At 36.1% G+C, this 115,343-nt stretch carries 116 protein-coding genes, 3 tRNA genes and 1 other RNA gene (1 of these 120 running past the window's edge); 33 read left to right on the top strand and 87 right to left on the bottom strand.

The window, feature by feature from the left end:
- Positions 1-212: the beginning of a replication restart helicase PriA gene (gene priA / locus D5J18_RS04385; protein WP_119057800.1), read on the bottom strand. Its footprint begins 2,242 nt before the window's first position; only the first 212 of its 2,454 coding nucleotides appear in the window; its start codon is at positions 210-212; its stop codon lies off the left edge, out of view.
- Between the two features lie 239 nt (positions 213-451).
- On the opposite strand from priA, the gene D5J18_RS04380 reads away from it, so the two are divergent.
- Complete coding sequence (locus D5J18_RS04380) at positions 452-898, top strand: hypothetical protein (protein WP_119057799.1); 447 nt, start codon at positions 452-454, stop codon at positions 896-898.
- A 180-nt stretch (positions 899-1,078) separates the two neighbouring features.
- Here the strand turns inward: D5J18_RS04380 and D5J18_RS04375 are convergent, their stop codons facing one another.
- From D5J18_RS04375 to rpsL, 34 genes are all read right to left on the bottom strand, one after another.
- Positions 1,079-2,362 carry a citrate synthase gene (locus D5J18_RS04375; RefSeq protein WP_119057798.1) on the bottom strand — a complete coding sequence of 428 codons (1,284 nt, stop codon included), beginning with the start codon at positions 2,360-2,362 and terminating at the stop codon, positions 1,079-1,081.
- Between the two features lie 59 nt (positions 2,363-2,421).
- Positions 2,422-3,714, bottom strand: a complete 1,293-nt coding sequence (gene eno, locus D5J18_RS04370; protein ID WP_119057797.1) for a phosphopyruvate hydratase — start codon at positions 3,712-3,714, stop codon at positions 2,422-2,424.
- A 118-nt stretch (positions 3,715-3,832) separates the two neighbouring features.
- Positions 3,833-4,279: a 50S ribosomal protein L17 gene (rplQ, locus tag D5J18_RS04365; RefSeq protein ID WP_119057796.1), complete on the bottom strand. Its 447-nt coding sequence runs from the start codon at positions 4,277-4,279 to the stop codon at positions 3,833-3,835.
- A 4-nt stretch (positions 4,280-4,283) separates the two neighbouring features.
- Entirely contained in the window at positions 4,284-5,282 is a 999-nt protein-coding gene (locus tag D5J18_RS04360; RefSeq protein ID WP_119057795.1) for a DNA-directed RNA polymerase subunit alpha, read from the bottom strand.
- A gap of 17 nt (positions 5,283-5,299) precedes the next feature.
- A complete protein-coding gene (gene rpsD, locus D5J18_RS04355) occupies positions 5,300-5,902 on the bottom strand; it encodes a 30S ribosomal protein S4 (RefSeq protein ID WP_119057794.1) in 603 nt (200 codons plus the stop codon).
- Positions 5,903-5,918: 16 nt separating this feature from the next.
- A complete protein-coding gene (gene rpsK, locus D5J18_RS04350; RefSeq protein WP_119057793.1) occupies positions 5,919-6,338 on the bottom strand; it encodes a 30S ribosomal protein S11 in 420 nt (139 codons plus the stop codon).
- A 9-nt stretch (positions 6,339-6,347) separates the two neighbouring features.
- A complete protein-coding gene (gene rpsM / locus D5J18_RS04345; protein WP_119057792.1) occupies positions 6,348-6,725 on the bottom strand; it encodes a 30S ribosomal protein S13 in 378 nt (125 codons plus the stop codon).
- Positions 6,726-6,727: 2 nt separating this feature from the next.
- The gene (gene ykgO, locus D5J18_RS04340) at positions 6,728-6,844 is read right to left on the bottom strand and encodes a type B 50S ribosomal protein L36 (protein ID WP_015361145.1); all 117 of its coding nucleotides are present in this window, start codon (positions 6,842-6,844) and stop codon (positions 6,728-6,730) included.
- Between the two features lie 44 nt (positions 6,845-6,888).
- The gene (gene infA, locus D5J18_RS04335; protein ID WP_119057791.1) at positions 6,889-7,104 is read right to left on the bottom strand and encodes a translation initiation factor IF-1; all 216 of its coding nucleotides are present in this window, start codon (positions 7,102-7,104) and stop codon (positions 6,889-6,891) included.
- A 22-nt stretch (positions 7,105-7,126) separates the two neighbouring features.
- Positions 7,127-8,500 (bottom strand): preprotein translocase subunit SecY, encoded by a 1,374-nt coding sequence (secY, locus tag D5J18_RS04330; protein ID WP_119057790.1) that lies wholly within the window; start codon positions 8,498-8,500, stop codon positions 7,127-7,129.
- A gap of 5 nt (positions 8,501-8,505) precedes the next feature.
- Positions 8,506-8,955 (bottom strand): 50S ribosomal protein L15, encoded by a 450-nt coding sequence (rplO, locus tag D5J18_RS04325; RefSeq protein WP_119057789.1) that lies wholly within the window; start codon positions 8,953-8,955, stop codon positions 8,506-8,508.
- A gap of 2 nt (positions 8,956-8,957) precedes the next feature.
- Positions 8,958-9,140: a 50S ribosomal protein L30 gene (rpmD, locus tag D5J18_RS04320; protein WP_119057788.1), complete on the bottom strand. Its 183-nt coding sequence runs from the start codon at positions 9,138-9,140 to the stop codon at positions 8,958-8,960.
- Between the two features lie 11 nt (positions 9,141-9,151).
- A complete protein-coding gene (rpsE, locus tag D5J18_RS04315; RefSeq protein ID WP_119057787.1) occupies positions 9,152-9,673 on the bottom strand; it encodes a 30S ribosomal protein S5 in 522 nt (173 codons plus the stop codon).
- Between the two features lies 1 nt (position 9,674).
- Entirely contained in the window at positions 9,675-10,031 is a 357-nt protein-coding gene (rplR, locus tag D5J18_RS04310; protein WP_119057786.1) for a 50S ribosomal protein L18, read from the bottom strand.
- Between the two features lie 15 nt (positions 10,032-10,046).
- Positions 10,047-10,592 carry a 50S ribosomal protein L6 gene (rplF, locus tag D5J18_RS04305; RefSeq protein ID WP_119057785.1) on the bottom strand — a complete coding sequence of 182 codons (546 nt, stop codon included), beginning with the start codon at positions 10,590-10,592 and terminating at the stop codon, positions 10,047-10,049.
- A 10-nt stretch (positions 10,593-10,602) separates the two neighbouring features.
- The gene (rpsH, locus tag D5J18_RS04300; RefSeq protein WP_119057784.1) at positions 10,603-10,998 is read right to left on the bottom strand and encodes a 30S ribosomal protein S8; all 396 of its coding nucleotides are present in this window, start codon (positions 10,996-10,998) and stop codon (positions 10,603-10,605) included.
- A 16-nt stretch (positions 10,999-11,014) separates the two neighbouring features.
- Complete coding sequence (gene rpsN / locus D5J18_RS04295; protein WP_119057783.1) at positions 11,015-11,284, bottom strand: 30S ribosomal protein S14; 270 nt, start codon at positions 11,282-11,284, stop codon at positions 11,015-11,017.
- A gap of 2 nt (positions 11,285-11,286) precedes the next feature.
- Positions 11,287-11,844: a 50S ribosomal protein L5 gene (gene rplE / locus D5J18_RS04290; protein WP_119057782.1), complete on the bottom strand. Its 558-nt coding sequence runs from the start codon at positions 11,842-11,844 to the stop codon at positions 11,287-11,289.
- A gap of 6 nt (positions 11,845-11,850) precedes the next feature.
- The gene (gene rplX / locus D5J18_RS04285) at positions 11,851-12,171 is read right to left on the bottom strand and encodes a 50S ribosomal protein L24 (protein WP_119057781.1); all 321 of its coding nucleotides are present in this window, start codon (positions 12,169-12,171) and stop codon (positions 11,851-11,853) included.
- 10 nt (positions 12,172-12,181) lie between these two features.
- Positions 12,182-12,550: a 50S ribosomal protein L14 gene (gene rplN / locus D5J18_RS04280; protein WP_119057780.1), complete on the bottom strand. Its 369-nt coding sequence runs from the start codon at positions 12,548-12,550 to the stop codon at positions 12,182-12,184.
- Positions 12,550-12,804, bottom strand: coding sequence for a 30S ribosomal protein S17 (gene rpsQ / locus D5J18_RS04275; protein WP_119057779.1), 255 nt, complete (start codon positions 12,802-12,804; stop codon positions 12,550-12,552). Before rpsQ ends, rplN begins: the two co-directional genes overlap by 1 nt.
- 20 nt (positions 12,805-12,824) lie before the next feature.
- Positions 12,825-13,010: a 50S ribosomal protein L29 gene (gene rpmC / locus D5J18_RS04270; RefSeq protein WP_119057778.1), complete on the bottom strand. Its 186-nt coding sequence runs from the start codon at positions 13,008-13,010 to the stop codon at positions 12,825-12,827.
- Positions 13,011-13,023: 13 nt separating this feature from the next.
- Positions 13,024-13,443: a 50S ribosomal protein L16 gene (gene rplP, locus D5J18_RS04265; protein WP_119057777.1), complete on the bottom strand. Its 420-nt coding sequence runs from the start codon at positions 13,441-13,443 to the stop codon at positions 13,024-13,026.
- A 15-nt stretch (positions 13,444-13,458) separates the two neighbouring features.
- Positions 13,459-14,175: a 30S ribosomal protein S3 gene (gene rpsC / locus D5J18_RS04260; protein ID WP_119057776.1), complete on the bottom strand. Its 717-nt coding sequence runs from the start codon at positions 14,173-14,175 to the stop codon at positions 13,459-13,461.
- A gap of 5 nt (positions 14,176-14,180) precedes the next feature.
- A complete protein-coding gene (gene rplV / locus D5J18_RS04255; protein ID WP_119057775.1) occupies positions 14,181-14,585 on the bottom strand; it encodes a 50S ribosomal protein L22 in 405 nt (134 codons plus the stop codon).
- An 8-nt stretch (positions 14,586-14,593) separates the two neighbouring features.
- Entirely contained in the window at positions 14,594-14,875 is a 282-nt protein-coding gene (gene rpsS / locus D5J18_RS04250; RefSeq protein WP_119057774.1) for a 30S ribosomal protein S19, read from the bottom strand.
- A gap of 3 nt (positions 14,876-14,878) precedes the next feature.
- Positions 14,879-15,700, bottom strand: coding sequence for a 50S ribosomal protein L2 (rplB, locus tag D5J18_RS04245; protein WP_119057773.1), 822 nt, complete (start codon positions 15,698-15,700; stop codon positions 14,879-14,881).
- Between the two features lie 9 nt (positions 15,701-15,709).
- Entirely contained in the window at positions 15,710-16,000 is a 291-nt protein-coding gene (gene rplW / locus D5J18_RS04240) for a 50S ribosomal protein L23 (protein ID WP_119057772.1), read from the bottom strand.
- Between the two features lie 6 nt (positions 16,001-16,006).
- Entirely contained in the window at positions 16,007-16,636 is a 630-nt protein-coding gene (rplD, locus tag D5J18_RS04235; protein WP_119057771.1) for a 50S ribosomal protein L4, read from the bottom strand.
- Positions 16,627-17,253, bottom strand: coding sequence for a 50S ribosomal protein L3 (rplC, locus tag D5J18_RS04230; protein ID WP_119057770.1), 627 nt, complete (start codon positions 17,251-17,253; stop codon positions 16,627-16,629). Before rplC ends, rplD begins: the two co-directional genes overlap by 10 nt.
- A 75-nt stretch (positions 17,254-17,328) precedes the next feature.
- On the bottom strand, positions 17,329-17,634 hold the full coding sequence (gene rpsJ / locus D5J18_RS04225) for a 30S ribosomal protein S10 (protein ID WP_119057769.1): 306 nt from the start codon (positions 17,632-17,634) through the stop codon (positions 17,329-17,331).
- Between the two features lie 5 nt (positions 17,635-17,639).
- Positions 17,640-19,769, bottom strand: a complete 2,130-nt coding sequence (gene fusA / locus D5J18_RS04220; protein ID WP_119057768.1) for an elongation factor G — start codon at positions 19,767-19,769, stop codon at positions 17,640-17,642.
- Positions 19,770-19,776: 7 nt separating this feature from the next.
- Positions 19,777-20,253, bottom strand: coding sequence for a 30S ribosomal protein S7 (gene rpsG, locus D5J18_RS04215; RefSeq protein ID WP_119057767.1), 477 nt, complete (start codon positions 20,251-20,253; stop codon positions 19,777-19,779).
- Between the two features lie 18 nt (positions 20,254-20,271).
- Entirely contained in the window at positions 20,272-20,646 is a 375-nt protein-coding gene (gene rpsL, locus D5J18_RS04210; protein WP_119057766.1) for a 30S ribosomal protein S12, read from the bottom strand.
- Between the two features lie 227 nt (positions 20,647-20,873).
- Between rpsL and miaB the strand changes: the two genes are divergently transcribed.
- From miaB to groL, 9 genes are all read left to right on the top strand, one after another.
- Positions 20,874-22,307: a tRNA (N6-isopentenyl adenosine(37)-C2)-methylthiotransferase MiaB gene (miaB, locus tag D5J18_RS04205; RefSeq protein WP_119057765.1), complete on the top strand. Its 1,434-nt coding sequence runs from the start codon at positions 20,874-20,876 to the stop codon at positions 22,305-22,307.
- Between the two features lie 5 nt (positions 22,308-22,312).
- Positions 22,313-22,567 carry a hypothetical protein gene (locus D5J18_RS04200; protein WP_119057764.1) on the top strand — a complete coding sequence of 85 codons (255 nt, stop codon included), beginning with the start codon at positions 22,313-22,315 and terminating at the stop codon, positions 22,565-22,567.
- Positions 22,568-22,572: 5 nt separating this feature from the next.
- Positions 22,573-23,820, top strand: coding sequence for a sigma-54-dependent transcriptional regulator (locus tag D5J18_RS04195; protein WP_119057763.1), 1,248 nt, complete (start codon positions 22,573-22,575; stop codon positions 23,818-23,820).
- Positions 23,810-24,316 (top strand): LptE family protein, encoded by a 507-nt coding sequence (locus D5J18_RS04190; protein WP_119057762.1) that lies wholly within the window; start codon positions 23,810-23,812, stop codon positions 24,314-24,316. Before D5J18_RS04195 ends, D5J18_RS04190 begins: the two co-directional genes overlap by 11 nt.
- Complete coding sequence (locus tag D5J18_RS04185; RefSeq protein WP_119057761.1) at positions 24,316-25,044, top strand: DUF8458 domain-containing protein; 729 nt, start codon at positions 24,316-24,318, stop codon at positions 25,042-25,044. Before D5J18_RS04190 ends, D5J18_RS04185 begins: the two co-directional genes overlap by 1 nt.
- Entirely contained in the window at positions 25,045-25,416 is a 372-nt protein-coding gene (gene secG, locus D5J18_RS04180; protein ID WP_119057760.1) for a preprotein translocase subunit SecG, read from the top strand. It abuts the gene before it with no gap.
- A gap of 77 nt (positions 25,417-25,493) precedes the next feature.
- Positions 25,494-28,022, top strand: a complete 2,529-nt coding sequence (locus tag D5J18_RS04175; RefSeq protein WP_119057759.1) for a reprolysin-like metallopeptidase — start codon at positions 25,494-25,496, stop codon at positions 28,020-28,022.
- A 201-nt stretch (positions 28,023-28,223) separates the two neighbouring features.
- A complete protein-coding gene (locus D5J18_RS04170; protein ID WP_119057758.1) occupies positions 28,224-28,502 on the top strand; it encodes a co-chaperone GroES in 279 nt (92 codons plus the stop codon).
- An 87-nt stretch (positions 28,503-28,589) separates the two neighbouring features.
- Positions 28,590-30,233 carry a chaperonin GroEL gene (gene groL / locus D5J18_RS04165; protein ID WP_119057757.1) on the top strand — a complete coding sequence of 548 codons (1,644 nt, stop codon included), beginning with the start codon at positions 28,590-28,592 and terminating at the stop codon, positions 30,231-30,233.
- A 97-nt stretch (positions 30,234-30,330) separates the two neighbouring features.
- Here the strand turns inward: groL and D5J18_RS04160 are convergent, their stop codons facing one another.
- Both D5J18_RS04160 and D5J18_RS04155 read right to left on the bottom strand, forming a co-directional pair.
- Positions 30,331-33,690 (bottom strand): helicase-related protein, encoded by a 3,360-nt coding sequence (locus tag D5J18_RS04160; RefSeq protein WP_119057756.1) that lies wholly within the window; start codon positions 33,688-33,690, stop codon positions 30,331-30,333.
- 228 nt (positions 33,691-33,918) lie between these two features.
- Positions 33,919-34,536 carry a master DNA invertase Mpi family serine-type recombinase gene (locus D5J18_RS04155; RefSeq protein WP_119057755.1) on the bottom strand — a complete coding sequence of 206 codons (618 nt, stop codon included), beginning with the start codon at positions 34,534-34,536 and terminating at the stop codon, positions 33,919-33,921.
- Between the two features lie 219 nt (positions 34,537-34,755).
- On the opposite strand from D5J18_RS04155, the gene D5J18_RS04150 reads away from it, so the two are divergent.
- Positions 34,756-35,073, top strand: a complete 318-nt coding sequence (locus D5J18_RS04150; RefSeq protein WP_185124686.1) for a hypothetical protein — start codon at positions 34,756-34,758, stop codon at positions 35,071-35,073.
- 500 nt (positions 35,074-35,573) lie between these two features.
- Here D5J18_RS04150 and D5J18_RS04145 read toward each other — a convergent pair whose 3' ends face one another.
- Positions 35,574-35,780, bottom strand: coding sequence for an Abi family protein (locus tag D5J18_RS04145; RefSeq protein WP_008777678.1), 207 nt, complete (start codon positions 35,778-35,780; stop codon positions 35,574-35,576).
- A 638-nt stretch (positions 35,781-36,418) separates the two neighbouring features.
- Between D5J18_RS04145 and D5J18_RS04135 the strand changes: the two genes are divergently transcribed.
- Positions 36,419-37,384 carry a CfxA family broad-spectrum class A beta-lactamase gene (locus D5J18_RS04135; protein ID WP_004339683.1) on the top strand — a complete coding sequence of 322 codons (966 nt, stop codon included), beginning with the start codon at positions 36,419-36,421 and terminating at the stop codon, positions 37,382-37,384.
- 92 nt (positions 37,385-37,476) lie between these two features.
- On the opposite strand, the gene D5J18_RS04130 is transcribed toward D5J18_RS04135, so the two are convergent.
- The 9 genes from D5J18_RS04130 to recR form a co-directional block, all read right to left on the bottom strand.
- On the bottom strand, positions 37,477-38,880 hold the full coding sequence (locus D5J18_RS04130) for a hypothetical protein (protein ID WP_004339684.1): 1,404 nt from the start codon (positions 38,878-38,880) through the stop codon (positions 37,477-37,479).
- 283 nt (positions 38,881-39,163) lie between these two features.
- Positions 39,164-40,279, bottom strand: coding sequence for a DUF6371 domain-containing protein (locus tag D5J18_RS04125; protein WP_004292742.1), 1,116 nt, complete (start codon positions 40,277-40,279; stop codon positions 39,164-39,166).
- Positions 40,280-40,282: 3 nt separating this feature from the next.
- On the bottom strand, positions 40,283-41,380 hold the full coding sequence (locus tag D5J18_RS04120) for an AAA family ATPase (protein WP_004338330.1): 1,098 nt from the start codon (positions 41,378-41,380) through the stop codon (positions 40,283-40,285).
- Between the two features lie 5 nt (positions 41,381-41,385).
- Positions 41,386-41,760: an excisionase family DNA-binding protein gene (locus D5J18_RS04115; RefSeq protein ID WP_004338328.1), complete on the bottom strand. Its 375-nt coding sequence runs from the start codon at positions 41,758-41,760 to the stop codon at positions 41,386-41,388.
- 199 nt (positions 41,761-41,959) lie between these two features.
- On the bottom strand, positions 41,960-42,817 hold the full coding sequence (tnpC, locus tag D5J18_RS04110) for a transposon Tn4555 protein TnpC (protein ID WP_004339687.1): 858 nt from the start codon (positions 42,815-42,817) through the stop codon (positions 41,960-41,962).
- A gap of 247 nt (positions 42,818-43,064) precedes the next feature.
- Entirely contained in the window at positions 43,065-44,183 is a 1,119-nt protein-coding gene (locus D5J18_RS04105; protein ID WP_004338318.1) for a tyrosine-type recombinase/integrase, read from the bottom strand.
- Between the two features lie 141 nt (positions 44,184-44,324).
- Complete coding sequence (tnpA, locus tag D5J18_RS04100) at positions 44,325-45,260, bottom strand: transposon Tn4555 protein TnpA (protein ID WP_004292844.1); 936 nt, start codon at positions 45,258-45,260, stop codon at positions 44,325-44,327.
- Between the two features lie 305 nt (positions 45,261-45,565).
- Positions 45,566-49,048 (bottom strand): Eco57I restriction-modification methylase domain-containing protein, encoded by a 3,483-nt coding sequence (locus D5J18_RS08875; RefSeq protein WP_260377468.1) that lies wholly within the window; start codon positions 49,046-49,048, stop codon positions 45,566-45,568.
- 137 nt (positions 49,049-49,185) lie between these two features.
- Entirely contained in the window at positions 49,186-49,794 is a 609-nt protein-coding gene (recR, locus tag D5J18_RS04085) for a recombination mediator RecR (protein ID WP_119057754.1), read from the bottom strand.
- A gap of 202 nt (positions 49,795-49,996) precedes the next feature.
- Between recR and D5J18_RS04080 the strand changes: the two genes are divergently transcribed.
- Positions 49,997-51,505: an NAD(P)H-hydrate dehydratase gene (locus D5J18_RS04080; RefSeq protein WP_119057753.1), complete on the top strand. Its 1,509-nt coding sequence runs from the start codon at positions 49,997-49,999 to the stop codon at positions 51,503-51,505.
- A 114-nt stretch (positions 51,506-51,619) separates the two neighbouring features.
- Here D5J18_RS04080 and ctlX read toward each other — a convergent pair whose 3' ends face one another.
- Positions 51,620-52,576 carry a citrulline utilization hydrolase CtlX gene (gene ctlX / locus D5J18_RS04075; protein WP_119057752.1) on the bottom strand — a complete coding sequence of 319 codons (957 nt, stop codon included), beginning with the start codon at positions 52,574-52,576 and terminating at the stop codon, positions 51,620-51,622.
- Positions 52,577-53,671 (bottom strand): DNA-processing protein DprA, encoded by a 1,095-nt coding sequence (gene dprA / locus D5J18_RS04070; RefSeq protein ID WP_119057751.1) that lies wholly within the window; start codon positions 53,669-53,671, stop codon positions 52,577-52,579.
- A gap of 82 nt (positions 53,672-53,753) precedes the next feature.
- Between dprA and D5J18_RS04065 the strand changes: the two genes are divergently transcribed.
- Complete coding sequence (locus D5J18_RS04065) at positions 53,754-54,692, top strand: HU domain-containing protein (protein ID WP_119057750.1); 939 nt, start codon at positions 53,754-53,756, stop codon at positions 54,690-54,692.
- A gap of 202 nt (positions 54,693-54,894) precedes the next feature.
- On the opposite strand, the gene D5J18_RS04060 is transcribed toward D5J18_RS04065, so the two are convergent.
- From D5J18_RS04060 to D5J18_RS04020, 9 genes are all read right to left on the bottom strand, one after another.
- Positions 54,895-56,844 (bottom strand): RagB/SusD family nutrient uptake outer membrane protein, encoded by a 1,950-nt coding sequence (locus tag D5J18_RS04060; protein ID WP_119057749.1) that lies wholly within the window; start codon positions 56,842-56,844, stop codon positions 54,895-54,897.
- A gap of 11 nt (positions 56,845-56,855) precedes the next feature.
- Positions 56,856-60,005, bottom strand: coding sequence for a SusC/RagA family TonB-linked outer membrane protein (locus tag D5J18_RS04055; protein ID WP_260377464.1), 3,150 nt, complete (start codon positions 60,003-60,005; stop codon positions 56,856-56,858).
- 324 nt (positions 60,006-60,329) lie between these two features.
- Positions 60,330-61,031 (bottom strand): BACON domain-containing protein, encoded by a 702-nt coding sequence (locus D5J18_RS04050; RefSeq protein ID WP_119057748.1) that lies wholly within the window; start codon positions 61,029-61,031, stop codon positions 60,330-60,332.
- A gap of 3 nt (positions 61,032-61,034) precedes the next feature.
- On the bottom strand, positions 61,035-61,904 hold the full coding sequence (locus D5J18_RS04045) for a discoidin domain-containing protein (RefSeq protein WP_119057747.1): 870 nt from the start codon (positions 61,902-61,904) through the stop codon (positions 61,035-61,037).
- A 12-nt stretch (positions 61,905-61,916) separates the two neighbouring features.
- Positions 61,917-63,803 carry a RagB/SusD family nutrient uptake outer membrane protein gene (locus D5J18_RS04040; protein WP_119057746.1) on the bottom strand — a complete coding sequence of 629 codons (1,887 nt, stop codon included), beginning with the start codon at positions 63,801-63,803 and terminating at the stop codon, positions 61,917-61,919.
- 6 nt (positions 63,804-63,809) lie between these two features.
- Positions 63,810-66,893, bottom strand: coding sequence for a SusC/RagA family TonB-linked outer membrane protein (locus D5J18_RS04035; protein ID WP_119057745.1), 3,084 nt, complete (start codon positions 66,891-66,893; stop codon positions 63,810-63,812).
- A gap of 337 nt (positions 66,894-67,230) precedes the next feature.
- On the bottom strand, positions 67,231-68,010 hold the full coding sequence (locus D5J18_RS04030; RefSeq protein ID WP_119057744.1) for a zinc ribbon domain-containing protein: 780 nt from the start codon (positions 68,008-68,010) through the stop codon (positions 67,231-67,233).
- A 4-nt stretch (positions 68,011-68,014) separates the two neighbouring features.
- A complete protein-coding gene (locus tag D5J18_RS04025) occupies positions 68,015-69,109 on the bottom strand; it encodes a Nif3-like dinuclear metal center hexameric protein (protein ID WP_165844957.1) in 1,095 nt (364 codons plus the stop codon).
- 21 nt (positions 69,110-69,130) lie between these two features.
- The gene (locus tag D5J18_RS04020) at positions 69,131-70,132 is read right to left on the bottom strand and encodes an SRPBCC domain-containing protein (RefSeq protein ID WP_119057742.1); all 1,002 of its coding nucleotides are present in this window, start codon (positions 70,130-70,132) and stop codon (positions 69,131-69,133) included.
- An 82-nt stretch (positions 70,133-70,214) separates the two neighbouring features.
- Between D5J18_RS04020 and D5J18_RS04015 the strand changes: the two genes are divergently transcribed.
- From D5J18_RS04015 to D5J18_RS04010, 3 genes are all read left to right on the top strand, one after another.
- Positions 70,215-70,796: a hypothetical protein gene (locus D5J18_RS04015; protein WP_119057741.1), complete on the top strand. Its 582-nt coding sequence runs from the start codon at positions 70,215-70,217 to the stop codon at positions 70,794-70,796.
- Between the two features lie 11 nt (positions 70,797-70,807).
- On the top strand, positions 70,808-70,972 hold the full coding sequence (locus D5J18_RS08785; RefSeq protein WP_165844956.1) for a hypothetical protein: 165 nt from the start codon (positions 70,808-70,810) through the stop codon (positions 70,970-70,972).
- A 152-nt stretch (positions 70,973-71,124) separates the two neighbouring features.
- The gene (locus D5J18_RS04010) at positions 71,125-71,658 is read left to right on the top strand and encodes an acyl-CoA thioesterase (RefSeq protein WP_119057740.1); all 534 of its coding nucleotides are present in this window, start codon (positions 71,125-71,127) and stop codon (positions 71,656-71,658) included.
- 68 nt (positions 71,659-71,726) lie between these two features.
- On the opposite strand, the gene D5J18_RS04005 is transcribed toward D5J18_RS04010, so the two are convergent.
- The 4 genes from D5J18_RS04005 to D5J18_RS03990 are packed head-to-tail and all read right to left on the bottom strand — an operon-like array spanning position 71,727 to position 76,485.
- Complete coding sequence (locus D5J18_RS04005) at positions 71,727-72,668, bottom strand: SPFH domain-containing protein (RefSeq protein WP_119057739.1); 942 nt, start codon at positions 72,666-72,668, stop codon at positions 71,727-71,729.
- 29 nt (positions 72,669-72,697) lie between these two features.
- Complete coding sequence (locus D5J18_RS04000; RefSeq protein WP_119057738.1) at positions 72,698-73,027, bottom strand: iron-sulfur cluster assembly protein; 330 nt, start codon at positions 73,025-73,027, stop codon at positions 72,698-72,700.
- A gap of 17 nt (positions 73,028-73,044) precedes the next feature.
- Positions 73,045-75,159: an insulinase family protein gene (locus D5J18_RS03995; protein ID WP_119057737.1), complete on the bottom strand. Its 2,115-nt coding sequence runs from the start codon at positions 75,157-75,159 to the stop codon at positions 73,045-73,047.
- A gap of 3 nt (positions 75,160-75,162) precedes the next feature.
- Positions 75,163-76,485, bottom strand: a complete 1,323-nt coding sequence (locus D5J18_RS03990) for a M16 family metallopeptidase (RefSeq protein ID WP_119057736.1) — start codon at positions 76,483-76,485, stop codon at positions 75,163-75,165.
- A gap of 321 nt (positions 76,486-76,806) precedes the next feature.
- On the opposite strand from D5J18_RS03990, the gene D5J18_RS03985 reads away from it, so the two are divergent.
- On the top strand, positions 76,807-77,616 hold the full coding sequence (locus tag D5J18_RS03985) for a M48 family metallopeptidase (protein ID WP_119057735.1): 810 nt from the start codon (positions 76,807-76,809) through the stop codon (positions 77,614-77,616).
- Between the two features lie 127 nt (positions 77,617-77,743).
- Positions 77,744-78,415: a tRNA (guanosine(46)-N7)-methyltransferase TrmB gene (gene trmB / locus D5J18_RS03980; protein ID WP_119057734.1), complete on the top strand. Its 672-nt coding sequence runs from the start codon at positions 77,744-77,746 to the stop codon at positions 78,413-78,415.
- 22 nt (positions 78,416-78,437) lie between these two features.
- Here the strand turns inward: trmB and tamL are convergent, their stop codons facing one another.
- Complete coding sequence (tamL, locus tag D5J18_RS03975; protein ID WP_133298098.1) at positions 78,438-80,990, bottom strand: translocation and assembly module lipoprotein TamL; 2,553 nt, start codon at positions 80,988-80,990, stop codon at positions 78,438-78,440.
- A 34-nt stretch (positions 80,991-81,024) separates the two neighbouring features.
- On the opposite strand from tamL, the gene D5J18_RS03970 reads away from it, so the two are divergent.
- Positions 81,025-81,753, top strand: a complete 729-nt coding sequence (locus tag D5J18_RS03970) for a TrmH family RNA methyltransferase (protein WP_119057732.1) — start codon at positions 81,025-81,027, stop codon at positions 81,751-81,753.
- Positions 81,754-81,849: 96 nt separating this feature from the next.
- Here the strand turns inward: D5J18_RS03970 and D5J18_RS03965 are convergent, their stop codons facing one another.
- Together D5J18_RS03965 and D5J18_RS03960 are read right to left on the bottom strand one after the other, a co-directional pair.
- Positions 81,850-82,353 carry a hypothetical protein gene (locus tag D5J18_RS03965; protein ID WP_119057731.1) on the bottom strand — a complete coding sequence of 168 codons (504 nt, stop codon included), beginning with the start codon at positions 82,351-82,353 and terminating at the stop codon, positions 81,850-81,852.
- 117 nt (positions 82,354-82,470) lie between these two features.
- On the bottom strand, positions 82,471-84,009 hold the full coding sequence (locus D5J18_RS03960) for a Do family serine endopeptidase (protein WP_119057730.1): 1,539 nt from the start codon (positions 84,007-84,009) through the stop codon (positions 82,471-82,473).
- A gap of 158 nt (positions 84,010-84,167) precedes the next feature.
- Between D5J18_RS03960 and dapF the strand changes: the two genes are divergently transcribed.
- Both dapF and mltG read left to right on the top strand, forming a co-directional pair.
- Complete coding sequence (gene dapF, locus D5J18_RS03955) at positions 84,168-84,938, top strand: diaminopimelate epimerase (RefSeq protein WP_119057729.1); 771 nt, start codon at positions 84,168-84,170, stop codon at positions 84,936-84,938.
- A gap of 3 nt (positions 84,939-84,941) precedes the next feature.
- Positions 84,942-85,952: an endolytic transglycosylase MltG gene (mltG, locus tag D5J18_RS03950; protein ID WP_119057728.1), complete on the top strand. Its 1,011-nt coding sequence runs from the start codon at positions 84,942-84,944 to the stop codon at positions 85,950-85,952.
- Positions 85,953-86,009: 57 nt separating this feature from the next.
- Here the strand turns inward: mltG and nadD are convergent, their stop codons facing one another.
- A complete protein-coding gene (nadD, locus tag D5J18_RS03945) occupies positions 86,010-86,588 on the bottom strand; it encodes a nicotinate (nicotinamide) nucleotide adenylyltransferase (RefSeq protein ID WP_119057727.1) in 579 nt (192 codons plus the stop codon).
- A 38-nt stretch (positions 86,589-86,626) separates the two neighbouring features.
- Here nadD and D5J18_RS03940 point away from each other — a divergent pair, with 38 nt between their 5' ends.
- A complete protein-coding gene (locus tag D5J18_RS03940) occupies positions 86,627-87,118 on the top strand; it encodes a regulatory protein RecX (protein WP_260377454.1) in 492 nt (163 codons plus the stop codon).
- On the opposite strand, the gene D5J18_RS03935 is transcribed toward D5J18_RS03940, so the two are convergent.
- The 10 genes from D5J18_RS03935 to D5J18_RS03890 form a co-directional block, all read right to left on the bottom strand.
- Positions 87,082-87,675, bottom strand: a complete 594-nt coding sequence (locus tag D5J18_RS03935; protein WP_119057726.1) for an aminotransferase class IV — start codon at positions 87,673-87,675, stop codon at positions 87,082-87,084. The genes D5J18_RS03940 and D5J18_RS03935 overlap by 37 nt on opposite strands.
- On the bottom strand, positions 87,672-88,628 hold the full coding sequence (locus D5J18_RS03930) for an aminodeoxychorismate synthase component I (protein WP_260377452.1): 957 nt from the start codon (positions 88,626-88,628) through the stop codon (positions 87,672-87,674). The genes D5J18_RS03935 and D5J18_RS03930 overlap by 4 nt, the downstream gene beginning before the upstream one ends.
- A 1-nt stretch (position 88,629) precedes the next feature.
- Positions 88,630-89,034: an OsmC family protein gene (locus D5J18_RS03925; protein WP_119057725.1), complete on the bottom strand. Its 405-nt coding sequence runs from the start codon at positions 89,032-89,034 to the stop codon at positions 88,630-88,632.
- A complete protein-coding gene (locus tag D5J18_RS03920) occupies positions 89,027-90,136 on the bottom strand; it encodes a THUMP domain-containing class I SAM-dependent RNA methyltransferase (protein ID WP_119057724.1) in 1,110 nt (369 codons plus the stop codon). The genes D5J18_RS03925 and D5J18_RS03920 overlap by 8 nt, the downstream gene beginning before the upstream one ends.
- A 198-nt stretch (positions 90,137-90,334) precedes the next feature.
- The gene (gene nqrF, locus D5J18_RS03915; RefSeq protein ID WP_119057723.1) at positions 90,335-91,672 is read right to left on the bottom strand and encodes an NADH:ubiquinone reductase (Na(+)-transporting) subunit F; all 1,338 of its coding nucleotides are present in this window, start codon (positions 91,670-91,672) and stop codon (positions 90,335-90,337) included.
- A 2-nt stretch (positions 91,673-91,674) separates the two neighbouring features.
- On the bottom strand, positions 91,675-92,415 hold the full coding sequence (nqrE, locus tag D5J18_RS03910) for an NADH:ubiquinone reductase (Na(+)-transporting) subunit E (protein ID WP_119057722.1): 741 nt from the start codon (positions 92,413-92,415) through the stop codon (positions 91,675-91,677).
- A gap of 11 nt (positions 92,416-92,426) precedes the next feature.
- Positions 92,427-93,080: an NADH:ubiquinone reductase (Na(+)-transporting) subunit D gene (locus D5J18_RS03905; protein WP_119057721.1), complete on the bottom strand. Its 654-nt coding sequence runs from the start codon at positions 93,078-93,080 to the stop codon at positions 92,427-92,429.
- Between the two features lie 3 nt (positions 93,081-93,083).
- On the bottom strand, positions 93,084-93,851 hold the full coding sequence (locus D5J18_RS03900; protein ID WP_119057720.1) for a Na(+)-translocating NADH-quinone reductase subunit C: 768 nt from the start codon (positions 93,849-93,851) through the stop codon (positions 93,084-93,086).
- Position 93,852: 1 nt separating this feature from the next.
- Positions 93,853-95,088: an NADH:ubiquinone reductase (Na(+)-transporting) subunit B gene (locus tag D5J18_RS03895; RefSeq protein ID WP_119057935.1), complete on the bottom strand. Its 1,236-nt coding sequence runs from the start codon at positions 95,086-95,088 to the stop codon at positions 93,853-93,855.
- Between the two features lie 13 nt (positions 95,089-95,101).
- Positions 95,102-96,454: a Na(+)-translocating NADH-quinone reductase subunit A gene (locus D5J18_RS03890; RefSeq protein ID WP_119057719.1), complete on the bottom strand. Its 1,353-nt coding sequence runs from the start codon at positions 96,452-96,454 to the stop codon at positions 95,102-95,104.
- 122 nt (positions 96,455-96,576) lie between these two features.
- On the opposite strand from D5J18_RS03890, the gene D5J18_RS03885 reads away from it, so the two are divergent.
- Positions 96,577-97,776, top strand: a complete 1,200-nt coding sequence (locus D5J18_RS03885) for a type IX secretion system plug protein (protein WP_119057718.1) — start codon at positions 96,577-96,579, stop codon at positions 97,774-97,776.
- Positions 97,777-97,868: 92 nt separating this feature from the next.
- Here D5J18_RS03885 and D5J18_RS03880 read toward each other — a convergent pair whose 3' ends face one another.
- The 6 genes from D5J18_RS03880 to D5J18_RS03845 form a co-directional block, all read right to left on the bottom strand.
- Positions 97,869-98,201, bottom strand: coding sequence for a phosphoribosylpyrophosphate synthetase (locus tag D5J18_RS03880; protein ID WP_119057717.1), 333 nt, complete (start codon positions 98,199-98,201; stop codon positions 97,869-97,871).
- A 281-nt stretch (positions 98,202-98,482) separates the two neighbouring features.
- Positions 98,483-99,421, bottom strand: coding sequence for an FISUMP domain-containing protein (locus D5J18_RS03875; protein WP_119057716.1), 939 nt, complete (start codon positions 99,419-99,421; stop codon positions 98,483-98,485).
- 554 nt (positions 99,422-99,975) lie between these two features.
- Positions 99,976-101,481 (bottom strand): sulfatase, encoded by a 1,506-nt coding sequence (locus D5J18_RS03865; RefSeq protein ID WP_221407269.1) that lies wholly within the window; start codon positions 101,479-101,481, stop codon positions 99,976-99,978.
- A 787-nt stretch (positions 101,482-102,268) separates the two neighbouring features.
- Positions 102,269-102,341, bottom strand: a tRNA-Lys gene (locus tag D5J18_RS03855).
- A gap of 54 nt (positions 102,342-102,395) precedes the next feature.
- Positions 102,396-102,470, bottom strand: a tRNA-Pro gene (locus D5J18_RS03850).
- An 18-nt stretch (positions 102,471-102,488) separates the two neighbouring features.
- Positions 102,489-102,572 (bottom strand) — tRNA-Ser (locus tag D5J18_RS03845).
- A 242-nt stretch (positions 102,573-102,814) separates the two neighbouring features.
- Here D5J18_RS03845 and D5J18_RS03840 point away from each other — a divergent pair.
- The 4 genes from D5J18_RS03840 to D5J18_RS03825 are packed head-to-tail and all read left to right on the top strand — an operon-like array spanning position 102,815 to position 105,804.
- A complete protein-coding gene (locus D5J18_RS03840) occupies positions 102,815-103,405 on the top strand; it encodes a hypothetical protein (RefSeq protein WP_119057712.1) in 591 nt (196 codons plus the stop codon).
- Complete coding sequence (locus D5J18_RS03835) at positions 103,398-104,219, top strand: phosphatidate cytidylyltransferase (RefSeq protein WP_119057711.1); 822 nt, start codon at positions 103,398-103,400, stop codon at positions 104,217-104,219. Before D5J18_RS03840 ends, D5J18_RS03835 begins: the two co-directional genes overlap by 8 nt.
- Positions 104,216-104,872 (top strand): phosphatidylserine decarboxylase family protein, encoded by a 657-nt coding sequence (locus D5J18_RS03830; protein WP_119057710.1) that lies wholly within the window; start codon positions 104,216-104,218, stop codon positions 104,870-104,872. The genes D5J18_RS03835 and D5J18_RS03830 overlap by 4 nt, the downstream gene beginning before the upstream one ends.
- Positions 104,873-104,874: 2 nt before the next feature.
- Positions 104,875-105,804, top strand: a complete 930-nt coding sequence (locus D5J18_RS03825; protein ID WP_119057934.1) for a ribonuclease Z — start codon at positions 104,875-104,877, stop codon at positions 105,802-105,804.
- A gap of 73 nt (positions 105,805-105,877) precedes the next feature.
- Here the strand turns inward: D5J18_RS03825 and D5J18_RS03820 are convergent, their stop codons facing one another.
- Positions 105,878-106,357: a hypothetical protein gene (locus tag D5J18_RS03820; RefSeq protein ID WP_119057709.1), complete on the bottom strand. Its 480-nt coding sequence runs from the start codon at positions 106,355-106,357 to the stop codon at positions 105,878-105,880.
- A 68-nt stretch (positions 106,358-106,425) separates the two neighbouring features.
- Between D5J18_RS03820 and D5J18_RS03815 the strand changes: the two genes are divergently transcribed.
- A complete protein-coding gene (locus D5J18_RS03815; protein WP_119057708.1) occupies positions 106,426-107,283 on the top strand; it encodes an acyl-CoA thioesterase in 858 nt (285 codons plus the stop codon).
- Positions 107,284-107,311: 28 nt separating this feature from the next.
- Positions 107,312-108,385, top strand: coding sequence for a TlpA family protein disulfide reductase (locus D5J18_RS03810; RefSeq protein WP_119057707.1), 1,074 nt, complete (start codon positions 107,312-107,314; stop codon positions 108,383-108,385).
- Positions 108,386-108,445: 60 nt separating this feature from the next.
- Here the strand turns inward: D5J18_RS03810 and rnpB are convergent.
- Positions 108,446-108,766, bottom strand: an RNA gene (rnpB, locus tag D5J18_RS03805) — RNase P RNA component class A.
- A gap of 68 nt (positions 108,767-108,834) precedes the next feature.
- Here rnpB and D5J18_RS03800 point away from each other — a divergent pair.
- Positions 108,835-109,257, top strand: coding sequence for a SufE family protein (locus tag D5J18_RS03800; protein ID WP_119057706.1), 423 nt, complete (start codon positions 108,835-108,837; stop codon positions 109,255-109,257).
- A 12-nt stretch (positions 109,258-109,269) separates the two neighbouring features.
- Positions 109,270-110,256 carry a glycosyltransferase family 9 protein gene (locus D5J18_RS03795; RefSeq protein ID WP_221407268.1) on the top strand — a complete coding sequence of 329 codons (987 nt, stop codon included), beginning with the start codon at positions 109,270-109,272 and terminating at the stop codon, positions 110,254-110,256.
- A gap of 76 nt (positions 110,257-110,332) precedes the next feature.
- Here D5J18_RS03795 and D5J18_RS03790 read toward each other — a convergent pair whose 3' ends face one another.
- Positions 110,333-111,199, bottom strand: coding sequence for a sigma-70 family RNA polymerase sigma factor (locus D5J18_RS03790; RefSeq protein WP_119057704.1), 867 nt, complete (start codon positions 111,197-111,199; stop codon positions 110,333-110,335).
- A 354-nt stretch (positions 111,200-111,553) separates the two neighbouring features.
- Here D5J18_RS03790 and D5J18_RS03785 point away from each other — a divergent pair, with 354 nt between their 5' ends.
- Positions 111,554-112,129 carry a superoxide dismutase family protein gene (locus tag D5J18_RS03785; protein ID WP_119057703.1) on the top strand — a complete coding sequence of 192 codons (576 nt, stop codon included), beginning with the start codon at positions 111,554-111,556 and terminating at the stop codon, positions 112,127-112,129.
- A gap of 124 nt (positions 112,130-112,253) precedes the next feature.
- Here the strand turns inward: D5J18_RS03785 and D5J18_RS03780 are convergent, their stop codons facing one another.
- Complete coding sequence (locus D5J18_RS03780; protein WP_119057702.1) at positions 112,254-113,669, bottom strand: alkaline phosphatase; 1,416 nt, start codon at positions 113,667-113,669, stop codon at positions 112,254-112,256.
- Positions 113,670-113,882: 213 nt separating this feature from the next.
- Entirely contained in the window at positions 113,883-114,914 is a 1,032-nt protein-coding gene (locus D5J18_RS03775; protein WP_119057701.1) for an FISUMP domain-containing protein, read from the bottom strand.
- Positions 114,915-115,343: the final 429 nt, after the last annotated feature.

Genomic DNA, 115,343 nt, shown 5'->3' with positions numbered 1-115,343 from the left:
AAAATGGCATCGATGGGTTTTGTTTTGTAAGTTTCTGGCTCGTTGGTGTGGAAGGAATGAATAATCCCTGTGTAAATTTTTCGCTGCCCAAAGGGTACGGAAACGCGTTGCCCAATCTGTAGGTAGTCTTGCCAATCGCTGGGGATTCTGTATGTGAAAGTCCCTGGCAAGGGTACGGGGAGAATGATTTCGGCAAAAAGTTTTGGTTGCATAGCGATGAATGGTTGAAATTTTTTAAGCCTTAGAAAATTTTGTTCAAAAAAAATCTGTTTTTAAAAGTTTTAAAACAAATTTACCAAATAATAACGACTATTAATTGAAATCTATAAAGGTTAAAATGAAACATCTTTCGAGCGTTAAGCTATCGTGTTTAGACGTGATTTATGTTCTATTTGAGTAATCCCTTTGGCATGTATTTTGATTTTTTTGGAAGTGAAAATCGATTAAACCTATGATATTGAATAAAATAACACCCATCGCTTTGATATTAATGATGACCAGCTGTACGGTTACACCTTTGGCAAATAATTCTAATGAGAATGATGATCAACGCATTGTGGTGTCTACAGATAAAAGTGAATGGAATGGGAGCTTTAAAAATGATTTAGAAAAAGCTTTGAAAAATAAACTGGGTTTATTGAATGAAAAAACGAATGTAAATAACTTTACACACATGACTACTGAACGCAAAAGTGTGGATGGTGAAGCATGGGTTTTCATGAATTTCTATACCCAAGATGATAAGATGTATCGTACTAGGATTGAAGCCAATAAAATAAAAAATGATGAAATTCTAAAGCTTCAGAACTTGAAGTCAGCAACTTTGATTGGAGTTATCCCGATAAAAAATCGTACGAATGAATATTTTTTTCAAGCTTTTGAAAATTTGAGATTTTAATAATGAGTACTCGTAATCATCAAACTCAGGTTACTGCATCACTTTATTACTTTCTTTTATACCGTCAATCTCAATTACCTTTTACCGATTATTAAAAACTTATCTCAAAATTTTTTAAGGCTAAAAAAAAATTTCACTTCAATTTCTTGAAGTGAAATTTTTGTTCTTATTATCAAAAATTTATCTTTCACTCATTGGGAGGTAATCACGTGTAGTGGCTCCAGTATAGATTTGCCTTGGGCGTCCAATTGGCTGATCGGTCTGACGCATTTCTTTCCATTGAGCAATCCAGCCTGGTAATCTGCCTAGAGCAAACATTACAGTGAACATTTCTTTTGGTATCCCCAAAGCTCTATAAATAATACCAGAATAGAAGTCAACATTAGGGTATAATTTTCTTTCAATAAAATACTCATCCTTCAATGCTACTTCTTCCAAGCCTAATGCTATATCTAAAACTTCATCATCTATTCCTAATTGTTCTAAAACGTCATCTGCTGCTTTTTTGATGATTTTAGCACGAGGATCCATATTTTTATAAACACGGTGACCAAAGCCCATTAATCTAAATTCATCATCTTTATCCTTCGCTTTATCAACCCATTTTTGGAGACGACCGCCCCCTGTTTTTATGGTTTCAAGCATTTCAATAACGGCCTGATTTGCACCACCGTGGCGAGCTCCCCATAAAGCACTAATTCCTGCAGAAATTGAAGTGAATAAGCCTGCATGAGACGAGCCTACTAACCTAACGGTAGATGCAGAGCAATTTTGCTCATGGTCTGCATGTAAGATTAAAAGTTTATCAATCGCATCTACAATCACTGGATTGACTTTAAAATCCTTTTTCTGATTGGAGAACATCAGTTGACAAAAATTCTCTACATAGCCTAAACTTGGGTCACTTTCTGATATTGGCAACTCTTTACTTAATCTATAGGTCCAAGCTGAGAGAATAGGGAATTTTGCTAATAATCTTGTTACTGCATGAAACATGTCTGCAGCATGCGCCACGTCAACTACCTTCGGATTGAATGCAGTGAGAGAGCCCGTTAAAGAAGCTAGAACCCCCATGGGGTGGGCAGTACTGGGGAATCCATTTAAAATTTTCCTAACTCTATCATTTACAAAGCTATAATCTTTTAAACTTGCTTTGAATTTTTCTAATTCTACCTCTGTTGGCAACTCGCCGTATAATAATAGATATTGTACTTCTACAAAACTTGACTTCTCAGCCAATTGTTCTATAGGGTAGCCTCTATACATAAGCTTTCCTTGCTCTCCATCTAGATAAGTGATTTTGCTTAAAGTACTTCCAGTATTTTTATAGCCTGGGTCTAAGGTTATTAAACCACTATCCAAACGCAAGGAAGAAATATCAATCCCTTTATCTCCCATCGTACCTTCGATAACAGGGTATTCATATTCCTTCCCTTGATAAATTATTTTAACTGTTTCTGACATAAATTTAAAATTGATTTTTTATAACCTCCTAAAGGTATAAAAATTAATCATTTTTTAAACTATGCTTTTACTTTAAAAGCTAAAATTCCTGGGAATTTTGCCATTCCGCCTAGCATTTCTTCAATTCTCAACAATTGATTGTATTTTGCCATACGATCTGAGCGAGAAGCTGAGCCAGTTTTTATTTGTCCTGTATTCAAAGCCACTGCTAGATCTGCAATGGTAGAATCCTCTGTTTCGCCAGACCTATGTGACATAACAGCGGTATAGCCAGCATTTTTAGCCATTTCCACAGCATCTATTGTTTCAGTTAAAGTTCCAATTTGATTTACTTTGATTAAGATTGAGTTCCCAACATTTTGTTCTATACCTTTTGATAGTCTCTCTACGTTAGTCACAAACAAATCATCACCAACCAATTGGACTTTATCACCAATTTTTTCAGTCAATAATTTCCATCCATTCCAATCATTTTCATCCATTCCATCTTCAATTGAAATAATAGGATATTTCTCACAAAGCTCAGCCAGATATTCCACCTGCTCTTCTGATGTACGGATAGCCGCATTCTCCCCTTCAAACAATTGATAATTGTACTTTCCATCTTTATAAAACTCTGAAGAAGCACAGTCTAAAGCTATTTTAATTTCTTCCCCAAAATTATATCCTGCATTTTCTACTGCTTTTTTAATAGTATCAAGAGCATCTTCAGTACCTTCAAAAGTTGGGGCAAATCCACCTTCATCACCTACTGCAGTAGACAATTTTCTCTCATGCAATACTTTTTTTAAATGATGGAAAATTTCCACCCCTTTTTTTAAGGCTTCAGAAAATGTAACCGCCTTTACTGGCATTATCATAAATTCTTGGAATGCAATAGGCGCATCTGAGTGAGAACCTCCATTGATTATATTCATCATCGGTACAGGTAATGTAGCAGCGTTAACTCCACCTACATAGCGATATAATGGAATTTCTAATTCTGCCGCTGCTGCCTTTGCTACTGCAAGAGAAACACCTAAAATGGCATTTGCTCCTAATTTACTCTTATTTGGAGTTCCATCAAGTTCTATCATTAGATGGTCTATCCAAGTTTGCTCAAATACAGATTCACCAATAAGCTCTGGTGCTATTTTTTCATTGACATTCTCAACCGCTTGAAGAACACCTTTCCCCATAAAATCTTTTTCGCCGTCTCTCAACTCAACAGCTTCGTGCTCACCTGTTGAAGCTCCTGAAGGAACTGCAGCGCGACCAATAATTCCATTTTCAGTAATTACATCTACTTCAATTGTAGGGTTTCCTCTCGAATCTAAAATTTGTCTTGCATGAATTGCAGAAATAAAACTCATAATGATTATTTTTAATTATCTCCCCCAAATTTACAAAATCAAACAATTTCTAAGCGAGTAAAAAATAAAAAAAAAGGTGAGAAACCTCACCTTTTCTATATTATTTTGCTATAAAAAATTATTCCTCAGATGAATCAGATTTTTTAGTACCTCTAGATCTTCTACTTCTTCTTGTCTTCTTGGTTGAATCTTCATTCAAATACAATTCATTGTAATCAACTAATTCAATCAACGCTGTCTCGGCACCATCGCCCAAACGAAATCCTGTTTTGATTATTCTCGTATACCCCCCTGGTCTATCAGCAATTTTTGGAGCAACGGAACGGAACAATTCGCTTAAAGCTTCTTTCTGTTGTAAATATTTGAAAACAATACGTCTTGAATGAGTTGTATCATTTTTTGCTTTAGTAAGCAAAGGTTCTACATAACGCTGAAGAGCTTTAGCTTTAGCTACCGTCGTATTAATTCTTTTATGCTCAATTAGACTACAAGCCATATTAGATAACATAGCATCTCTGTGTCCTTTTTTTCTACTTAAATGATTTATTTTTTTACCGTGTCTCATTTTTCTAATCTAAATCCAATTTATACTTGCTAACATCCATTCCGAAAGAAAGATCTTTTCTATCAACCAATTCTTCTAATTCTGTCAAAGATTTTTTTCCAAAATTTCTAAATTTCATCAAATCTGCTTTAGAATAACTTACTAGCTCTCCTAATGTATCTACTTCTGCTGCCTTTAAACAATTAAGCGCTCTCACAGACAAATCTAAATCCACCAGCTTAGTTTTCAATAACTGGCGCATATGAAGAGCTTCCTCATCATAAGCTTCTGTAGCTGAAACCTCTTCAGTCTCCAGTGTAATTCTCTCATCACTAAATAACATAAAATGATGAATTAATATTTTAGCGGCTTCTGTTAATGCATCTTTAGGGCTAATAGAACCATCAGTTTCTATATCTAAAATTAATTTTTCATAATCAGTTTTTTGTTCAACCCTATAATTTTCTATCAAATACTTAACATTTTTAATAGGGGTATAGATTGAATCAATTTTAATGGTTCCGATAGGTAAAACTTCTACATCAAGAAGGTTCTCTTCTGCTGAAATATATCCTCTCCCTTTATTAACTGTTAGAGTGAAATTTAATTCTACATTTTTGTCCATGTGGCAAATAACCAAATCAGGATTTAAAATTTGAAACCCAGAGATAAATTTAGATAAATCTCCTGCGGTCAATTTTGTTTTACCTGAAATGCTACAATTGATAGTTTCTTCATCGTTTTTCTCAATCTGATGTTTTAGACGAACTTTCTTTAAATTTAATATAATTTCTGTAACATCTTCAACAACACCAGCTATGGTAGAAAATTCATGATCAACACTTTCAATTTTGATAGAGGTAAAAGCATAACCTTCTAAAGAAGACAATAAAACCCGACGCAAAGCGTTTCCGACAGTTAATCCATAGCCAGGCTCCAAAGGTCGAAATTCAAATTGACCAAACTTATCATCTGCTTCAATAAGAACGACTTTATCGGGTTTAATAAAATTTAATATAGCCATATAATTATTATTATAAGTTATTTTGAATAAAGCTCAACAATAAGTTGCTCTTTAATATCTTCTGGAATTTGAATCCTTTCAGGAACAGTTTGAAAAGTTCCTTCTTTCACTTCATCATTCCACAATAACCACTCATATTCTTTTCTTTCTTTTATTGAATCTTCAATTACAGATAGTGTTTTAGATTTTTGACGAACACCTACTACATCTCCAGGCTTCAATCTATAAGAAGGAATATTTACAATTTCTCCGTTTACTGTAATATGTTTATGAGAAACTAGTTGTCTTGCTCCTGCACGAGTAGGGCTCACTCCTAATCTGTAAACTACATTATCTAAACGTGATTCACACAATTGAAGCAACACTTCACCTGTAATTCCTTTAGATTTAGCAGCTTCTTTAAACATATTAGAAAACTGCCTTTCTAATATACCATATGTAAATTTAGCCTTTTGCTTTTCTGCTAACTGTATAGCATATTCAGATTTTTTACCTCTTCTTCTATTGGGACCGTGTTGTCCTGGAGGATATTTTTTCTTTTCAAAAGATTTATCATCACCAAAAATAGGTTGTCCAAATTTTCTAGCGATTTTTGTTTTTGGTCCTGTATATCTAGCCATTGATTAAAATATTTTATTAAACTCTACGTCTTTTTGGTGGTCTACATCCGTTATGTGGAAGAGGTGTTACATCGATAATTTCAGAAACTTCAATCCCTGCATTGTGAATAGATCTTATCGCAGATTCTCTACCTGTGCCTGGTCCTTTCACAAACACCTTTACTCTTCTTAATCCTGCATCATAAGCAACTTGAGCACAATCTTCTGCCGCTACTTGGGCTGCATAAGGTGTATTTTTTTTAGAACCTCTGAATCCCATTTTTCCTGCAGAAGACCAAGAAATAACTTCCCCTTTACTATTAGTTAAAGAAATTATAACATTATTAAAAGAAGCTTGAACGTGAGCTTGACCATTAGCTTCAACCTTAACATTACGTTTTTTAGCTTTAGCTTTAGAGCCTTTTCCTTTTCCTTGATTTTGTTGTTTTTTAGCCATCTTTCAATATTACTTAGTTGCTTTTTTCTTATTTGCGACAGTTTTTCTCTTACCTTTTCTTGTTCTTGAATTATTTTTGGTACGTTGACCTCTTAAAGGTAATCCAAGCCTATGTCTAATCCCTCTCTGACTTCCAATATCCATCAAACGCTTAATGTTCATTTGGTTTTCAGATCGTAACTCTCCTTCTACTTTATAATTTTCACCTAAAGTCTGACGTATAGAGTTAATTTCATCATCATTCCATTCTGAAACTAATTTATTTTCGTCTACATTTACTTTAGACAAAATTTTCTGTGCAGTACTTTTACCAATACCATAAATATAAGTTAATCCGATAACTCCTCTTTTGTTTTTAGGTAAATCTATTCCAGCAATTCTAGCCATAATTATCCTTGTCTTTGTTTAAATTTTGGGTTCTTTTTATTAATTACATAAAGTCTTCCCTTTCTTCGCACGATTTTGCAATCTGCACTTCTTTTTTTAATAGATGCTCTAACTTTCATAAAAAAAATTTAATACTCCGGTCACTAAGACCTCCTTTTTACTTTTAATATCTATAGGTTATTCTTCCTTTTGTTAAATCGTATGGAGACATTTCTAATTTCACCTTATCTCCAGGCAATAATTTGATATAATGCATTCGCATTTTACCAGAAATATGTGCAGTAACAACGTGACTATTTTCTAATTCCACTCGAAACATTGCATTAGATAAAGCTTCAATTATTGTTCCGTCTTGTTCTATATGTTTTTGTTTTGCCATAGCTCTATAATTATTGCATTATTTATGCCATCCTCTTATTAATTCTATCTGTTTGCATCATCCCATCATAATGATGATTTAAAAGATATGTATTAATTTGCTGGATAGTATCTAATGTTACTCCTACTAAAATAATTAATGACGTCCCTCCAAAGAATAAAGCCATGGATGAAGATACTCCAAACAAATGAACTACAGCAGGTAAAATTGCCAATAAAGCCAAAAATATAGATCCAGGCAACGTGATTTTTGATAAAATATCATCTAAGAAATTAGCTGTTTCCATTCCAGGTTTTACTCTCGGTATAATTCCTTCATTTCTTCTTAAATCCTCAGCCATTTGATTAACTGGTATGGTAACCGCTGTATAAAAAAATGTAAATATGATAATTAAAATTCCAAAAACAACGCAATAAGTAAAACTAAACGGATTACTTAAATCTTGAAAAAATCCAGGGATATTACCTTCATTATAAATTGCATTAGCTAACACACCAGGTAAAAACATAATTGCTTGTGCAAAAATGATTGGCATAACCCCTGCTGCATTTACTTTTAATGGTATATATTGTCTAACAGTATTGGTAAAGGTTTTCATATAATTGCTTCTCCCTCCTTGTGCTCTACCTACATATTGAACAGGAACCTGTCTTACTGCTTGCACCAAAATGACACTTATTAATATGACAGCTAAAAAAGCTATAATTTCAAATAAAATAAAGATACCACTTTGTAATTGCACTTCAGAAACAAAAGATCTAGGCAAATCGGCCATAATTCCAACCATAATTAGCAAAGAAATACCATTACCTATTCCTCTGTCTGTGATTTTTTCACCTAACCACATTGCAAACATTGTCCCCGTAACTAAAATTATGGTTGATGGAAACCAAAACCAAAAGCTATTTGGAGAAATAATATAGGCTGCACTAATACTCGGATCTGAATAAGGTAAAAAGAAATTTGTTACAGACGTAAGATACGCTGGAGCTTGAACTAGGCAAATAGCGATTGTAAGCCAACGTGTTATTTGTGTTATTTTTTTTCTTCCACTCTCCCCCTCTTTTTGAAGTTTTTGCAAATAAGGTAATGCTAATCCCATTAATTGTACTACAATACTGGCAGAAATATAAGGCATAATTCCTAATGCTAAAATAGAAGCTCTACTAAAACCTCCACCTGTAAAAGCATTTAAAATATCTAAAAACCCATTCCCCCCAGAACTATTACCCTTAGCATTTAATATATCTGTGTTAATGGCACTTAAATCTATTCCAGGTAACGGAATATAAGAGCCAAAGCGATAAACTAACAATATACCAAGTGTAAAAAGAATTTTATTTCTCAATTCTTCTATACTCCAAATATTCTTAAGGGTTTGAATAAAACCTTTCATTAAAATTATTTTATATTAGCTGAACCTCCAGATTTTTCTATAACCTCTTTTGCTGACTTAGTAAAAGCATCAACAGTTATATTAACCGTAGATTTCAACTCGCCTCTTCCAAGGATTTTAATCAAATCATTTTTTGAAGCAAAACCAGCATTAACTATATCCTCTTTAGAAATATCCGTTGAAAAACGCTTTTCATCAATAAGTTTTTGAATAGTATCTAGATTTAAGGTTTTATAAACCTTTCTATTTCTACTATTAAAACCAAACTTTGGAACTCTTCTTTGTAAAGGCATCTGTCCCCCTTCAAATCCGATTTTCTTGCTATAGCCAGATCTTGATTTAGCTCCTTTATGCCCACGTCCAGAAGTTCCAGCGTTTCCACTACCTTCACCTCTACCTTTTCTATATTTATTCTTAGTTGACCCTAAAGCAGGTCTTAAATTACTTAATTCCATTGTTAGTTTTCTTCTGAAATTTCAATCAAATGTTTTACTTTATTAATCATTCCTCTAATAACAGGAGTATTCTCATGTTCAATTTCGTGATTAATTTTCTTAAGTCCCAAAGACTCTAAAACCAATTTTTGATTTTTAGGTCTTTTAATTGAACTTTTTATTTGTTTTATTCTAATTTTTGCCATAAGTTAGACTATTAACCATTAAATACTTTAGAAACAGGAATCCCTCTCAAACGAGAGATTTCACTTGCACTACGTAAACTTAATAAAGCTTTCATAGTAGCCTTCACAACATTATGAGGGTTCGACGAGCCTTTAGATTTGGATAATACATCATGAATACCAACACTTTCCAACACCGCACGAACAGCTCCTCCCGCTATCAAACCTGTACCATTTGATGCTGGACGAATAAAAATCTGAGCTCCTCCGTAACGGCTTTCTTGCTCATGAGGTATCGTATTTCCTTCTAATGGAATTCTAACTAAATTCTTTTTAGCATCTTCTATTGCCTTTTGGATTGAAGTAGCAACATCCTTAGATTTTCCAAGTCCATAGCCCACCACTCCATTCTCATCACCGACTACGACAATAGCAGAGAAACCAAATGCACGCCCCCCTTTTGTTACTTTTGTTACTCTTTGAATACCAACTAAACGATCTTTTAAATCAAGACCTCCAGGTTTAACTTTTTCTATATTTCTGAATCCTAACATATTAAAATTTTAATCCACCTTCTCTAGCTCCTTCAGCTAAAGATTTAATTCTACCATGATATAAAAAACCATTACGATCGAAAACAACTTTTTCTATCCCAGCTCCTTTAGCTTTATTTGCTACTAAATTGCCAACTAACTTACTTACCTCAATTTTTGGTTTATTGGTTGTATCGATTGATTTATCCCTTGAACTAGCTGAAACAAGAGTAACACCTTTTGTATCATCTATTATCTGAGCGTATATTTCTTTATTCGATCTAAACACAGATAGTCTTGGAATATCTGAAGTACCAAAAATATTTTTCCGTACTCTTCGTTTGATTTTAACTCTATTTTCTTTTCTATTAAATGCCATAATTAAGAATAATTTTTATGCAGATTTACCAGCTTTTCTTCTAATTTGTTCTCCAACAAACTTAACTCCTTTTCCTTTATACGGCTCAGGTTTTCTAAAGCTACGTATTTTAGCCGCAACCATACCTAAAAGTTGCTTATCATGAGAAGATAATTTTATAATTGGATTTTTCCCTTTTTCATTAACAGTTTCAACTTTAATCTCTTCTGGTAGTTCTATCACTATATTATGAGAAAAACCTAATGCTAAGTCGAGTTTTTGACCTTGATTCGAAGCTCTATAACCTACACCTACTAATTCCAATTCTTTGGTAAAACCAGTGTTAATTCCTGTAATCATGTTTTGTATAAGAGCTCTGTACAAACCATGTAAAGCTTTGCTTTCTTTGGTGTCATCAGGTCGAATAACATTTAATTCATTATCCTCTATTTTTAATTCAAAACCTTCTTTTAAAGTTTCAGATAACTCAAATTTATTCCCCTTAATTGTTACCTCATTATTACTAAAGCTAACATTTATTCCTTCTGGTACATTGATTGTTGCTAAACCTATTCTAGACATTCTAAAAATTTTAATATAAATAGCAGAGTACTTCTCCGCCTACATTTTGTTTTCTTGCTTCTTTATCAGTCATAACTCCGTGGGATGTAGAAATAATTGCTATTCCTAGTCCGTTTAATACTCTAGGCAGTTCTGCTGAAGAGCTATACTTCCTCAATCCTGGCTTCGATACTCTTTTAATTTTACGAATAGCTGGTGTATTGTCACGCTTATCATATTTCAAAGCAATCTTTATAGAGCCCTGATGACCTACATCTTCAAATTTATAGTTTAGAATATAACCTTGTTCATATAAAATTTTGGTTATATCTTTTCTAATATTAGATGCTGGGACTTCTACTAATTTATGTCCTGCCATCAAAGCATTGCGTAAGCGTGTTAAATAATCTGAAATTGGATCTGTCATTTTTTTAAATATTTTATTACCAACTGGCTTTTTTTACACCTGGAATTAAACCTTTGTTTGCCATCTCTCTAAAAGTAACACGAGATAAACCAAATTGTCTCATATAACCTCTTGGTCGACCTGTAATTTTACATCTGTTATGTAACCTTACTGGAGAAGCATTTTTAGGTAATTTTTGCAAAGCTTCGTAGTCACCAGCTTCTTTTAAAGCCTTTCTTTTATCAGCATATTTATCAACCAGCTTTTCTCTTTTGCGCTCACGCGCTTTCATACTTTCTTTTGCCATTATTAACTATTTTTTTTAAAAGGTAAACCAAATTTTTCTAATAAAGATTTGGCTTCTTTATCTGTATTAGCAGAAGTTACGAAAGTAATATCCATCCCTTGAATTTTTTTCACTTTATCGATATTAATTTCTGGAAATATAATTTGTTCTGTAATACCTAAGTTATAATTTCCCCTTCCATCAAATCCATTGGGACTTATACCATTAAAATCCCTAACTCGAGGCAATGCAGTTGTAATTAACCTATCTAAAAATTCATACATCTTAATCCCTCTTAAAGTAACCTTGACGCCTATAGGCATTCCTTTTCTCAACTTAAAAGTAGCAACGTCTTTTTTAGATAAAGTAACCACAGCTTTTTGTCCACTGATTTTTGTCAACTCATCAACAGAATACTCAATGATCTTTTTATCTGCAACCGCATCTCCCAAACCTTGGCTAATTACAATTTTTTGCAATTTTGGAACTCCCATGATTGAGGAGTAACCATATTCTTCTTTCAAAGAATATACGATCGTATCTTTGTATGATTGTAGTCTTCTTGGCGTATAATTCCTCATTATAATTTAGCTTAAAGTTTTATTTGTTGTTTTAGTAAACCTTACCTTTTTATCATTTTCTATCCGATAACCAATTTTTGAAGGCTTATTATTTTGATCTAATATAGCAATATTTGAAATATGAATAGAAGACTCAAATTCTTTAATTCCTCCCTGAGGATTTTGAGCTGAAGGTTTAGTGTGTTTTTTCACCATATTTACTCCTTCGACTACAGCTCTATTATTTTTTCTATCAACAGAAAGAACTTCCCCAGTCTTGCCTTTATCTTTACCCGCAAGAACAATTACGCTATCTCCACTTTTGATTTTAGTTTTTCCGCTATGCATTGTATAAATTTTAAAGTACTTCTGGAGCTAATGAAACTATTTTCATGTATTGTTTATCACGTAACTCACGTGCAACAGGTCCAAATACACGAGTGCCTTTCATTTCTCCATTGTTATCAATTAAAACACAAGCATTATCATCAAATCTAATATAACTACCATCCTTGCGTCTTACTTCTTTTTTAGTTCTAACGACTACGGCTTTAGAAACCTGTCCTTTTTTTACATTCCCATTTGGTGTAGCTTCTTTAATAGAAATTACAATTCTATCACCAAGAGAAGCATATCGTCTTCCTGTTCCACCTAAAACTCTAATGACTAAAGCTTCGCGAGCGCCCGTATTGTCTGCTACTTTTAATCTTGATTCTTGTTGTACCATTATTTTGCTCTTTCTAAAATTTCAACTAATCTCCAACGTTTATCTTTACTCAATGGTCGAGTTTCCATTATTCTAACAGTATCACCTTCATTACACTCATTATTTTCATCATGAGCTTTATAAGTTTTTGTTTTCAAAACAAATTTACCATACATAGGATGCTTTTGCCTTTTGGTTTCAGAAACAACAATGGTTTTGTCCATTTTATTACTTTTCACCAAGCCTATACGTTCTTTTCTAAGTTTTCTTTCCATTCTAATATTAGATAAATAATTTACTTACTTTGGCTTAATAAAGTATTCACACGAGCTATGTCTCTTCTCAATGTCCTTAATTGCAAAGGATTTTCAAGCTGAGATATTTTATGATTTAATTTCAATCGAAAATATTTATCTGTTAGTTCATTTTTCTTAGAAATCAATTCCTCTTTATTTAAATTCTGAATTTCTGTAAATTTCATAACTTTAAGTTTATTAATCTTGATAATCTCTTGCTACAACAAATTTACATTTTACAGGTAATTTTTGAGCGGCTAAACGCAATGCTTCCTCTGCTGTTTCTCTAGGAATACCTCCTATTTCAAATAAAATTCTACCCGATCTAACTGGAGCAACCCAATATTCAGGTGCACCTTTACCTTTTCCCATACGCACCTCTTGAGGCTTTTTAGTTATTGGTTTATCTGGAAAAATTTTAATCCAAATACTCCCCTCTCTCTTCATATGTCTAGTCGCTGCAATACGAGCAGCTTCAATTTGTCGAGCTGTAATCCATTTAGCTTCCAAGGCTTTAATGCCAAACGTACCAAAGGCTAATTGTGTCCCTCGATGGTCAACACCTTTTTTAACGTTTTTAAACTGTTTTCTATGCTTTGTTCTTTTAGGTTGTAACATAATAATGATTAAAATTTAAGGGTGTCTTCTACCTCCTTTTCTTTCACGTCGTTTACCTCCGCTTTTCTTATTTTTTTTCAAACCAACTAGGGGAGATAATTCTCTCTTTCCATAAACCTCACCTCTCATAATCCATACTTTAATCCCAAGTCTACCATAGGTTGTATGAGCTTCAGAAATGTGATAATCGATATCTGCCCTAAAAGTAGATAAAGGAATTCTCCCTTCTTTATAAGTTTCTGAACGAGCCATTTCTGCTCCATTTAATCTACCTGAAACTTGAACTTTTATACCTTCAGCATTCATACGCATTGCAGCAGCTATTGCCATTTTAACAGCTCTTCTATATGAAATTCTATTCTCTATCTGTCTTGCAATACTATCTGCTACTAAAGTCGCATCTAGTTCAGGTCTTTTAATTTCAAAAATATTAATCTGAATATCTTTGCCTGTTAATTTTTTAAGCTCTTCTTTTAACTTATCCACCTCTGTACCTCCTTTACCTATGATAATACCAGGGCGAGAAGTTGTAATTGTAATAGTGATAAGCTTTAAAGTTCTTTCTATATAAATGTTTGATATACTTGCTTTTTGCAAACGAGCACCTAAATATTTACGAATTTTAGCATCCTCAGCAATCTTATCCCCATAATCATTTCCTCCATACCAGTTAGAATCCCAACCACGGATAATTCCTAATCTATTTCCTATTGGATTTGTCTTCTGTCCCATAATAATTAATTCTCCTGTGTTTTTGAACCTAATATTAGTGTTACGTGGTTAGATCTTTTTCTAATCCTATGAGCCCTTCCTTGAGGAGCAGGTCTCAATCGCTTTAATTGTCTAGCACTATCTACATAAATTTCTTTCACAAATAAATCAGCTTCTTCTATATCAGTACCTTCATTCTTCATTTGCCAGTTAGCTAAAGCACTTAGTAATAATTTTTCCAAAGGCAAAGAAGCATGTTGTTTAGAAAATCTGAGCAAATACAACGCTTTATTCACACGCTCTCCTCTAATAATATCAGCAACTAGTCTCATCTTTCTAGGCGAGCTCGGGTAATTATTTAATTTAGCAAAAGCTATATTTTTTTTACTTTCTTTAAGCGTCTGTGCGCTTTCGTGTTTTCTGTTCCCCATTACTAAAATTATTTTTTACCTTTGTTTTTAGCATTTCCGCCATGACCTCTAAATGTACGAGTTGGTGAAAACTCGCCAAGTTTATGCCCTACCATATTTTCAGTAATATACACTGGAATAAACTGTCTTCCATTATGAACAGCTATCGTTTGCCCTACAAAATCGGGGGAAATCATAGATGCTCTAGACCAAGTTTTAATTACCGATTTCTTTCCACTTGCAATATTGTTTTGCACTTTTTTATCTAGCTTATAAAATATATAAGGACCTTTTTTTAACGAACGTGCCATATCTTATTTCTTTCTTCTTTGAATTATATATTTATTTGAAGCCTTTTTCTTCTTACGGGTTTTGTAACCTTTAGCTGGAATACCATTTTTATTCCTAGGAATCCCCCCTGTAGCTCTACCTTCACCACCACCCATGGGATGATCAACTGGATTCATAACCATAGATCTTGTTCTTGGCCTGCGACCTTTCCATCTAGAACGTCCAGCCTTTCCTGAAACTTCTAATTGATGATCTGAATTTGAAACAGCCCCAATCGTAGCCATACATTCTACAAGAATCAAGCGAATTTCTCCTGATGGCATTTTCAACGTGGCAAACTTCCCTTCCTTAGCAATGAGCTGGGCATATGAACCAGCACTTCTAGCTAAAATAGCGCCTTGCCCCGGTCTCAATTCTATGCAAGATATAATAGTACCTAATGGTATATTTTTAATCTTACTAGCATTACCAACATCCACAGACACATCGTCACCACTAGATATTTTCTGTCCAACACTCAATCCATTTTGAGCTATAACATACCTCCTTTCTCCATCCTCGTATTCAACCAAAGCTAAGAAAGCAGTTCGATTAGGATCATATTCTATTGAAATGACTTCCGCAACCCCTTCTTTGTTTCTCTTAAAATCGACAATTCTATATTTTTGCTTATGACCACCCCCTATAAATCGCATGGTCATACGCCCTGAGTTATTTCTACCTCCAGACTTACTCTTCCCTTTCGTTAACGATTTTTCTGGTGCTTTTTTTGAGAGACCATCAAAATTGTTGACAATTCTAAATCGCTGCGCTGGCGTAATAGCTTTTAATTTTCTAACAGACATACCTTATTATTAAATGTTACTATATAAATCTATCACATCTCCATCAGCAACTTGAACAACAGCCTTTTTCAACTTATTTGTTTTACCAACTTGCAAACCAGTTTTCGTATACTTAGACTTATATTTAGGAGCATAAATCATAGTTTTAACATCCAAGACATCAACACCATACAATTCTTCAACAGCTCGTTTAACTTCCAATTTATTAGCCGTAGGCTTCACATAAAAAGCATACCTATTATTAAATTCTGAATCATTGGTAGCCTTTTCAGTAATCACGGGTTTTAAAATAATACTCATACCTGCCTACTTTTTTAAATTATTCTCTATTTTCTCCACAGAATGCTCAAATAAATAAACTTCAGAAGCATTGATTATATCATAACTACTTAATTCTGAATAATTTACGACCTTAACATTCTGTAAATTTCGGGAGGACAAATATACAAAATTATTTGATTCTCCCAACACAAAAAGACATTTTTTATTTTCAGCTCCAAAATTTGATAGAAATTCAACAAATTTCTTAGTTTTAATTTCATCAAATTTCAATTCTTCAACTACTTTTAAAGCATTTGATTTCACCTTGGCGCTTAAAGCTGATTTTTTAGCAACTCTCTTCTGAGCTTTATTTAATTTAAAGCTATAATTTCTAGGTCTTGGTCCGAAAACTCGACCACCTCCTTTAAATAAAGGATTCTTAATATCTCCAGCTCTTGCAGTTCCTGTCCCTTTTTGTCTTTTTATTTTTCGCGTACTACCTGCTATTTCTGCACGTTCTTTCGCTTTATGTGTTCCTTGTCTTTTATTAGCTAGATGCTGTTTAATTTCAAGATAAACAGTATGCATGCTTGGATCTATTCCAAAGACACTATCGTCTAGAGTAATTTTCCTACTCGTCTCTTTACCTTTAATGTCAAAAATTGCTATTTCCATCTTCTTAAAACTACATATGAATTTTTAGGTCCTGGGACAGCACCTTTTACTATAATTAAATTCTTCTCTTTATCTATTTTCATTACCAAAAGGTTTTGAATAGTAGATTTTTTACCTCCTGTTCTACCAGCCATTCTCATTCCTTTGAATACTCTTGAAGGATCTGACCCTGCACCAATTGAACCTGGAGCTCTCAAACGATTATGCTGACCATGTGTAGATTGTCCAACTCCTCCAAAGCCATGTCTTTTCACAACACCTTGAAAGCCTTTTCCTTTAGAGATACCTGTCACATCTACATACTCACCTTCACTAAACAAATCTACTTTAATCTCTTGTCCCAATTCAAGATCACTGACAAAGTCACCATAAAATTCTACCAGTTTATGTTTTGGGGTAGTACCTGCTTTTTTGAAATGCCCTATAGCAGCATTTCCCGCATTTTTCTCTTTCTTGTCATCGAAACCTAATTGAACAGCTTGGTAGCCATCATTTTCAATGGTTCTGACTTGCGTAACTACACATGGCCCAGCTTGTATAATTGTGCAAGGGATATTTTTCCCTTCCTCATTATATAAACTTGTCATGGCAATTTTTTTTCCAATAATTCCTGACATTATATTTTTTATTAGATAAAATTGTAGAGTAAAACATTCTTTCTTTTACTCTACAATATATTATTTTAATATTTATTATACTTTAATTTCTACTTCTACCCCACTTGGTAATTCTAACTTCATAAGCGCATCTACAGTTTTAGAAGAAGAGCTATAAATGTCTAAAAGTCTTTTATGTGCATTTAATTCAAATTGCTCTCTTGCTTTTTTATTTACATGTGGAGATCTAAGAACTGTAAATATCTTTTTATTCGTAGGTAAAGGAATTGGTCCATTTACCACTGCTCCTGTTGTCTTTACAGTTTTTACAATCTTTTCAGCTGATTTATCAACTAAATTATGATCGTATGACTTTAATTTAATTCTTATCTTTTGACTCATTTTTTTTAATCTTCGTTTGAACCGTTGGCTTTCGCAATTACATCATCAGCTACGTTTTGAGGCGCTGCTTCATATTTTTCAAACTCCATTGTAGAAGTCGCTCTACCTGAAGATAATGTTCTTAATGAAGTAACATAACCAAACATTTCTGATAAAGGAACAGTCGCTTTAATTACTTTTGCATTATTTCTATCACTCATTCCAGATGGAACGCCTCTTCTTCTATTCAAATCACCAACAATATCCCCCATATTCTCCTCAGGAGTTAAAATTTCTAATTTCATAATAGGTTCCATAATTGCAGGTTTCGCTTTCTTAGCTGCCGCTTTAAACCCTAACTTTGCGGCTAGTTCAAATGAAAGCTGATCAGAATCTACTGGATGGAACGACCCATCTTTTAATGTAACTTTCATAGAATCTACTTCGTAACCAGCTAAAGGTCCATTCTTCATGGCTTCTTTAAAACCTTTTTCAACTGAAGGAATATATTCCTTTGGAATATTACCTCCTTTAATTTCATTGATAAACTGAAGCCCTTCTTTTCCTTCATCAGCAGGACCTATTTCAAAAACAATATCAGCAAATTTACCACGTCCACCTGTTTGTTTTTTATAAATCTCTCTGTGGTCCACTGTACCTAAAATCGCTTCTTTATACTCAACTTGTGGTTGACCTTGATTTACTTCAACTTTAAACTCTCTCTTCAATCGATCAACAATGATATCTAAGTGAAGTTCACCCATACCAGAAATCACTGTCTGACTTGATTTTTCATCTGTTCTCACTTGGAAAGTTGGATCTTCTTCAGCTAATTTAGCTAATGCCATACCTAGCTTGTCAATATCAGCTTTTGATTTAGGTTCCACAGCGATACCAATTACAGGATCTGGGAACTCCATACTTTCTAAAATGATTGGAGCATTTTCAGAAGACAATGTATCTCCAGTCTTAATATCTTTAAATCCAACAGCTGCACCAATATCACCTGCTTCTATGTAATCTAAAGGTTCTTGCTTATTAGAGTGCATTTGATAAATTCTAGAAATTCTTTCTTTATTACCAGATCTGTTATTTAACACATAAGATCCTGCATCTAAATGCCCTGAATAAGCTCTAAAGAACGCCAATCTTCCCACAAATGGGTCTGTAGCAATTTTAAAAGCTAAAGCTGAAAAAGGTTCCTCTGCAGAAGGCTTTCTTTTTACTATATCCCCTGTATCAGGATTAGTTCCCTCAACGGCTTCAATATCAAGTGGCGATGGTAAATATCTACAAACACAATCCAACATAAATTGAACTCCTTTATTTTTGAAAGAAGAACCGCAAACCATTGGAATGATAGCCATATCTAACGTAGCTTCACGTAAAGCTTTATGAATTTCATCTTCTGTGATAGAGGATTCATCTTCAAAGAATTTCTCTAAAAGACTTTCATCATACTCTGCTACTGCTTCAATCAGCTTACCTCTTAACTCACGAGCCTTTTCTTTTAAATCATCAGGAATATCAATTTCATCAAAAGTAGCCCCTTGAGTTTCATCATGCCAAACAATAGCTCGATTTTTAACTAAATCAACCACGCCTTTAAAATCCTCTTCATCTCCAATATTCAAAACAATTGGAACCGCATTTGAACCTAACATTTCACGAACTTGGGTGCAAACATTTAAAAAATCTGCTCCTTGGCGATCCATCTTATTCACAAATCCCAATCTCGGAACGCTATAATTGTCTGCTAACCTCCAGTTTGTTTCTGACTGAGGCTCCACGCCATCTACCGCACTAAACAGGAACACCAATCCATCTAATACTCTCAAAGAACGATTCACCTCTACAGTGAAATCAACGTGCCCTGGGGTATCAATTATATTGAAATGATAATCTTTTGCTTCTGCTGTCGGCTTTCCGTTTTCCTTAGGGAAAACCCATGTACAAGTAGTAGCTGCAGAAGTAATAGTAATACCCCTTTCTGCTTCTTGCTCCATCCAATCCATAGTAGAAGCCCCATCATGAACTTCTCCAATTTTATGAGTTCTACCTGTATAAAACAAAATTCTTTCGGTAGTAGTTGTTTTACCCGCATCTATATGCGCAGCTATCCCTATATTTCTTGTGAACTTTAAATCTCTAGCCATAATATTCTTAGAATCTAAAATGTGAAAATGCTTTATTCGCCTCAGCCATTCGGTGAGTTTCAGTCTTTTTCTTAACAGCTGCTCCTTCTTCTTTAGCTGCCGCTAAAATTTCCGCAGCTAACTTCTGAGCCATTGATTTCTCGTTTCTAGAACGAGAATACTTAATCAACCACTTCATTGCCATAGAAATTTTTCTATCAGGGCGAATCTGCATTGGAATTTGAAATGTAGCTCCACCGACTCTACGCGATCTTACCTCTACATGTGGCATAACATTCGTTAGCGCATCCTTCCAAACCTCCAAAGCTGATTTTTCATCATCTTCTTTTCTTTGCTCAACAATATCTATTGCATCATAAAAAACCTTAAATGCGGTACTTTTTTTACCATCCAACATCAAATTATTAACAAAACGTGTAACTAACGTATCGTTAAATTTAGGATCGGGCAATAAATGACGCTTTTTTGCTTTTGTCTTTCTCATTTCTTCAACAGAATTTTATTATTTTTTAGGTCGTTTAGCTCCATATTTACTTCTTCTCTGCAAACGCCCATTTACTCCAGCGGTATCTAAAGCTCCACGAACAATATGATAACGCACACCAGGTAAATCTTTTACCCTTCCTCCTCTCACCAATACTATCGAGTGCTCTTGAAGATTATGCCCTTCTCCCCCAATATATGCATTCACCTCTTTCCCATTCGTTAAGCGCACACGTGCAACTTTACGCATAGCAGAATTTGGTTTTTTGGGCGTAGTCGTATACACACGCGTGCACACGCCACGTTTTTGAGGACATCCCTCCAAAGCAGCCGATTTACTCTTCTTAGTGAGTTTATTTCTACCTTTTCTAACTAATTGTTGTATTGTTGGCATATAATAATATATTCAATTTTTTTCCAAAAAAACACTTTTTATGTTTTTAAGGAGTGCAAAGGTAAGTGTTTTATTATAATTTACAAATAGTTAGCCAATAAATTCTATATCTTTTTTTTAAAGCCTTTTATTTTCCTCTTCTATCCATTATTATTTAAGCCTTAAAAAATTAAAAAAATCTGACATTGTGTCAGTAATTCATTATATTTGCAACTTAAAGTTTTTGAATGTTAACGGAGAATAAAATTATTTTAGAAGAAAAACAAGGGGAGGTTTTGCAACGCAATAATGATGGAGACAAAAAGCTTTTCTTAGAAAGTTACGGTTGCCAAATGAATTTTTCTGACTCAGAAATTGTGGCTTCAATTTTAGAGAAAGAAGGATACTCTACCACAACTTCTTTTGAGGAAGCTGATTTAATACTTTTAAATACTTGCTCTATTCGTGAAAAAGCTGAACAAACTGTGCGAAATCGATTGAGCCAATTTAACCAGGTAAAGGCTAAAAATCCTGCTCTGATGATTGGTGTTTTAGGTTGCATGGCCGAACGCTTAAAAGATAAATTTTTGGAAGAAGAACACTTAATTGATTTAGTCGTAGGGCCTGACGCTTATAGAGATTTACCCCATTTATTGGAAAAAATAGAAGGCGGTAAATCGGCTGTAAACGTTATTCTAAGTAAAGATGAGACTTATGCAGATTTGAATCCAGTGAGATTAGGTGGGAATGGGGTTACTGCTTTTGTCTCTATCACTAGAGGTTGTGATAATATGTGTACGTTTTGCGTAGTTCCTTTCACTCGAGGGAGAGAAAGAAGTAGGGATCCTCATTCCATTATCAATGAATGTAAAGATTTACAACAAAAAGGTTACAAAGAAATTACACTGCTGGGGCAAAATGTAGATAGTTACTTATGGTATGGCGGAGGCTTGAAAAAAGATTTTAAAAGTGCCTCAGCAATGCAACAGGCTTCAGCTATTCATTTTTCACAACTGCTTGAAATGGTTGCACTTGCCGTCCCAGATATTAGAATTCGCTTTTCTACCAGCAATCCACAAGACATGACGACTGATGTATTACACACCATGGCTAAATATGATAACATCTGCAAGTATATTCATTTGCCTGTGCAGAGCGGTAGCACTAGTGTTTTGGCAAGAATGAATCGTAAGCATACTCGAGAAGAATACGTTGAATTGATCGACAATGTACGGAAAATTGTACCTGAATGTGCTATTTCACATGATATGATTACGGGCTTCTGCGACGAAACAGAGGAAGAGCATCAAGAAACTCTCTCTCTGATGGAATACGTAAAATATGACTTTGGGTATATGTTTGCTTATTCTGACCGCCCAGGAACTCCTGCACATAAAAAATTAGAAGACAATGTGCCTGAAGAAATCAAAAAAAGACGTCTGCAAGAAATCATTCAGCTACAGCAAAAACATTCTAAAGAACGAATGCAAGCTCAGCTAAATAAAATACATGAAGTTTTAATTGAAGGTGACTCCAAAAAAAGCAATTCTGATTGGTATGGAAGAAATAGCCAAAATGCTGTAGTTGTTTTCCCTAAAACAGGTGAAGAAAAAATAGGTGACCTTGTTTTGGTTTTCGCTTCAGATTGCACATCTGCTACATTACTAGGAAATAAAATTTAAAATTTATGAAAATTCACAGCTTTTTCCTGTCTCTCTTCATTTTATTGAGCTCTTGTACCGAAGGGGAATTAATCGGCTCAAAGTACAATGAAGTCAAAAAAATAGACTCCGTTAAATTTATTCCTTTCGTTCCTACGGATAGCATTCAATCGCCACAAAATTCCATTTCTTCTGATTCTACTCACAAGAAAAAAACAGATTCCTCCGTTAACACATCAACAGGCGTCAGACTATTAAATAAATTCATTTACACAAAATAATTTAAATGACAGATCAGTTTCAGTCCGTTAAGCAAAAATTCGGAATCATCGGGAACAACACGCAGCTCAACCGAGCGATTGAACGAGCAATCAATGTTGCACCAACAGAAATCTCTGTTTTAATCACTGGTGAAAGCGGTGTTGGGAAAGAATTTTTCCCGAAAATCATTCATTCTTTAAGCCTTCGAAAACACAATAATTATATCGCCGTGAATTGTGGTGCCATACCAGAGGGAACGATTGATTCTGAATTATTCGGGCATGAGAAAGGTGCTTTTACTGGCGCTACACAAACTCGAAAGGGTTATTTTGAAGTAGCTGACCAAGGGACGATTTTTTTAGACGAAGTAGGTGAATTACCATTACACACGCAGGTTCGTTTACTTCGGGTCTTAGAAACTGGAGAATTCATGAAAGTCGGGTCTTCTGAAACACAAAAAACAGATGTAAGAATCGTTGCAGCAACTAACGTAAATGTTTTGGAAGCTGTGAAAAAAGGAAAATTTCGGGAAGATTTATACTACCGTCTCAATACCGTAGAAATTCAAATTCCCACATTGCGGGAGAGAAAAGATGACATCCCAATATTATTTAGAAAATTTGCTTCTGATTTTGCTTATAAGTATCAAAGACCCGTGATTCATCTTAATAATGAAGCCTTAAATATCATCTCAAACTATGCTTGGCCAGGAAACGTAAGGCAGTTAAGGAATTTTGCAGAAGAAGTTTCTGTGGTAGAAACAAAAACAGAATTAGGTGCTAACGAAATTTCTAAATTTCTACCAACACACTCTCTGATTCCTATTCACAGTAACGCCACAACGCCAAAACAGGAGTTTGATTTTGCCAACGAACGAGATTTGATGTACCAAGTTCTTTTTGACATGAAAAAAGATTTGAATGATTTAAGAAAATTAACTTTAGAAATCATTCAAAACAATAAGGGAGACATTCTCAAAAACAACCCGAAATTGGTGCAGCGTATTTTTAGTAACGTGACACCGCCACCTAACCCTGATTCTCTCATTCATTACGAACCAAATCCCACAGAATCTCACCCACAATATAATGATATAGAAGATTTCGAATATGAAGACATTCAAGAAAATCGAAATTTATCTTTAGAAGATAACGAGATTAATTTAATCGAAAAAGCCTTGCAAAAACATGATGGCCGAAGAAAAGACACGGCCGAAGAATTAGGGATTTCTGAGAGAACTTTATACCGAAAAATAAAGCAGTATGATTTGTAAATATTTTTTTAAGGCTTTAAAAATTTTTCCACTTTTGTTGTTTTGGAGTTGCTACACCTTCACTGGCTCTTCACTTGATGAGCGATACCAAACTGTAAACATTATGATGTTTCCCAATTATGCTCCTTTGCAAAACCCTAAATTGAGCCAACAATTTACAGAAGATCTGAAACTGAGATTTGATCAGCGTACAAGAATGAGCTTGACTAATACTGATGAAGCGAACATTATCATTTCTGGTGAAATCACCAATTATAACGTCACGCCAGTCAACATCGTCTCTGGCGATCGGGCAGCCAAAAACCGATTGACCATTACGATTAAGGTAGATTATATAAATAATGTAGAAGAAGATAAAGGCTTTACCAAATCTTACTCTCAATACGAAGATTTTGAAGCCAATCAAAGCCTTGACATGGTGGAAGATGAAATGGTACAAGAAATTAACCAAAAATTGATTGATTTGATTTATAACGATATAGTAGCAGATTGGTAATGAAAATTTTAAGGCTTTTAAAAAATCCATTGGATTTAAAAGAAACTGACTTTGCTGTGATTGAAGAGCACATAGCGCTTCACCCCTACTTCCAAGCGCTTTATCTCTTGAAGTGTAGATTATTGAAAGAAAATAAAAATACTCACTTCCAAAAAACACTGCACAAAGCTGCTACCTATACAACTCAACGAGGAATTTTATATAATTACCTTCATCATCAAGTCCCAAAGAAAAAACTCCCTATTGAAAATCCTACGGAAATTCCTGCAGAAGAAATAGCAGAGCAAAAATCCAAAGAAAAGCATGAAAATTTAACGGCTGATAAAAAATTCACCGCCTCTCATTCCTTTAGCGATTGGCTAAAAGTGGCAGAGAATGCTCGTAAGGGAGAATCAGAAATAATAACATTCGGTGAGCCAAAAACATATTTTGCTGACGATTCTATAGAAAATCAACCATACAATCACAAGTCTAAAATCATTGAAGCTTTTTTACAAAAAAATCCAAAAATCAGTCCTGCTAAAGAATATAAGCCCAACCCTCTACAAATAGAGAAAGAACCTGATTATAAGGACTTAATGACGGAAACTTTAGCCAAAATCTACGTTGAACAAAGTAAATTTAATAAAGCTATACAAGCATATAAAATTTTAGGTTTGAAATATCCAGAAAAAAGTGGTTACTTTGCAGACCAAATTAAAAAAATTAAAGCCTTTAAAAATAATTAAATGGGAACATTCATATTTTTAATGATTGCAATCATTGCAGTTTGTGTACTTTTAGTCCTTGTTATTTTATCACAAAATCCCAAGGGAGGTGGTTTATCTTCAACCTTTGGTGGCGGTGGTAGCCAAATGTTTGGTGTACAAAGAACCAATGACTTTCTAGATAAAGCCACTTGGACTCTATCTTCCATTATTTGTGCTCTAGTAATCTTAGCAACAGTCATGGTGCCAAGAGAGGAGGCAAACGCCACACCAATACCAGCTACTCCCCCAACCCCAGAGCAGACTGAGACAACACCAGCTCCTGCTACAGATGCAACACCACAAGATGCCCCTGCAGCTGATTTTCAACCGAGTTTACCAAAATCTAATTAAATCTATATTTCTTTTTCAAAAGATTTTATAATTTTAGGGTCAGCCAAATGTGCTGACCTTTTTTTATTAAATAACTTATGCGTAAATCTCTCATTCTTTTCATTTTTTTATTTTTTTCAGCAATTCATGCACAAGAATATTGGCAAGCAATCGCAGTTCATTCTAATAAAAATCAACCTCTTTTACAATTAAATTTATCAGCATTTCATCAAGCCCTAGAAAAAGGAGAAGTTTACATCCCAGTAGAAAACGAATTCAGCCATTACAAAATCACAGAAACATCTAATTTTGAAGATAAATTAGCTGAAAAATACCCCAAGATTAAAGCTTATGAAGGCTATGATATTCAGCATCCCGAACATAAAATTTTCATCAGTTCTTCGCCACAAAAAATTTCAGCCAGTTTGGTGAAAAATGGGAAAATTTTAAGCCTAAAAAAAAATAAAAATGGACTTTATTCTGAAGAAATTTTAAGCCTTGAAAAAAAATTCACTTGCCTGACAGCGAATGCTCATTTTCCGCATCAACTTCAGGCTTCTGCCACAGCCAGTGACCAGAAATTGAGAACGTATCGTATCGCTATTTCTGCCAACGGCGAATACACACAATATTTTGGCGGCACTAAAGAAAAGGCTTTAGAGGCTATAAATCAAACACTTACCAACATCAATGCTCTCTACCAGACTGAGCTCTCCGTTCGTTTCATTTTGGTGAATAATAATGATAAAATCATTTTTACCAAACCTGAATCTGACCCCTACAGCGATGCGTCTACTGGGTCCAAGGGAAAATGGCTCGATGAAGTTCAGCAAATCATTTCACTATATATTGGCGAAGAAAACTATGATTTAGGGCATCTATTTGCTGGTGAAGGAGATGTAGGGCAAACGGGTTGCATCGGTTGCATTGGTGTAGATGGTGAAAAAGCTAAAGCCTTTACTGCTGCATCTAATAAAAAACCTGAAGGAGCTCGTTTTGATATTGATTTTGTTTCTCATGAAATCGGACATCAACTGGGGGCTACTCACACTTTTTCTCATTATGAAGGATTCGATACCAATTTTGAGCCTGGCAGCGGAACCACTATTATGGGCTATGCAGGTTTAGAGGGCTTCCCAATGGATGCTCAATCTCACAGCGACCCTTATTTCCATTTCATCAGCATACAGCAAATGAGCGAAAATCTAAAACGAAAAAATGTAGGCTCCCTCTTGCCAATTCAAAATCCTCCGCCAAGGGTTGATGCTGGGAAAGACTATACAATCCCAGCTGGAACGCCTTTCAAATTAACAGGTGAGGCACAGGGTTCTGATTCTAAAAATTTAACTTTCGCTTGGGAACAAGCCGATGGGGCTACACTACGAAAATTTCATTTTGCTCAGGCTTATGAAAAAACAGGACCACTCTTTAGAAGTTACCCCCCGAATACAAATAATTTCAGGTATTTCCCTTCTCTTCCACTGATTTTAGAGCAGCGTTTTGATGATAATTTTGAGAGTTTACCGCAAGTTACTCGAGAATTAAATTTTAATTTAATTGTAAGAGATAATGAACATTTTGGTCAAAATAATTCTGATGCGATTAAAATTTTTGTTCAAAAAGAGGATAAAGCGTTCAGCATCATTAGTTCAAATAATTTTCAACTACAGCCTGGCTCCAATTTTCAGCTTCGGTGGTATATAGCCAACACCAATCAGGCGCCCTACAATACTAAATTTGTAAATATTTTGTGGAGTATTGATGGTGGAAAGAGTTTTGAAATTTTTGCTCATAACCAACCCAACAATGGCCGTTTTGATTTTCGTCTCCCCGAAGGTGTTTTGAGTGAAAAAGTTTACTTTATGGTAGAAGCCATAGGCAACATCTTTTTTGCAGTAAGCCCTGCCTATAGTTTAGGCTACACGAGTGAAAAAGTTTGTAAAAAATATACATTTAACACTTTCCCCATGCCGATTCCTGATGGTGAAGGTGCTGCGAAATTTGGTCCGCCAGCTACGGCAAGTTTAAACATTAGTGATAAATTTAAAATCAAAGAAGCTCAAGTAGGTGTAGACGTTTCACATCCTTACATTGGAGATTTGAAAATTGTCTTGACAGCACCCAACGCTCAGCAAATTGTTTTATACAATCAGCAATGCACCAATCAACAAGTTTTATCGCTTGAATTCTCTGATTTTGCAGAAAATGCTAATTGCCAAAATTTAAAGGCTTCCATTAGACCTGCACAACGTCTTGATTTTTTAAGAAATTTAAAGGCTGAAGGAAATTGGAAAATAGAATTTTTTGATGCTAGCAAAAAAGACACGGGGTTGGTGAAAAATGCTTATTTAAATTTGTGTGATTTTAGTTATCAAAAAATGAATTTAGACGCTATAGAAGATAAAATTGTTCAGATTCATCCCAATCCAGCTAAAGATTTCATTATTTTTCAAGGCTTAGAAAATTCAAAGTACCATTATTTTATCTACAATCGTGTTGGGCAAGTTGTGAAGTCTGGCTCAAATCAAAACAAACAACTAGACATTCATTTTCTATCACCCGATTTATATTACATCGTGGTGCAACAAAAAAACCAAACATATTACTTCAAACTCATGAAAAAGTAGCAGTTCTTCATTTGAATTTTGACAAATGAAATGACAACTTGTCAGAAATTTTATAAAGGCTTAAAAAATTCCATTAAAATCCACAAAATAAATTCACAGTCAAACCATTGATTACAAGTGAATTAAGATTTATTCAAAGCTTAAATTTAATTTTGATGGCATACTTTATGAAGAATGAGTTGTACAAAACTTAATAAAATTATGAGCGAATTAAACATTAAACCGTTAGCAGACCGTGTAGTGGTAAAACCATTACCTGCAGAAACAAAAACCGCATCGGGTATCATCATCCCAGATTCAGCTAAAGAAAAACCACAAGAAGGTGAAGTGGTCGCTGTAGGATCAGGTAAAAAAGAAGAGCCTATGACTTTGAAAGTTGGTGATAAAGTTTTGTATGGTAAATATGCTGGTACGGAGCTTAAACTAAATGGTGAAGATTATTTAATCATGAGAGAGTCTGATGTTTTGGCAGTAGTGTAAACTCACTCTAATCCATCAAAAACCAAATACAAAAATAAATCAAAAATCAGAGCAAATAGTAATGCTCAAAAATTTAAATTAAATATTATGGCAAAAGATATTAAATTCAATATTGAATCAAGAGATAAATTAAAAAAAGGGGTTGATACTTTAGCTGATGCAGTGAAGGTAACTTTGGGCCCAAAAGGTAGAAACGTTGTATTAGCAAAATCATTTGGGGCTCCACATGTAACTAAAGATGGCGTTTCTGTAGCAAAAGAAATCGAATTAGAAGACCCTATTGAAAACATGGGCGCGCAGATGGTAAAAGAAGTGGCTTCCAAAACCAATGACTTAGCTGGTGACGGAACTACGACTGCTACAGTTTTGGCTCAAGCCATCGTGCGTGAAGGTTTGAAAAACGTAGCTGCTGGTGCTAACCCAATGGATTTGAAACGTGGCATAGATAAAGCGGTAGAAATCATCGTAGAAGATTTGAAAAAACAATCTACTGAAGTAGGTGATAGTTCTGATAAAATTAAGCAAGTAGCTTCTATTTCATCTAATAATGATGAGAAAATTGGTGAATTGATTTCTGAAGCTTTCAGTAAAGTAGGTAAAGAAGGAGTCATTACAGTAGAAGAAGCCAAAGGTACTGATACTTATGTAGATGTGGTAGAAGGTATGCAGTTTGATAGAGGTTATCAATCACCTTATTTTGTGACTAATTCAGAGAAAATGACAGCAGAATTAGAAAATCCTTATATTCTCTTGGTAGAGAAAAAGGTTTCTAGTATGAAGGATTTATTACCTGTCTTAGAGCCAGTTGCTCAGCAAGGTAAGCCACTTTTGATTATTTCTGAAGAAGTTGAGGGAGAAGCTTTAGCTACGTTGGTTGTCAACAAGTTGAGAGGTTCATTAAAAATTGCTGCGGTGAAAGCTCCAGGTTTTGGCGACAGAAGAAAAGCGATGCTAGAAGATATTGCTATCTTGACAGGCGGTACAGTAATTTCAGAGGAAAGAGGTTATACTCTAGAAGCTGCAACTTTAGATATGCTAGGAACTGCTGAAAAAGTTTCTATCGATAAAGATAATACAACCATCGTAAACGGTTCTGGCGATGAGGAACAAATCAAGGCTAGAGTTAACCAAATTAAATCTCAAATTGAAACAACAACTTCTGATTACGACAGAGAGAAACTCCAAGAAAGATTAGCTAAATTGGCTGGCGGTGTTGCTGTACTTTACGTAGGCGCAGCTTCTGAAGTTGAAATGAAAGAAAAGAAAGATCGTGTAGATGATGCTTTACATGCTACAAGAGCTGCTGTAGAAGAAGGAATCGTAGCTGGTGGTGGCGTTGCTTTGGTTCGCGCAGTCAATGCTTTAGAAGCTTTGAATGCTGATAATCAAGACGAGAAAACTGGTATCAAAATTGTAAAAAGAGCCATTGAAGAGCCGTTGAGACAAATCGTTGCCAATGCAGGAGGTGAAGGTTCTGTAGTTGTAGCTAAAATCAAAGAAAATAAAGATGATTATGGCTACAATGCTAAAACCGATGAGTATGTAAATATGCTAGAGGCTGGAATCATAGACCCTACAAAAGTAACTAGAGTTGCTTTAGAAAACGCAGCGTCAGTAGCTGGAATGTTGGTAACGACAGAAGCCGTAGTTTATGACATCCCAAACGAAAACGAAGGTGGAATGCCAGCAGGTATGCCAGGCATGGGTGGCGGAATGCCAGGAATGATGTAATTAATGATATAATTTAAATTACGATGTAAATTAAAAGAAAACCACTCATTTTTGGGTGGTTTTCTTATTTTCTTAAAAGGCCTAAAAAATTTTTAAGCTAGTGAAATAATTCTTTCAAATCATTATTCTCAATAGCTATTATTACTTCTTTACTTCGGCTCTTTGTCCTGGATTCAATTTCATCAAGATAGTTTTCACCAAGATGTTGTTTTAGATATGCTATTTCTTCCAAAAAAGTACGGATAGAATTCTTATCATCTGTCAATTCTTGACCGCCGATACGTCTTATACTTCTTATTGAAAGTGTATGATAATGACGTAAATCCTTAATCAACATTTGTATGAAGTTCAGATTTTCAAAATTCAAATCTTTTAAAATTCTAAGTGATTTCTTGAGGTTTGTCTCTGCCTTTTGTTCCAGAGATATCTCACTTCTACCTATTTTATATTTTGGTTTGAATTCTTTTACTTCCTCATACAAGCTCCAAAAAACAGATGAAAGCTTTAAAGTCGGTTCATCTATTTTACATTCTATTTTTTGTAAAAATTCTTCAAAGTCTATTTCTCTAATTGTTTTGTTTTCTTCTTTCCCTACAGTCTGAGCAAACAAGCTTAAGCCTTTACGTCTTAGTACATTTAATTCGTATTCGGGATGACTTTTAGCAGTTTTAACTCTTGGGGGTAACTGACTGATTTTTGCAATAATCTCAGGATGTTTCTTTTGTAGATCTGCATATAGATTTCTGATTTTGGTAATTGTATTTACTTCTCCTTCTTCTTCTGGATTACTGTTGATTTTTGCCCCCAAAGCAGCGGCTGTAGGCTCTTCATCTTCATCAAAAATCTTAGCATCTTCTCCCAAAGCATTATGAATCAGGAACATTTTTTGCTGTGCAATTTCCCTTGATTTTACAATATCTGCCCCCTTAAGTGACGGGAAGAAATTCAGAATAAATAATTCATCATACACTTTAGAACCAATACGATTAATACGACCTACACGCTGAATAACACGTGTGGGATTCCAAGGAATATCATAATTGATAATAGTGCCCGCCCTGTTCAAATTAAATCCTTCGGACAGCTTATCTGAGGTTAGCAATATTTTAAAATGATTGGTTTTTGAACCTTTATACTGTGCATTGAAATCGCTGTTTAGATTTTTGGCTAACTCTTTTGATACTTTACCATCACATATCAAAACATCGTTTCCAAATTCTTTTCTAAACCGTTTTTCGAGATGATAAATGGTATCTACATATTCCGAGAACAGAATAATCTTCCTGTCTGGTTCGTTTATTAAAAGATGTTTTATTTTTTTGATAATTTCTTCTTGTTTAGGATCTTTCTCAACTAACTTCAAGTCTTTTAATCGTTTTTGAATAGCTTCAAATAATTGAATTTCCGAATCTATATCGTCTAAAAATTCTTGCCTTCTTTGGAAAGTGCTAATGTCGTAAACTTCATTATTTTTAGGAGTTTTACGTTTGAGATCACCTGCTGCATATTTTTCCAAATTAGCTTCAATATCTTCAATTTCAAAATCTTTAATTCGATCAATAAACGAGCGATCTAAAATAAATTTTCCAGTTTTATTAATGAAATCTTTTACCAATCTATGCCCTTGTAAGAACCTATCAATGGATTTTTCAAAAGAACCAAACGAAGATTCAAATCTTTTTACTAAAATACGACGCATAAAGTCATATAAGTTTTTCTGCTGGTTGTATTGTCTATTTCCAAATTCATCAAGTTTATCATTTAATATTTTTTCATAGCTGAACGGCTGATAGATAGCTCCTGTAAACACTCCATTCTCTGCAAAATATTTACTAATGATATTCTCATAGAATTCATCCTGCTCTGTATCTAAATAATAAAAAACTTCTTCAGGATCTTTTACTACAGAGAGTTCTCCAATTTCATTAGCATAAACATAATCTTGTTTCAAATCCAATCGATTTCGTCGTATTACCACAGGACTGATTATTCGTTTGATGTCATTTGACAATCTTTGGGTTTGATCTTTTACTTTCTTTATATCTATTGGAAGATTTTCATCTATTATTGTTGTATAAATATTTTCTGCTTGCTTTCTTTTCTTATCATCAGCAGAATTCCAATTTTTAAAAATTACAGATAATTGTTTGTACTCGTAATTTAACCGGCTGAATTTCCCCGCGAGGTTATCCTCTAACGATATGGTGGATTTTCCGGGAACTATAAATAGTTTTAGTAAAGAAAAAATATCTGATGGAGAATTATTAAATGGCGTAGCCGACAAAAGAATTACTTTTTTGCCACGGCAAATCATCGATAATGCTTCGTAGTCAGCTGTATCCTGATTGCGAAAATAATGGGCTTCATCTACGATAATTACTTCAAAGTCTCTTCCTTCAATATTATCAGCAATTTGATCTATTTTTCCTCGACTGTAAACTTGCCAGTTATGTAATCCAAATTTTTCAAGATATTCCCACCAACCGCTGTCTTTTTTTTCGGCATCCCCCATTAATCCAGGAGGGCAAATAATAATACCCCGTTTATTCATCTGTCGGGCAATCATCGAGGCTATAACCGATTTTCCTAAACCTACTACATCGGCAATGATACAACCATTGTGCTCCTTTATCATTTGTATCGCTTGGTTTACTGCGTCTGACTGATAACTGAATTTTTTAAGATCAATTTTTTCTAACAAACTATCTAAATCCACTTTTTCATTTTCTTGATTTTGCAGATCGAGGTAGGTTTTTATAACCAGACAATAGGCTTCAAATGGTGTTATTGTAGCAACTTGAGTTTTATTCTTGATAAAGTCAATCAGTATTTTACGGTTTTCCAAATGTTCGGTAATCGGCGTTGCTCGTTCCCATAACTCATCAAAATACTGAACAGCTTCTGCATAACCGTAATCTTTAATCTCAACATTAAATTCTTCCTGATTATGTAAACCAAAACGAGTTAAGTTACTACTCCCTGTTATGAATTGTCCAGGCATACCTTGTTTCTCTGCCTGATCTTCGTTTAAATGGAAGAGATATAATTTTGAATGGTTTGGATTTTCCGTTTTCCGTATTTCCAGTCTGCCTTCTTCGATCATCTGTACAAAGAATCCTACCTGATTGTAGAATTCTTCGGTATCCATTGCTTCATTATTCAATGCAAAGCCTAATGAAACAAGATATTTTTGAAATTCTTCATCTCTTGAGCTGTATTCTTCACTTTGTTCAGCGTATTCGATGATATTACCCAAATAGTTACAAACTTGCAATCCCACTAGCAGTTTCAATTTTTGTTGTGGATTTTTTTGAAGGCTTAAATAAATATCTGACCAGCCTGAGAAATAGAAATAGCCTACTAAAAATTTCAATTCATCACTAATAGAAATTAAAGTGTTTAACCTTCCTTTTAGTGTCTTTTGTTGTTTATTATTCGTAATAAAATTGTTTGGCATCTCAATAATTTTTAAATATAAAACATCAATTAAGAAATAGGGTATTCTTTTCCCAAATCCCAACCCTGTTCGTTTATTCTATTTCTTATAAACATTAATTTTCAATGAATAACAGCGAACCCCTCTTGGCTTTTTCAATCTTTGCAATTGCCTTATTTTCAACGCTTTACCTCTTTTCAAAACCCTTTATTTTGTCACAAAAATAGCAAATATTTGTGACGGAAAACCTTATTGATTTTTAATCTGAATAATTATTTTTTCTCTTTTGATAAAACGAGCTAATGTTCCTCTTGCTACTCCTAACTCTTTACTAAGTTGCACTTGAGACATCCCATTTTCTAAGTATTCTTTTATCATTTCTTCTTTTCCCGTTAATTTAACTGTTTTGGATAAAACACCTTTTGGTCTTCCAATATGAATTCCTTCTGCCATTTTTCTTGCTAAAGCTTCCTTAGTTCTTTGTGAGATTAAATTTCTTTCGATTTCAGCAGATAAACCAAATGCAAAAGCTAAGACCTTTGAGCTAATATCACTACCCAATCGATAATTGTCCTTTATTGTCCAAACCTGAATATCATTTTTCATACATTCATTAAGAATGCTCATAACCATCAATAAATTTCGACCTAAACGAGAAAGCTCAGAGCAAATAAGAATATCTCCTTTTTTTAATTTTTCCAAAAGCTCTCCTAGTTTTCTTTTGTCAACATCCTTTGTCCCACTGATGGTTTCCTCAATCCAATAATCAACTTTTAAAGTTTCTTTTTTGCAAAATTTCTTTATTTCATATCGCTGATTTTCTACTGTCTGTCTATCAGTACTTACCCTAATGTAACCATATACCATAATAATAGTTTTTTTGAATTGCTAAATAACAATTTTAAAAGGCGCGTGTGCTAATTAAGGGTCGGGTTTCTTAAGGCAAATTCTGGTAAAAAAGGACAAGGAATGCCAGTTGTCCGTAATCCGCAGTACTACTTTAGGGAGGGGTTTTGTTATTCAGATATAAATACAACTTTTCTCAAATGTCGTGTAAAATTAAAGACGATAAATGACGTGAAAAGTATGAGTTTGTATTCTCTAACAAATAAGGTTCCTGCATATTTTATTATCTGTTTGATTAACTCAACATTCATCAGTTTTTATGTAGATGAGTTCGTAAACAATACTCAAACATTCCAGATAAATGATGCTCGGCAATTGCCAATTTTCATTCCTGATGAAAACACTTTAGAACAATTCAAAAAAATATTTAATTCAGCTATTGAAATAAAAAAATCACATTTAAATAACGAGCTTTCAGCTATAGATTCTGAAAGGAAACTTACTGAAATACAAGAAGAGTTAGATTTGATGGTAAACACCCTATATCATTTGATATAAGGTGTTTACTAAATTATTTAAGGTCAATTCTTTTGTTGCTATTTCATTTTTAATATTATCATTAAAATGACTTTTTAAAAATTCCTGCTTTTTCAAATCGATGATTTCAATCACTGTATTTACAACCGATTATTACTCAATATTTTATAGATAATAAGTCAGAAATATGGTTGTTATTTTTAATTGCACATTCTAAAAGGTGAAGATTTAACGCTTTTATTGATTATTAACTCAAAAAGGACATCAACTTGGGTCGTTTCTTCTCTTTTCCTTGCTATTCGTTTCCGATATTCCACTTTTGTTTTGGTCTATCTCATATGTACTGCAAAGGTATTGATTTTTGTTTGATATTGCTCCTTGCTTGCTCCTTGTCGTAGATTAATTTTCACACAGGAATTTTTGTTCTCTTTCTATAGGGGCTTGAAACAATCCATTTATTGGAAACAATTAAAGACGGAGCTGGTTTGCCCCAGTGCTTTTTAAGAAACAGGGCAATTATTTTATCTCCACAAAGGCTCTTGTTCCCAATTATGAGGAAAGCCTAATAAACGAGTTCTTACTGATGGGTATTTCGATAAAAGCTGCTTGAAATCTGCAACAAAAGTGTTGCCCATAGAAATGGAGTTAAGCCAATACACCACATAGCAGAGTTGCGGATAAAGTGTTTGTTCACGGAACGAGAAATCCGTAATCCATGTGTTTGGCATACGCATAGGCATCATTGGCTTGACAGGAAAGACCCGATTTGACAGTCTTGAATGATGGGCGCAGCAATTACGAAGTACGGGTCTGGGTACGGATTAAAAGGCTAAGTGATTATTTTCAGTCATTTAGCCTTTTTAATTATCTAATTTTTCCCCACATTTTCCCCACAGCTGTCTATTTATATACAGGGCAACCGCATCAAAATAACGTTAGCTTAGGAAACAAACGTAGTTTTCAACCTCCTCCTCTCCCTTATTGTCCATTTTCCTAAAAAAACCATTGGTCCAAATCGAAACTACTACCCCATAAAAATTGATTTTTTGCCCCATATAATTCAAATTTCCCTTGCGGGTAATATTTTTTAAGAAACATGATTTTTGACAACAGGCTATTATTCAGACAAATACAAAATTATGCATTTTTAAGGGGGGATATTGTAAATTGTTGAAACTTCTCATCCTTGTATCCACCCCACTTATCCCTATTAATACAAAATCGACAAGTATTGATTATCAGGTTATTGACATTTTGATGCGGTTGCCCTGATTTATATATTTTAGAAACATATTTTTCCGTAAAGTTATGTACCTTTGTCGGCAAATAAAGATATTCTCGTCAAACAAATATAAATAATATAAACATGGAAAAAAACAGAAAAAAACAAATCGTAGTTTTGAGTATAGCTTTAGTTTGCATTTTCATCTTGGTATTTTCATTGTTCCATAAATCAGCGACAAAAGATAGCGCAAATCCTCCTTTAACAAATGTTTTGACTGATAGCATTTCTCAAATTGTCTCAGCTTGTCCTGGCGAAATTGGTGTGGCGGTTATTGTTAATAACAGAGATACGGTTAAGGTCAATAATAAGAGTGTTTATCCTATGATGAGTGTGTTTAAGGTTCATCAGGCATTAGCTCTTTGTAATGACTTTGACAATAAAGGAATTTCACTTGATACCTTAGTAAATATAAATAGGGATAAACTTGACCCAAAGACTTGGAGTCCTATGCTGAAAGATTATTCAGGGCCAGTCATATCATTGACAGTGAGAGATTTGCTGCGTTATACTCTTACTCAGAGTGACAACAATGCAAGCAACCTTATGTTTAAGGATATGGTTAATGTCGCTCAAACAGATAGTTTTATAGCCACACTCATTCCTCGTTCAAGTTTTCAGATAGCTTATACGGAAGAGGAAATGTCGGCTGACCATAACAAGGCTTACTCTAACTATACATCTCCTCTTGGTGCTGCAATGTTGATGAATCGTTTGTTTACTGAAGGTCTTATCGATGATGAGAAACAAAGTTTCATTAAGAATACGTTAAAAGAATGCAAAACAGGTGTAGATAGGATAGCAGCTCCACTTCTTGATAAAGAAGGGGTTGTTATAGCGCATAAGACAGGTTCAGGTTATGTTAATGAAAATGGTGTTCTTGCAGCTCACAATGATGTTGCCTATATATGTCTGCCTAATAATATCAGTTATACCTTAGCGGTATTTGTTAAGGATTTCAAGGGAAATGAATCACAAGCGTCACAATATGTTGCGCATATATCAGCTGTAGTATATTCTTTATTAATGCAAACTTCAGTAAAATCTTAAACTGCACTTGCTTTGATAATTAATGATAAACAATCTAAAAGCACTCTAATCGTTATCGGAGTGCTTTTAGATTACTAATCAAATTGCTTCTATTATAATTTGAATCCTCTACTTTTTCTTTCTTCCTGTTGCGGCACTCTTGCTCCATATCTAAGCCTGTGCCATTGCTCCCTGAACCAGTCGGCAATCGGCTTCCTGTTTATTGTCAGGTTCAGCCTGCTTTCATCGTCAGGGTCATTTTCCACCCTTAAAATATCATCCTTTATATCAAAGTTCCGCCTGTGTTGCTCGGAATAGATTTTACCGCTACATTTCAGGGCTTCTTTTTTGACTATAAGACTTTCAGTCATTTCTTTAGAGAATCCCAGCATGGCACAAAACTTTTCCATGCGCAGCATTTCCCTGAACATCGGAAACCACCTGAAAGCCTTGTCTATGATTCTGGCGAGCCGTGACAGTTCTTTTTCTTTCATGTCAAGTTCCTGCCTGTGCATTTCTCTGAGATTGTGGATTTGCGTATCATGCTGTTTCTGCATCTGCTGTACTTGGCTCTGCAATTTTTCAATATTGGTGTTCCGTTTTGAAACCTCGTCTTGCAGTTTTTCGTTGGCACGTTCCAGTTCTTTCAGTTTTCCACTCCCGAAAAGAGAAGCAACTCCACTAGTTATGGCTGTCGCTGCCGTGGTGGCTGTCTTCTTTAACTTGTCAGTGCGTATTTCTGATTTCACCTGTTTCAGTTCCTGCTCGGCAAGATTTATCTGTTCTTCTTTGTGCCGTTTGGCTGCATCCATGCGTTGCAGTTCAGCTTTCTGCTTCTCAATGATAAAGTCGTTCCGTTCCAGATGCTCCTTACCAGTGACAGCCTTTGACTGCCCGCGTTCCATCAGCAGGATGTCGGATGCAAGGGTCTGCATCTGCATCATGTCATCGTCATTGAGCTTTCGGCTCTTTCCTGTTTCGTGGTTCATCCAGTCGAAAACGATATGGGCATGATAGTTCGGCTTGAACCATCTGTCCCCGACTTTGAAGCTTTCCCTGTCTTCCGCTTCCGGCTGACCGTTCAGCCAATGCCCTTCATCCTTGTGCAGGAAGATTTGCAGCGGTGTGATTCCCCAGCGTCTTTGACACTCCTCACCGAATTTACGCACGTCTGCCAGTGTGGTGTCCGACCTGACAAGCAGCACTCCTTCACGTATGGGGGAGCATCCCGCAATCTTGACTATTTTACCGTTCTTGCCTTTGCGTTCACGCTCCTTTTCCTGCATGGCACGTCCGGTCTTTTCCTTTACCATCTGTCTGATATTGTCATAATGCATCCGCAAATCCGGACTGCCGAAGTCGGGATTTATCCACTGCTCATTATCGGTGGAGAGTTCTGGAACCACATAGGTTCTGGACTCTCCGATGTGGCGCATGTATTCGGCAGTCCTCCTGTTGTGAGCCTCACTCGATGCGATATTGCAGGGCTTGATATGTATGCTTGATTTTGTTGCCATAGATACTTGTTTTTTGGGTTTGTACTTTATTGTTTGCTTTTCCGCTGTCCGTAAACGCATGGGGTTCTTAGGGGTGCAACCCATAAGCGGAGATTGCAAAGAGAGGGTCACTCTTTGCTCTGGGTTCTCAGGGGAGAAACGCCCTGAGTGGGTCATTAGGGTAAAACCCTAATCCCCTCGGGAGAGCCCACAACTACGTAAGCGGAGCGTGTAGTTATAGTGGGCTATATCAATGGCAAGCCATTGTCTGCAAACTCCAGCCTACGGCTTCCGCTCTCCTCCGTCAGGGAGGTTTTTCATCATCGTTGCCGATTGGAGATGCACCGACCAGCACAAGGTCTAAATCGTCTATCAGTTTTTGCAGGACGGGATTCTTCTCTATCATCCGCTGGAGGATTCTCTCAGCCTCGACCAAGTGGTTGGCTGTACTCATCACCTTGCCCTCCCGTATCTGAAAGATAATCCAATCGGCTATGTCGATATGGGCTTCTTTTTGTTTCGGGGTGGCATTCCTTTCGATGATGTCCGAAACCACCACCTTACAAAAGTACATGCTCTCGGCTCGCTGTTTCCACTCGGCATAAGCATCGGCATCGGGAAAGAGAAGCACGGTTCGCCCTGACAGTACACGGAGTTTCTCTTCTCTCATCTGACTCTTACCACCCGTAGCCAGCCATACATAATCGGGGAAGATAGCAGAACCGATAACGGCACTCTTCTCGGATTCCACCAAGACCACCACCTTGTCGGGATGCGTTTTCAACAAGTGTTCCCCGAAAAGGCATTGGGATAGTTGCCAATCCTCTGCCAACACACGCTGCTTTTTCAATATGCTGTGTATCCAGTTCACTGCCGATGTCTGTCCTCCCTTGATACGGTGTCCGTCTTCGGGATTGTACTGCATCACCTTTCCCGTGCGTACCTTGCCCGTCCTGTCTATCTGCCAAAAGATAACAGAGCCGTCACGGGTAGCCCCCAAACGGTATTCCTCCAACAACCGCTTCAACACCTCTTTCGCCTTGTCGCCATAGTAGGAAGTAAGGAGTGTGAAGAGGAAACGGAAGAAATTGCTACGCTCGCTTTGCGACTTCTCCACATAGTGAGGGGGAATATAGCCGATGGCTGTCGGCTTACTTTGCTGCTTCACTTTCTTCTGCTCTGCTCTTTGCCTGTCAAAAGAGAAATCATTGGTAGTTCTGTGTTCAGGATGCTCTTGAAAATACTCTTTCGGAGTGTAGTGATACCCACAACCGCTTTCGTGGTTACATCTGCCGACCGATGGATGCAACGGCACATTATTTTCGTCCACGTAATAGACGAAAGAATGCCTGTCTCCGCATTTGGGGCAGGTATGCCGTGTTGCCGTTCCTTTATACTTCTGTAATGAATAATTGCCCATAGCTTAGTCCGTTTTTGATGGTTGATTGTCGGCTGTCCCATCCTGTCCCATTGTCCCACACTCTAAGGGTTGGGACAGTGGGACACTTGGGACACCTGCGTTTTTACTCTCTTTGCTGCGCTGGATGATACGGTTTACGGTGGACTTGCCACAATTCACCTGTGAGGCTATCTCCCTGACGGACTTGCCCGATTGGGAGAGTTGCAGAATTTGGCAATCCCTTTGGCTTGATTCATTGTCGCCCAATTTTTTCAAGTGTTCCTTTTCCGTGGAATAGCCCCTGAACACGAACTGCAAGAAAGCATCCACCTTGTCAATCTCGTAAACGATTACATTATCCGCATCATGAGAGAACGTGCCATAGCGCACTTTAAGCTGCTTCACATAGCGAAGCCCTCCGTCTTGGGCACTTTTTCCAATGGTGAACACGCTGTCAAAGAAATTGTAGAGCCGTTTGCTTCCGGCAAGGTCGTTGGATGTGATGGGACAATCCAAAGAGCGTTTGGGCGTATGTGCCAGGACAAGGATAGAGAGCGCATATCTCTTTTTGAGATTGTTCAGCTGAATCATCAGCCGTCCTGCGGCATCGCCTTTCTCCATGGCGCAACACAGGTAGGTAAGATTGTCAATGATGAAAATCTTGCAGTCGGTCTGCACAGCCATCTGTTCAATGCCGCCTATGATAGCTTCCTCAAAGTTGGCATCCAAAAGCTGGTTGCAGTCAATAGACACCCGATAGATTTTGTCGGGAAAGGTGTAGAGCTCTCCATGCTCGTTGGTATAGCGGAGCTGGAACTGCTTTTCGGACAGTTCAAAGTCCAGATACAGCACATTGTCGGTTCGGGCGATGCGGTCGGCTATCTGCACGGCAAGGATGGACTTGCCCACGTTGGAATCGGCAAACAAGCAGGAGAGTTCCCCCTCGTACCAAAAGCTGTCCCACAGCGCACGGGGCGTAGGCAATAACGATGCTTCAAGAATGGTTTGGTTTGCCGTCTTGATATTCATCATGCCTACACTGTCGGGCATACCGTTATGCGCTTGGGATGCTTTTGTGAGGTCGCCACGTATCAGGTTGATATAGTTCTTATCCTCTTCCATATCATTCACCAGTTACGTGGGTTGGGCTTGCGACGGTGGGAAGAGGATAAGGACTTGTTCAGTTCCTCGTCTGACAACGGTATGGGATTCTTTCGGGCGGTTTCCAGCCACTTGTCCAGTTCGTCACGGTAAAGGCAATAGCGTTTGCCGGGCTTGGTGGCAGGGATTGTCCCTTCTGACAGTTTCATGTAGAGCGTACCCTTAGGGATACCTAAATACTCTGCTGCCTCGTCCACAGACATGGGCACGTGGGTGTCCACCGTTTTGGCATTGTTCACACTGCGCTGCTCGGCGAGCAGGCTTTTCAGGCTCATCACTTCGTCTCGAAGCTGAGCGACAACCTCGGGGAGGTCGTTGAAGGTAAGAATTGATTTTTCCATTCGCGTACTCGTCTCTTTTGTAAGACTTGGCGCAAAGGACTGAAATGATATATCCGTGAATATCTCCACGACACGTCATTGCAAAATAATTCCCGAATAATTAAGCCCAGCCATAAATGACGGGTAAAATTACTCGGGAAACGATGTAAAACAGGCGGTTATGAGTTACCGGATGGTTGTCGTTGGTGTCGTGATTATCCTAATTCCGCACATAATCCTCGGGATAGTGGAAATCAAGTTTGCCGTTTTCGGGTTCATCAATGGGAATTTCCGTCTTTAACGGCTCTACCTTGAAATTCTTGATGGTTGATAAGTCTGTATCAGCAAACGATTTCGGGAAAAGGGCTTTGATGAACTTGGCACGGTTATCCCCATTGTAGTATCTCTTGTACAGGAAACGCTCAGAGATATTCCATACGAAGTGACGGAGTGGAATGTTGTTGATGTCTTTGGTAAACGGTCTTTGTATGGGCTTCGGGGTATAAGTGTTAAGATTCATCCATTTGTCCACCTCAGTACAGATGTGGTTCACGGTTTCTTGGTCGGCAATGCGAGGCAGGTAATAATGGCAATACTCCATGACCATGCGGATGCGCTCTTCCTTTTCCCGTTGCTCTCTGCTTGCGTAATTGGCACGGTTCTTTTCGTGAAGATCCGGGGCGATAGTAAGCTCTATCGGTTGTGTTTGGATAAGTGTCTCTTCTTTTGTCGGGGATGATTCGGGTACAGGCTCAGGGACTGATGTAGGTCCAGGCACAGATGTGGCTTCTTCAAGTGTATTTTGTGACAGTTCTTCCTGCACCTCTATGGCTTCGGCAATCGTTTCTTTCTTGCCGAACTTGATTTTGTAGATTTCGTATGTATCAAAGATAAGTGTCTGAAAGGAGAGATAGAGCAACCATCCCAACAGGTTACAGCATACGAATACTATCCACCTGACAAAGTTGTCTTGGTTGAAGCTGTCCGCTATTACCAGCGTGGCAATGGAAGATATTAGGACGATGGCGAAGCCGACAAAGCCCAAGATGATGTATTTGTCCTTGATTGATGATTCCATATTTCGTTGAGAGATTGAATGTTCCTGTATTATTTTGTGCAAAGTTAATGCTATTTTTCCCAATTACTGCCCGTTATTTGCGGTTAGAACGGTCTTTTTCAATGTATTTCACGAAATGTCATCATATCATACTCTGTTTCATACTCTGAGGGGCTTATAAATGGTGGCATCAAGCCAAAAACATAGAGGGGCGATTATAGCCTTGTAGCCATAACCGCCCCTCTGAATACCTGTCAATGTGAGACATTTATGCCTCCTTGCGCTTCAAGGTTATCTTGTCCACCACCTGACACATCTGCTGCGCTGCTATCTTGGAATAGATTTGTGTGGTGGTAATGTTCTTATGTCCGAGATAGGCTTGGATGACAGCCATGTCCGTTCCCATTTCCACGTGCAGGCTTCCGAAGCTGTGGCGGGTACAGTGAAAGGTGATTTTCTTGGTTATCCCTGCTGCCGTGAGCCACCGTTGGAGTGGTCCTTGCAGCATCTTGTCCTTGAAATCCTCAAAGATAAGTCCCTCGCCCCGTTCTCCCAGCAGTCCATAGGCTTCATCACTGATGGGGTTATGCACTATTTCTTTGGTTTTCTGCATACGGGTGGTAACGAACATCCTGCCGTTGGTGTATGGTTGTATCTGCTGCCACGTGAGCTGTCTGATGTCGCTCTTTCTCAGTCCCGTAAGACAGGCGAAAAGAAAAGCTTTTTTCAAGACCTCCTCCTCACAGGGTGTTTCGGCAAGCCGTATCAGTTCCTCTTGGCTCAAATGCTCCCTGATGGTGGGAATGCACTCGATGCGGTCTAAGAAGCCGTTTGGGTTCTCCTTTATCTTCCTGTCACGGTAGGCGGTGTGCAGCACGGCACGGAAAGTTGACCAATAGCCTGCTGCGGAGTTGATGTGCAGCTTTTGGTTGGTGTGGATGGATTGGGGTGCATCAAGCAGGTATTCCATGAACTTGCGGCACAAATCCACATCCACCTCCTCAAAGGTGCATTTGCCGTTCACGAACCGCTGGAAATGCTTGTATACGTGCTGCCACTTGATATTCTTGCGGTCAGCCAGTCCTTTGAAATAGGCAAGGAAATCGCCCTTCATCTTGGTCTTGTCAAAAAAGCCGTTGTTTTCATTGAAAATGGCTTCGTAGCGCTGGTTGCGCAGGATGACCGCTTTCTTCATCATGCGTGCGTTGAAGTCCCGTTCCTGCTGGTTTGCAGGTTTGGCGAAGATGTAAATTCCTAAGGCTTCACGTGTAATCACTCTCATGGTGACATTGTCACGGTAGCCGGGATAGTAGTCAAGGCATAGTGAATACTGTGTCCCGTTCTTAATCTTGCGCTTACGCAAGGTAACTGTTTTGCATTTACTCATAATAATTATGTTTTAATTGGTTGTATACATTTTGGAGTTGTATCCATGTTTCCGATGGCAAAGGAACAACGTGAAATATCCGTGAATACCTCCACGATACATCATTTTGAAATAATTTTCGATAATCCCGATTTTTCACGGTTATTTGTTCCTTTCAGCCATGACACGCTCCACATCTGAGCGCAAAAGCAGGTTTTTCACACCCACCTTTATCTTTTCGATGTGCTTCACCTTGACGATATGGCAGATGTTGGCTGACGAAAGACCATAGATTTGCTGCACCTGCTCAACGGTATAGTAGCGTTCATCGTTCACAAGGTCAGTTCTGCGGAGTTCGTTCAAATGTGATTTGGAGTAATAGGTACGCCCGTACTCTCTTTTAGTGGGTATCTTATGGCGATAGGTGTAGGCACGGAGTGCGGTCGGCTTCATGCCGAACAGTTCCTCCACCTCCTCGGTCAGTAGCCAGTCGGTAATTTCGCTAATATCAACTGCCACACCGAAAAACTCGTCAATATGCTTCTTGCTGTAATAGTTCTTTCCTGCGATACGGCAGATGGGGATATGGTTACGCTTGGCGGAAGTGTAAAGCCATGACTGCTTTACCTTAAAAAGGGACATCACCTCCTCGCCCGAATAGAAGTCCAACACTTCTTCGCTTTCCTTTTCCCTTTTTTCTCTTTTGGCAGGTAAGGAAGATGAAGATGATTTCCTTGGTGTGGAGGTGTTGCCGGGCAGGATGCGGTGATAGGGATTGCCCTCCAACATCTGCTCGATGTCGGCTCTGCGGATGAATGCCATGCGGTTGCTGATGCGTGAGGCTTTCAGCTTGCCGATGGCTACAAGTTTGTAAATGTACTGTCGGGAACAGCCCATGAGGATGGCTGCTTTGGAAAAGGTGAGATACTCCTGATGCTGTATCTCCATCAAGGGTTGGGCGACTTTGAAGAGGTTGTTCTTCTGCATCACTCTGGCTCGTTTGGCTTCTGCCTGACAAGCCTCACTGCAATATCTTTGCATACCGCTTCGGGTTACAAAGGACTTGCCGCAAAAACTGCATTTTCTGGTTGCTTTCATACCGTTTTATCGTTTAATGGTTCATTTCTTCAATCCTATATCTCTGAAATGGTAAACGGATGTGAACGGAAGTCAACCATTGTCGCTTTTCTACACAGTGTGACTGTTTCCGCATATCGGGGCGGTTATTGTCGCTTGTCGTAAACGGTTGTAAACCCTTGTCAACTGTCTGCACGGTGTGACAAAAAACAAGCCCCGCAAATTCTCCACGTCAGAAATACGTCTCAAAAATATGTGGAAATTTGGGAAGCGACAAATGGCAACCGAAAAGTGTTAAATTTTAGAATATGCTGGTAATTAAAGATTTACACTCGGATATTTCTGATTAGTTTTGGTTGTTCTATGGTTATAAATACATCGAACAATATCTTACATTTGAGTAGTTCATTTTTATTAGGGATTATAATAGGTAATTGCCTAATATCATTAATTTGTATATTAACAGTAACATTAATAAACTCTCTATAATAGTCAAATAAAAGTTCGGAGTTTAAAAGAGTGACAATAAAATAATTCGGCACTTCATTTACTATGGAAGAAAGCGACATGGAACCTACATCATTCACTGATTTATATTTTAGTTTTGCTTTTAACAATCTAGCTTGAGGGTTTAAAATATTTGTCCAACAAAACCCCTCCCTAAAATAATACATATATCCCTGATATCTTGCTTTAGGATCTGCCTTAAGAAACCCGACGTTTTCTTTGCTCCATGCGATAGCAAATGGTGTTTCTAAATACCAGCGATTACCATCTTTATCTCCCTTATCATAAGGAACATAGAATTTTTTATTTTTATCAATTCCATTCAATTTCTCTTCTTCAGTAAGTTGTTCTACATCAGCAATCTCATCTTCTTCTACCAAACGATAAATATATCCTTGACCAAAAATATCTCTTCCATATTTTTCTTTCAGATTATCAAATAGCTCTGCTATAGCAGCTTCTGATAAAGAATTTAAGTAATCATTAATATTAGCATATTTTTCAAGGGCATCAATTTTAATTTTCTTTACCTTTATTGCTTTTGCTAATTTTCTTGGACGTGAGTCAATGATATTTTTAGCCCATTTAGTTGATTTTCTTACAGCAATATATTTTCCATTATTTGCTGTGGCTAACCCTTGTCCTCCTTCAGTTAGGCAACCTAATAATGCGACATCTCCCGGTTTTAAACTTTCTCTATATGCTTGTAGTTCTTTTTTATTCTTAGAAATATTTTTACTTGTAGATATCTTATCCCACCACTTTTCATATAAATCTTTAACCTTTTTCCCATATAGGTCATAGATTTTCAAATTATATTCAGTAGGTTTAAAAATAACAGAATTCTGAGTTTCAATATATATTTTTTGATGTATGAAATAAATATCAGGAGTTTTCAAATCTTTGCTGCCATCCAAGAATTTTAAAATATTCTCTTTTGAAGAAGACTTTGAAAAGGATGTGATACAAGTATCTACCATAGCAGCTTCAAATGGATTGGCTGTGTCAAAAATATATCTAACAGTTTGAGATAAAACAAGATCTCTTAAATTCCTTTTAGTTTGAGTAGTCCAAAATGTTTTGGGAGTAATATAACTCAATACTCCTCCTTTTTTTAATAGATTATTTCCTTTGAAAAAGAAATGATTGTACGTGTCGTCAGCAAAACCATATTGACTTTCCAATAATTTTTTAAATTCTACAGAAATTCCTTTCGTAGAGATGTACGGCGGATTTCCAATTACTACATCGAATCCCTCTTCCAATCCAAACATCCATTCGGGGTCAAAGAAAGGCGAACTTGCATTTTGGTCATAAGGATTCCACTGAGAAAACTGTATGGCATCTTCAGGTGCATACTCACCACTTTCTTTCAGTAGATTGGCCAGCTTATCCCTTAATTGGGCATCTTCATTCCGTAATTTCTTTTTAGCAGAAGCTGATTTCGCATAAAAGTGCTCTTTTCTTACTTTCAGTAATTCCTGTTTGGTATTTTCTATATCCTCTTTATCAAAAATCGTCAATTGAGCAGGTTTTGATTTCATCCCAATTAGTGTATTCGCCGCCACAAATTTAGTTTCCAAATTGGGCAGAGTTAATACTCCATAGTTTTCTTCAGGTTTAGATAAATCCATTGCTTCCTGCTCTACAATCAGTGAAATAAAGAAACGTAATTTACTGATTTGTGAAGCAATCGTTTGTATATCAACTCCGTAAATACATTCTTCAATCAAATGTAACTTCAAGTCGTGATGTGAAGCTTTATTCTTAGCATCCAACTTTTCTAAGATCTCTACCATTCTATTCAGTATTCCCATAGGAAATGCTCCGGAACCACAAGCTGGGTCAAGAATTTTTACGGCTCGAAGTTCTTTAGCTATTTTCTCACATAAAGCGTGATTATTTGCTAAAAATTCGGGTAATGTATCTTGTTCAAATAGTTGATGGATTAATGCCTCATCCAAATCAGGTAATGCATTATTCAAATAAGCTATTAAGGATTCATCAACCATATAGGCTACAATCTCTTTTGGTGTATAAAAACTACCAGATTGTTTACGAGCAGATTCCTGTGTCTCAGGATTGAAGGCTCCTAATAGGTTTTCAAAAACGTTTCCTAATAATTCAGGGTCTAAAGCTACCTGAACCTCATTCGGCACATTTTCTTCCACCGTAAAATTATAGCGTTCCAATAATGGGATTAAGCCTTTCTCTTCGTCAAAAAAGACTGCATTCGGGATAAATGCCCGATGCTTGAAATTTCCGTTTGAAAATTTTTTGTCACTTCTGCTAAAGCCATCTAAATGATATTTTATGCCATCTGTACTCTCTTCTTTATCTAGACATTCAAAAAGCCCTCCGTTCAAAAATGGGATAGGGCGAAATAAATTTAAAACTTCTTCTTCGGAGATATTAAACATTTCCGCATAACGGTATCGGGTTTTAATATCCCGCTTATCAACCAATTTTGCAAACTCTCTTTCAATTACCGCCTTGTTTAAAGTAGCAAAAAACAGATTTTGTAAAATAGCATTGTAATAACTTCCATTAGAAGTACTATGAGGATCAAAGTCTTTTAAGATTTCTGATAACTTGTCCGTTTTAAATAATTCTTCTGGCACCAAATGTTTTTGTTTGATAAACCAAACAAATAACAATCGGGTAATCAAACGAATCATTTGCTCTTCCAACTTTACATGGTCATCATCTGAAGTAGCAGTATCATTGGGAAATGTAATACCTACTTCGGTTGTAAGTGTCCATTGATACCATTTAAACAAATCATTGTAGAATTCCTTGGTCAGTTTTTCAACGGAAAATGCTTCCTGAATAGTATCAAGATCTTTAAACGTACAATTTCCAATTCTTTGTCTAAAAGTTTTATTATGTTCTTCTGGATTAACGAAATAAGTAAAGCGTTTCCAAGATGAATATTTTTTACTTGCTTTCCCGTCCCAGTTTCTTCTGATGAATGAAAACCTAAACTTTCCCGATTCGTCATAAAAAACGAAAATAGCTCCATCCTTAAAATCTTCTTTTAAAACTAATTTTGCGATCTCAAATTGTTTTTTCTTGGAAGAACGCTCTGACAATATTCCATTATACTTACATGCAAAAACAATCAATTCGTCAGAATTTTTAAACGATACATTTCCAATTCTTGTTAATCCCGAAAAATCAATATAATCCTTATCCGCTATGATATAGGTTAAATCTTCTTCTTCATTTTTAAATGATGAAATTGATCCCCTAAAAAAATCTGCTAATGTTTTTATTGAGAAAGTATGTATAAGTTCATCCATTTCCTTGATATATAAGCGTTTTAATCTTAATTAGGTAAAAATAAGAATTAACTCACAGTAAATCTGTATTTTGACTGCTTTTTTGTTGTCGCCTAAAATTTTTTTTCAGTTTTTTATTCATCTATCCCAGCGACACATCATAATGATTCCTCATACGGAATTCGGTGATTGATGGAACGCCCCAGTGTTACCTCATCGGCGTATTCTAATTCATCTCCAACTCCAATTCCTCGCGCAATGGTTGAAAGCTTGAGAGGCAATTCCTTGAGCATTTTATAAAGATAAAAAATAGTGGTATCTCCCTCTATCGTACTACTAAGGGCAAAAATAATTTCTCGAGCTTTGTGTGCTCTATCTATAAGAGGCTGAATGTGAAGTTGGTCTGGCCCAATGCCTTCCATAGGGGAAATTTTACCACCTAAAACATGATAAACGCCTTGGTATTGGCCTGTGTTTTCTATCGCCATTACATCACGAATATCTTCAACAATGCATATAATTTTAGAATTTCGGTAGGGATTTTTGCAGATTTCGCATTGCTCTTCATCACAAAGAGAATAGCAAGTTTGGCAACGCCGAATCTCTTTGACCAAACGTATGAGCGTCTGTGCAAAAAATTCGGTTTGGCTAGCGGGTCTTTTCAATAAATGCAGGGCTAGGCGAAGGGCGGTTCTTTTGCCAATACCAGGCAATTGAGCTATTTCTTCTACGGCTTTCTCTAGGAGTTGACTCGGGTAATGATGCATGGGGCAAATTTAATTTTTTTTAAATGATTTATTATTTTTTTTTAAGCCTTAAAAAATTTTCTCTCCTCTATTTTTTTCACATCTTAATCAATTTTTTGCAACTCTATCTTGATATCTTTTTTCAATTTCAGCTGGCTCTTAGTATATTTGATGAAATCAATCTAAAATCATAAAATCATAAATTTCTTAAAAAAATTAAGAGATGAAAATTATTTCTGCAAATCAAATCCGAGCATTAGATAAAGTTACTATGAAGAATAAAAACATCTCTTCAATCGAATTAATGGAACATGCGGGACAAAAATTATACACTGAAATTTATAAAAAACATGCAGCTGCCAAAACTTTTGCAATCTGCTGCGGCAACGGCAACAATGGCGGAGATGGACTGGTCTTGGCTCGCTTGCTACACCAGCAAGGCTGTAAGGTCATTATTTTTTGCTCATCTAGAAAAGAGAAAAAATCAGACGAAAATCTAAAAAATTTTTTAAGGCTTGAAAAATTAGGTGTTCCGATTTTAAGATTTGAAGAAATCAAACCCATTAAAGATGTGATTTGGGTTGATGCCCTCTTCGGGACTGGGCTAAACCAATCTTTGGCGGGTAAATGGAGAGAAATCGTTAATAAAATCAACAATTTAGAAGGAAAAAAAATAGCAATTGATGTTCCTTCTGGTTTGATGGCTGATAAAATTGGGGCAACAGAAGATGTTGTTTTTCAAGCAGATGAAACCTTGACAATTGGGCAACCAAAGTTGACTTTTTTCTTCCATGAAACAGGGAAATATGTTGGAGACTTTAAAATTATCGATATTGGGTTAGATGAAAATTACTTGAATTTTTTACCCTCTGATTTTTACTTTTCTAGCACAAAAGAAATCAAAAAAATCTATTCGCCCCGTGAGCGATTCAGCCACAAAGGAACTTATGGGCACGCACTCATCATTGCAGGTAGTTATGGGAAAATAGGTGCTGCTGTACTTTCCACACAAGCTGCGCTGAGAGCTGGTGCGGGGCTTGTTAGCAATTTCACTCCCCGTTGTGGCTATGATATTTTACAAATTTCTGCTCCTGAAGCAATGACTTTGACGGATGTAAATCAGAATTTTTTAACTCAATTCCCAGCCGTTGAAAACTTCAAAAGCATAGGTGTAGGCCCAGGTTTAGGACAAGAAAAAACTACGCAAAGAGCTTTCTTTAGCTGGCTAGAACAAACAAATTTTGAAAAAAAGAATTTAATTTTAGACGCTGATGCTCTAAATTTTTTAAGCCTTAAAAAAAATTACTTAAAATTCTTGCCTTCTAATTCAATTTTGACGCCTCACCCTAAAGAGTTTGAACGCCTCGCTGGAAAGATGACAAACAGCCTAGAACGAATCAATTTAGCTCGTGAATTTGCTCAAGAATTAAATATTATTTTGGTATTAAAAGATGCCTACACAGCTGTGATTTCGCCAAGTGGAGAAGTTTTTTTCAATTCCACGGGAAATTCCGCTTTATCTACTGGGGGCAGCGGAGATGTGTTGACAGGCATCATCACTGGGTTGTGTGCACAAGGTTATTCAACTTTAGCTGCCTCAAAAATAGGTGTTTGGCTTCATGGGAAAACGCCAACATTGGCTCGAAGCAAAGCATCTGAAGAGAGTTTTACTGCTTCCACGATTTTAGCTTATTTAGGCTTGGCTTTCAATCAATTAAATTCAAAGGATTAATTCTCTCTCAAGAGCTTATTTTAAAATTTAAAACAAGCTCTTAGAAATATTTTTCTCAGCAAATTTGATTTTTCACCTCTCCCTAAAAAAGAGACTAATCGGCTTAAAAAATTTTTAAGCCTTGGGAAGGAAGATTTCCGCCATCATACAGCGGGCACTTCCTCCGCCTAATTTTTCAATCGTAGGAATTGCAACAGGAATGATTTCATTGTATTTCTCTAAAGCCTCCAACTGGATGGTTTCCAAAGAATTGAATGCTGATTGCGACATGACTAATTTTTTCTCTCCATTTTGAGATTCTACTTGTAACATGTTCCCCGCAAAATGATTCATCTGCTGAGTTGTAATCGTAATGATTTCTTTCCCGCTATTTTTCAAGAATTTTGTTACATTTTTCCGTTCTTTTTCATCTAAAATAGACTCTAAGCAAATCACCACATATTGATGGGCTACACACATCATGACATTGGTATGGTAGATCGCTTTATTTTCACCATTAGAATTTTGTAAGGCTTTAAAAATCACTGGTGTAAACTCAAATTCTTCACAAAATTCAAGCAATAAATTTTCATCTGTGCGGGGTGAAATTGCGGCATAAGCCAAACGATTTTCTCGATCTAATATCATGCTACCTGTTCCTTCTAGGTAAATTTGATCTTCTTCTGCTTCTGTAAAATCAATTACATCATTGATTTTGAAACCATGATTTTCGATGATTTCAAAAATTTCAGGGCGACGCTCAGCTCTTCTATTCTCGGCATACATCGGGTAAATCGCAATATTTCCGTTAGCGTGGGTGCTAAACCAGTTATTGGGGAAAATAGAATCAGGTGTGTGCGGTTCTGCCGTGTCTTTGACGACTAAAACTTCTACTCCTGCGTCTTTCAACTTACTAACCATCGCTTGGAATTCTGCCAAGGCTTTTTCTTGATTTACAAAGAATTCACTTTCTGCTGGTTTTTCTTGAAAATAGTTGTTTTTAGCAGTCTCTGCATTGTAGCCAAAAGCGACAGGCTCTACCATTAGAATGCTTTTAGCGTTTTGATTTTCAGTCGGGTTTAGATTTTCCATTTATAATATTTCATATTTTTTCCCAGGTAGGGGTTTGATTAAATTTTTAAGCTCCAAATCTAATAAAATTGGCATGATTTGAAAAGTAGCTAAGCCTGTAGAAGTAGAAATTTCATCAATGTGTAAGCTAGCTTTTTCTTTCAGGCATTCGTAGATTTTGCTCTGATTTTCGGTTAATTCTACAAAAAGCTCTCGTTGTTTTTTTTGATTTTTCTCTTTTTTAAAACCTAAATATTTTAAAACATCTGCCGCTTCTGTGATTAAAAAAGCTTGATGGTTTTTGATTAAATGATGGCATCCCGCACTTTGCTCATCGGTAGTTCTTCCTGGCATAGCAAAGACTTCACGATTGTAGGCATTAGCGTGACGCGCTGTACTCATGGCTCCTCCAGCAATGCGTGACTCTACGACAATGGTGGCATGCGACAGACCTGCTATGATACGATTTCGGCGAAGAAAATTTTGTGGCTCAGCTTGATGAAAAGTACTAAATTCTGAGACCACTCCTCCTGTTTCTAGCATTTTTCCTGCTACCGCTGTGTGTGCTTTGGGGTTAATTTGGTTTAAGCCATGTGCCATTACGCCAATGGTAGGCAAATGATTTTCTAGGCTTGCTTGGTGTGCTGTTACGTCAACACCAAAGGCTAAGCCGCTGACAATTGTGATGGGGTAAGCAGCTAATTCTTTTATCAACTGTTCTATAAAATTTCTCCCGCGGCTTGTCATTTTACGCGTTCCTACGATTGCTAAAAATTTACCTTCATTTAAATTCACATTCCCTTTGGTGAAGATTACTGGCGGAGCATCAATGCATTCTTTCAGCAAAAAAGGATATGATTCACTCTGGATTTCTAAGGGTTTAATGTTTTTCAGTTTTCCTTTTTCTAGTTCGGCTTGCGCTAATTCTAAATACTGATTATCTCCAATGGCATTTGCAATTTTGGCTGAAATTCCCGGGATTTTTATTTTCTCTGATTTTTCTAAACCCCAAACTTTTCTTGCGCTACCAAAATGCTGAATTAGTTTTCGATGGTTTGCATTTCCTACCCCAGGCGTGTAGCTTAGGGCTAATTGATATAGTAATTCGTTTTCCACGCTTAAATATAGTTATGAACTTGTTAATATCTAAATTCTAAAGCTTAATTTTTTTTACAACAGATTTATTATTTTTGTGATTATGGAGATTTCAAAGATACTGAAAGATTTGCTTTTTGAGCATGAATGTGTGATTATCCCTGAATTTGGTGGATTTATTGCCCGAAATGAGTCTGCGCAGTTTGACCGTGTAAATTACACATTTACACCACCGCGTAAAGTCATTTCATTCAACCCTATGCTAAAGCATGATGATGGTTTAATCATTTCTGCTATTGCTCAAAAAAATGAATTAGACTATTCTGAGGCTAAAAAAATCTTATCTACTTGGGTAGAAGATATAAAAATTAAACTTCAGCAGAATCAGAGTTTTCATTTTTCTTCGTTGGGTCAATTAAGGGCTGAGCATGGGATTCTTGAATTCACGCCACATCATCGTTTGAATTTAGATAAAGAATGCTATGGCCTTGCTTCCTTTGAAATGCAGAGACTCATCAAAGCTCCAGTAGAAACGCCACAAAAAGTTTCTGTTTACAAAGAATGGCAATCTTATGCGGCGGCTATTGTTTTTGCACTAGGTATTGGGGCTACTGGTTTTTATGCTAATCAAAGCGTCTTTAATTCACAGTTGAGCAGTTTCTTCCCTATTTCGGTTTCTTCTGCACAACAAGATATGCCTGCCGCTTCTACTAAAAATAAAGTGATTGAAAGTCATGAAATTTCTAAAGGCTTAGAAAATTCTGTTGAAAATCAAAGCAATGAAATTGATATAGAGGAGGTTTCTAATTCTATTGAGATTAAACCCTACCAAGTCATCGGTGGCTCTTACAAAAAATACCACCAGGCAATGGAACGTGAAGCTTATATGAGAACACATGGCTATCCTGAAGCAGTAATTATAGGGAATGTTAATAATTTTACCATGGTAGCTTATCAAACTTTTGATAATCGAGAAGATGCGCTAAAGCTTAAACGCGAGATTGAAAGGAAGGGTAAAGATGTTTTCTTAAGAGAGGAATAAGTTTTTTGTTCATTATTTTGATAAAAAAGGATTTTTTTTTAAGGCTTAAAAAATTTTCCTTTTTTTTTATAAAAATTAAAAAGGTTTAAAAAAATCATATTTTATTTTTTTAGCCTTGAGAAATTTCAGAAAAACTTCTAAATCATAATAAAAAACAAAGCCACTTTTCAGTGGCTTCATTTTTTTGTTTATCAAATTCAAATTAATTTGATGTTGGTGCAGCATTAGCTTCGGTTGGCCAGTAAGGATTTTGATAAATCACACTGTTTTCTGCTTTTCCATCGGGTGAAGTCAACAAGAAATGCTCTAAGTTGATGGGCGATAGATAGTGTGCCATTGTCCAGTTCAATCCATTATAGAATAAATTTCCTGATTCTCTAATCTGATAAGGTCTTAGATAAAGACTGGCTGATTTAGGAGAAACGTTAGGGTCTTCTTCTGGCATAGCGACTAATCTTGATTTACCTTCTTCATCCACATACCATTCTTGCATTGGCCCCCAAAGTTTGAAACCTTCTATTTGATAATTATTTAACTGCTCTAGAGAACGCCATCTCTTTAAATCATTCATCCGTTTAGATTCTGCGATGAACTCAGATCTTCTCTCGCGTCTGATGTTGTACATTACCTTATCTACCAAGCTTCCTGCGGTGTACTTCGCCCAGTCATCTTCTTTTGATAGGTCTGTTGCATTGATGGTAATGTAGGGATCTGCTGGCAAACCAGCTCTAGTTCTTATAGCTCCCCAGTATTGCAATGATTTACTACTTAAGTTATTGTCTTTTGTATATTGGGCTTCAATGTAATTTAAATAAGCTTCGCCTGAGCGATAAACCAAACTCCCTATATCTGAGTCCACAGTTGATTTCAGATGTTTTTCGTCAGGGTTCAAGCCTTTTCTAATTTCGTAGCCTGTTGTTGACTTTCTTTGATTAATATCTAAAATATTAGAGATTCTTGCTTTTACAACGGTATTTGTTGTTAAATAATCACCTGGTTGCTTCATAAACATTTGTAACCTTTCATCACGATCTTTACGGACGGTTTCTATATAATCATCTCCATGATAGCCTGAATTGGGTGCATAAATAGGTAATCCGTTTTTCATTAAAAAGGATTCCACATAGCTTTTAGTATAGCCTGTTGCTCCGCCTTCCATGATGTAAGTCATTGTTTTATGCCCCACATATTTTTCATCATATTTTCTCCACAAGAGAACTTCTGAATAACCAGCCATATTAGTGTCTGAGAACATCATGTAGTAAGGATTCTCAAAAACTCCCGAAGCCCCAATTTTGTGATTATTTTCTACCAAAGGAGCTGCCGTAATAACGGCTTCTGCACTTTCCATTGCTTCAGACAAGAAGAAGTTAACTTCACTATCAATATCAATACTGAAGCTAGCTAAATAATCTTTATTTGCTCCTGGCCATCCTGGCCCTCCAGGAACAAAAGCGGTGCCTTTAAAGTTTTTTAGCCAAGTTCCTTCGTACAGAGCTACTTCTGATTTTAGTAACTGAGCCACTTCTTTGCTGATTCTATTTTTGTTTGAAACAGGGCTGCTTTGTAGTAGTTCAATGGCTTTATCTAAATCTTGTAGTATGAATCTTGCGACTTCATTTCTTGGTCTTCTTTTTGAGGCTTCTATTAGCTCTTCTTTTTCATCTTTTAGAACTTTTGTAATGATTGGAAAATCACCAAAGGTTTTTAACTTCCCAAAATATTCTTTTGCTCTTAAGAAGTAAGCTTCGCCGATGTAGTGTTTTATCCAAGTTTCGTTTCCAGTGATTTTACCAGCCTCATACTTAGGCAAGGTTTTATCGAAAAAATAATTCATATCTCGAATGTAGCCAAAACTCCAAGCGCCTCCATTGGCGCCTACTTTCCACTCACCGGGTAGGAATATACCATTCCCATTCACCCCAGCTTGATTATCGGTGCCGTTATCTCCTAAGAAAGTTCCAGCGCCCCACCCACCATGGGTATAGAAATTATATTTACTGATGGTGTATGTTGCCAATTGATCTTCTGTAGAGAAATACACTTCTGGAGTAACGTTAGAGAGTGGAGCTCTGTCTAAATAATCGTTACAGCCCGTTAAACCTAGAATGGCTATTCCAGTAATTGCTATATTTTTTATTATTTGTTTCATTATTAATATTTTTAAAATGTTATGCTTACACCTGTTGAGATGGTTTTTGACAATGGGTAAATTTTCCCGTTCCCCCATGATCCACCAGTAGTCTCAGGGTCAAAAATGTCGATTAGTTTAGTCCAAGTCATTAAATTCTCTCCTGAGAAATAAATTCTAACTTTAGAGAATCCAATTTTATCCATCAACTGCTGCGGTAAGGTATAACCGATTTGTAAATTCTTAAGTCTAATATAAGACGCATCTTGTAACCAACGCGTTTGCGTATGAAAGTTTTTGCCACCATTTGCATTTACACGAGGGAAATAAGCATCTACATTAGGCCCAAATGGGCTTGTGGTGTTTTCTGGCCTGAAGTAATCTAAGTGTTGCTCAAAAGCTGCTGATTGCCATTGATCATTATTAGCTCCATTAAAGTAAGGTCCACCTACAGATAGATCTCTCTTGCCCACTCCTTGGAAGAAAGCGCTCACATCAAAGCCTTTGTAGTTTGCGTATAGATTAAGCCCAAATTGGTATCTTGGGCTATTATTACCAATAATCTTACGATCTCCTGTATCTCCTAAAATACCTTTTCCTCCTGAGATCTCACCGTCTCCATTTAAGTCTTCATACATGATGTCTCCTGCTTTCCAGTCACTGCCCAAGCGGTTTTGGTTAACTTTTGCCAGCCAGTCTTTCATTTCCTCATCGGTTTTTGCCATGCCGTGTGTTACATACCCCCAAATATCGCCAAAATATCGCCCCTCGTAGTAGTCGTTAATTCTCTTTAGTTCATTTGGGTATTTCAATATTTTTTGTCTATTGTCTGTCAATGTACCTCTAAGACCATAGGTGAAATCTTGCCCAATTTTGTCGTTCCAAGATAAAGAAAGCTCAAAACCTTTGGATAACATATCTGTATTATTAATTCTAGGAGGGTTTGTGCCTAACACTCCTGGCAATTGTGGGGCAGGGCCTACCATATCAAACGTTGTTCTTTTAAATAATTCAAACGTAGCGCTCAGTTTGTTGTTGAAGGCTCCTAAATCAAGTCCAATGTTCCAATCCCTAACTCTTTCCCAAGTTAGTAGTGAGCTTACCATACCTGGTGTGCCGGCTGTATTTGTTCTTTCACCGTTTAATAACCAGTTACCATTTAAATTCCCTAAAGGCATGGTTAAAAAGAATGGATACCAGCTATTAGTGGCTTGGTTTCCTAACTCACCGTAAGAACCTCTAATTTTAAATGTATTAATGGTTCTCAGCCAAGAATCTGAATTTGCCCAGAAATCTTCATTTGCCATGTTCCAACCCGCAGATACCGCTGGGAACCAGTTCCATCTTTTATCTCTCAAAAATCTACTTGAGCCATCATACCTTAAACTCAATTCTAGTAAGTATTTATTGTCATAGTCATAATTAATGCGTCCGAAAAAACCAGCTGTCGCCCAATGCTGAAACTGACCACTGACATTCATATCTTTACCAGCTGTAGTGTTTAGCGTTGGTACGTTAAAATCTAATAAGTCTTTTCTCCAAGCAGAAAGAGTTCTGTATTTATTTAATTCTGATTGAAAGCCTAGCATGAATTTAGTATTATGCAACCCAAAAGATTTTGTGTAATCTGTATAAATATTTGGTGAAAAGAAGTTGGCCTTGTAAGCATATTCATAAACTCTAGATTCACCTTGTCCCATGCCATTTGATTGATAATTAGCTGGCGTAGGATTGCCTAAGCTATCATAAGAATAAATGGGTAAGAAGTAAGTATGATTAAAATTATAAGAGGTCTTATAGCTTAAATTGGCATGAATATTCCAGTTCTTTGCTGGTGTTATCATTAAATTTAGCTGTTGCAGTAATTCATCATTTTCATCTTCAGATCTATTATTCAATAAATGTTCTATTTCATTTCCAAATACATAATTCCCATTATGATCATACATCGGCATAGTTGGCCATCTTCTGGCTATATTGTGATAAAACAAACCTGTATCATAGCCTGGCTTCCCAAATATTATTCTTTGAAATCTAGCATTATAATCTAACTTCAACCAATCTTTTAATTGTGCTGAAAACTTCCCGTTGAAACTATAGCGATCATAGGTATCTGTATTAAATCTCAATAAGCCTTCCATTCCCAGCCAGTTTGCTGATAAATAAAAGTTTACTTTTTGTGATCCTCCACGTACGCTCAAATTATGCTCTTGAGATTGAGTCCAATCTCGGTAGAATTCTTTAAACCAATTCCTATTGGAGAAACCATTGGTATAAGCTGCCCAACTATTCGTGCTAGAAATCCATTCCGTTTCTTCTTTTAATGTACCATTTTTATGAGCAATGATTTTTTTAATCGTTTCTGGCGAAAACACGGGGTTTCCTCCTGCCGCTCTAGCTGCATCATTCATATAATAAGCAAACCTCTCTGAATCAATCATTTTTGGCCGCAATAAAGGTGAATTAAACCTTAAGTCGCTTTTGTAGTTAACGATGATTCTTCCTTCTGCACCTTTCTTTGTCGTCACCAAGATAACCCCAAAAGGAGCTCGGCTACCATATAATGCCGATGATGCGGCATCTTTTAATACTGAAATGTTTTCAATATCATTGGGGTTTAGTCTTGCTAAATTTCCTTCTACTCCATCAATTAAAACTAAAGGCGAACCTGTTGAACCTGAACCAATGGTGCCCGAACCACGAATATTAAAATTTGGGGAGTTATTTAGCTCACCCCCTCCGTTGCCAATGGAAAAGTTCATACCAGCTACTTGCCCTTGCAAAGCCTGCACAGCATTCTGCACTGGGCGCTGTGCCAACGCATCACCATCAATTACTGAAACCGCTCCTGTCAAATTTTCTTTCTTCTGTTTACCAAAAGCAACTACTACTTCTAAATTAATTTCTGATTCTAAATTAATTGTCCCGACGTCTAATTTATTCACCGTAATGGTTTTTACGTTTAATGTAATTGGGTTTGTAATCACTAGGTGATTGCCGACTTTCCCTGCTACACTAAACTCGCCATTTTCATTGGTGAATGTAGAAACGCCTGTTTCTTCCACTTTTACTTCAGCATCGGGCACTGGACCTACGTTATCTGAAACAACTCCAGTTACCTGCGCATAGCTGAAAACCATTAGCAACAACATGACTGCTGCCATCAATTTTTTTGTCCTCATTCTCTACTTATTTTTCTCATTTAAACTTCTATTAAACTAACTTTTTTTTGCATTTTTTTCTTTTCATTAATTGTTAATGATTAATTAATGAGGATTAAAGTTATATTAATTTTTAGTTTTAAAAAAATTGAAAAGGCTTAAATAAATCATATTTTATTTTTTAAGGCTTAAAAAATTTATTTATAGACCTGAATTTGATTATATTTCCCTCAGAAAATGATAGGAAATTTTAAGGCTTAAAAAATTTTTCAAATCTGCTTTTTAAATCAAAAAAGCGCCTTTGAGATCCAAAAACGCTTTTTAGTTAAAAGATTAAGAATATCTTTATTTCACCAAAGTTTTAGTGCTTTCATTTTGAGAAGATGAGGTCTCGGCAGAAACGATTCCTGTAGGAATATGATTGGGTATATAACGCTCTTGATTGATTGTAATTTCTCTTTCTATTATAGAATAATCTCCATTTCCTACAACTGTAATCTTAGCTGTTCTTGCTTCTTGCATATTTCTATATTGATCTACCACATATTTATATTTCGTCTGTTGTGAGTCAATATTTTCTTTCTCTAGCAAACGAATCCACTCCAAGCTATCGGCTAAATTCACTGTATAGTCAATAATGGAATTAATCGTAAATTCTATTGTTTCCCCTGCTGCAGAAACAGTGAACGCCTGCGTGTTAACTGACAATGCATTGTTTGCACTAGTTTGATTGATGGTAATCGCCTGCATTTCATTTCCTGCATAGACTCTCACTATTGAAGTTCTATTATCGTTATTATTCAAATGAGGTGAAATTTTTAACTTTAGCCCCGCTGTTGTTTTCTCACCTCGCACCCAGTCATTATCCTCATTCTGAATACTATAATACCAGTCAGAGATATTTGTGTTTATTTTTATCTCTGTTTCACCACCATTGGGTAGGTAAGAAATATTTTTTTGATCTAAAGTCAATGTCGGGGTCACTAAATCATCACCGCACGAAATGATAAGTGATGAAAATATGGACAATAAGAGTAATTTTTTCATAATTTAAGCTTCTGGGTCATTAATTTGTAATTCTACATTCGTCATTCCAAATTCACTAAATACGAAGAACTTTCGTCCATCTACCGTTTTAGTAATATTATAGCGAATTTTCTGAAACGGTTTTTTAACATAAATAACGCCTGATGTGTATCGTGCGAATCTTCCTCCTGGGTTTAATCCCGTAGTTACTTCTTTAATATCTTCCCATTCATTACCATCATTAGAACCTTGAATATTAATTTTTGTTGGGTAATTATTCCCATTGCTTCGGGTTCCAAATGTGAAAATAAAGGCTTTTTCAATGGGCGTTGCTAAATCTACTTGAAAGTAGTGTACATCTGGGCTTGTGCCACTCCAAGCGCTATGGAAGTATGTTGCATTATTCCCATCCAATGTATTTGCTAGGTTACCTTCTCTTGATTCTGGGGCGTTTGTGCTCAATTGGTCTGCAGTCAGATTAATTGCATGCTGAATGAATATCGTATCAGTAAACGCTCTACCCGATTGTGCAGTGAATTTAAAGACTTCTCCTCCCTTGTGATTGGCATTGAAAGGTTGAAGTGTAAATTCATAGTCACCAAATTTCTGCAACGTGCCTGGTATCAGTATAGAATCTGCTAATTTACTTGCATTTCTATTCATTTGTTTACCAGTCTTATGGTCAAAATAAGAGACTTTCACATATTCATATTTTGAATTCTCTTTCTTATCCCAATATAAAACGATTTGACCAGGTTTCGGCTTTGATGTAATATTCGTAATTCCGCCAGGTGCACTCGCTGAATATTCTTTCATATAAATCGACTCATCTTCTTGGCAAGACGCAAAGAAAATCATCGAAAATAATAGTATTAAAATTCTATAATTATTCATAATATTTATTTTTTAATAGCCTGGGTTTTGGACTAAATTTGGATTTTTTTGTACTTCCCCAAAAGGAATTGGTAATAAATAATGTGTTGGTGTTGTAAAATTTCTAATAATCCCTGTCAATTTTGTTTTTCTTGAGAAACTAGAAATTGTTGTTCCGTCAACGTTCATTCCTTCTGGAACCTTATTAAATAAATCACCTGCTAGCAACCATCTTCTCATATCCCAAAAATTTTGGTGCTCTAGGTATAATTCTATCATTCTTTCTTGGCGAACAATTTCTCTCAACTTGTCCTGAGTTAAAGCTACGCCAATACCACCCCATGCTTCTTCTAAAGTCGGAATACCTGCTCTCTCTCTGATTTTGTTGATGTAAATTTTTGCCTGATCTAAATTATTGGTTTCCACACAAGCTTCTGCATAGTTTAAGTACAATTCACCTAGTCTCACCACGGCCCAAGGATATTCAATATGCCCTGAACCGCTTTCGCTGGCTGTGTTCCCTGGGTGAACTCCTTTTTTACTCAAGAAACCTGATGGTGAATAGTTGTTTGTTCTTCCATGGCGACCTGCATTATCATTACTTGTGAAGAAAGTTACTATTTTCTTATTATCAATACCTCTTTTATATTCGGGTAAATAAGCCCATTTTTCATTTGCCTGTGTTGTTTGACCTTGCGCTTCATAATATCCTCCGTGGAAATCAATCCATGCGTAATATCTTGGCTCTCGGCGTAAATTCATCAAAGAAGTTTCACCTTCACCATTGATGTCTCCCGCAGGGAATGTCACTACATCAAATCTATTATTAAACTCAAAGTTAGGGTCTTGGTCTATCGGCAACCCGTTTTCTGTATAGAATCGATCTAGCATTGCTAAAGTTGGTGCGATTCCGTTCCAGGTTCTACCTGTCCAGAAAGGTCTTGATTTATTTTGTAAACTATAGCGCCCCTCAGCTCTTGCATCTATCCAAATAGCTTCTTTGGAGTTTTTATCTACGGCATTAAACCTCAATGCTCTTTGTGTTTGGTCTGCGGGTTCAGGTAAATTAGGGAAGTTTCTAGAATCATCAGAAATATACAATCTAATACCTGCAGCTTCTGCTTCTTGAATTGCTTTCAAATTAGCATCTCTCGCCAACTCCCATTTTTGGATACTATAGTTTAAATTCATTAACTTTTCTCCATCTTTATTTTCAAAGTTAGAATAGAATTTACTGTTTCCATTGAATAGAGGTGAAGCTGCATATAAAAGTAATCTTCCTTTTATGGCACTCGCCGCTACATTGGTGGCTAAACCTTTTCTGATATCAGTTCTGTCTGTAGGTAAATTCACCGCAGCTTCATCAAATTTTGCTGCAATAAAGTCTACACATTCGTCAAAAGGTCTTCTCCCTAAGTAATCTTGCGGCGGAGTCAATATACTAGGTTCTTCTTTCACCAAAATAATGGGACCATAAGATCTTAAAAGTAAAAAGTGATAATACCCAATCAAGAAATTAGCTTGCGCAATGTAATCTTTCTTGGTATCTTCATCCAGTTGTGGTACAGAATTAATGTTATTGATGAGTCTATAACATTGTTTGATTCCACCAAATAATGTGTCCCAATAGGAAATCACTGGGTTGTTTGCTGTGAAATTCCCTTGTGGAAACTTAGCAAAAGTTTCATGTTCAAAAGCGGTAACTACCTCATCTCCTGTAAACCAGTCTAAAGAGCTTGCTCCCACTCTTGGGTTGGGGATATAAGAGTAGCACGAATACAGAAAACGTTCTGCTGCTCTTGGGTTTGCAAAAGCCTCTGCTTCTGTGGCAATTTCATCAGGAGCTACATCTAAATAATCTGTACAAGAATTACTTAACATTATTGCTAAAAAAGCTATTAATATTTTAATTTTTTTCATGATTTTTTAATTAATTGTCATTTTAAATCCTGCATTAAAAGTTCTTTGAGTGGGGTATCGCAATCCATTACCACCTCCTTGCTCAGGATCCCATAGTTTAAATTTAGAAAAAGTTAATAGGTTTACGCCACTTATATAGAATCGCATATTTTTATAAGTATATCCTATTTCTGCATTTTTTAATTTTAAGAAAGCTCCATTTCTTAACCAATAGCTAGAAACTACCGTGTTATTAGCATGGTCATTCTTAGTCAATCTTGGGTGAGCAGCTGTTACATCTTGATTGCTTGGGCTCCAGTGAGAGTCTGCAATCCATTGCAATACATTGTCTCTTGCATTGGTACCAAATGGTGAAATGTTATTTACAGCTAATGATGTATGTGCTACGCCTTGGAAGTATAAACCAAAATCCCATTTTTTATACTGAACATTTGGCCCAAATCCATAAATAATTTCTGGAACGGTGGGATACCCCATATACACTCTATCATTTGAGTCAATCTGCCCATCAGCAACGCCATGGATATTTGGAATATCTTTGTATTTAATATCACCAGGCGCTACATTCCCACTAATCAACTGTTTTGCACGATTGTTCACTTCTGCCCAATCATAGAACAGACCTTCTGCCACGTAACCTAAGTGTGTATACAAACTTCTGCCTACGTTTTTCAAGTTAGGATATTCTTGAAAACTAGGCTCATCATATTTCAAAATTTCATTAGTTACATAAGTGAAGCTTCCTTGAAAGTCTACTCTCAAATTTCTATTAAAATTTTTGGTATAATTAACCGAGGCTTCAAACCCTTTATTTTTAACCTCAGCTGTATTCCCATAAACTATTGTACTTGATGTTCCTAAATAGTTGGCTATTGTCCCACGACGTTGGAAGATGTTTCTTCTAATTTCTTGGAAAATATCAAAATTTAAGCTTAAGCTATTGAATAGCCTAGATTCTAAACCTATATCGATTTTTTCTCCTACTTCCCAAGTCAAATTATTGTTTTGGAAACGGTCATAAGATGGCCCATTTAAGTTATAATTTTGGTCTATACCAGTTGTGAATCCTCTATTATACAAATTGATATTTGCCAAGTATAAGAATCGGTCTCCACCGATTTGGTCATTTCCTACAAGCCCCCAAGAGGCTCTAACTTTTAAATCTTGTATAACATTTTTTAATGACGCAAAATAATCTTCTTGGCTTAAGTTATACCCCAAAGCAACAGATGGAAAGAAGCCCCAACGTTTACCAGGAGCAAAGTTCTCTGAACCGTTATAACCTGCATTGACCTCTATCAAATATTTTTGGTCATAATTATAATTAATACGCCCTGCTACACCTTGCTTTCTTCTAGGTAATGAATTTACTAAAACTCCATAAGATGTTGAAGCACCTAAGTTGTTTAAGTTAAATTCATCTTGGTTATAAATCAAAGCTACATCAAAATTATGCACACTATTAAAGCTTCTGTTATAATTCAAAATCCCTTGCATATACAACCTTCTATCTCCACTTGTGCCACTAGTAGAGTTTAAAACAATATTGCTTTCTGTTCCTAATAAGCCTAAAGAATAATCATATCCTCCATTTGGTAATTTAGAAAAAGAAGTTAACCTGAAGGTGTTATACGGCGCCACACGATTAGCCGTTGTGCTAGACCAGTTTTTGAACGTTGCTAAAGCATTAAAGCTCAGTCCTTTTACCAAAAAATCAAATTTCTGATTAAACTCCAAAGTCGCAATTACCATGCTAGAAAATGAGTCACTATAACCACTCACTAAACTGGCCAAAGGGTTATACGGGGCAACGTTACTTCCAGAAAAAGCTCCCCATCTCACATATGAGACAGTACTATCTTTTGGAAACATAATAGGGAAATCTACTGGGTTTGCTCTAATCGCATATTGAAACAAATCATTTGAACTTACCGACGGTCTTCTACTATTTGTTAATTGCGTATTCAATCTCAAGGAAATTTTTGAATAATTACTCAAATGCGCATTAATATTATTTTGGAATGAAAATTTGTGAATATTAATATTATTATCAAAAGAGAAAAAGTCTGTACTTCGTCCTCTCATCATCCCTGTCTCATGATTATAAGTACCACTCATGAAGTAATCCAACTTCTTGCCTCCCCCACGAATATTGAAGTTCACTTTTTGATTATGTGATGAATTTTTAAACAACTCATTATACCAATTCACATTTGGATAGATGTAAGGATCTAATGCGTTCTCTGTACCATTGATTTGATCTTCAGTAAATCTCGCAACTCCAGAACTCAAATTATCAGAAGCTTCATTAAATAACCTCATATACTCTGCCCCTGAAACCATTTTGGGCACAGAAGTCGGTGTATTCACATAACTTTCTAATCGGAAATTAATTTTTGGCTTATTCAAATTTGCTCCAGACTTGGTTGTAATTATCATAACTCCGTTTGCACCTCTGGTTCCGTACAAAGCCGTAGCCGTTGCATCTTTCAGTACAGAAAAACTTTCAATCACATCTGGGTCTATTGAATTCAAATCTCCTGATGAAACCTGAACTCCATCCAATATAATCAAAGGCGAACTTACTCCACTAATCGTTGAAATACCTCTAATGTAAAAATCTGAAGCATTTCGCCCTGGCTCACCAGATCTTTGGTATGCAATCACGCCAGAAACTCTACCCGCAAAGCTATTAGATAGATTTGCACTCGGGACTCTTAAATCCTCTGGCTTAATAGAGGTAATTGACCCAACCACACTTTCTTTCTTTTGCGTACCAAAACTCGTCACTACTTCTAGCTGAACCTCATTGGTGACAATGTTAATCTCACCCATATTCAACTGAAGAACATCCACTGTGACTTCGCTCAAAGTAATCGGGTTTACTACCTTCAGCTTATCACCTACCTTACCATCTATCAAAAACGTACCGTCTTCGTTAGACAACACTTTCTTCTCTGTATTCAATACAGAAATCTCAGCACCTTCAATGGGGCCTAAATCGTCCACCACCGTACCTGTAATTTGCGCAGATAATGCTGCCAATGCCATAAACAACATTATACTCCATAAACTTTTCAATAAAGACATATATCTATGTGTTTTTTAATTTATATGAATTTAACACAAATTATCATTAAATGCAATTAATCTTAACCTGATTTTAATCATGTGTTAACAAATAAATTATTGAAAAATCAAATAAATAACAGATAAACAATATTTAATTGAAATAAATCAATTTACAACCCCATATTTTGTATATAATCTAATAATTAATTCAAATAATAAATAAAAAAAATAAAATGGATTTCACCTTAATTTAAAATAATTCCAAATAAAAAGATCAAGATTTCTCTTGACCTTTTCATTTTTTCAATTAAATAAATCCTAAAATTTTTAAAGCCTTATAAAATTTTGTGTTTTCTTAAGCCTTTAAATTTTTTTTCATAATTTCTCGTTGCTCATCTGCCAACTCACTATCTACCAAGATTCTCCCACTATGCTCATCCAAAATGATTTTCTTTCTCATCGCAATTTCCATCTGCCGCTGTGGCGGAATAGTGAAAAACGAACCTGCCGAAGCTCCTCTCTCTACGGGGACCACAGCCAAGCCATTCTTCACAGAATTTCTAATTTTTTTATAAGCCTTCAAAAGTTTTGGCTCAATTTCCTCACCGTATTTTTCTGCAAGCTCCGTCAATTTCTGTTCTTCTTTCTCGGTATCTTTCACAATATCCTCTAGCTCTTGTTTTTTATGCTCCAGATGAGAAGTATAAGATTCAATTTTCTCATTCAGTTCAGCCAAACTTTCTTTTTTATGTTCGATTTTAGCCTTAGCTTCCTTGATTCTTTTCTCGCTCAACTTGATTTCCAGCTCTTGGTACTCCACCTCTTTAGACAAAGCCTCAAACTCTCTGTTGTTTCTTACATTATCCTGCTGCTTGGTATATTTCTCCATCAAAGCTTCAGAAGTTTTTATAGCTTCTTTCTTTTCTTTAATGTTTTTATTCAAGTCATCAATTTCTTTCTCAATCTTTTCCACACGAGCGCCCATCCCAGCAATCTCATCATCCAAATCCTGAACTTCCAAAGGCAATTCACCTCTTGTATTTCTGATTTGGTCTAATCTGGAATCGATTAATTGCAGATTATATAAAGACCTTAATTTCTCTTCTACCGTTGGCTCTAAATTTTTATCACTCATAAGATTAATAGTAGTTTACTGAATTTGTATTAATCCGCGAAATGCGGACAGCAAAATTAGGGAATTTTTCTGAAAGATAATTTTTTATGATTAATTTATTCCATTGTTCGCTCTCATAATGTCCTACATCACAAATCATGAAATTTTCTAAGCCTTTAAAAAAATCATGATATTTAAAATCTGCAGAAATAAAAGCTTGAGCTCCCTGCCGTTGTGCCGCAGCAATAGCAAATGCTCCTGAGCCTCCCAAAACTGCTACACGCCGCACATTCAATGGTAAAGGGGTGGAATGTCTTAGCATTTTTAAATTAAAAACCTTTTTCACATGTTCCAAAAAAAGTTCTCCACTCATCGGCTCTACCAAGTTGCCTACTCTGCCCATCCCCAGCTGATTGCTCTGATTTTCTAGCAACAACACATCATAAGCTACTTCCTCATACGGATGCTTTTCTTTCATCGCTGCAATCACTTCTTTCAGATGATTTTTCTTCACCAAGACTTCTACACGCATTTCTTTTTCCAAATGAATCTGATTTATTTCTCCTACAGCAGGTTCAGCCCCAGCCTCTGCCCGAAAGCTGCCCGTTCCCGCACTGCTAAAGCTGCAATGGCTATAGTTGCCTAGTTGCCCTGCCCCAGCCGCAAAAATCGCACTCTTTACTTCTTCTGCCTGAGCTTCAGGAACAAAGAAAATTAGTTTGTACAAAATTTGCTCTGCTGGTATCAGAACTTCTGAATTTTCGATGCCCAATCGGCGACAAATCTCTTTGTTGGGGCCGTTTTCGGTTTGGTCTAAATTGGTATGGAGTGCAAAAACAGCAATATCATTTTTAATTAATTTCATTAGCATTGCTGCGGTAGGCTCTGCGGCATTTAATTTTTTTAAGCCTTTAAAAATTAGGGGGTGAAAACAAACAATCAAATCTGCTTGCTCTTCAATGGCTTCTTCTACCACTTGTGGTGTCACATCAAAGGCTACCAAGATTTTTTGAACATCTTGCTCGGCATTACCGAGCAAAAGCCCTACGTTATCAAAATCTTCTGCCAGTTCTGCTGGTGCCCATTCGTTGAGACTTTTTATAATTTTTTTTAACTTCACGTTTTTTAAAGCCTTTTTAATTTAGTTAGATTCCAGTACGTAATAAACTTGAATTTCATCATTGGGTAATTCTTTTTCCCAAAAACGATTTCCTAAAACTAATTTTTCTTGATTTGCGAAATTCCTCAATTTAGTTAAAGTCTTTTCTAGATTAGACGCCCTTGGGTTGTACTTCAATGTCAATGCTTTACCGCCTTCCACGGGGTAGTACTGCATGCCGTCCACCAATTCAATTTCTTGCTCCACGGGGTAACCAAAAATCATACTTTTCAGATCTCTTGAGGCATCATATTTTATATAATAGGTGTAGGCATTTCCTATCACCTCATCGCTTAAGCGCTGAGAATCTTTCAAATAACTGTAGAGCATTGCCAGCGACTCCTCTTTAGCCATATTGAATTCTTCTTCGCTAAAACTAGTTTCTTGCACAAAACCTAAAATCTTTTGGTTTTCAACGCTCACTTCCACTGGCGTATCTCTTAGCTTTTGCGTTGTGTTACTTGTATTTTCACTCAGGTATTTCTCCAGTTGAATTAAATTTTCTTCTATTTTTTTTTGAATTTTATTTTTGATTAAGTAATAATAAACTTGATAAGGATATTGACTCTCAGCACTATCAAATGTAAAAATAACTTTGGTGCGTCCATCATCCAATTGCTGTAGAATCACTTCGCCCGTGTGATTGGGGTTCTCAGGGATTTCAAAATCATAAAAAATAAATTCGTTTTGCTTTGCTTCAGTAATCTTCACGCGGCCCAAAATTTCTCCTTTTTCATCTTTCCAAACATAAGAAGCGCTAGCTCCCTCGGCGGGTTTACTGTATTGATGCTTTGTATTCTCTTTTGCTTCCCATTCAAACCATTCAGAGAATTTTTGCACATTGGCAAAAGCATTGTAAACCGTCGGCAAATCTTGCTCATAAATATGTTCCGCTTCTTGATGAATCGTCTTTGGCAAAAAAAATGGAACCACTGCAATGGCAACTAATAAAAGTAAGAGCAGAATGATTATTTTTTTCATCATTTAATTTTTTTTTTTCAAATATAAGAGGTTTGTCAAATAATTTTTATTATAATTTCTATTTTTGAAGTAAATTTTTTAGTTCATGAAGATTTTTAATTTCATTTTATTTATTATTTCATTAAGCCAATTTCAATCTTGCCAATCAAAGGCTTATGCCGCTTTGCACGATGTAGAACGTGGCTTGTTTCTTGACCGAGCTTATAGCGTTTCAAATTCAACCTTCTTCCAAAGAAGGCTAGAAAGCGATGTGGAATCTGCTAGAAACAATTGGGTCATCGTAAACCAAGATACAGAAAATGTCTATTTCGGGAAAATTTCACACAACAAAAATTACCTCATGGTTGCTCCGTTCTATAAAACCGATAAATCAGCTTTAGAAGACATTTTCCCGGGCTATGCCTCTATCGACGGAAAAACCATCAAAGCCAAAGTTTTTGAAGATTTCATAAAACCCACCATAAAAGAAAGGCTTGTGCCGATTTGCCCTCAAAGCTACTCTGTCGAGTATTCCAGGAAAAAGTATCTTTTAACCAAAAATGGAATAGAATCTGATATTGTATTTACTGGCCGTTGCTACGAAGATAAATTGTTCAATGCCAATATTCGTATCACCATGAGCGCCAAAGATTTAGAAGTCATCGAAAAAGAAATCACAGTTAAATAAATTAATTACTAATGAATATTCAAGAGTTATTAACAGGAAATATCGGTGTACAGCGAAGCAATCTTAGCGAAATGCGTGCTATCAAAAAGATTCTTGATGGCAACGGCGATGCTAGCATTGCAGGGAAAGCCCTAGATTTAGGCTCAAAATTATTGGGCGGATTTTCCCGTAAATAATTTTTAAAGCCTTAAAAAATTTTAAATGAAAAATTAAAAGTGTTTCTTTTGTGAAGCACTTTTCATTTTTCCTAAAGCCTTAAAAAATTTCTGAAAATAAAATTTAATCATAAATCAAATATTTGCTTTTTTGTAATTTAAAAAAACATTTTATGGATAAAATTAAAACACCTCATGATTCATTGACTACTCTTACCAATATTGTTCTTCCCAACGAAACCAATCACCTGAACAATATGTTTGGCGGGGAGTTACTGGCTCGCATGGACCGCGCTTGTTCTATCGCTGCTCGTCGCCATGCACAAACAAAACGGGTCGTTACAGCAACGGTAAATCAGGTCGACTTCAAGCAGCCGATTCCCGTGGGGAGCATCGTGAAGATCGAGGCAAAGGTCTCAAGAGCTTTTCGCTCGAGCATGGAGATTATTGCTGATACTTGGGTAGAAAATCCCGAAATTGGCGAAAGGGTATTGACGAATCAAGGAATTTATACCTTTGTAGCTGTGGATGAAAATAATAAGCCTATAGAAATCCCTCAAATTCAACCACAATCAGAAATTGAAAAAGAGCGTTATGATGCTGCTTTACGACGCCGGCAATTGAGCCTAATCATGAGTAAAAAACTTGACCCCAAGGATGCTATAGAATTGAGAAATTTTTTGTTTCCTACCGAAATTGAAAAATAATTTTTAAAGCCTTAAAAAAAAATCGGATTTTTCAACCCGATTTTTTTTTTACTTTTTTTCACAAAAACTTAATTGTTTTTATTTAATTCATTACTTTTTTTCATCTCTTCGCCTATCATATTAGCAGCGGAAAACGAAGCCACCATATTATTTAGCATATCACCTGCGGCATTTGGTGTGTTGGGCAATAAAATTAAGTTGGACTTATTGGTTGATCCCATTGCATTGAGCGTATCGTAATGCTGCGTTACCACAATCAGTGCAGAAGCTTCTTGCGAATTAATTCCAACTTTATTGAGTACATTTACAGATTCTTCTAAACCTTTGGCTATCTCACGCCTTTGGTCTGCAATACCCTGCCCTTGCAAGCGTTTGCTTTCAGCTTCAGCTTTTGCTTTCTCTACAATCAAAATACGCTGTGCATCACCTTCGTACTGAGCTGCAATCTTCTCTCGCTCAGAAGCGTTGATGCGGTTCATTGCTTGTTTTACTTGCTCATCAGGGTCGATGTCGGTTACCAAGGTTTTAATGATATCATAACCGTATTCATTCATCGCATCTTTTAGTTCTGATTTCACTGCAATAGCAATGTCATCTTTCTTTTCAAAAACATCATCTAAACGAAGTTTTGGCACCTCGGCTCTTACTACATCAAAGATATAAGAGGTAATCTGTGCCTGCGGGTTATCTAGTTTATAAAATGCATCATAAACACGTTCTTTGATGACGACGTATTGCGTTGAAACTTTTAATCTCACAAATACGTCATCTTTGGTTTTAGTTTCCACTGCGACATCCAATTGTTGAATTTTGAGACTCATACGCCCCGCAATTTGATCTACAAATGGAATTTTAAGATGAAAACCTGAATTTCTAACGCTTTGGAATCGCCCTAAACGCTCGATAATCACTGCTGTTTGCTGGCGAACGATAAACCACAAACCTAAAAAACTGAGGATGAATATGGCTACAAAAAGTATAATCCATATATTTGAAATGAAAATATTCATTTTATTTAATTTTGAATTTTATAATAAATCTATAATAAACCTAATTCAAACTTAGCTTCTTCACTCATTAAATCTTGCGACCACGGCGGGTCAAAAGTTAATTGAACACTGGCTTTAGTTATTCCTTCTACTTCACCTGCTTTCTCTTCTACTTCTAAGGGTAGACTTTCTGCCACTGGGCAATTGGGTGTTGTGAGTGTCATCAATATTTTTACTTCACCTTCAGTGCTCACATGTGCATCATAAATCAAGCCCAGCTCATAAATGTCTACTGGGATTTCTGGGTCATATATGCTTTTAAATACTTTCACCAGCTCTTCACCCAAGGCTTGTATTTCTTCGTTATTCAATTCTTTCATTTTACCAAAAATAATAATTATTTGAAATCAGCATTGGTTACACCTTTATTAAATACAATTTTTTGGACTTCTAAAACCATTTCTTGTGCCCCAACTTTTTGAACCATTTGGTAAGGCATCAAAACTCCATCAATTTTTTTATAATTTTTTAAATCCATCTCTATTTGAATAGGGCCTTGTGGTGTTTCTGCTTTCTCTACTGTACGAACCAAAAGCTTTGATTTCTGGTCATAATATTCTGTTTTTTGTTTTCCGCCAATGTTCACAATTAGTTTATAAGCCAAGTTTTCATTAATTTTTTCTAAATCTTGTAGAGTAATTTGGTCTTTGGTGTAGAAGGCTTGTGGAATGATGCCTGCTCGAGATTTTTGATCGGCGACCTCTTCTCCTGATTTTTCAGAATTGCCCATCATTCCACTTACCACTTCTTTTTCTCCATCAAAAATGGTTGATATCATCACATTCCCATTCATTTTCATGACTGTCTTTTGCTTATTAGGTGCTAAATTGGTTATTTCTCCTTGTATTGGCTGCGGGGCTAAACCATTGATTAAAAATTCCGTGCGCATAGATTTAAGGTTTTTGACTTTTTCTTTGCCTCCTATTTTTTCAAGATAGGCTTGTATCACTTTTTCGGCAGTCATTTCACCTAGATTCGCTGACTTCTCTAGTGGGTTCCTTGTTTCGTTCCCATATCGGTCAAAGAAACGAATCGGAATATTCATTTTTTCTAAGGCTGGTAAAATTTCTAGGGCATTGCCTACGACTATGATTCTAGAATTATCATACTTGAAGTATTTCTGCGCTACACGTTGCACATCTTCTATCGTTACATTTTGTAGGTTTTTTATATAATTCTCATAGAAATCATCAGATAGGTTTTGTGTTTTGATGTTTAAAGCTAAACTAGCTATGGTTTCTGGCTTTTGAACACTCATAACGAAATTCCCAATGTATTTTGCCTTTGCGATTTCTAATTCTTCTGCTGTCACAGGCTCTTGTCTTATCCTTTTCAATTCTTTTCTCAATTCGACAATGGCACTGTCTGTCACAGAATTCCTCACGGAAGCCTCTGCAATAAAAGCTGAAACATTTTTATCTGCTGAAAGCCTTGAGTACGAGCCATAAGTCCAGCCATGAGCTTCTCTTAAATTTAGAAACAAACGGCCTTCGCCTCCACCTCCTAAAATTTGATTGGCCATGATTCCTGCAAAATAATCTGGGTCTGAAACTTTTAAATTAATAATATTGGCTACCATCAATTCCGTTTGCACAGCATTAGACATGTGAATGAAATTAATTTCAGGCGTTTGCAAATCAACTGGGTCTGTGTATTTCACTTTTTCTACAGGAAAGTTTTCCCATGCTGCAAAAGCTTTCTCGACCATGGGTTTCACTTGACTAAACTCGACGTCTCCTACAATGACCAAATAGGCATTCTCGGGAGAAAAAGTGGCTTGGTATTCTTTTACTATATCTTCAAATTCAACTTCTTGTATTGTTTCTTCTGTTGCAAATTCACCGTAGGGATGTTTCACACCAAAGACCAAGGCATGAGTTAAATCAGATGCTACCGAACCTACATTTTTTTCATTAGATTTGATGGATTGAATTAATTTTGATTTTTCTTTTTTAAATTCTTCTTTATCAAATCTCGGGGTCAATGCTCCTTGTGCTGTCAATTCCAAAATTCTTGGGAAAAATCTTTTCAACGAACGTGCGCTGGCTCCATTAGCTCCAATTGTAACTGCTGCTCCCATCGATTCTATCTCTTCATTGAAGTCCTCTTTAGAAATCTCCTGCGTCCCATTGCCTAGTGTAGCAGAAAGCAAGTCACTCACACCCTTTTTGCCAGCGTAAGCCTTCATTGGATTATCTAGAGACAAATTTAAAGCCACTCGGGGTAACTTATGGTTTTCTACTACGAGAACCTTTAGCCCATTGTCTAATTGAAATTCCTTTGGTTTATTAATATTTATTTTTGGCGCCGGCCCAGGCATTGGTCTAACGCTCCTATCTAGCAGTGCCTGGCTTTTAGTCGCTTGCGATGAGTTTTCTTGACTTTTTTGTGACCGTGTTGCACAGGCATAAAGCAAAAAAATCGATAATATAGTGATATATATTTTTTTCATAAATTATTTACTTGTGGTTGATTTTTCTGGAATATAATCTAAAATTAAACGCTGATTAGGGTTAAGGTATTTATTCGCCACCTCTTTAATTTCTTCTTTAGTGATGCTTTTTAAAATTTCAATACTTCTGTTAACCAAGGAAGTATCATTATAGAGTAAATAACTCGTTGCCAAATTATCTGCCACGGCTTGAATGCTAGCATTGCTGTTCACAAAACTATTTTCAAATTTATTTCTCAAAGTTTGAAATTCTTTATCTGAAATCAAATTAGTTTGTAATTCTCTGATTTGCTCATCATAAGCACTTATTATTTCTTCTTTAGAGACACCATCCATGGGTAAACTATAAATGATGTACATCCCATAATCCTCCTGGCTATTATTAAATGCGCCAACATCTAATGCTTTTTTTTCTTCATCTACCATTTTTTTATAAAGTCTTGAAGTCTTTCCACCTGTCAAAATTGTAGAAATCAAGTCTAGAACATAAGCATCTCTTTCTTTCATAGACGGAGTTCTGTATGCTGCTGCATACATTGGGATTTGCACATTTGGGTCTTCCCATGTAGCCTCTATCGGCTGGGTAATGGGATCTTCTTTGTAAACATTTCTCACCACGTCTTCGCCTCTTGGAATGCTCCCGAAATAGCGTTCAATCAACCTTTTGGTTTCTTTTTTTTCTATATCGCCCGCCACGACTAAAACAGCATTGTTGGGCACATAAAATTTATCAAAAAATGCCAAAAATTCATCCAAAGTTGCAGCATCTAGATGTTCCATTTCACCTATGGTCGTCCAGCGGTAGGGGTGCTTGGTGAATAATTTTTCTTTAATAGCTTTTAAAATATTTCCGTAAGGTCTGTTATCTATTCGCAAACGCTTTTCCTCTTTCACGACTTCATTTTGTGTATCAACACCAATTTGATTGATGACGGGATGCAACATTCGCTCAGATTCCATCCACAATCCTAATTCTAAATTGTTGGAAGGGAAGACTTCATAATAATACGTTCTATCATCAGTTGTATTTGCATTATTCTGCCCTCCATTAGCTGTCACGATTTTAAACCATTCATTTCGTGCAATATGCTCAGTCCCTTCAAACAAAAGATGTTCAAAAAAATGTGCAAACCCCGTACGGTCAGGGCGTTCATCTTTCGCACCCACGTGGTACATCACAGAAGTCACTACAACTGGAGCTGACTTATCTTCATGCAAAATCACGTGCAAACCATTGGCAAGATCATATTCTTCATAATCAATCTGTTGAGCGGTACTTACTACGCCCGCCAATGATAATAAAGCAAAAATTAAATTTCTTATCATAACTACTATTCATTAATCGAGGCAATATAACATAATTCATCTGCTTTTCAAAATAGCTATATATTTTTTAAGCCTTAAAAATTTTTATTGAAAAAAATCTTAAAGAAAAACTTTTGAGTGAATTAATGATTTAAAAATTTATTGAATCAATTCAAACATTAAAATAAAAAAATGTTTTAGTTCACAAAAAATTTAAATTAAAAGAAGGGGAATTCTGAATAATTATTTTTGTTGAAGTTTAAATAAATTCTTAGTTTCTACTTTGGAATAAAAATTGAAAAACAAGATTTCTGTATTCAGAACAAAAATATAATGCGTAACATGAAAAAAGTAGCCTTAACCTTTCTTGTGCTTTTAATCGCCGCCTGTAGTACCAACCCTATTACTGGGAAAAAAACACTTATTTTAGTAAGTAATTCTCAGTTATTCCCGATGGCTTTTCAGCAGTACAAACAGGTTTTAAAAAAAGAGCAGCTTTCTAGAAATGCAGCCCAGACCAAGATGGTGAAAACAGTGGGAAACCGAATAAGGAATGCAGCCGAAATGGATTTGAAAGCTAGAAATCAATTGGATTTCTTAAAAGGTTACCAGTGGGAGTTTAACCTAATTGAAAATGACCAACTCAACGCTTGGTGTATGCCTGGTGGCAAGGTTGCATTCTATACAGGTATCATGCCCGTCTGTAAAAATGATGATGGTGTGGCCGTGGTAATGGGACACGAAATCACCCATGCTTTGGCAGAGCATAGTGCGCAACGCATGTCGCAAGCCATGCTCGCACAGGGGCTACAAGTGGCTGGGAATGTTGCTATGAATGATTCTCGATATCGAAATTTGTTTAACCAACTATACCCTGTAGGGGCACAAATGGGGATTTTGGCTTACTCTAGAAATGCAGAGCTAGAAGCTGATAGAATTGGCCTCAGACTGATGGCAATGGCTGGCTACGACCCTCGTGAGGCACCAAAATTCTGGCAAAGAATGGAGGCTCAAAGCAAAGGATCTCGTTTGCCAGAGTTCCTTTCTACACACCCCAACCCTGGCAGGAGAATTGCGCAACTGCAGAAGGAACTTCCCAAGGTTTTACCTCTGTATTACCAAGCGACTGGTAAATCAGTTAGTTTAAATTAATTTTTTAAGCCTTATAAATTTCCTTAAAATTAAAAATCTTGTCTTTTTTTTATGGGGCAGGATTTTTTTAAGCTTTATAGAGCCTATTTTAATTTTATAAATCATTTCAGCAAACTATTTTTGTAGCATGGCAAAAAATAAACTTCAAAAGTTTAAAGAAAATTTAAACTTTCCGTATTTGATTCAGCCTAAAAGAGAAGAAGTTCTAGCTGGGTTTGAACTGAAAGGATATTGGAATGAAAAATTCTTTGAAAACGAAAATCCCATTACGCTGGAATTGGGCTGCGGGAAGGGCGACTACACCGTGGGGCTTTCCCGCCATTATCCTGAACAAAATTTTATCGGCATCGACATCAAAGGAGCTCGCCTGTGGAGGGGCGCGAAAACTGTGGAGCAAGAGGAGATTCAAAATGTGGGTTTTATACGCACACAGATTGAGCTTTTGCCACATATCTTTGACGCTAATGAAGTGGCTGAGATTTGGATTACCTTCCCCGATCCTCAAATCAAATTCCGCCGTGCCAAACATCGATTGACTCATCCTGATTTTCTCAATAATTACTTTAAAATCCTAAAGCCTGGCGGTGCTATTCACCTAAAGACTGATAGTGAGTTTCTGCACGGTTACACGCATGGCATCATAGAGTTGATGGGATTAAAAACTGTGATTTCTAACCACGATATTTATCATCCAGATACCTTTGAGTTACCTACTGAGGTGACAGAAATTCAAACGTTTTATGAGAAAAGATTCCGAGATGAGGGCAAGAAAATTACTTATATCAAATTTTCAAAATAATTTTTTTTAAGGCTTAAAAATTTTAGAACGGATAATTGATTCCAAATTGAACCTGAGGTCTTAAAATTTTTAAATCCCGAAACCAGCGGTTACCTTCGGGGTAAGCAGGGTCGTGCAGTTTGTAGGCGAAATCCAATCGGGCTATTACGAACGTAAAGTCTAGCCTGGCGCCTAAACCTGCTCCTACAGCAACTTGTTTCAAAAAAGTATTCCAATGAAATTCAGTTTTAGGGCTTTCATTGTTTACACTCCAGATGTTTCCTGCATCTGCAAATACGGCGCCGTTTAGGATTTCAGTCACAGGGAATCGCAATTCTGCATTCCATGTGATTTTCATATTATCAATGTAAGTTCCCCTATCGTTCGGTCTCAACGGGTTGGGGGACAATTCATAGGCCTGCCACGCACGGATGTCATTGGATCCTCCACCAAAATAGGAACGGCTGAAAGGCACAACCGTCGAGTTCCCGTAGGGCAACGCAATTCCCATAAAGTTTCTTAGTGCTAAGTGAAGTTTGGGTGAAATTTCTATTGTTTTTCTCACATCTAAATCAAACCTGACAAATTCAGAATAAGGGACATTTCCTACCAAAAATTGGTCTTCGCCTATATAATTTGCATTGTTTTTAAATTTAAATAAATTCTTGAGCAAACGAAAATATGCTCCACTGACTGAGCCGCGGAAGTAAATGTACCACGGGTTGATTTTGCTTGGCGTTTTATTCTCATTGTAGGTATAAGAATGGCTAATTGTCTGGATCAAAACATCTTGAGTAATGTTTCTTTTTCGTAAAAACATATTACGAAAATCTGTGTAGTCTTCTAGCTTATAGTCTTGCTTGGGCAAAGATTTTCTAAAAACATCATCGCTATAAATGAGATTTTCTAATTCATTTTGGTTAATTCCTTGATTTTTATAGAGGTTTTCTACGTTTGGGCTATAAGAAAAGTAAGCTTCTTGGGTTTTATTTTTAATTTGATTATCAAGTGTGAAAATTCTATAGTATTTCTCTGCCTCTGTATGGCGTATATATTCTAAATCAAATGGAGAAAAAACATGCGAATTCAGGTTTGGCGTCATTTCATAACGTAAATAAGCCAAGTAGTTTCGGCTACCTAAGCCAATGTTTTTCTGACCACTCAAGCCAAGCCCAAGAGAAGATTTTGGATTATAAGCTTTGTCTACTAAATTTTCTGTATTGAAGGGCAGAAACCAGCGAGGAAACTTTATTTCTGTTGTAAATGAAAGCTCATAGGCATTGAATAATATATTTTGTTTTGAAGTCCCGTTGTTTACTGTTCCTACCGTTCCACGTAGATTAAAATTCAGGTTTTCTCCACTTTTAAAGACGTTTCTTGTCAATAAATTCAAACCTGGTGAAATTCCGAAATTGATGAATTCTGAATACATTCCCTCAAAACTTAATTCCAAATCATACTTTGGCTTGGGGCGTAGATAAAAATTTGTGACTAAAGTTGAATCAAGCTGATTTTCAGGCTCCTTCAGCTCCAGTGCTGTGAGCGAAAAATTTTCTCTATCAAAAATCAATTTTCTTGTATTTTCTATAGATTCTCTACTGTAGAGCTGTCCTTCTTTTATCGCAATAGCATCTGTAAATACGCGTGGTTTAAATTTAAACGGCTCATTAGATTTCAGGTGATATCCTTGGTAAATTGTATGAAAAGTACTATCATTCACATTATTGGTGAAAATCTGAATTGGCCCGTAATAATATTTTTTAAACTTGCGAATGGAATCTTCTTGCGACTTAGCAATTTTCATCGTTGCGTGTAAATTTTTATCATCAGTACTATCTATTTTAAAAATCAATTCATTCCCCAGCTCGTTAAATTTATAATAGCCTTGATTTTTAAAAATCTTTGTCAAGCGATCTCTTTCATCTTCAAAATCTCTCACATCAAAACGCTGCCCGACCTTGATTTTTGATTCACCCATGGTTTCAGCATAGAGTTTTTCTAAGCTTGAATCTTCGATGCTTTGGTCAAAAGACATTATTTCAGAAGGTTCATTGATTTGTATATTATATTTCACTTGTGCTTTTTGTGTGGCTGTATCAATCTCAAAGCTAGGCGAAACTTTTGCATCAAAATAACCTCTTTCAAAATAAAATTTCTCTAAATTCTTGGCCGAAGCATAGCTTTTAGTCGTGTCTAAAGTGACTGGTTTAGAGCCTAAATTATAGAACTGGCGTGTCAGCCAATTAGTCTGCCCTACATACTTCTGCACTCGATATTTTATGTACAAACTGTCTAAAAACCCTTGACTTCTTTCTTGGGGATTCGTGTTGTAATATTCTAAAAAAACACTATCTAGCTCAGCTGGGACTTGATTGTAAGACCAGTCTTGCAAAGGAATCAAACCAAAAACACGGTTATTGGGTTTTTGCAAGATATATTCTTTTAATTCTGATTTAAATTTCTTCTTCCCTTCAAAATTAAATTTATTGGGTTGTAAATAATATTCATCTTCGGGTACTTTTTTCGTAACATTGCAAGAAGACAGAAAAACAACCGAAAGTATCATCATCCATAAGTAAGGTATTCTTATAGGCATGTAAACTTTTTTTATAAAATTATAGCGTAAAAATATGTTAACCAAAGCTGAAATCAAATTAATTAATCAATTGAAGCTAAAAAAAGTCCGAGAAAAGCATCAACTCTTCATCGTAGAGGGAGACAAATCTATACAAGAGTTCCTAGACGGCCCATTTCAATTGGTCTGGCTATACAGCGTAGAAAATACTTTTTTTTCTAAAGGCTTAAAAAAAATTACACCACAAGAACTCAAGAAAATTTCACACCTTACAACTCCACAAAACAGCTTAGCCGTTTTTAAACTCCCCCACTGGGAAATCCCCAAAAAAAGCGGATTTTTGCTAGGTTTAGACGGCATACAAGACCCAGGAAATCTAGGCACATTGATTCGCTTAGCCGATTGGTTTGGAATCACTCACATAATTTGCAGTAAAAATACAGTTGATGTTTTTAACCCCAAAGTCATTCAAGCAAGTATGGGCTCGCTCAACCGCATACAAATTCATTACTTGGATTTAAAGAGTTTTTTAAATGATTTCCCTGCCCCTATTTTTGGCGCATTCATGGATGGTGAGAATGTTTATCAAAAGAATTTATCGCCCGAAGGAATTTTAATTCTCGGAAATGAAGGTAATGGCATTTCCACTGAAATCAAAAATCTATGCACACAAAAAATCAGTATTCCTCAAGTGGAGAAAACGGGCAAAACGGAAAGCCTTAATGTCGCTGTAGCAGGGAGTATCCTGATCAGTCAATTCTATGCTAAAAGCCTCAGAAATTGATGATTAAATCACAAGATTAATTTTTTAAATTTGATTGAATTTTGTGTTTATTTTTTTTTAAGGCTTTAAAAATTTTTCTACGAATTCTACCAACTATCAATCATGCCAAAATAACAAGAATGGTATTTTGATATTTAAGCCCAATTTCAGCCCAGCTAAATTCGCTTTTTTATTCTCCCGAAATTCAAATCCATAGCCAGCGGTGAATTCTAATAAATCTAAAATCGTGATTCCAGCTTCTGGCGTGACGTGCCATGGCGAAACCGAGGTTCTAACTAGCCAAAAGGCAGAATTAATCTGACTTGAATAAGGGTCTATCACTGAATTTTTTAAATTAAATAAATAACCCAAATGTGCCTCTGGTATGGTGGTAAATCTCCCGCTAGGGGCTCCCAAGTTAACTGCAATTCCTAAATCTACCACGTGATTATTTGGCCTAACGAAATAAGCGTCTAGCCCTCCTTCAAAATAACTAGCATCTTGATAAGTATAGCCTAAATTAAAGAGATAATAAGTTGTGAAATCTTGATATTGAGGCTTATATTGAGCATCAATGGTGCTAAACAAGCTACATATTATTATCAAAAAAAAATTTCTCATTCTTCTAAATTACGGCCAAATTTACACAAAAAAAGTCGCTCTCGATAAGCGACTTTAAAATTTTTAGTAATCTGTTCAAATTTTATATTTATTTTTTTTTTAAGGCTTTAAAAATTTTTACATCTTAAATCCTTGTGTGTACATTCTGCCATAGCGGTCTAGAAAATTAACGGAAACATTCCCTTTGTAATTTTTCAAGATTTTATCAATATCATTTTTAGAATTAATATCTTTCCCGTTAATTTTTGTGATGATGTAGCCTTCATTGATGCCAATTTGGGCAAAATCACTTCCGCTAGAAATGCTTGTTACCATCACGCCGTTTTTGATTCCATAGCGAGCTTTCATTTCATCAGTCAGAGGCTGAAAAGAAGCTCCCATTTTTTCAGTTGCCGTTAAATCAGCTTTAGAGCGGATTTTTGCATTTCCATTGATGTCTTTTAATGTTACGTTATAATCTCGTAATTTCCCGTTTCTTTCTACAGTTACTTTCACCACATCTCCTGGGTTTTTAGAGCCAATTGCTACACTCAGGTTACTGTAAGCTGTCACAGGCTGGCCATCAATTTTTCTGATGAAATCGCCTTCTTCTATACCAGCTTCTATCGCACCACCATCATCGCTCAACTGGCTTACCATTATTCCGCTATTAGGCTTTACTTTTTTATCAAATTCTTTGTTGTATTGTTTTACCATTTGCTCATCAGAGGTATCTAAAATCCCAACTCCTAGAAACCCTCGTTGCACCATTCCGTATTGTTTTAAATCACTCACAATCTTCTGAACGATATTGGATGGGACGGCAAATCCATAGCCTGCGTAACTTCCTGTCTGAGAGAAAATGGCCGTATTAATCCCGACCAAATGCCCATTAGTATTCACCAAGGCTCCTCCTGAGTTTCCTGGGTTTATGGCAGCATCTGTCTGAATGAAAGATTCTATGGGGTGATCTCCATTTTTTCCTAAAATATTGATACTTCTTCCTTTTGCACTTACGATACCCGCGGTTACTGTAGAATTCAAACCAAACGGATTCCCTACTGCTAAAACCCACTCGCCTACTTTTAAATTATCTGAATTAAAGAAAGATAAATAAGGTAAATTATCTTCATCTATTTTCAGCAGAGAAATATCTGTATTCGGGTCTGTTCCGATGACTTTTGCTGTGTAATTTTGCTTGTTATTGAGTGTTATTTCTACCTTTGTCGCGTTTTGAATCACGTGATTATTGGTCACGATGTAGCCATCTTTTGAAATAATGACTCCAGAACCAGCAGTCAGAGGAACTTCTTTTTGTTCACTCTGTGGTTGCCTTTGCTGGCCTCTAAATCTTTCACCAAAAAAATGCTCAAAAAACGGGTCGCTAAACATGTCGCCAAACGGATTACCACTGCTCTGGCGATTTGAGCGCGTCCCATAGTTAGTCACACTCACAACGGCGTTTACTGAACTTTCTGCCGCTTTTGTGAAATCAGGCAAATCAGTCCCCGCAGAGGTGTAATTATAAGTTGCAAATTGCGCATTTCCATTTTGCTCTGGCTGTAGGGTTGCTACAGAATTAGAGGAAACATCATTACTTTTATTATACTCTATCAACCCAAAAGTTGTGCCTGCGCTCACAACGCCTACCAATGCATAAGTTAATAAATTTTTCATATTTCAATTATTTTAAAAATCTTTCTATTCTGAATTAAATTTTAACAAATTTGATACCAATGAATTTTCCGTTTCAAACGGTTTAACTTGGTTTAACATGACTTAAACTAATTTTAAATTATTTTTTGTCTTATTTTGCCATTAATTTATTTTAAATCATGGAAATTTATTTCTATAAATACCAAGGGACTGGGAATGATTTTGTAATGATAGATGCTATCAATCAATCAATTAAACTCAATAGGGAACAAATTAATCAACTTTGTGACCGTAAATTTGGTATTGGGGCTGATGGTTTAATAATTTTAACACGCCAACATGGTAATTTCTATATGAATTATTACAACAGCGATGGCAAAGAAAGTAGTATGTGCGGCAATGGTGGGCGGTGTTTTATAAAATTTTTATCTGATTTAAACTTGATTGAAAAAAAAGTTGAATTCTTTGCCATAGACGGATGGCACAGCGGGAAAATCAATGAAAATCAAGTCAGCCTTGAATTAAAAAATATTTATGAGATTCAACAAAACAAAGATTTTATTTTTTTAGACACAGGCTCACCACATCACGTAGAATTTAGAGAAAATATTGATGATATTGATGTAGCTCAAGCAGGCAGAGCCATCCGATATTCTAAGCTTTACCCAAACGGAACGAATGTTAATTTTGTAGAAATCATTTCACCAGAAAAAATTAAAGTCCGAACTTACGAGCGTGGCGTAGAAGATGAAACGCTTTCGTGCGGCACTGGAGTTACGGCGGCGGCAATCAGTGCAAATTTTCTAAGCCTTATAAAAAACAAACAAATTTCTGTAGAAACAAAAGGCGGTGATTTGCAAGTCTGTTTTGATGAAAATGAATCCCAATATACCAACGTGTGGCTCACTGGGCCTGCAGAGCAAGTTTTCAAAGGTCTAATTGAAATTTAATTTATGAAAAAAATCCTTTTATTCATCATTATTTTAATCTTTTTCCAATCTTGTGGCTATCTGCAAGGGAATAAAGAAAATGTAGCAAAAGAAAGTGTTTTATACATTCCGCAAAACGCTAGTTACAAGCAAGTTTTAGATTCTCTAAGGCATAAACTGAGCGATGTAGAATCCTTCGACTCTTATGCCAAGACTAAGAGTTATCAAAAAAACATTAAAGCTGGACGCTATATTTTAACCCCAGGAAAAACCAATGAAGAGTTGGTGAACAAACTGATGCTCGGGGAAGAAGATGAAATAAATCTGCTGATTACCAATGAGCCGACCATTTTCCATTTGGCTCGTGATGTTGCAAAAAAAATCACTGCCGATTCTGCTGAAATTGTAAATGCTATTTTAAATCACCCTCAACTTAAAGAAAAAGGTTTAGATTTAGAAACATCCAAAATTTATTTCATCCCCAATACCTATCGTTTTTTTTGGATAACAAGCGGGGAAGATTTTGTCAACCGAATGATAAAAGAACATGATGTCTTCTGGAACAAAAAGCGTTTGGAGAAATTAAAAAATTCAGGAATGACAGAATTAGAAGTCTACACCTTGGCTTCCATCGTGCAAATGGAATCAAGCAAAATAGATGAGCAGCCCAAAGTCGCTAGAGCTTACCTAAATCGCTTAGAACAAGGGCATTACCTACAAGCTGACCCAACTTCTGTCTATGCTTGGAAATTACAAAATGGCTTCACACAGCAGGTGCAGCGCGTCTACCACAAACACTTGAAAACCATCTCTGCCTACAATACTTACAAAAACCCAGGTTTACCGCCCGCACCTATTACATTGCCCAATCCGTCAGCTATAGATGCAGTTTTGAGCCCAGCCGAGCATGATTTCATTTTCTTTGCGGCTGACCCTGACCGCCCAGGTTATCATAATTTCACCAGTAGCTATGCTGAACATCTAAAAAATGCTAAAAAGTACCACAATTGGCTGAAAGCAAATAACATTAAGTGATTTGGGGTCAAGTGTTTATTTAAATTTTAGTAAAATTTTTTAAGGCTTAAAAAATTTTTATTGATACAAATTGCTCCCGTCTATAAAGTGAAAAACTTCTGGCGGCAGAAGCGGTCGCACATTTTTTTTCTCAGCAATAGCTTGACGAATGAACGTGGAAGAAATCTCAATCACAGGGGCATTTTCTACTCTAAAGATTCGCTGCATATCCACTTGTGGCGTTTTACTGCCAGGGTGCAAGCGCGGGTAAACCCAAATATCATATTCGCTGACCAAAAACTCTGAATTTCTCCATTTATGCAAGCCTCCTAAATTATCTTCACCCATGATGAGCGAAAATTCATGATGCGGGTATTTCTCTCTCAAAATGGCTAAAGTTGTCACCGTATAATTAGGCTGTTGCAACCTAAATTCAATCGTGCTAGAAAATAAATTTGGGTAATTCCCTATAGCCAACTCCACCATATTGAGCCGCGTGTAATCATCCGTAAGCTTTTCATTTTTTTTGAACGGGCTGCGAGGCGTCACCACAAACCATACTTGGTCTAAACTTGAATATTGCTGAATGTGGTGGGCTAAAATTAAATGCCCCTGATGAATGGGGTTGAAGGTTCCAAAAAATAATCCAATCTTCATATTTGTAGTTTTTCGATGTAAAAATATAATTTAGCAACGTGAAACCTCAAAAATCTTTTACTGTCGACGAAATTAAGGAAAAAATGGGGCATTATTGTGCTTATCAAGACCGATGCCATTTTGATGTAGAGAAAAAATTGAATGAATTCCATTTGATTCCTGAAGCTCGAGAAGCGATTTTGATTTACTTGATTCAAGAAAATTTTTTGAACGAAGAGCGTTTTGCTCACAGTTTTGTGCGAGGGAAGTTTAATCAAAAAAAGTGGGGAAAATTGAAAATTAAAATGGAATTAAAAAAACGTTCAATCCTGCCCCGATTGGTTGAGCAAAGTCTGAGCAAGGAAATCGATGCAGATGAATATTACCAGACGGCAAAAGATTTAATTCAGAAAAAAATCCAACTTATTCAAGAAAAAAATGAGTTCCGTAGAAAAATGAAAGTAGTGAATTATATGCAACAAAAGGGCTATGAATCGGCACTTATTTTTGAGATTTACGAGGATTTATCAAACAATATTTCAATAGGGTAAATATTTTCTTCCAAATTCAGCATGGCGTTAATCAAACCAAATTTCTCAAAATCCATCAAGTTTTTCACGCCAATTCCTAAGGGTTTAATTAATTTATTATCTAGTAAAAACTGCCGTTTTGTCCCGTTGAGCAGATAAGTTTCTGGCGTGAACCATTCCCGATTTTTGTAAAAAACTAAATTAGCGTAGCTGCTGTCTGTGATTTGATTTTTCTGGATGAAAATAGGTTCAAATTTTTGAAAGGCTTTAAAAAAATCTCTGTTTTTATATTTAAAAGAATAATCAAAACCTTCCGCTTCTACCAATGTAAAATGCTTATGCTGCTGCGCCTGATACGCTTGCCATTCCACTAAATGAACTTTCTCGGCGTATTCCACTCTGATTTTTATTTTCCCTTTTTTGGGAATTTCTAAAGGCTTTAAAAATTCTTCTAATTCAAAAGCTTTTCTTTTAAAATTTTGCTGAAAAGTTTGATTAACCCGCCGTTGATGATACGCTAAATTTCTAATTTCACCATCGATGGCACAGATGCTTTCAATGAATTTTTTTTCTATCATCTAGGGATATATATTTTATCTTGAATTTCCTGATATTCCTCTTTTGCTATGCTCTGAGCTGTAATGCCGCCACCGCTTTTGTAAAAAAATTGCCCATCTATTTTCTCAATAAAACGAATCATCACAGCGGTATTTAAATTTTTGCCATCAAAATGCCCCGCAATTCCAGTATAGAAACCCCGCTGATGCGTTTCTGCGGAGTGGATGATTTCTAAAGTTTTTGGTTTTGGTGCGCCCGAAATAGAACCTGCTGGCAATAATTTTTGAAGCATTTCGCCCATTTGGTTTTGCCAATTTTGCGGTAACTTTCCTTCAATTTCTGAACTGGCTTGGTAAATCGATCCTTTTTGCGTTTTAATTTCCTCCAAGTACCTAAATTTATTGACTTTCACTTCTTTTGAAATCAAATTCAAATCGTTTCTCAGCAAATCAACAATGGTAAAATGCTCTGCTAATTCCTTTAGATTTCGGATTAATTTCTCTTTCGCTTGTGGAATTTCTGCATTGATGGTTCCTTTCATCGGGAAAGTGAAAATTTTATTTTCTCGCGTCGATATGAAGGTTTCTGGCGAAAAACAAACCCATTTATCTTTAAATAAAATTTTGTATTTAGCTCGGCTGGTTTCAAAAATTTCTTTTAATGAATAATTAATTTCTAAAGGCGTAGAAAATGTTAGATTGGCTAAATAAGAATCACCACGTTGCAGAGCATTTTGCACGATTTTATAAGCCTTAAAAAATTTTTTTTCATCAATGGGCTTAGGGTAAATTTCCAAAGGCCTTAAATTTTTTTTTGATTTTTCTGAAAAATCAAAAATGACATCACTGTTTTCTTTTTCAGAAAAAACATGTCCATTTTCTCCTGTAAAGTCAATGATAAAATAGCAAGGCTTCTGAGCTTTGCCATGCTGGTTTAAAGTTTCAACCCAGGAAGTAGAAAAATCAATCGCCAAATTAGTCTAAAATTACAGGATTAGCTGCTTGAATAACCTTTGAAACTGGGCATTTAGAGCTGATTTCATACAAGCGTTGTTTTTGCTCTTTGGTTAATTTTTCATCATTTTCAAAACTGATATTTTTATGAAACTCCAATTCATTATTATCATTTTTGATGCTATAAATTTCCACAAAAATTTCTCCTGTTTTCCATTCTTTTCTATCAGCATACATTCTAAGCGTAATCCCGATGCAACCCGCCAGTGCGCTTGCAAGGGCATCCATGGGCGTCATTCCTTGGTTGGTCCCCCCTTGGTCTTCTGGCTCATCCAAGGTTAAAGCAAATCCTCTAGCGTTGATTGTTCCTTTGTAGCCTCCTTCAGGGAGTTTAAAGCTAACTTCATTACTCCTTCTTTTATTCATAAATTTCGTATTTAACAAATTCTGTTTCGATTTTCCCGTTGTACATCTTCATCTTCTGTGTAGGTTTCAGGCCAATATTTTTAATTTCTTCGGTGTCTGAAGTGATTAGCCAAACATAGGTATTTGGGTAATTTTCTTTAAAAGTTTCCCCCATTTTTTGATAAAAATCTTCGGTAGAAATTTCCATCCTTTCGCCATAAGGTGGATTAAAAATGACTAGTAGCGGGAATAAATCTTTTTTCGTTTGGAAAAAGTTGACTTGCTTTAATTTTATAAAATCCTGTAAATTAGCGCTTTTCACATTTTGCTCTGCAACTTTTACCATTAGCATATTAATGTCACAACCCCATATTTCTCCTGAAAAATCCTGAATTCGATTCAGTCGAGTTTCTTTAATTTTCTCCCATAATTTGGCATCAAAATCCTTCCAATGCATAAAAGAAAAATCTTTACGGTGCAATTGAGCTGGGATGTTCATCGCTATCATTGCAGCTTCTATAGGCAAGGTTGCACTACCACACATTGGGTCAAGAAAATTGCCTTTGCCTTCCCAACCTGCCATTTTGAGCAATCCTGCAGCCATAACTTCATTGATGGGTGCAGGGCCAGTCTCAACGCGATACCCTCTCTTGAAAAGTGGTTCTCCCGAGGTATCCAAAGATAGGGTGACCGTCGTGTGAGATATGTGTAAATTGACGATAATATCAGGTTGGTTTTTTTCGACATTTGGTCTCTTGCTGAACTTTTCCATAAAACGATCTGCAATAGCGTCTTTTACTCGTAAAGCAGCAAATTGAGAATGTTTAAAGTTAGGTGAGTAAATCGTAAAATCAATACGAAAGGTTTGATTGAAATTAAATATTTCTTCCCAAGTAAAGTCTTTAGCTAATTCATAAAGTTCATCTTCGTTTTTAGCTTTTGCTTTTTTCAAAGGTTTTAAAATCCGTAGAGCTGTACGCAAACTATAGTTGGCTTTGTACATAAAGCCTGTATCACCGTAGAATTCAACCAATCTGTTTTTTATTTTGACATCTGCTCCACCGAGCTCACTGACTTCTTTGGCTAAAATAGTTTCAAAACCATAAAGCGTTTTGGCTTGCATTAAAAAGTTTTCCACTCTGTAAATTTAAGGAAAGATTTATTTAAAGTGTTATTTCCTTTAAAATTTTCTAAGGCTTTATTTAAATAAAAATTTTTATTGGGTTAAATAACTGGAATTTGAAAAATAAGTGAATAAGCTTTTAAATCATCTCATTCTTAAAAAAATAAAAGGTGGTTTTATTTACCACCTTTTATTTTTTTATCCTCCAAAATCATCAAATCTTACATTCTCTTTTGGTACCCCAAATTCATCGCACATCTTTACGACAGCATCATTCATCAATGGAGGTCCACAAAAGTAAAACTCTACGTCTTCTGGTGTTTCGTGTTGATTCAGATAATTATCTATCAGCGCTTGGTGAACAAAACCTACGAAACCATCACCTTCTTGGTCATGAATATCCTTTTTAGCTTTCCAATTATCTTCTTCTAAAGGCTCAGATAGTACCAAATAAAAATTGAAATTATCAAATTTTTGAGCTAAATCCTCAAAATATCTCACATAGAAAAGTTCTCTTTTAGACCGACCTCCATACCAATAAGATACTTTTCGGTTTGTCTTTAAGGTATGGAATAATTGATAAAGGTGTGAACGCATCGGCGCCATTCCTGCTCCACCACCAATGTAAATCATTTCTGAATCGGAATCCTCATTGATAAAGAATTCACCAAAAGGTCCAGAAATCACACAGTCATCACCTTCTTTTAAACTAAAGATATAAGAGGAAGCAACTCCAGGGTTCACATCCATCCATTTGTTATTCTTTCTATCAAATGGAGGTGTTGCGATACGTACATTCAGCATGATTTCTCTTCCTTCAGCAGGATAAGAAGCCATTGAATAAGCTCGTTCCACTCCTTCCTCATCATTTTTCATCACAAGCGACCAAAGACCGAATTTATCCCATTCCATCTTAAATTTATCAGGTTCTCCTGGATGATCTTCAGGGTGGGCAGTAATATCCATATCCTTGAATTGAATGGTACATTTAGGTACTTCAATTTGAATATAACCTCCTGCCTTGTATTCCATATCTTCTGGAATTTCAACTACAAATTCCTTGATAAAAGATGCTACGTTGTAATTTCTAACGACTTTTGCTTTAAATTTTTTAATTCCAAAAATTTCTTCTGGAATTCTAATTTTCATGTCTTGTTTTACTTTCACTTGACACGCTAAACGAGCTCCTTGCTGAAGTTCTTTTCTTGTGAAGTGGGGTGTTTCGGTAGGTAAGGCTTCTCCTCCTCCTTCGTCTACATGGCATTCACATTGAAGGCAAGTACCTCCACCACCGCATGCAGAGGGTAAAAATATTTTCTTTTCTCCTAATGTTGACAATAAAGACCCTCCTGAAGGGACTGTAATCTTTTCATTATCATTTATCGTAACTTGAACAGGCCCTGATGGAGCTAATTTTTGTTTTGTAAATAATAAAATACCTACTAAAAATAAAATTAATACTAAAAATGCAACTACTGCTGCCAATATAGTCGTTCCTGCTGAAGCTGCTGCAAATGTATAAAGTAATAAATTCATTGTTATTTATTTTCTTTTAAATCAACATACGCTGTGTTTTTACTTTTTTCAGCGTTGTCTTCATGAATATTTTTATTTTCTTGAATTTGAGCAGAACTTTCTTCTACTTCTGTTTTTTTACCATCACTGGTTAACATTCCACCAAAGCTCATAAATCCAATGGCCATCAATCCTGTCGTAATAAATGTAATTCCTAAGCCTCGTAGCGGAGCTGGAACATGAGAATATCTTATTTTTTCTCGTATAGCAGCAATGGCTAGTATAGCTAAAAACCAACCAATTCCAGAGCTTATTCCATAGTTGAAAGCTAAGCCTATAGAAGGAATATCTCTCGATTGCATGAATAAAGAGCCTCCTAAAATGGCACAATTTACAGCAATTAAAGGTAAGAAAATACCTAGTGAGTTATATAAAGAAGGTGCAAATTTTTCTACAATAATTTCCACCAACTGAACCATGGTTGCTATGGTTGCAATAAACAGAATGAATGAAAGAAAGCTTAAATTGACATCTGCAAATTGTGGTCCTATCCAAGCTAAAGCTCCATCTCTTAATACATATTGATCTAAAAGCCAGTTCATTGGAACTGTAACAGCTAATACAAATATAACGGCTGCACCTAATCCAACTGCGGTCGAAACTTTTTTAGAAACTGCCAAGTAAGAGCACATTCCTAAAAAAGTTGCAAATACCATATTGTTAACAAATATGGATTTAAAAAATAATTCGATATGTTCTAACATTGTTAATGAAATTAGTGAGTTTCGCTCTCAATTAGTTTTTTATTTTTAATTCTTTGAATCCAGATGATGATACCCAAAGTTATTAATGCCATTGGAGATAACAACATGAAACCATTATTTTCATAGCCCAAAGCATATAGGCCTGTTTTCTGTATAGGGTCACCTAATACAGGGTATCCTAATAATGTTCCTGAACCTAAAAGTTCTCTAAAGAAACCTACAATAATTAGAATAATTCCATACCCAGCCGCATTACCTATCCCATCTAAAAATGAATCCCAAGGCTTATTACCTAAAGCAAATGCTTCAAAACGTCCCATAATAATACAATTGGTAATAATCAAACCAATAAATACAGAAAGTTGCTTGCTCAGCTCATAAGCAAAAGCTTTCAAAACTTGGTCTACAATAATTACTAGTGCTGCTACAACTACCAGTTGTACTATAATTCTAATTTTAGAAGGTATAACATTTCTCAGTAAAGAAATTACAACATTTCCCATTCCTAACACAAATACAACTGATAGCGCCATTACAATCGAAGCCTTCAATTGTGCTGTAATCGCTAATGCCGAACAAATCCCAAGTACTTGAACCGTGATAGGGTTATCATCATTCAATGGATTTGTGACTAGAGCTCTGTGCTTTTTTGATAATAAAGCCATAATTTATTTTTTTGATAATTTAAGAAGATATGGCAAGTACATATCTAATGTGTTATTAATCATTGCTGTGACACCATCTCCTGTAATAGTCGCTCCAGAGATTGCATCTACTTTAAAGTCATCTTTTCTTTCATTTAGAGGGTCCATATTTCCTTTTGCTACAGTAATTCCTTCTAAATTGTTATTCTCATCAAGAATTTTTTCACCATGAAAATCATCCATGAAATAGCGTTCTTTAATATTCGCCCCTAAACCTGGAGTCTCACTTGCGTGATCGAAATAAACGCCCTGCACTTCCAAGTCATTATTTAAAGCTAAATAACCCCAAATAGCATCCCACAAACCTTTCCCTCTCATCGGTATAATATAAAATTCTTGATTATCTCTCTCTCCAATGAAAAGAGGAAGTCTTCTTTGGTAGTCTGTTTTTTTTGCTAATTCTTCTTCTTTTTTGATATCAATGGTAAATGCTTCAGGATCTTCTTTCATTTCATCTCCTTGCAAAACATATTGTTTCTTGATGTATTTCTTAAATTCAGTTTCCGCCTTTTCTGCTGGGATAAAGTTTACTGATCCTGTCCCCGTGTAAGGTTCTTCATCTTGATTTTCACCCATCGCATATAAAATATTCTGTTGAGTCTCTAATCTTTCGTTTTCTTTTATTTTACCGTTAAGAGATGATGCTACAAAAGCCAATATAGCCCCTACAACTACCACCATTATAACAGCAAAAACAATTGTATATACGTTACTGTCAGTATTTTTTGCCATCTTACGCTGTTTTAACCTTTATTCTTTTTTTACGTTTTTTAATATTTCCTTGAATGATATAATAATCAATCGTAGGAGCAAATACATTCATTAATAAAATTGCTAACATTACGCCCTCAGGGTATGCTGGATTAAAAATTCGTATCATAATAGCAATAAAACCTGCTAAAAATCCATATATCCATTTTCCTTTATTCGTTTGAGATGCTGTCACCGGATCTGTTGTCATATATACCGCACCAAAAGCAAATCCACCAAGTAATAAATGCTTCCACCAAGGAGTACTCATCAATCCATAAAATTTACTTCCTGCATCAACCCATCCGCTTGTTACTGCAAAATTAAAAATTAATCCCATCACTATTCCGCCTAAGAATGTTGACAATATAATCCTCCAACTTCCTACTTTAGTAAAGATTAGATACAAAGCCCCTAAAAGAATAAGCAATGTAGAGGTTTCACCCACGGAACCAGGAATAAAACCTAAAAACATATCCATTACACTATAAGATATGCTGTGATTTTGAGCTAAAGAACCTAAGATGGTTTCTCCCGAAATAGCATCAATATTAGCTCCAGCAGCAATTTCATTGGTTCTTTCTACAGCTCCTTGCACCCATACTTTATCTCCACTCATCCAAGTCGGGTAAGCGAAGAATAAAAATGCACGGATGGTAAGGGCTGGATTTAGGATATTCATTCCTGTACCTCCAAAAACCTCTTTCCCTATCACAACGCCAAAAGCTACTGCTACCGCTAACATCCATAATGGCAAATCAATTGGTACAATCAACGGCACCAACATGCCAGTAACCAAATAGCCTTCTTCTACTTCATGTCCTTTGATTGCAGCAAACAAAAATTCAACTCCTAAACCAACTCCGTAGGAAACAATAAGCAAGGGAAGTATTTTCTTTAAGCCTATCCAAATGTAATCCCAAGCCATTCCTGTGCTGAATGAATCTAAAAATCCAGGAACAGGAACGTTGTAAGCCGCGTCATTCAAAAAATGTTGGTAGCCCGCATTCCATATCCCAAAAAGCAAGCATGGAATTAAAGCTATAATGACTGTATTCATTACCCTCTTTAAATCTGACGCGTCATGAATCTGAGAACCTCTGTCTGCAGAAACAATATTTGGCGTATATAAAAAGGTATGAAATGCGTTGAATACAGGAGATATTTTGGTCCCTCTGTATTTTTCTTTTAAATTATGTAAACTATTTTTTAAACTCATTTTTTCTTGTAATTTAACCAACCTCTCTTATCATATTATCAAGCCCTTTTCTGATGATTTGCTGGTGTGGAAGTTTAGATACACACACAAACTCCGTTAGAGCAAAATCTTCTGGTGCTACTTCATAAATTCCCAAACCTTCTAGTTCATCTATATCATTATAAAGACAAGCTTTCATCAATTGCATCGGGTAAATATCTAAAGGAAATACATTTTCATAAACTCCCGTTAAAACAAAAGCTCGTTCTTCCCCGTTGGTATTGGTCGTTAAATTATACTTCTTATTTGGTGTTAAAAAAGAAAACATATTTGCCCTCAAAACACTGAATTTATTAGACTGAGGTAAAGTCCAGCCAAAGAATGCATAGTCATCTCCTTCTTCTAGCACACAAACCTGATTGGTATAAAAACCAAGGTATTCATCTAACGAAGATTTCTCTCCGCTGATAGGCGTTCCTTGAATAAATCTATTATTATCACTCACAAAATCAAATCCTGAAACTACATCGGAAATCTTTGACCCATAAATTGTTCTTACATAATGAGGGTTTTGCACCTGACCGCCGTTCACAGCTACAATTTTTTCAAAATTAACTTTCCCTGTAATTGCCAATTCTCCTATTACAGCTACATCTTCAGGTTTTACCACCCAAATCTTTTCACCTTTATTAATGGGATTAACTTTTGCAATTTGTGTACTCACATTCCCTACTGGATGAGGGCCATAAGCTTTGTGAGTTTCAACATTAGCCAAATCCGCTAAGTCAGAATTTCCTTTACCATTTAGAGTGTAATGGATTTTACCGCTAGTTAATTTAGACAAAACGTCAATTCCTTTCTGTAAGAATTCTTTTTTATCTTTTAACAACACTTCAACCTCTGCTGCCAATGGCCCAGAATTATACCCTGAAATGAAAATATCTCTCGGCTCATCTTCTGGATTCGCTATCACATCATAAGGTCTTTGCTTGATAAAAGGCCACACTCCCGCTTTTAGCAGTAAATCCTTAATTTCTTCAGCTGATTTTTGCTCAATTCCCTGAACCTCGTGCAAAACAGACTCTTGACTTCCGCTAGGTTCTATCAAAATATCTAAAATCACACGCTTGGCTCCTCGCCTCACTTCTTTCACCACACCAGAAACTGGCGAAGGAAATACAATTTTCTCATTAATTTTAGAATGGAAAACTGCTTCTCCCGCTTTTACTAAATCGCCTTCTCTTTTAATCAAACGTGGCGTAATACCATGAAAATTTTTAGGGACTAGCGCAAATTCCTTAGAAAAAGGCGCTGTAGAAATCTCTGGCAGAGCCGCTCCTACTAACTTAATATCTAAACCTTTGCTAATTCTTATGTCTTTGGACATCTTAAAAAATTACAATATTCTGCACAAAAATACATTTATTCTGTCATCTACAAAAAACCCCAGCCGCTATTTTTTTGCAAATTTTATTAAGACTTAAAAAAAATAATTTAATTTTACCTCTTATGTATAAGTACTTACTTTTATTATTCTGTGGTTTATCTTTCTTGCACGCTCAATCTGTTGCTACGATTCGTCTGATAAACACTCAAAGAAACGATTCAAACCCTGTGATGGAAATCAATCAAAAAATGATTTTATCTTTTGACATTCTAAATCAAACTTCTACCCAGTTCTCCTACAAAATCACACGCTATGATGCCCGTTGGAAGAAAAGCAATGCTTTTGACTCAGAGTTTTCGACTGGTTTTTTATCCAATCGAATTAGAGATTACCAGCATTCCTTTAATACACGACAAAATTATACCCATTACCGATTAGAAATTCCTAACCGTGATTTTAAAATTACAATGAGTGGAAATTATAAAATTGAAGTTTTAAACAACGGTAAAGCGCTTTTCTCTCGTCGTTTTATCGTCTACGAAAACCTTGCTTCTATTGGTTTAAAAGTCGATCGGTTCCCGCATGCTGACGGAGCTAATCAAAAAATTGAAGCCTTGGTAAATTCACAGAAAATGGATTTCACCAAAACGCAAGATTACCAGTTATGGATTTATAAAAATAATAACCTGAATAATCATTTAATTCTGCATGATGCTTCTTTTCTACAAAATCATCAAATGCAATTTGTACAAAATCATTTACGCTTCCAAGGAGGGGTAGAATATCAATTTTTTGACACTAAAAATTTAAATATTGCAGGTCTAACTACCGAAAATATTATAAAAGACAGCATTACCCAAACAATTTTACACCCCATCAAATTTAATCCTGATTTACCATACCTAGATCGTCCTGATATTAATGGAGATTTTTACCCACGAGTTTTTAAAGGAAATCAAGAGCTCTCCCCCGACACCCAAGCCGACTACACGCGCGTTCACTTTGCTCTCGATGCGCCAAATTTATCTTCAAGCTCCAAAATTTGTGTTTTTGGAGCGTTTAACAATTTTGAATGCACCGAAGATGATTACTTAATCTACGATTCCACTAGCGGCTATTGGGTCTGCGACCGCCTACTGAAGCAAGGCTACTACAACTATAGTTTTGCCTTGGTGGAAAATGAAATTTTGAAACCAGAAAAAATCACTGGATCTTTTTGGGAAACAGAGAACGAATATAGTGCAATTTTATATTACCGCCCGTGGGGTAGCCGCTATGATTTAGCCGTGGGGTTTGGAGAAGGATTTTCTCAAGCCAAGTAACGATAAATTTTTTAAGCCTTAAAAAATTTTAAATCTCAAAAAAAAGGAGTCCCTCACAAGAAACTCCTTTCCATTTAAAGGCTGCTTAGATTCTATTTAGAATCTTCATTTTTATCCATCGGGATTTTTTTAAGCAATTCTGGGTCTTGTGCCGACTCTGAACCTCCCATATTATCCAACATTGTTCCCTTTACTCCATCTTTAGCCTCTATCACATACAGCACCATATTATCACTAGGATTTGACATTCCTTCAAAACGTGCATCGGCAACAATTTTTAACTCCTCGGGCTGATATTCTTTCTGACTAGAAAGAGCGTAAACTTTGCCTTCCTTTGTATCAAACTCTTCCGCATAGCCACTTTCTCTCAAAGCTGCCTGTGCTTCCACTACAGTATCAAACTTTCTTAAATCTTGTAAATTCATTATTTTAATTTTAAGAAGATTTAAATCAAAAACTATACCTTGAAAAGGGCGAAAGTTGCTTTCAAACCCATTATCCCTTTTAATTTAGTAGAATAAGTGATGCAAACAGCTAAAATTTACCACACTTAAGGCTAACTGATAATATGATAATTACACAAGATTTCTAAGCTCCAAGACTTTTTGTAGCCTTAATTTCTTAATAAAATTTTTAACGAAATAAAAAGCATTAAACTAAAAAAAGCTATAAAAAAATAGCCCTCCTTACAGAGGGCTAAAAAGCTTTAATCCTTAACACAACGCACGCTCATCCCGCTAGCTCGGTAGTAGAAGTCGTGAGAATCCTCGTTGTCCAGCTCATCATCATGATACTTACGGGAGTCAGCAACTGCAAGGTTTGGCAACTTATCCTGTGTATACACTTGATATTGATAAGTTCCTTCAGCATTGATTAATTCCTTCCACTCCTGCGCAGTCGGAACATGGTAACCAGACGGGCAAGGGTTATTATCTCCTCCTGCTTGCCACAAGTTATAGCTTGATGAATAATTAGCTACCCAATGACCATCGCTAGAAGTAATAAACTTCCCTGCTGATTCGCCTGTGTCTATCCAACTTGGAGCTTTGTCAGGGGTAGTTTGTGAATCCTTAAACTCATGCCCATCACTCGCTCGCTGCCATTGGTAATATGAACCGTAGAGTTTATCGTCGTCGTGGATAGCTTCGCCTGTTTTACTAACGGTAGGGTTAAAATGAGGACTATTTATATTGGCGTATTCTGCCCCAAGGTTGAGGTTGAGCCATGTTTTATTGTAGCTGCCCTCGCTTACAGTTGTAGCGCAATACACAAAATCATGTTTGCCGTCACCAAAGTGCTTATCAAAAAGTATGTTTTCTGGCGTACATTGCTTGATTTTATTGATGATATCCCCTGCTCTGCCTGGCTGCTTCTTGCGAATATAATCTATCCTTATCTCATTCAATATTTCTCTTTTAATCTCTGAAAGACTTGTACGCTTCACCAGCTTATTATCTTTTTCATCCCAAACTAAAAGCCATTGGGTAGATTTTCCCTCCTCAACACCTTCTATGCGCAGGTCTCCTTTTTGGTCTTCTTTAGCACGAATATCTAATGTCGCCTCTGGAGTATCTGTGTTAATGCCCACCTGAGCAGTGACCGCAACCGCTGATAATACGGCTAAAGAAAATAATAATTTCTTCATTTATTTTTATTTTTTTGGTTAATATTTTATTGATTTATTCTTTTCTTAATTAAATTTTTGCTGTTTTTTTCAACTTTTTTTTGCTTCTTCATTTAGAAAGAGCCCCAACCCGTGAGGCTCTTCTTTTTGAAGAAATTACTACTTCCACACAGGTGAAAATAGAAAAACCGCACAAGATTTTCTTGCACGGCTTTGTAGTTCGCTCCCGCGGGGAAGCAAAAAATTATTATAAGTTATTGATAATGAGTTGTTTAGCTCATTACTTGTGTGTGTGTGTGTGTGTGTTTACACTTTATTTTGAAACTCACAAATTTCATTTGTTAAAATTTCGTTATTTTTTTGTTAAAACTTTCCGTTGAGATTTTTCTCTTCTCAACCTGCCCGCAAATGTATTTCACGTTTTTGAATTATGCAAATTTGTTTTAATTGATGAGATGAAGGAAGTCGCTCATGTATTTAACTTATTTACAATCAAATTTATTTATCAGATACACAAGGGTGAATTTCTTTAAATTACATTCAAAGCTGAATGATAAAGTGAATAAAGTTTTTAATCAATCATTTAAAACTTGATGCGGATAAGGCACTACTTTGTTTTTGATTTTGTTAAATGGCATCTGGGAATTCCATTTTTCTAACTGCTCGCCTAGCAGCTGAGACAGGTGATTAACAGTTTCTGGGTATTTTTGTGATAAATCATTTTCCTCACCAATATCTTTTTTTAGATTATACAATTCTTTTTTCTCAGATTTCATGTCATAAATTAACTTCCAGTCACCCTGCCTTATAGCCGATTTATAGTTTATTCCTGGCGCATCTGTGGGAATCCATTTATGGGGGAAATGCCAAATTAGTTTTCTATAATCGTTTTTTAAAGCTGAATTTTTCAAAAGAGGGAAAAAACTAATTCCATCAATCTCTTGCACTGATTCATAATTTTTTAAACCAGAAATTTCTAAAATAGTAGGAAAAAAATCTTCAATCATGATGTATTGACTAGATTCTGATTTTGGTTCAATAAGGTTCGGCCATTTTACAATCATTGGCACACGTATTCCGCCTTCATACAGAGAGCCTTTGCCCGATTTCAACGGCAGATTTTGAGTGAAAGCCTCACCTCCACGTGGAGGAGAAAGTGCTAAACCTCCATTATCGCTCATAAAAATAATCACGGTATTTCTCTCCAAATTCTTCTTTTCCAGAAAATCCATGATGTCTCCTAAACTTTTATCCATCCCTTCAACCAAAGCCGCATACTTAGCTTCTTCTGCATCCAATCCTTTCTCTAAATATTTTTGCAAAAACCTATCATCTTTATCTAAAGGCACATGCACCGCATAATGTGACATATAAAGGAAAAAAGGTTTTTTTTCTTGAATAGGCTGACTTAATGCATCAATCGCTTTTTGAGTTAAAGCCTCCGTCAAAAAGACCTTCGTCCCATGGAACTCTTCTAAATTTGGAACTCCCCACGGAGGCGAATATTGACCCTTAGCATTTCCATAATTTTTTTCACCTAAATAAGTGGATGGGCTCCCCGCTGCATGTCCTCCAACATTCACATCAAAACCTATATTCAAGGGATTTTCTGCAGGCGTGTCTATAGCACCAAAATGGGCTTTACCAATATGAATGGTGAAATAACCTTGTTTTTTCAATAATGTGGGTAAAGGCTTAGCATAAACAGTCCGAGGAATGGAATCCACAGGCGACATGCCGTTCACATTCCAGTGAGGAGGGGTTAAAATACTATCTTTCTCATCTACTAATTGATTTTTTTTAAAAGTCCAATTTGTAACCTTATGGTGCGCAGCATTTAAACCCGTCATCAGGCTCACCCTTGTCGGGCTACAAACGGGTGTGGCATAAGCATTTGTAAATTTCATCCCTCGCTCAGCTAATCGCTGCATATTTGGTGTATGATATTTTTGTTTTAATAGTGTTTGTCTAGAGGCAAAAGGCACAGAAGTATCTTGCCACCCCATATCGTCTACTAAAAACAAAACAATATTTGGCTTTTCTTGAGCCTGAGAGTTAAGTATACCATTCAAAATAATCAATATAGAAATTTTTCCCTTTTTAATTTTTTGACTTAACCAATTTAAATTAAATAACATTATTTCTTCCTTTAAACATCCGTAATATACTATAAAATGAGAATATTTTGCACATAAATAAATCAAATAAATCTCTTTGCATCTGTTTCTATTCATAAGCCTTCATATCAGCGAGAAAAATATATTGAAAGGCTGAGCAAGAAAACATCTTCTCATTGATCTATTCGTTTTTTTTAAAGGCTTAAAAAATTTTTAAGGATTGGCAATCTATTAGTAATCCATTGGTAATCATTGATTTTCTGAGAGTTAACTCTCAATTTATCAACTAAATATTTGCTAGTTTAGTTTCTTCACCTATTTTCTAAGGCTTAAAAAAAATAGCTTCATTCACTCAATTCTATAGCCCAATAATTTTGTGCTTAAGACAATCATTAATAACCTAAAAGATAAACCTGCTGTGCATTATGAATTAAAAAGAAAAGCTTACTCGCAGAATTATAAAAAAATACTGCATTTATTTGTATATCAATTAATTAAACAGACAAGCGAAAACTTTTTCCTTTTTACCGAAGAAATAAGAATGAAAAATGGTAAAAAAATTCAACGTTTTTGAAAGCTATTTTAAATAGTAGCACATATCATTGGGTAGAGATATTAATCACAAAAAAATAAATGCCATCAATAATAAATTTGGTGGCAAAAGCAGTGATAAAGCTGTAAAAACACCTTAATTAAGCAGGTGCCTAAGTTACAGCAAAGGCAATGTACTGAGCTAATAAACTCAAAATTGTGATCGCGGCAGGATTCGAACCTGCGACCAATTGATTAAAAGTCAACTGCTCTACCAACTGAGCTACGCGACCCTCCAAAAAATAATTTTAAAAAACATTGCTGATGAAGGCAATGTTTTTTAAAAGTCGGGATGGCAGGATTCGAACCTGCGACCTCCTGGTCCCAAACCAGGCGCGATGACCGGGCTACGCTACATCCCGAATGTAAATTCTTTGTCGCGGAGAGACTGGGACTCGAACCCAGGCGACGGTTTCCCGCCGACAGATTAGCAATCTGCTCCGTTACCACTCCGGCACCTCTCCTTTATTTCAATGAGAATGCAAATATATAATGATTTTTATTTTTCCCAAAATATTCTTTATATTTTTTTGAAATGACTTTTATCGGCTTTTCTATCGGCCTAGTTATTAACTAATAAATAGGCTTTTACCTGTTGTCTACGCTTAGTGCTATATTAAAATATACTTAAGGTCATATTTTTTATTTTACTTAATTTAGCTATATTTTATTCTTTAGATAAAAAAAATCTTTAAATTAGCGCCGTATGGCAAATTTTTGGGATAAACTAAAGTCACTGCTTCAGCCGCCTTCTCAGGAAATTCCTGATGAAGAAATTGATATTTCATATCCTAAAAAAATCCCACTTGATGAGCAATTTGCAGATTATTTTAACAAAGGAGGCGGGCACTTTTTTTACTGCGAAAATAAAAAAGAAGCTCAAGTGTATCTACAAGAAATTTTAAAAAACACCAATATTAGTCGTTTAATTTGCTATGACCGAAAACTACAGGGTATGCTGACTGCTATCCATGCTAATTTTATTGATTACCCCTCGGCAACGGCAGATGCTAACTTTATAAAATGTGAAGGCTTGATTGCTTACAATGGCTCTGTGATGATTTCCAGCAACCATACGGGCGGACGGAAAATTAAGGAGCTGTGTGATGCCTTTATCATTTACGCTACGCCGCAACAAATCAAAAAAAATTTGACGGAGGCAATGCAAATTATCAATCGAAAAAATTCGGGCGACTTCCATCCCAGCATTACGACTATTGGTGGAATTGATGCAAATGAGCTTAATGAAATTCCATCTGCTCAAGAGATTTATTTATTATTGGTAGAAAATGGATAAACTATTGTCACGAAGCTTTGTAGGAATAATCTATGTCTTTGTAATCATCTTTGCTACGACGATTTCTCCCTACGGGTTTGTTGCTATTTTCACGTTGTTTTTCTTATTTTGTTTTTGGGAATTAGTAAAGCTGCTTCAGTTTGAAGGAAAATACATGGTCATCTTAACGGGGGCTCTATGTGCGTATTTACTTTATCATTTTTCTTCTAAATTTTTCTCAGGCATTTATCCGTCGGCTTACACCATCACATCTTATTTACCATTTATATTATGTGTAGCGGCCTACTTTATCATTTTTAGAAGACCTATGGAATTGGCTTTTGATAGTTCTAAATTGATTTTTACCGTCGTTTACCTTTGTTTGCCATTTGCTTTATTCATTCAAACAGGGAGAGAATCAGAATTTGTTGGGAACCTTTCACTAACACCCTTATTAGCTTTTTTTATCTTACTTTGGCTAAGTGATACCATGGCTTATGTTTTCGGGAATTTATGGGGTAAGACTAAACTTTCTAAAATTAGTCAAAACAAAACTTGGGAAGGCTTGGCTGGGGGTGTATTTTCAGTCATATTAGCAGGTGTTGCTTTTGAATATTTTTTCTCAGCGATGAGGGGAAATTGGATAGTAATGTCCACAATTGTAGCTATTTTGGCTCCAGTAGGCGATTTAGCGGAGTCGAAGCTCAAAAGAGTTTTTGGAGTAAAGGATAGCGGGACCTTACTTGCGGGGCATGGAGGTTTTCTAGATCGTTTAGATAGTTTTTTTTTATCCGCTATAGGTTTTTATTTTTACTTTTTAATTGAAAATTTATGAAAATTCATCGAGAAGGGAGAAGTATTTTAGGCTTATTTGCTATTTTATTCATATTCATAAGCTTGGTTTTTTACTTTTATATCCCTTTTTATTATAATCTAACGCTCATTTTTTTATTATGGATTTTCTACGGATTGATTGTCTATTTCTTCAGAGATCCGCTTAGAGAAACTTTTAGTAAACCACTGGAAATTATAGCCCCAGTAGACGGTAAAATTGTAGCTTTAGAAAAAATCTTTGAAGACGAATTTCTGAAAAAAGAAGTTTATCAGCTTTCGATCTTTATGAGCCCGTTAAACGTGCATGTATCTCGATACCCAGTTTCGGGAACGGTAGAATATGTCAAATATCACAAAGGGAAATATCTGGTCGCTTTTCATCCCAAATCATCTAAATTAAATGAAAGAACAACCACGGTTGTAAAAGCCGAGAATAATCAACAAGTGCTTTTTCGCCAAATTGCTGGTGCCGTAGCACGTAGAATTGTGATTTATGCCAAGAAAGGAGACGAAGCTAAGGCTGGGCATGAATATGGTTTCATCAAGTTTGGGTCTCGTTTAGACATTTTTTTACCTTTAGATACTGAGTTTTTCTGTAAGGTAGGCGATGTGACCAAGGGCGGCGTAGATGTATTGGCAAAATTAAAAGATTGATTTTGGATTTTAATGTCACAATCTTAGGTTACAACTCTGCCGTCCCCACAGCCCATTCACATCCCACGGCACAGCTAGTGGATGTGAAAGGAACTACATTATTGATAGATTGTGGCGAAGGAACGCAAATACAAATCAGAAAATCTAAAACAAAGTTTTCTAAGCTCAACCAAATTTTTATAAGTCATTTACATGGCGACCATGTTTTTGGCTTGGTAGGGCTCATCAGCACATTGCAACTGCTAGGGCGGAATAAATCTTTAGAAATCTTTGGACCTGTGGGGATTAAAGATTTCATCAATCATCAACTTAGTCTTACCAATGCATATCAGAACTTTGAATTAATTTTTCATGAATTAAATTCAGATGTGAGTGAATTAATTTTTGAGAACAAAAAGCTAAAGGTTTATACGATTCCACTCCGCCATCGGTTTTACTGCAACGGATTTTTAATTCAGGAAAAAGAAGGTTTACGGCATTTAAATATGCAAGCCATTCTCCAAATTCCTGAAATTGAAACCTGCGATTATTATAAAATTAAACAAGGTTTTGATTTTGTGAGAGCGAATGGCGAAGTCATACCATGTGCAAAATTGACCTTCCCGCCTGAGCCAGCACGCTCTTATGCTTTTTGTTCAGATACGATGTACCACCCAGCAATAGTTCCGATTATAGAAAATGTTGATTTGCTTTACCATGAGGCAACATTTTCTAAAGCCTTAAAAAATTTAGCAAAAAAAACTGGACATTCCACCGCAGAACAAGCTGCACAAATTGCAAAACAAGCGCAGGTAAGTAAATTAATTATCGGGCATTTTAGCAATCGGTATAAAAACCCTCAAGTGCTACTAGATGAGGCTAAAGAAATCTTTGCTGAAACGTACCTTCCCAAGACGCTGGAAAGCATTTCTATTCCGCAAAAGAAGCTGTGAAAATTTTCTAAGCCTTAAAATAAAAATCATTAAAATTTTAAAGGCTTAGAAAATTTTTGAAAGAAAAACTCGATTAATTAATCAAAATTTTGAACTCAGAAGCTTTTCTATTTGCTGCATTCGCTTCTGGTAACTCGGCATTAATTTGGTATTCACCTGGGGCTAAATTCGCTGTAGCATCAGCCTTGGTAGAAGCGATAATTTCTTCTCCATTTTTTTTAGTCACTTTATAGCTAATATCTTGATTTTGAGTGACTAAACTAAATTTATACTCGCTGGGGTTCAAAACTGTAAAATCAAATTTTTGTGTGAATTCACTACTGAAAGAACCATAAAATTCTTGTTTTTTCAATTCAATATTTTCCTCTGCCTCTAAATTATTATTTTCGCTATCTTTCACGCCAGTGCTTCCTTGATATTGTTCTGGCACATTATAAGTATCCATTTGAGCTTCCTCTACTGGGTTATTTGGAGTTTGCTGTTTGTTTTTCGGGTCACACGAGGTTAAAAAAGAAATTGAAATAATACTTAATCCTAAAATAAATTTTCTCATATATTCGTATTTTACTTTTTTATAGTTTTTAACAAATTAAATGCCAACAATTACAAATATTTATTAAGATGAAAAACATACAAGACCTTTTGCAACACATTCAGCTGAATAAAATTGATAAAAACCTCTACACAGGTACGAGTATTTCTATTGGTAGTCCCATTGTTTTTGGTGGGCAAGTTTTGGCTCAGAGTTTATATGCTATGTCTCAGGAAGTGGACGCTAGCCGAATTTGTCACTCGCTGCATTCTTACTTTATCCTACCAGGGCAACTAGACAGGAAAATAATTTTTGAAGTAGAAAATGTGCGCGACGGAGGTAGCTTTAGTACACGCCGTGTTTTAGCTAAACAGGACGGAGAAATTATTTTTATTCTAAGCGCTTCTTTTCAGTCAAAAGAAAATGGGGTTTCGCATCAAATGGAAATGCCCGAGACAGAAAGTCACGAAAACCTTTTGAGTTGGACAGATATTTATGAACAATTGAAGGGATTTTTGCCCCCCAAGATAGAGAATTTCTTGTCCATAGATCGCCCCATAACTTTCAAACCTACACAAATTGACAATCCGGCAGATCCACAAAATCTTGAACCGAAACAGTCAGTTTGGTTTAGAATCAATGGAGAAATGCAAAATAACCCTTTGCTCAATCGCTGCGTGTTAGCGTATGCTTCTGATTACAACTTACTACCAACAGCAACGCGTGCCCACGGTAAAGATTTAGCCGAAGAAGAAATCATCATGGCTAGCCTAGACCATTCTATGTGGTTTCACCGTGAATTTGACATCAATCAGTGGTTTCTCTACGTGATTGATAGTCCCTCCGCTGCCAATGCAAGAGGCTTTACCCAAGCTAAAATTTTTGGGGAAAATGGAGATTTAATAGCATCTGTAGCACAAGAAGGTTTATTAAGAATAAAAAAATAATATCTTTGACATCTTTAAATTAAATAAAATGAAAAAAATATTCATCTTAGTCATGGCTAGTTTAATCTGCTTCGGCTGTAAAAAAGAAAAAACAACAACAGAGGAAGAAATTTCTGCACAGCGTCCCACTTTGCCAGAAAAAGCAGATTACGCATTAATTCACGGTCAAATTTCTAATTTGGAGGTGCCAGTAGATAGCGTTTTGATAAGAAATCCGCAGCATCAATACCAAAAATTGATAAAAATGCAACCCGACGGAGTTTTTCATGATACGCTAAGAATCCCAGCTGAGGGGCCGTACCAAATTAAAATTGGAGACGAGTATGCTACCGTTTTCTTGAAAAATGGAAATCCATTATACCTGACCTCAGACTATCCGCAATTTGATGAAACTTTAAAATTTGAAGGAGAAGGTAACATTGTAGATAAAAGTAATTTTGTCATCGCATCTACACTGATGCAAGAAAAAGCCATTGCAGAAGAAGACTTTGCACTAGATGAAGCCGCTTTCAGCAAAAAATTGGAGGGAATGAAAGCAAATTTTGCTCAGCTGATTGAAAAATATCCTAATTTAGACCAAAAATTCGTTACAGATTCAAAAGAACAATACGAATTAGGCTTAGAAGGATTAAAAAAATATTACCAGCGTAAAAAAGAAATCGCTAATAAATTTACTGGTAAGCCAGCGCCTTCTTTTTCAGGAGAAGATATCAACGGCAAAAAATATCGTCTTTCTGACTTCTCAGGTAAATACATTTATGTCGATGTATGGGCCACTTGGTGCGGACCGTGCAAGGCTGAAATTCCTGATTTAAAGAAAATTGAAGAAGAATACCGTGGTAAAAACATTGAATTTGTAAGCCTTTCTATCGATGAAGCTTCAGACAAGGAAACTTGGAAGAATTTTGTGCGAGAAAAAGAATTGAAAGGAATTCAGATTTTTGATGGAGCAGCATGGAAGAGTAACTTTATAAAAGATTTAGAAATTCAAGGCATTCCAAGATTTATTCTCATCGGTCCCGATGGGAAAATCATCGACCCAGATGCACCAAGACCAAGTGGTGGAAAATTGAGAGAAAAATTAAACGCTTTGGAAATTTAATAAAACTCAGAAAAAATGTAAAAAAAACTCAGCAAAACTAATTAGCTGAGTTTTTTCATTTAAAAAAAAATGCCGATAAGCCGGATTCTGTCAGTCTTAATTGCTTAAAACGTCTTGTCATTTATCTGGAATTCACATTACTGCAAATTTCTATCTGCTCACCCCTCGGCATCGGGCGGGCAACCCTTTTCAGCCGATATACATAGCATTTCACCGCACAGAGTTTACCTGATTTCACTACAGCCGTACTGTACTTGCTTTCTGTTGCACTTGTCCTCAGCTTATAATCAACTGGGCGGGCGTTACCCGCTGTGCTGCCCTATGGTGTCCGGACTTTCCTCACGCAGCTAACTCACCACGTGCGACAAGATGGCGACACAAATGTATGAAATTTTTATTCAATTTTTTAAGGCTTAAAAAATTTCAAATCAAGTCGTTATCTTTGCAGTATGAAAATTCAAGAAATTCAAGATAATATTGTACAAGATTTTTCTTTTTTTGATGATTGGGAAGGGCGCTATCAGCATCTGATTGATTTAGGGAAAGATTTAGCCGAACTCAGCGAAGAAGAAAAAAAAGAAGGAAATTTAGTGAAAGGCTGCCAAAGCAATGTTTGGTTAGCATCTGAATACAAGGGAGATAAAGTCTTCTATAAGGCTGATAGTGATGCCATTTTGCCTAAAGGAATTGCAGCTCTGTTAGTGCAAATTTATTCTGGGCAAACGCCACAAGAAATTTTAAAAAGCAACGAAGATTTTATAGAAAAAATTGGTTTGCAGGAATTCTTGTCTCCTACGCGTGCCAACGGATTACTAGCGATGATAAAGCAGATTAAATTCTACGCCATTGCTTTTGATGCTAAAAGGAATTAAAAAACATAAATTTTGAACCCAAATTTTCACATCTTAGCACTACGTTTTTCTTCCATTGGTGATGTCGCAATGTGCGTACCCGTGATTGATTCAGTATTGAAGAATAACTTAGAAGTGAAAATCACTTTTGCTACGCCCAAAGCTTTTCACGTTTTTTTCCCAGTGCATGAACGCTTAAATTTAATCGATTTTGATAAAAAACAAGAGCATCGGGGAATCTTAGGTTTAGTGCGGTTTTATCGGCAGCATTTTAATTTAGAGTTTGATGCAGTAGCTGATTTACATTCCGTTTTGCGAACACAGTTTTTACGTGGTATTTTCAGCACTCTAGGTACGCCTACTGCTTATATAGACAAAGGTAGGGCTGAGAAAAAATTACTAACTCAAAAAGATGACAAAGAGCTGAAACCGCTGATTCATACCTGTACACGATATGCTCAAGTTTTTGAAGAATTGGGATGTGATGTCCCTTTAAATTTTGAATTACAAAATTTCTTAGGTTATCCCAATGCTTTGAAAGACGGAGTAGGCATTGCTCCCTTGGCTAAACATGAAGAAAAGCAATTCCCTCTAGAAAAAATGAAAGAAATTGTAGCTCATTTGGCACAAAATCATCAGGTCTATTTACTTGGAGGAAAAGAAGATGAGGAAATTCTAAATACTTTGGTTCAGCCAAAGGTAGAAAATTTAGCTGGTAAACAAAGTTTCAAAGAAGATTTGGAACTGATGGCAGGACTGAAATTTGTCATCAGTATGGATAGTGCAAATATGCATTTAGCTTCCTTGGTCGGGACGCGCGTCATCTCCGTGTGGGGAGCCACGCATCCGTACTTAGGTTTTTTGGGCTACGGGCAATCGATGAAAGATGTTGTGCAATTAGAGAATCTAAGCTGTCGCCCTTGCTCAGTTTTTGGCAACAAAACCTGCTGGCGTGGAGATTTAGCCTGCATGAATGAATTATCTTTCTCTAGAACAATCTTTAATCTAATTTTTTTTTAAGGCTTTAGAAATTTCATCAAAAAAAAACCGCCTTGAAATTCCCAAAACGGCTTTTTATTAATATAAAAAATTAAAATTATCTCGCAAGATAGGTTTTCAGAATTCTACTCCTTGAAGTGTGTTTTAATCTTCGGATGGCTTTTTCTTTAATTTGACGGACGCGTTCACGTGTTAAATCAAAAGCTTCACCGATTTCTTCTAGGGTCATTGGGTGCTCGCCATTGAGCCCAAAATACAAGCGAATCAAATCAGCTTCTCTCGGGGTCAAAGTTTTCAACGCTCTTTCAATTTCAATACGAAGCGACTCGTTAAGCAATTCCCTATCAGGATTAGGCGATTCCCCAGAGCGTAAAACGTCGTACAAATTAGAATCTTCACCTTCCACCAATGGAGCATCCATAGAAACGTGACGCCCACTATTTTTCATTGATTCTTTTACATCATCTTCAGTCATATCCAATTGGTCTGAAATCTCTTCTGCCGATGGAGCCCGCTCATGTTCCTGCTCTAGCGAAGCATAAGCCTTATTAATTTTATTGATGGAACCAATTTTATTGAGCGGCAAACGTACAATTCTAGATTGTTCTGCCAACGCCTGCAAAATAGATTGACGAATCCACCAAACGGCGTACGAAATAAATTTAAAACCACGCGTTTCATCAAATCGCTGAGCTGCTTTGATGAGCCCTAAATTTCCTTCGTTTATCAAATCTGGTAAACTCAAACCTTGATTTTGGTACTGTTTTGCTACGGAAACAACGAACCTCAAATTCGCTTTTGTCAATTTTTCTAAAGCAATTTTATCTCCAGCCTTGATTCGCTGAGCCAATTCCACTTCATCCTCTGCTGTAATCAAATCAACTTTACCTATTTCCTGTAAATATTTATCTAGAGAAGCTGTTTCACGATTAGTAACCTGTTTGGTAATTTTTAGTTGCCGCATATATTTTTTTAAAACTTTTTTTTTTAAACTTATAGATAACTATTGATTTACCAAAAATACTTTGGTAAATTTGTAGACAAGACTTTCCTATTTATTTTTAGCTCTTGCTCTATTAGCTAGTACGTAACAGCGTAGTAAAATGTTACAAGCTTTAATGTTAACTTTTAGTTAAAACTCGAATGATTTTTTTTAATTTTAAGAGGCAAGTTTTATCTCAGAATATTTTTTTGAATTCTAAAATAAATTCTTCCTTAAAAAAATATTCTAACAAATTTTACTTTTTTCATCAAATAGAAAAATCATAATGAGGTGATGGTATAATATTTGTGAAAATTAAGCTAAAATATCAAAATTATGAAAAAACTTGTTTTAGGAATAAGCTTAGCATCCATGATTTTTGCAGTGCAGTCTTGTGAGAAAAAAAATGAAACTCAAAATACTGACAGTGAGATAGTTGCACCGTCAGAGGATTCCGAAATGGGAGTCGTTTCTGAAGTTATCGTTCCTTTATCTTCCAAAAGCGGAAGTTCTGTGGCTGGGAGTGCAACCTTTACGCAAAGTGGCAACGAAGTGACCCTGAAAGTAGATGTTACAGGATTGAAAGGCAGTGAACATGCCATTCATATTCATGAAAACGGTGATTGCTCTGCCGATGATGGTTCTTCTGCTGGCGGGCACTGGAATCCTACTGGAGATGACCACGGGAAGTGGGGCGAAGGTGATTTTCACTACGGTGACATCGGTAATTTAGTTGCTGATGCAGAAGGTAAATCAACCTTAGTCTTTACAACAGATAAGTGGACTTTAGAAGAAAATGCAGAAAATGGATTGAGAGGAAAATCAGTTATCATCCATGCAAAAGCGGATGATTTTACATCTCAGCCATCTGGAGCTGCTGGAGATCGTATTGCTTGTGGGGTTATTAAATAAGGTTATTAAATAATATATTCTAATATTTTTTTAGCCTCAAACAAAAGCCTTTAGATTAAATTTCTAAAGGCTTTTGTTTTATCATATAATTTATGATTTCAATTTTTTTAAGGCTTAAAAAATTTTATGCTTTATTCAGCATATCCACTTCTGCTACTTTCAGTAGGAAATTATGCATTTGGTCGTTTCGCATAAATGATTTCATATGTTCACTTCCTGGCCCATACATCGCCAATTCTGTGTAGTCAGAGGTATGATTCATGCTGTTCCAACCCACGTGGAAGTGCTCATACTGCATTTTAGATAGCAACAGGAAAGGCAAATGCTTCGGGTTATAGATTCCATCTTCGGCTTGCACATCTTTGTAGTAGGCTATGATTTCTTTGGCGTGTTCGGTTGAAATTTTCATATTCCCAGAATTTTCATACAAGCGGTCTATGATTTCTTTTTCGGTAGCATCGGTTCTGATTCCTTGCAAAATCCAATCATTAGAATGCTTGATGCTCACCGTGTTATCAAATAGCGGGTCTACGCCTTTCCCGTACACCAAACCAGGATTTGCATTCCCGTGGTCAGAGGTTATTACGACTAGCGTATTTCCATCTTTTTTAGCAAAATCCAATACGTGATTCACACAAGAATCAAACATTAACTGATCAAATAACAGAGCAGCAAAATCATTGCCGTGCGCCGCCCAGTCTACTTTGCCTGCCTCTACCTGCAATACAAAACCATTGCTATGTGATTTCATTTGCTCTATAGCTTTTTGCGTCAAATCCAATAAGTTAGGCGTAGTTTTATCTGTGCCCAAAGTTTTAGCATCTACAGAATACGGCAATGAATCTTCGGTGAAAACACCTAATAACTTCTGGTTTGGCTGAGCCTTCAGCATCTCAGATTTATTTTTTGCCACGTGATAGCCTTTCTTTGTAAAGACCGCGTACATATCTTTTTTATCTTTTCTAAACTTAGGGTCAAAATATTTTTGCCCGCCGCCCATCATCACATCAAAATCTAGCGTAGCATACTTCTCTGCAATAGCCGCTTGGTCGCTTCTAGACTTTATATTCACACAAAATCCTGCTGGCGTGGCGTGCGTAATGGGCACAGTGGTAACGCAACCTACTTTTTTCCCCGCTTTTTTAAATTTTTGCAAGATTGGTTCATATTCTTCGCCTTTGGCGCCAATATTCAGGTTCCCGTTGGGGACTCTATGCCCCCCTCCCCAAGAAGAACTCGCTGCAGCAGAATCTGTAACAATAGACGTCTTAGAAGCCATATCCATCAACCCTCTTTGCATCAAATCATCTTGATATGCCCCCAGCCAAGCTGATGGTTTTCCTAAAATTCTTTTGCTATAAATATCGCTCATTGCCAGCGTACCAGAACTCATGCCATCGCTCACCATGAAGATAATGTTCTTGGTTTTTTTATGCCTAAATTCTTCTCTGATTGTATTTGATTTTAAGCTTTCTGCTCCCAAGAAAAAAGCCCCAAGCCCAAGCAAAGACGAGTTTTTAAAGAATTCTCTCCTTTTCATGCCTAAAAATTTATTTATGACAAATGTAAAGGTTTTTCGCTTAACTGAATATTATAATTTTGTTTAAATCTCATTTAAATGAAAACTAAAGCATAACTGAATGAACAAAAGAAGCGAGCTCTAATTTACAAATCTGAGCTCGCTTTTTATTTTTTAACGCCATGAGTAAACACTGGCTTAAACCACGCCTGTTTTCTCTTTATACGCTACTTTTTAATTATTATCTTTAATGCAACGCACGCTGGCCCCGTAAGCTCGGCCGTAGCTGTTCACACCGCTGTAGCTCCTGTCGAAGTTCATGCTGTGAGCGCTGTTACTGCCTTCAGAAGAGCTACTCCAGTAGTACCCGCTAGAACGACTGTCGCTCAGTGAACCATTGTTATAGAGATGGTAGCCAGCAGCTGCAAGGTTTGGCAACTTAGTCTGTGTATACATTTGACTTCCTACAGCATTGAGTAATTGCTGCCACTCCTGCACAGTCGGAACATGGTAACCAGACGGACAAGGGTTATTATATCCTCCTGCTTGCCACAACCTTAAATCTGCACCTGATGCATTTTCACTTCCGTCTACCCAGTTATAGTTTCCTTTAATAAACGCTGAACTGCCAGCATTTCTCCAATCTTGGGCTTGTGTTGTGGTAGTTTCTGCCCCCCTAAACTCATGCCCATCACTCGCTCTCTGCCATTGGTATAATGAACCGTAGGTTTTATCATCTTCATTGGCAGCTTCGTCGTCTGTTTTATTAACTTTATTAACGGTAGGGTCAAAATGAGAACTATGGATGTTGGCGTATTCTGCTCCAAGGTTGAGGTTGAGCCATGTTTTATTATAATTAGTAGCAGTTTCAGTTACAGTTGTAGCGCAATACACAAAATCATGCTTGCCGTCACCAAAGTGCTTATCAAAAAGTATGTTTTCTGGTGCACATTGTTTGATTTTTTTGATGATATCATCTGCTCTGTCTGGCTGATTATCTCGGATGTGCTTTATTTTATCCTCATTTGCTAATTCCCATTTGAGGTCTGAGAGGCTTGTGCGCTTCACCTTTTGGTCTTTTTCATTCCAAACTAAAAGCCATTGGGTAGATATTTCCTCCTTAACACCTTCTATGCGCAAGTCACCTTCTTGGTTGCCCTTTGCGCTGATGTCTAATGTCGCCTGTGGAGTATCTGTGTTAATGCCCACCTGAGCGGTGGCTAAGGCCCCTGGCAATACAACAAAAGAAAGTAATAATTTCTTCATTTATTTTAATTTTTTGATTAATATTTTATTGATTTATTCTTTTTCTTCATTGAATTTTTGCTGTTTTTTATTCAACTTTTTTTGCTTCTTCATTTAGAAAGAGCCCCAACCCGTGAGGCTCTTCTTTTTGAAGAAATTACTACTTTCACACAGGTGAAAATAGAAAAACCGCACAAGATTTTCTTGCACGGCTTTGCGGTTCGCTCCCGAAGGGAAGCAAAAAATTATTATAAGTAGCTGATAATGAGTTGTTTAGCTCATTACTTGTGTGTGTGTGTGTTTACACTTTATTTTGAAACTCACAAATTTCATTTGTTAAAATTTCGTTATTTTTTTGTTAAAATTTTTCGTTGAGATTTTTCTCTTCTCAACCTGCCCGCAAATGTATTTTACGTTTTTGAATTACGCAAATTTATTTTTTTTTGAGGC

Origin of the sequence: Candidatus Ornithobacterium hominis (genome assembly GCF_900538215.1) — a bacterium.
Lineage (GTDB): Bacteria > Bacteroidota > Bacteroidia > Flavobacteriales > Weeksellaceae > Ornithobacterium > Ornithobacterium hominis.
Note: the sequence above shows the minus strand (reverse complement) of the source record. Positions and strands in the feature narration are given on the sequence as shown.

What these genes read in the sequence shown, in the direction of transcription:
- D5J18_RS04170 (WP_119057758.1), top strand. Translation starts at nt 28,224, where the DNA reads ATGAGCGAATTAAACATTAAACCGTTAGCAGACCGTGTAGTGGTAAAA.
- D5J18_RS04155 (WP_119057755.1), bottom strand. Translation starts at nt 34,536, where the DNA reads ATGGTATATGGTTACATTAGGGTAAGTACTGATAGACAGACAGTAGAA.
- D5J18_RS03880 (WP_119057717.1), bottom strand. Translation starts at nt 98,201, where the DNA reads ATGAATTTACAAGATTTAAGAAAGTTTGATACTGTAGTGGAAGCACAG.
- secY (WP_119057790.1), bottom strand. Translation starts at nt 8,500, where the DNA reads ATGAAAGGTTTTATTCAAACCCTTAAGAATATTTGGAGTATAGAAGAA.
- D5J18_RS03840 (WP_119057712.1), top strand. Translation starts at nt 102,815, where the DNA reads ATGGCAAATTTTTGGGATAAACTAAAGTCACTGCTTCAGCCGCCTTCT.
- rpsG (WP_119057767.1), bottom strand. Translation starts at nt 20,253, where the DNA reads ATGAGAAAGACAAAAGCAAAAAAGCGTCATTTATTGCCCGATCCTAAA.
- rplW (WP_119057772.1), bottom strand. Translation starts at nt 16,000, where the DNA reads ATGAGTATTATTTTAAAACCCGTGATTACTGAAAAGGCTACCAATGAT.
- D5J18_RS04105 (WP_004338318.1), bottom strand. Translation starts at nt 44,183, where the DNA reads ATGAGTAAATGCAAAACAGTTACCTTGCGTAAGCGCAAGATTAAGAAC.
- D5J18_RS03800 (WP_119057706.1), top strand. Translation starts at nt 108,835, where the DNA reads ATGAAAATTCAAGAAATTCAAGATAATATTGTACAAGATTTTTCTTTT.
- D5J18_RS04120 (WP_004338330.1), bottom strand. Translation starts at nt 41,380, where the DNA reads ATGGAAGAGGATAAGAACTATATCAACCTGATACGTGGCGACCTCACA.
- D5J18_RS04125 (WP_004292742.1), bottom strand. Translation starts at nt 40,279, where the DNA reads ATGGGCAATTATTCATTACAGAAGTATAAAGGAACGGCAACACGGCAT.
- rpsN (WP_119057783.1), bottom strand. Translation starts at nt 11,284, where the DNA reads ATGGCAAAAGAAAGTATGAAAGCGCGTGAGCGCAAAAGAGAAAAGCTG.
- groL (WP_119057757.1), top strand. Translation starts at nt 28,590, where the DNA reads ATGGCAAAAGATATTAAATTCAATATTGAATCAAGAGATAAATTAAAA.
- D5J18_RS03900 (WP_119057720.1), bottom strand. Translation starts at nt 93,851, where the DNA reads ATGGCAAAAAATACTGACAGTAACGTATATACAATTGTTTTTGCTGTT.
- rpmC (WP_119057778.1), bottom strand. Translation starts at nt 13,010, where the DNA reads ATGAAATTTACAGAAATTCAGAATTTAAATAAAGAGGAATTGATTTCT.
- trmB (WP_119057734.1), top strand. Translation starts at nt 77,744, where the DNA reads ATGGCAAAAAATAAACTTCAAAAGTTTAAAGAAAATTTAAACTTTCCG.
- infA (WP_119057791.1), bottom strand. Translation starts at nt 7,104, where the DNA reads ATGGCAAAACAAAAACATATAGAACAAGACGGAACAATAATTGAAGCT.
- rplF (WP_119057785.1), bottom strand. Translation starts at nt 10,592, where the DNA reads ATGTCTAGAATAGGTTTAGCAACAATCAATGTACCAGAAGGAATAAAT.
- ykgO (WP_015361145.1), bottom strand. Translation starts at nt 6,844, where the DNA reads ATGAAAGTTAGAGCATCTATTAAAAAAAGAAGTGCAGATTGCAAAATC.
- rplX (WP_119057781.1), bottom strand. Translation starts at nt 12,171, where the DNA reads ATGCATAGCGGAAAAACTAAAATCAAAAGTGGAGATAGCGTAATTGTT.
- D5J18_RS04130 (WP_004339684.1), bottom strand. Translation starts at nt 38,880, where the DNA reads ATGGCAACAAAATCAAGCATACATATCAAGCCCTGCAATATCGCATCG.
- D5J18_RS03810 (WP_119057707.1), top strand. Translation starts at nt 107,312, where the DNA reads ATGAAAAAAATATTCATCTTAGTCATGGCTAGTTTAATCTGCTTCGGC.
- D5J18_RS04375 (WP_119057798.1), bottom strand. Translation starts at nt 2,362, where the DNA reads ATGTCAGAAACAGTTAAAATAATTTATCAAGGGAAGGAATATGAATAC.
- rplP (WP_119057777.1), bottom strand. Translation starts at nt 13,443, where the DNA reads ATGTTACAACCTAAAAGAACAAAGCATAGAAAACAGTTTAAAAACGTT.
- tnpC (WP_004339687.1), bottom strand. Translation starts at nt 42,817, where the DNA reads ATGGAATCATCAATCAAGGACAAATACATCATCTTGGGCTTTGTCGGC.
- D5J18_RS03985 (WP_119057735.1), top strand. Translation starts at nt 76,807, where the DNA reads ATGAAAAAAGTAGCCTTAACCTTTCTTGTGCTTTTAATCGCCGCCTGT.
- D5J18_RS04360 (WP_119057795.1), bottom strand. Translation starts at nt 5,282, where the DNA reads ATGGCTATATTAAATTTTATTAAACCCGATAAAGTCGTTCTTATTGAA.
- rpmD (WP_119057788.1), bottom strand. Translation starts at nt 9,140, where the DNA reads ATGGCAAAAATTAGAATAAAACAAATAAAAAGTTCAATTAAAAGACCT.
- D5J18_RS04030 (WP_119057744.1), bottom strand. Translation starts at nt 68,010, where the DNA reads ATGAGTGATAAAAATTTAGAGCCAACGGTAGAAGAGAAATTAAGGTCT.
- D5J18_RS04000 (WP_119057738.1), bottom strand. Translation starts at nt 73,027, where the DNA reads ATGAAAGAATTGAATAACGAAGAAATACAAGCCTTGGGTGAAGAGCTG.
- D5J18_RS03925 (WP_119057725.1), bottom strand. Translation starts at nt 89,034, where the DNA reads ATGAATAAAAGAAGGAGTAATGAAGTTAGCTTTAAACTCCCTGAAGGA.
- D5J18_RS03895 (WP_119057935.1), bottom strand. Translation starts at nt 95,088, where the DNA reads ATGAGTTTAAAAAATAGTTTACATAATTTAAAAGAAAAATACAGAGGG.
- tamL (WP_133298098.1), bottom strand. Translation starts at nt 80,990, where the DNA reads ATGCCTATAAGAATACCTTACTTATGGATGATGATACTTTCGGTTGTT.
- rpsC (WP_119057776.1), bottom strand. Translation starts at nt 14,175, where the DNA reads ATGGGACAGAAGACAAATCCAATAGGAAATAGATTAGGAATTATCCGT.
- recR (WP_119057754.1), bottom strand. Translation starts at nt 49,794, where the DNA reads ATGCATCATTACCCGAGTCAACTCCTAGAGAAAGCCGTAGAAGAAATA.
- D5J18_RS03905 (WP_119057721.1), bottom strand. Translation starts at nt 93,080, where the DNA reads ATGGCTTTATTATCAAAAAAGCACAGAGCTCTAGTCACAAATCCATTG.
- D5J18_RS04015 (WP_119057741.1), top strand. Translation starts at nt 70,215, where the DNA reads ATGAAGATTTTTAATTTCATTTTATTTATTATTTCATTAAGCCAATTT.
- D5J18_RS04010 (WP_119057740.1), top strand. Translation starts at nt 71,125, where the DNA reads ATGGATAAAATTAAAACACCTCATGATTCATTGACTACTCTTACCAAT.
- rpsM (WP_119057792.1), bottom strand. Translation starts at nt 6,725, where the DNA reads ATGGCTAGAATTGCTGGAATAGATTTACCTAAAAACAAAAGAGGAGTT.
- nqrE (WP_119057722.1), bottom strand. Translation starts at nt 92,415, where the DNA reads ATGTTAGAACATATCGAATTATTTTTTAAATCCATATTTGTTAACAAT.
- D5J18_RS03875 (WP_119057716.1), bottom strand. Translation starts at nt 99,421, where the DNA reads ATGAAGAAATTATTATTTTCTTTAGCCGTATTATCAGCGGTTGCGGTC.
- D5J18_RS08785 (WP_165844956.1), top strand. Translation starts at nt 70,808, where the DNA reads ATGAATATTCAAGAGTTATTAACAGGAAATATCGGTGTACAGCGAAGC.
- D5J18_RS04190 (WP_119057762.1), top strand. Translation starts at nt 23,810, where the DNA reads ATGATTTGTAAATATTTTTTTAAGGCTTTAAAAATTTTTCCACTTTTG.
- D5J18_RS03780 (WP_119057702.1), bottom strand. Translation starts at nt 113,669, where the DNA reads ATGAAAAGGAGAGAATTCTTTAAAAACTCGTCTTTGCTTGGGCTTGGG.
- fusA (WP_119057768.1), bottom strand. Translation starts at nt 19,769, where the DNA reads ATGGCTAGAGATTTAAAGTTCACAAGAAATATAGGGATAGCTGCGCAT.
- rpsJ (WP_119057769.1), bottom strand. Translation starts at nt 17,634, where the DNA reads ATGAGTCAAAAGATAAGAATTAAATTAAAGTCATACGATCATAATTTA.
- D5J18_RS04145 (WP_008777678.1), bottom strand. Translation starts at nt 35,780, where the DNA reads ATGCCAAACACATGGATTACGGATTTCTCGTTCCGTGAACAAACACTT.
- D5J18_RS03920 (WP_119057724.1), bottom strand. Translation starts at nt 90,136, where the DNA reads ATGCAAGCCAAAACGCTTTATGGTTTTGAAACTATTTTAGCCAAAGAA.
- rplV (WP_119057775.1), bottom strand. Translation starts at nt 14,585, where the DNA reads ATGGGGAACAGAAAACACGAAAGCGCACAGACGCTTAAAGAAAGTAAA.
- rpsH (WP_119057784.1), bottom strand. Translation starts at nt 10,998, where the DNA reads ATGACAGATCCAATTTCAGATTATTTAACACGCTTACGCAATGCTTTG.
- D5J18_RS03990 (WP_119057736.1), bottom strand. Translation starts at nt 76,485, where the DNA reads ATGATAAGAAATTTAATTTTTGCTTTATTATCATTGGCGGGCGTAGTA.
- rplR (WP_119057786.1), bottom strand. Translation starts at nt 10,031, where the DNA reads ATGGCATTTAATAGAAAAGAAAATAGAGTTAAAATCAAACGAAGAGTA.
- D5J18_RS04195 (WP_119057763.1), top strand. Translation starts at nt 22,573, where the DNA reads ATGACAGATCAGTTTCAGTCCGTTAAGCAAAAATTCGGAATCATCGGG.
- D5J18_RS03960 (WP_119057730.1), bottom strand. Translation starts at nt 84,009, where the DNA reads ATGAAAAATTTATTAACTTATGCATTGGTAGGCGTTGTGAGCGCAGGC.
- rpsQ (WP_119057779.1), bottom strand. Translation starts at nt 12,804, where the DNA reads ATGGAAAGAAAACTTAGAAAAGAACGTATAGGCTTGGTGAAAAGTAAT.
- D5J18_RS03885 (WP_119057718.1), top strand. Translation starts at nt 96,577, where the DNA reads ATGTATAAGTACTTACTTTTATTATTCTGTGGTTTATCTTTCTTGCAC.
- rplN (WP_119057780.1), bottom strand. Translation starts at nt 12,550, where the DNA reads ATGGTACAACAAGAATCAAGATTAAAAGTAGCAGACAATACGGGCGCT.
- D5J18_RS04045 (WP_119057747.1), bottom strand. Translation starts at nt 61,904, where the DNA reads ATGAATAATTATAGAATTTTAATACTATTATTTTCGATGATTTTCTTT.
- D5J18_RS04080 (WP_119057753.1), top strand. Translation starts at nt 49,997, where the DNA reads ATGAAAATTATTTCTGCAAATCAAATCCGAGCATTAGATAAAGTTACT.
- D5J18_RS04055 (WP_260377464.1), bottom strand. Translation starts at nt 60,005, where the DNA reads ATGAGGACAAAAAAATTGATGGCAGCAGTCATGTTGTTGCTAATGGTT.
- tnpA (WP_004292844.1), bottom strand. Translation starts at nt 45,260, where the DNA reads ATGAAAGCAACCAGAAAATGCAGTTTTTGCGGCAAGTCCTTTGTAACC.
- D5J18_RS04050 (WP_119057748.1), bottom strand. Translation starts at nt 61,031, where the DNA reads ATGAAAAAATTACTCTTATTGTCCATATTTTCATCACTTATCATTTCG.
- eno (WP_119057797.1), bottom strand. Translation starts at nt 3,714, where the DNA reads ATGAGTTTTATTTCTGCAATTCATGCAAGACAAATTTTAGATTCGAGA.
- D5J18_RS03835 (WP_119057711.1), top strand. Translation starts at nt 103,398, where the DNA reads ATGGATAAACTATTGTCACGAAGCTTTGTAGGAATAATCTATGTCTTT.
- D5J18_RS04160 (WP_119057756.1), bottom strand. Translation starts at nt 33,690, where the DNA reads ATGCCAAACAATTTTATTACGAATAATAAACAACAAAAGACACTAAAA.
- D5J18_RS04115 (WP_004338328.1), bottom strand. Translation starts at nt 41,760, where the DNA reads ATGGAAAAATCAATTCTTACCTTCAACGACCTCCCCGAGGTTGTCGCT.
- D5J18_RS03775 (WP_119057701.1), bottom strand. Translation starts at nt 114,914, where the DNA reads ATGAAGAAATTATTACTTTCTTTTGTTGTATTGCCAGGGGCCTTAGCC.
- rplD (WP_119057771.1), bottom strand. Translation starts at nt 16,636, where the DNA reads ATGGAAATAGCAATTTTTGACATTAAAGGTAAAGAGACGAGTAGGAAA.
- nadD (WP_119057727.1), bottom strand. Translation starts at nt 86,588, where the DNA reads ATGAAGATTGGATTATTTTTTGGAACCTTCAACCCCATTCATCAGGGG.
- secG (WP_119057760.1), top strand. Translation starts at nt 25,045, where the DNA reads ATGGGAACATTCATATTTTTAATGATTGCAATCATTGCAGTTTGTGTA.
- D5J18_RS04135 (WP_004339683.1), top strand. Translation starts at nt 36,419, where the DNA reads ATGGAAAAAAACAGAAAAAAACAAATCGTAGTTTTGAGTATAGCTTTA.
- D5J18_RS04040 (WP_119057746.1), bottom strand. Translation starts at nt 63,803, where the DNA reads ATGAAAAAAATTAAAATATTAATAGCTTTTTTAGCAATAATGTTAAGT.
- D5J18_RS04065 (WP_119057750.1), top strand. Translation starts at nt 53,754, where the DNA reads ATGGAGATTTCAAAGATACTGAAAGATTTGCTTTTTGAGCATGAATGT.
- nqrF (WP_119057723.1), bottom strand. Translation starts at nt 91,672, where the DNA reads ATGAATTTATTACTTTATACATTTGCAGCAGCTTCAGCAGGAACGACT.
- rplE (WP_119057782.1), bottom strand. Translation starts at nt 11,844, where the DNA reads ATGAGGAATTATACGCCAAGAAGACTACAATCATACAAAGATACGATC.
- rplQ (WP_119057796.1), bottom strand. Translation starts at nt 4,279, where the DNA reads ATGAGACACGGTAAAAAAATAAATCATTTAAGTAGAAAAAAAGGACAC.
- D5J18_RS03965 (WP_119057731.1), bottom strand. Translation starts at nt 82,353, where the DNA reads ATGAGAAATTTTTTTTTGATAATAATATGTAGCTTGTTTAGCACCATT.
- D5J18_RS04060 (WP_119057749.1), bottom strand. Translation starts at nt 56,844, where the DNA reads ATGAAACAAATAATAAAAAATATAGCAATTACTGGAATAGCCATTCTA.
- miaB (WP_119057765.1), top strand. Translation starts at nt 20,874, where the DNA reads ATGTTAACGGAGAATAAAATTATTTTAGAAGAAAAACAAGGGGAGGTT.
- rpsK (WP_119057793.1), bottom strand. Translation starts at nt 6,338, where the DNA reads ATGGCTAAAAAACAACAAAATCAAGGAAAAGGAAAAGGCTCTAAAGCT.
- ctlX (WP_119057752.1), bottom strand. Translation starts at nt 52,576, where the DNA reads ATGGAAAATCTAAACCCGACTGAAAATCAAAACGCTAAAAGCATTCTA.
- D5J18_RS03890 (WP_119057719.1), bottom strand. Translation starts at nt 96,454, where the DNA reads ATGTCCAAAGACATAAGAATTAGCAAAGGTTTAGATATTAAGTTAGTA.
- D5J18_RS04200 (WP_119057764.1), top strand. Translation starts at nt 22,313, where the DNA reads ATGAAAATTCACAGCTTTTTCCTGTCTCTCTTCATTTTATTGAGCTCT.
- dapF (WP_119057729.1), top strand. Translation starts at nt 84,168, where the DNA reads ATGGAAATTTATTTCTATAAATACCAAGGGACTGGGAATGATTTTGTA.
- mltG (WP_119057728.1), top strand. Translation starts at nt 84,942, where the DNA reads ATGAAAAAAATCCTTTTATTCATCATTATTTTAATCTTTTTCCAATCT.
- rpsS (WP_119057774.1), bottom strand. Translation starts at nt 14,875, where the DNA reads ATGGCACGTTCGTTAAAAAAAGGTCCTTATATATTTTATAAGCTAGAT.
- D5J18_RS03995 (WP_119057737.1), bottom strand. Translation starts at nt 75,159, where the DNA reads ATGAAAAAAATATATATCACTATATTATCGATTTTTTTGCTTTATGCC.
- D5J18_RS04175 (WP_119057759.1), top strand. Translation starts at nt 25,494, where the DNA reads ATGCGTAAATCTCTCATTCTTTTCATTTTTTTATTTTTTTCAGCAATT.
- D5J18_RS04185 (WP_119057761.1), top strand. Translation starts at nt 24,316, where the DNA reads ATGAAAATTTTAAGGCTTTTAAAAAATCCATTGGATTTAAAAGAAACT.
- rplO (WP_119057789.1), bottom strand. Translation starts at nt 8,955, where the DNA reads ATGGAATTAAGTAATTTAAGACCTGCTTTAGGGTCAACTAAGAATAAA.
- rplC (WP_119057770.1), bottom strand. Translation starts at nt 17,253, where the DNA reads ATGTCAGGAATTATTGGAAAAAAAATTGCCATGACAAGTTTATATAAT.
- rpsL (WP_119057766.1), bottom strand. Translation starts at nt 20,646, where the DNA reads ATGCCAACAATACAACAATTAGTTAGAAAAGGTAGAAATAAACTCACT.
- D5J18_RS03785 (WP_119057703.1), top strand. Translation starts at nt 111,554, where the DNA reads ATGAAAAAACTTGTTTTAGGAATAAGCTTAGCATCCATGATTTTTGCA.
- rpsD (WP_119057794.1), bottom strand. Translation starts at nt 5,902, where the DNA reads ATGGCTAGATATACAGGACCAAAAACAAAAATCGCTAGAAAATTTGGA.
- D5J18_RS03935 (WP_119057726.1), bottom strand. Translation starts at nt 87,675, where the DNA reads ATGATAGAAAAAAAATTCATTGAAAGCATCTGTGCCATCGATGGTGAA.
- D5J18_RS04035 (WP_119057745.1), bottom strand. Translation starts at nt 66,893, where the DNA reads ATGTCTTTATTGAAAAGTTTATGGAGTATAATGTTGTTTATGGCATTG.
- D5J18_RS04150 (WP_185124686.1), top strand. Translation starts at nt 34,756, where the DNA reads ATGAGTTTGTATTCTCTAACAAATAAGGTTCCTGCATATTTTATTATC.
- D5J18_RS03820 (WP_119057709.1), bottom strand. Translation starts at nt 106,357, where the DNA reads ATGAGAAAATTTATTTTAGGATTAAGTATTATTTCAATTTCTTTTTTA.
- D5J18_RS03815 (WP_119057708.1), top strand. Translation starts at nt 106,426, where the DNA reads ATGAAAAACATACAAGACCTTTTGCAACACATTCAGCTGAATAAAATT.
- D5J18_RS03790 (WP_119057704.1), bottom strand. Translation starts at nt 111,199, where the DNA reads ATGCGGCAACTAAAAATTACCAAACAGGTTACTAATCGTGAAACAGCT.
- D5J18_RS08875 (WP_260377468.1), bottom strand. Translation starts at nt 49,048, where the DNA reads ATGGATGAACTTATACATACTTTCTCAATAAAAACATTAGCAGATTTT.
- D5J18_RS04005 (WP_119057739.1), bottom strand. Translation starts at nt 72,668, where the DNA reads ATGAATATTTTCATTTCAAATATATGGATTATACTTTTTGTAGCCATA.
- D5J18_RS03970 (WP_119057732.1), top strand. Translation starts at nt 81,025, where the DNA reads ATGTTAACCAAAGCTGAAATCAAATTAATTAATCAATTGAAGCTAAAA.
- rplB (WP_119057773.1), bottom strand. Translation starts at nt 15,700, where the DNA reads ATGTCTGTTAGAAAATTAAAAGCTATTACGCCAGCGCAGCGATTTAGA.
- rpsE (WP_119057787.1), bottom strand. Translation starts at nt 9,673, where the DNA reads ATGTTAGGATTCAGAAATATAGAAAAAGTTAAACCTGGAGGTCTTGAT.
- D5J18_RS04020 (WP_119057742.1), bottom strand. Translation starts at nt 70,132, where the DNA reads ATGATGAAAAAAATAATCATTCTGCTCTTACTTTTATTAGTTGCCATT.
- D5J18_RS04380 (WP_119057799.1), top strand. Translation starts at nt 452, where the DNA reads ATGATATTGAATAAAATAACACCCATCGCTTTGATATTAATGATGACC.
- D5J18_RS03830 (WP_119057710.1), top strand. Translation starts at nt 104,216, where the DNA reads ATGAAAATTCATCGAGAAGGGAGAAGTATTTTAGGCTTATTTGCTATT.